The sequence below is a fragment of the Paracoccus sp. P2 genome, from assembly GCF_046335115.1.
Lineage (GTDB): Bacteria > Pseudomonadota > Alphaproteobacteria > Rhodobacterales > Rhodobacteraceae > Paracoccus > Paracoccus pantotrophus.
Map to the genome: position 1 here is coordinate 55686 of NZ_JBGOSN010000004.1, position 112034 is coordinate 167719.

At 64.0% G+C, this 112034-nt stretch carries 113 protein-coding genes and 2 pseudogenes (1 of these 115 only partly in view); 83 read left to right on the forward strand and 32 right to left on the reverse strand.

The genetic code is table 11. From position 1 onward, the window contains the following. From ACDP63_RS03760 to ACDP63_RS03835, 16 genes are all read left to right on the forward strand, one after another. Nucleotides 1-863, forward strand: partial view of a conjugal transfer protein TraG gene (locus tag ACDP63_RS03760; RefSeq protein WP_152367865.1) — the 3' end only. Its footprint begins 1123 nt before the window's first position; only the last 863 of its 1986 coding nucleotides appear in the window; the start codon falls outside the window, past its left edge; it ends in the stop codon at nucleotides 861-863. Nucleotides 864-867: 4 nt separating this feature from the next. After that, nucleotides 868-1296, forward strand: coding sequence for a hypothetical protein (locus ACDP63_RS03765; RefSeq protein WP_058097067.1), 429 nt, complete (start codon nucleotides 868-870; stop codon nucleotides 1294-1296). A 69-nt stretch (nucleotides 1297-1365) separates the two neighbouring features. Further along, entirely contained in the window at nucleotides 1366-1647 is a 282-nt protein-coding gene (locus ACDP63_RS03770; protein ID WP_058097066.1) for a metal-sensing transcriptional repressor, read from the forward strand. After that, entirely contained in the window at nucleotides 1647-2960 is a 1314-nt protein-coding gene (locus tag ACDP63_RS03775) for an MFS transporter (protein WP_409927698.1), read from the forward strand. The genes ACDP63_RS03770 and ACDP63_RS03775 overlap by 1 nt, the downstream gene beginning before the upstream one ends. A 17-nt stretch (nucleotides 2961-2977) precedes the next feature. After that, on the forward strand, nucleotides 2978-3406 hold the full coding sequence (locus ACDP63_RS03780; RefSeq protein ID WP_238986713.1) for a YqaA family protein: 429 nt from the start codon (nucleotides 2978-2980) through the stop codon (nucleotides 3404-3406). Nucleotides 3407-3777: 371 nt separating this feature from the next. Next, on the forward strand, nucleotides 3778-4776 hold the full coding sequence (gene trbB, locus ACDP63_RS03785) for a P-type conjugative transfer ATPase TrbB (RefSeq protein ID WP_409927699.1): 999 nt from the start codon (nucleotides 3778-3780) through the stop codon (nucleotides 4774-4776). Continuing rightward, on the forward strand, nucleotides 4773-5102 hold the full coding sequence (locus tag ACDP63_RS03790) for a TrbC/VirB2 family protein (RefSeq protein ID WP_028710779.1): 330 nt from the start codon (nucleotides 4773-4775) through the stop codon (nucleotides 5100-5102). Before trbB (ACDP63_RS03785) ends, ACDP63_RS03790 begins: the two co-directional genes overlap by 4 nt. Then, complete coding sequence (locus ACDP63_RS03795) at nucleotides 5102-5383, forward strand: VirB3 family type IV secretion system protein (protein WP_012092657.1); 282 nt, start codon at nucleotides 5102-5104, stop codon at nucleotides 5381-5383. Before ACDP63_RS03790 ends, ACDP63_RS03795 begins: the two co-directional genes overlap by 1 nt. Before the next feature lie 11 nt (nucleotides 5384-5394). After that, entirely contained in the window at nucleotides 5395-7902 is a 2508-nt protein-coding gene (gene trbE / locus ACDP63_RS03800) for a conjugal transfer protein TrbE (protein ID WP_409927700.1), read from the forward strand. Then, nucleotides 7899-8681 (forward strand): P-type conjugative transfer protein TrbJ, encoded by a 783-nt coding sequence (gene trbJ / locus ACDP63_RS03805; protein WP_409927701.1) that lies wholly within the window; start codon nucleotides 7899-7901, stop codon nucleotides 8679-8681. Before trbE (ACDP63_RS03800) ends, trbJ (ACDP63_RS03805) begins: the two co-directional genes overlap by 4 nt. Before the next feature lie 17 nt (nucleotides 8682-8698). After that, on the forward strand, nucleotides 8699-8986 hold the full coding sequence (gene trbK-alt, locus ACDP63_RS03810) for a putative entry exclusion protein TrbK-alt (RefSeq protein WP_409927702.1): 288 nt from the start codon (nucleotides 8699-8701) through the stop codon (nucleotides 8984-8986). Nucleotides 8987-8988: 2 nt separating this feature from the next. Beyond that, complete coding sequence (gene trbL, locus ACDP63_RS03815; RefSeq protein ID WP_409927703.1) at nucleotides 8989-10347, forward strand: P-type conjugative transfer protein TrbL; 1359 nt, start codon at nucleotides 8989-8991, stop codon at nucleotides 10345-10347. Beyond that, complete coding sequence (gene trbF / locus ACDP63_RS03820) at nucleotides 10344-11033, forward strand: conjugal transfer protein TrbF (protein WP_409927704.1); 690 nt, start codon at nucleotides 10344-10346, stop codon at nucleotides 11031-11033. The genes trbL (ACDP63_RS03815) and trbF (ACDP63_RS03820) overlap by 4 nt, the downstream gene beginning before the upstream one ends. Further along, entirely contained in the window at nucleotides 11030-12058 is a 1029-nt protein-coding gene (trbG, locus tag ACDP63_RS03825) for a P-type conjugative transfer protein TrbG (protein ID WP_409927705.1), read from the forward strand. The genes trbF (ACDP63_RS03820) and trbG (ACDP63_RS03825) overlap by 4 nt, the downstream gene beginning before the upstream one ends. Then, nucleotides 12055-13182: a TrbI/VirB10 family protein gene (locus ACDP63_RS03830; protein ID WP_409927706.1), complete on the forward strand. Its 1128-nt coding sequence runs from the start codon at nucleotides 12055-12057 to the stop codon at nucleotides 13180-13182. Before trbG (ACDP63_RS03825) ends, ACDP63_RS03830 begins: the two co-directional genes overlap by 4 nt. Nucleotides 13183-13184: 2 nt before the next feature. Beyond that, nucleotides 13185-13406: a DUF2274 domain-containing protein gene (locus tag ACDP63_RS03835; RefSeq protein ID WP_409927707.1), complete on the forward strand. Its 222-nt coding sequence runs from the start codon at nucleotides 13185-13187 to the stop codon at nucleotides 13404-13406. On the opposite strand, the gene ACDP63_RS03840 is transcribed toward ACDP63_RS03835, so the two are convergent. Continuing rightward, entirely contained in the window at nucleotides 13401-14033 is a 633-nt protein-coding gene (locus ACDP63_RS03840; RefSeq protein WP_409927708.1) for a TetR/AcrR family transcriptional regulator, read from the reverse strand. The two genes, ACDP63_RS03835 and ACDP63_RS03840, sit on opposite strands and share 6 nt — an antisense overlap. A gap of 340 nt (nucleotides 14034-14373) precedes the next feature. Here ACDP63_RS03840 and ACDP63_RS03845 point away from each other — a divergent pair, with 340 nt between their 5' ends. Beyond that, nucleotides 14374-15270, forward strand: coding sequence for a LysR substrate-binding domain-containing protein (locus ACDP63_RS03845; RefSeq protein WP_409927709.1), 897 nt, complete (start codon nucleotides 14374-14376; stop codon nucleotides 15268-15270). Between the two features lie 168 nt (nucleotides 15271-15438). Here ACDP63_RS03845 and ACDP63_RS03850 read toward each other — a convergent pair whose 3' ends face one another. Beyond that, nucleotides 15439-17532 (reverse strand): UPF0149 family protein, encoded by a 2094-nt coding sequence (locus tag ACDP63_RS03850; RefSeq protein ID WP_409927710.1) that lies wholly within the window; start codon nucleotides 17530-17532, stop codon nucleotides 15439-15441. Between the two features lie 217 nt (nucleotides 17533-17749). Here ACDP63_RS03850 and ACDP63_RS03855 point away from each other — a divergent pair, with 217 nt between their 5' ends. The 5 genes from ACDP63_RS03855 to ACDP63_RS03875 are packed head-to-tail and all read left to right on the forward strand — an operon-like array spanning nucleotide 17750 to nucleotide 26079. After that, nucleotides 17750-19129 carry an exonuclease domain-containing protein gene (locus tag ACDP63_RS03855; protein ID WP_409927711.1) on the forward strand — a complete coding sequence of 460 codons (1380 nt, stop codon included), beginning with the start codon at nucleotides 17750-17752 and terminating at the stop codon, nucleotides 19127-19129. 52 nt (nucleotides 19130-19181) lie between these two features. Beyond that, on the forward strand, nucleotides 19182-20084 hold the full coding sequence (locus tag ACDP63_RS03860) for a WYL domain-containing protein (protein WP_252928273.1): 903 nt from the start codon (nucleotides 19182-19184) through the stop codon (nucleotides 20082-20084). Continuing rightward, a complete protein-coding gene (locus tag ACDP63_RS03865) occupies nucleotides 20081-22762 on the forward strand; it encodes a class I SAM-dependent DNA methyltransferase (protein WP_409927712.1) in 2682 nt (893 codons plus the stop codon). Before ACDP63_RS03860 ends, ACDP63_RS03865 begins: the two co-directional genes overlap by 4 nt. Further along, nucleotides 22762-24837, forward strand: coding sequence for a DEAD/DEAH box helicase (locus ACDP63_RS03870; protein ID WP_409927713.1), 2076 nt, complete (start codon nucleotides 22762-22764; stop codon nucleotides 24835-24837). Before ACDP63_RS03865 ends, ACDP63_RS03870 begins: the two co-directional genes overlap by 1 nt. Before the next feature lie 3 nt (nucleotides 24838-24840). Further along, nucleotides 24841-26079: a GIY-YIG nuclease family protein gene (locus ACDP63_RS03875; RefSeq protein ID WP_347268305.1), complete on the forward strand. Its 1239-nt coding sequence runs from the start codon at nucleotides 24841-24843 to the stop codon at nucleotides 26077-26079. 188 nt (nucleotides 26080-26267) lie between these two features. Here ACDP63_RS03875 and fic read toward each other — a convergent pair whose 3' ends face one another. The 8 genes from fic to ACDP63_RS03915 all read right to left on the reverse strand — a co-directional run bounded on the left by fic (nucleotide 26268) and on the right by ACDP63_RS03915 (nucleotide 36648). Then, nucleotides 26268-27389 carry a protein adenylyltransferase Fic gene (gene fic, locus ACDP63_RS03880; RefSeq protein ID WP_347268304.1) on the reverse strand — a complete coding sequence of 374 codons (1122 nt, stop codon included), beginning with the start codon at nucleotides 27387-27389 and terminating at the stop codon, nucleotides 26268-26270. Between the two features lie 229 nt (nucleotides 27390-27618). Then, nucleotides 27619-29307: a recombinase family protein gene (locus ACDP63_RS03885; protein WP_409927714.1), complete on the reverse strand. Its 1689-nt coding sequence runs from the start codon at nucleotides 29305-29307 to the stop codon at nucleotides 27619-27621. Nucleotides 29308-29326: 19 nt separating this feature from the next. Then, a complete protein-coding gene (locus ACDP63_RS03890) occupies nucleotides 29327-29512 on the reverse strand; it encodes a hypothetical protein (RefSeq protein ID WP_409927715.1) in 186 nt (61 codons plus the stop codon). Between the two features lie 321 nt (nucleotides 29513-29833). Continuing rightward, a complete protein-coding gene (locus tag ACDP63_RS03895; RefSeq protein WP_409927716.1) occupies nucleotides 29834-30553 on the reverse strand; it encodes a hypothetical protein in 720 nt (239 codons plus the stop codon). Between the two features lie 202 nt (nucleotides 30554-30755). After that, nucleotides 30756-34262: a DEAD/DEAH box helicase gene (locus ACDP63_RS03900; protein WP_409927717.1), complete on the reverse strand. Its 3507-nt coding sequence runs from the start codon at nucleotides 34260-34262 to the stop codon at nucleotides 30756-30758. After that, the gene (locus tag ACDP63_RS03905) at nucleotides 34249-35031 is read right to left on the reverse strand and encodes a DUF1837 domain-containing protein (protein WP_409927718.1); all 783 of its coding nucleotides are present in this window, start codon (nucleotides 35029-35031) and stop codon (nucleotides 34249-34251) included. Before ACDP63_RS03905 ends, ACDP63_RS03900 begins: the two co-directional genes overlap by 14 nt. 14 nt (nucleotides 35032-35045) lie before the next feature. Then, the gene (locus tag ACDP63_RS03910; RefSeq protein WP_409927719.1) at nucleotides 35046-36062 is read right to left on the reverse strand and encodes a nucleotidyl transferase AbiEii/AbiGii toxin family protein; all 1017 of its coding nucleotides are present in this window, start codon (nucleotides 36060-36062) and stop codon (nucleotides 35046-35048) included. Then, the gene (locus ACDP63_RS03915; protein WP_409927720.1) at nucleotides 36055-36648 is read right to left on the reverse strand and encodes a DUF6088 family protein; all 594 of its coding nucleotides are present in this window, start codon (nucleotides 36646-36648) and stop codon (nucleotides 36055-36057) included. The genes ACDP63_RS03910 and ACDP63_RS03915 overlap by 8 nt, the downstream gene beginning before the upstream one ends. A 311-nt stretch (nucleotides 36649-36959) precedes the next feature. Between ACDP63_RS03915 and ACDP63_RS03920 the strand changes: the two genes are divergently transcribed. The 9 genes from ACDP63_RS03920 to ACDP63_RS03960 all read left to right on the forward strand — a co-directional run bounded on the left by ACDP63_RS03920 (nucleotide 36960) and on the right by ACDP63_RS03960 (nucleotide 43905). Further along, nucleotides 36960-37931: an ArdC family protein gene (locus ACDP63_RS03920; protein WP_409927721.1), complete on the forward strand. Its 972-nt coding sequence runs from the start codon at nucleotides 36960-36962 to the stop codon at nucleotides 37929-37931. After that, a complete protein-coding gene (locus ACDP63_RS03925) occupies nucleotides 37928-38308 on the forward strand; it encodes a DUF2958 domain-containing protein (protein ID WP_409927722.1) in 381 nt (126 codons plus the stop codon). Before ACDP63_RS03920 ends, ACDP63_RS03925 begins: the two co-directional genes overlap by 4 nt. Beyond that, on the forward strand, nucleotides 38308-39084 hold the full coding sequence (locus tag ACDP63_RS03930) for a hypothetical protein (RefSeq protein ID WP_409927723.1): 777 nt from the start codon (nucleotides 38308-38310) through the stop codon (nucleotides 39082-39084). Before ACDP63_RS03925 ends, ACDP63_RS03930 begins: the two co-directional genes overlap by 1 nt. Before the next feature lie 222 nt (nucleotides 39085-39306). Next, a complete protein-coding gene (locus ACDP63_RS03935; protein ID WP_409927724.1) occupies nucleotides 39307-39702 on the forward strand; it encodes a hypothetical protein in 396 nt (131 codons plus the stop codon). Nucleotides 39703-39873: 171 nt separating this feature from the next. Then, complete coding sequence (locus tag ACDP63_RS03940; RefSeq protein WP_409927725.1) at nucleotides 39874-42024, forward strand: ParB/RepB/Spo0J family partition protein; 2151 nt, start codon at nucleotides 39874-39876, stop codon at nucleotides 42022-42024. Nucleotides 42025-42124: 100 nt separating this feature from the next. Continuing rightward, complete coding sequence (locus ACDP63_RS03945; protein WP_409927726.1) at nucleotides 42125-42613, forward strand: hypothetical protein; 489 nt, start codon at nucleotides 42125-42127, stop codon at nucleotides 42611-42613. A gap of 74 nt (nucleotides 42614-42687) precedes the next feature. Continuing rightward, the gene (locus tag ACDP63_RS03950; RefSeq protein ID WP_409927727.1) at nucleotides 42688-43029 is read left to right on the forward strand and encodes a hypothetical protein; all 342 of its coding nucleotides are present in this window, start codon (nucleotides 42688-42690) and stop codon (nucleotides 43027-43029) included. Continuing rightward, nucleotides 43026-43322, forward strand: a complete 297-nt coding sequence (locus tag ACDP63_RS03955) for a hypothetical protein (protein WP_409927728.1) — start codon at nucleotides 43026-43028, stop codon at nucleotides 43320-43322. Before ACDP63_RS03950 ends, ACDP63_RS03955 begins: the two co-directional genes overlap by 4 nt. 418 nt (nucleotides 43323-43740) lie before the next feature. Then, nucleotides 43741-43905, forward strand: a complete 165-nt coding sequence (locus ACDP63_RS03960; protein ID WP_409927729.1) for a hypothetical protein — start codon at nucleotides 43741-43743, stop codon at nucleotides 43903-43905. Nucleotides 43906-44150: 245 nt separating this feature from the next. Here the strand turns inward: ACDP63_RS03960 and ACDP63_RS03965 are convergent, their stop codons facing one another. Then, nucleotides 44151-44468, reverse strand: coding sequence for an H-NS family nucleoid-associated regulatory protein (locus ACDP63_RS03965; protein ID WP_409927730.1), 318 nt, complete (start codon nucleotides 44466-44468; stop codon nucleotides 44151-44153). A gap of 231 nt (nucleotides 44469-44699) precedes the next feature. Here ACDP63_RS03965 and ACDP63_RS03970 point away from each other — a divergent pair, with 231 nt between their 5' ends. The 3 genes from ACDP63_RS03970 (at nucleotide 44700) to ACDP63_RS03980 (ending at nucleotide 46367) form a co-directional block, all read left to right on the forward strand. Beyond that, on the forward strand, nucleotides 44700-45248 hold the full coding sequence (locus tag ACDP63_RS03970; RefSeq protein WP_409927731.1) for a hypothetical protein: 549 nt from the start codon (nucleotides 44700-44702) through the stop codon (nucleotides 45246-45248). A 65-nt stretch (nucleotides 45249-45313) separates the two neighbouring features. Next, a complete protein-coding gene (locus ACDP63_RS03975; protein WP_409927732.1) occupies nucleotides 45314-45730 on the forward strand; it encodes a hypothetical protein in 417 nt (138 codons plus the stop codon). Continuing rightward, nucleotides 45723-46367, forward strand: coding sequence for an antitoxin of toxin-antitoxin stability system (locus ACDP63_RS03980; protein WP_409927733.1), 645 nt, complete (start codon nucleotides 45723-45725; stop codon nucleotides 46365-46367). The genes ACDP63_RS03975 and ACDP63_RS03980 overlap by 8 nt, the downstream gene beginning before the upstream one ends. Before the next feature lie 17 nt (nucleotides 46368-46384). Here the strand turns inward: ACDP63_RS03980 and ACDP63_RS03985 are convergent, their stop codons facing one another. Both ACDP63_RS03985 and ACDP63_RS03990 read right to left on the reverse strand, forming a co-directional pair. Then, nucleotides 46385-46768, reverse strand: a complete 384-nt coding sequence (locus ACDP63_RS03985) for a type II toxin-antitoxin system VapC family toxin (protein WP_409927734.1) — start codon at nucleotides 46766-46768, stop codon at nucleotides 46385-46387. Then, complete coding sequence (locus tag ACDP63_RS03990; protein WP_409927735.1) at nucleotides 46765-47022, reverse strand: type II toxin-antitoxin system Phd/YefM family antitoxin; 258 nt, start codon at nucleotides 47020-47022, stop codon at nucleotides 46765-46767. Before ACDP63_RS03990 ends, ACDP63_RS03985 begins: the two co-directional genes overlap by 4 nt. A 170-nt stretch (nucleotides 47023-47192) precedes the next feature. Between ACDP63_RS03990 and ACDP63_RS03995 the strand changes: the two genes are divergently transcribed. The 8 genes from ACDP63_RS03995 to ACDP63_RS04030 all read left to right on the forward strand — a co-directional run bounded on the left by ACDP63_RS03995 (nucleotide 47193) and on the right by ACDP63_RS04030 (nucleotide 58749). After that, complete coding sequence (locus tag ACDP63_RS03995) at nucleotides 47193-51560, forward strand: strawberry notch-like NTP hydrolase domain-containing protein (protein WP_409927736.1); 4368 nt, start codon at nucleotides 47193-47195, stop codon at nucleotides 51558-51560. Beyond that, entirely contained in the window at nucleotides 51560-52603 is a 1044-nt protein-coding gene (locus ACDP63_RS04000) for a toprim domain-containing protein (protein ID WP_409927838.1), read from the forward strand. The genes ACDP63_RS03995 and ACDP63_RS04000 overlap by 1 nt, the downstream gene beginning before the upstream one ends. Nucleotides 52604-52981: 378 nt before the next feature. Continuing rightward, the gene (locus ACDP63_RS04005) at nucleotides 52982-53917 is read left to right on the forward strand and encodes a DUF2493 domain-containing protein (protein WP_409927737.1); all 936 of its coding nucleotides are present in this window, start codon (nucleotides 52982-52984) and stop codon (nucleotides 53915-53917) included. A 245-nt stretch (nucleotides 53918-54162) separates the two neighbouring features. Then, a protein-coding gene (locus ACDP63_RS04010) for an IS3 family transposase (protein WP_409927738.1) occupies nucleotides 54163-55307 on the forward strand; the annotation gives its coding sequence in 2 pieces (ribosomal slippage) (nucleotides 54163-54453 and nucleotides 54456-55307; 1143 coding nt in all). A gap of 97 nt (nucleotides 55308-55404) precedes the next feature. Continuing rightward, nucleotides 55405-55890, forward strand: coding sequence for an N-acetyltransferase family protein (locus ACDP63_RS04015; RefSeq protein ID WP_409927739.1), 486 nt, complete (start codon nucleotides 55405-55407; stop codon nucleotides 55888-55890). 230 nt (nucleotides 55891-56120) lie between these two features. After that, entirely contained in the window at nucleotides 56121-56537 is a 417-nt protein-coding gene (locus tag ACDP63_RS04020) for a hypothetical protein (RefSeq protein WP_409927740.1), read from the forward strand. Nucleotides 56538-57244: 707 nt separating this feature from the next. Then, nucleotides 57245-57646, forward strand: coding sequence for a single-stranded DNA-binding protein (locus ACDP63_RS04025; protein ID WP_409927741.1), 402 nt, complete (start codon nucleotides 57245-57247; stop codon nucleotides 57644-57646). 554 nt (nucleotides 57647-58200) lie between these two features. Beyond that, nucleotides 58201-58749, forward strand: a complete 549-nt coding sequence (locus ACDP63_RS04030; RefSeq protein WP_409927742.1) for a hypothetical protein — start codon at nucleotides 58201-58203, stop codon at nucleotides 58747-58749. A gap of 308 nt (nucleotides 58750-59057) precedes the next feature. Here ACDP63_RS04030 and ACDP63_RS04035 read toward each other — a convergent pair whose 3' ends face one another. From ACDP63_RS04035 to ACDP63_RS04060, 6 genes are all read right to left on the reverse strand, one after another. Beyond that, a complete protein-coding gene (locus tag ACDP63_RS04035; protein ID WP_409927743.1) occupies nucleotides 59058-60002 on the reverse strand; it encodes a transposase in 945 nt (314 codons plus the stop codon). Nucleotides 60003-60570: 568 nt separating this feature from the next. After that, on the reverse strand, nucleotides 60571-61752 hold the full coding sequence (locus tag ACDP63_RS04040) for an HNH endonuclease (RefSeq protein ID WP_409927744.1): 1182 nt from the start codon (nucleotides 61750-61752) through the stop codon (nucleotides 60571-60573). Then, a complete protein-coding gene (locus ACDP63_RS04045; RefSeq protein ID WP_409927745.1) occupies nucleotides 61718-62080 on the reverse strand; it encodes a hypothetical protein in 363 nt (120 codons plus the stop codon). The genes ACDP63_RS04040 and ACDP63_RS04045 overlap by 35 nt, the downstream gene beginning before the upstream one ends. A gap of 131 nt (nucleotides 62081-62211) precedes the next feature. Next, nucleotides 62212-63453, reverse strand: coding sequence for a nucleotidyltransferase (locus tag ACDP63_RS04050; protein WP_409927746.1), 1242 nt, complete (start codon nucleotides 63451-63453; stop codon nucleotides 62212-62214). Between the two features lie 248 nt (nucleotides 63454-63701). After that, entirely contained in the window at nucleotides 63702-63959 is a 258-nt protein-coding gene (locus tag ACDP63_RS04055) for a hypothetical protein (protein ID WP_409927747.1), read from the reverse strand. Between the two features lie 17 nt (nucleotides 63960-63976). Further along, a complete protein-coding gene (locus ACDP63_RS04060) occupies nucleotides 63977-64255 on the reverse strand; it encodes a hypothetical protein (protein WP_409927748.1) in 279 nt (92 codons plus the stop codon). A 157-nt stretch (nucleotides 64256-64412) separates the two neighbouring features. Between ACDP63_RS04060 and ACDP63_RS04065 the strand changes: the two genes are divergently transcribed. The 4 genes and pseudogenes from ACDP63_RS04065 (at nucleotide 64413) to ACDP63_RS04080 (ending at nucleotide 67418) form a co-directional block, all read left to right on the forward strand. After that, a complete protein-coding gene (locus tag ACDP63_RS04065; RefSeq protein WP_409927749.1) occupies nucleotides 64413-64985 on the forward strand; it encodes a hypothetical protein in 573 nt (190 codons plus the stop codon). Next, nucleotides 64982-65422 carry a hypothetical protein gene (locus ACDP63_RS04070; RefSeq protein ID WP_409927750.1) on the forward strand — a complete coding sequence of 147 codons (441 nt, stop codon included), beginning with the start codon at nucleotides 64982-64984 and terminating at the stop codon, nucleotides 65420-65422. Before ACDP63_RS04065 ends, ACDP63_RS04070 begins: the two co-directional genes overlap by 4 nt. Next, nucleotides 65422-66207: an ImmA/IrrE family metallo-endopeptidase gene (locus tag ACDP63_RS04075; RefSeq protein WP_409927751.1), complete on the forward strand. Its 786-nt coding sequence runs from the start codon at nucleotides 65422-65424 to the stop codon at nucleotides 66205-66207. Before ACDP63_RS04070 ends, ACDP63_RS04075 begins: the two co-directional genes overlap by 1 nt. Nucleotides 66208-66376: 169 nt before the next feature. Further along, a pseudogene (locus ACDP63_RS04080) lies at nucleotides 66377-67418 on the forward strand (IS110 family transposase). Nucleotides 67419-67620: 202 nt separating this feature from the next. Here ACDP63_RS04080 and ACDP63_RS04085 read toward each other — a convergent pair. Next, nucleotides 67621-67833, reverse strand: coding sequence for a helix-turn-helix domain-containing protein (locus tag ACDP63_RS04085; RefSeq protein WP_409927752.1), 213 nt, complete (start codon nucleotides 67831-67833; stop codon nucleotides 67621-67623). A 161-nt stretch (nucleotides 67834-67994) separates the two neighbouring features. Between ACDP63_RS04085 and ACDP63_RS04090 the strand changes: the two genes are divergently transcribed. The 16 genes from ACDP63_RS04090 to ACDP63_RS04165 all read left to right on the forward strand — a co-directional run bounded on the left by ACDP63_RS04090 (nucleotide 67995) and on the right by ACDP63_RS04165 (nucleotide 79395). Then, the gene (locus ACDP63_RS04090; protein WP_409927753.1) at nucleotides 67995-68243 is read left to right on the forward strand and encodes a multiprotein-bridging factor 1 family protein; all 249 of its coding nucleotides are present in this window, start codon (nucleotides 67995-67997) and stop codon (nucleotides 68241-68243) included. A 98-nt stretch (nucleotides 68244-68341) separates the two neighbouring features. Beyond that, nucleotides 68342-68617 carry a DNA -binding domain-containing protein gene (locus ACDP63_RS04095; protein ID WP_409927754.1) on the forward strand — a complete coding sequence of 92 codons (276 nt, stop codon included), beginning with the start codon at nucleotides 68342-68344 and terminating at the stop codon, nucleotides 68615-68617. A gap of 112 nt (nucleotides 68618-68729) precedes the next feature. Further along, nucleotides 68730-68954, forward strand: coding sequence for a transcriptional regulator domain-containing protein (locus ACDP63_RS04100; RefSeq protein ID WP_409927755.1), 225 nt, complete (start codon nucleotides 68730-68732; stop codon nucleotides 68952-68954). Between the two features lie 106 nt (nucleotides 68955-69060). After that, nucleotides 69061-69501 (forward strand): DUF2285 domain-containing protein, encoded by a 441-nt coding sequence (locus ACDP63_RS04105; RefSeq protein WP_409927756.1) that lies wholly within the window; start codon nucleotides 69061-69063, stop codon nucleotides 69499-69501. Nucleotides 69502-69642: 141 nt separating this feature from the next. After that, on the forward strand, nucleotides 69643-69924 hold the full coding sequence (locus ACDP63_RS04110) for a helix-turn-helix transcriptional regulator (protein WP_409927757.1): 282 nt from the start codon (nucleotides 69643-69645) through the stop codon (nucleotides 69922-69924). Nucleotides 69925-69940: 16 nt separating this feature from the next. After that, the gene (locus tag ACDP63_RS04115) at nucleotides 69941-71116 is read left to right on the forward strand and encodes a replication initiator protein A (RefSeq protein WP_409927758.1); all 1176 of its coding nucleotides are present in this window, start codon (nucleotides 69941-69943) and stop codon (nucleotides 71114-71116) included. Beyond that, on the forward strand, nucleotides 71113-71766 hold the full coding sequence (parA, locus tag ACDP63_RS04120) for a ParA family partition ATPase (RefSeq protein ID WP_409927759.1): 654 nt from the start codon (nucleotides 71113-71115) through the stop codon (nucleotides 71764-71766). The genes ACDP63_RS04115 and parA overlap by 4 nt, the downstream gene beginning before the upstream one ends. Further along, nucleotides 71763-72506, forward strand: coding sequence for a DNA-methyltransferase (locus ACDP63_RS04125; protein WP_409927760.1), 744 nt, complete (start codon nucleotides 71763-71765; stop codon nucleotides 72504-72506). Before parA ends, ACDP63_RS04125 begins: the two co-directional genes overlap by 4 nt. After that, a complete protein-coding gene (locus ACDP63_RS04130) occupies nucleotides 72503-72757 on the forward strand; it encodes a hypothetical protein (RefSeq protein WP_409927761.1) in 255 nt (84 codons plus the stop codon). Before ACDP63_RS04125 ends, ACDP63_RS04130 begins: the two co-directional genes overlap by 4 nt. Beyond that, nucleotides 72754-73239 (forward strand): DUF2840 domain-containing protein, encoded by a 486-nt coding sequence (locus ACDP63_RS04135; protein ID WP_409927762.1) that lies wholly within the window; start codon nucleotides 72754-72756, stop codon nucleotides 73237-73239. Before ACDP63_RS04130 ends, ACDP63_RS04135 begins: the two co-directional genes overlap by 4 nt. After that, nucleotides 73236-73781, forward strand: coding sequence for a S26 family signal peptidase (locus ACDP63_RS04140; RefSeq protein WP_409927763.1), 546 nt, complete (start codon nucleotides 73236-73238; stop codon nucleotides 73779-73781). Before ACDP63_RS04135 ends, ACDP63_RS04140 begins: the two co-directional genes overlap by 4 nt. A gap of 68 nt (nucleotides 73782-73849) precedes the next feature. Continuing rightward, nucleotides 73850-74185 carry a DUF736 domain-containing protein gene (locus tag ACDP63_RS04145; RefSeq protein ID WP_409927764.1) on the forward strand — a complete coding sequence of 112 codons (336 nt, stop codon included), beginning with the start codon at nucleotides 73850-73852 and terminating at the stop codon, nucleotides 74183-74185. A gap of 8 nt (nucleotides 74186-74193) precedes the next feature. Continuing rightward, a complete protein-coding gene (locus tag ACDP63_RS04150; protein WP_409927839.1) occupies nucleotides 74194-74952 on the forward strand; it encodes a lytic transglycosylase domain-containing protein in 759 nt (252 codons plus the stop codon). Nucleotides 74953-75195: 243 nt separating this feature from the next. Further along, complete coding sequence (locus tag ACDP63_RS04155; protein WP_409927765.1) at nucleotides 75196-76935, forward strand: relaxase/mobilization nuclease domain-containing protein; 1740 nt, start codon at nucleotides 75196-75198, stop codon at nucleotides 76933-76935. 23 nt (nucleotides 76936-76958) lie between these two features. Continuing rightward, the gene (locus ACDP63_RS04160; RefSeq protein ID WP_409927766.1) at nucleotides 76959-78944 is read left to right on the forward strand and encodes a conjugal transfer protein TraG; all 1986 of its coding nucleotides are present in this window, start codon (nucleotides 76959-76961) and stop codon (nucleotides 78942-78944) included. 4 nt (nucleotides 78945-78948) lie between these two features. Further along, complete coding sequence (locus ACDP63_RS04165) at nucleotides 78949-79395, forward strand: CopG family transcriptional regulator (RefSeq protein WP_409927767.1); 447 nt, start codon at nucleotides 78949-78951, stop codon at nucleotides 79393-79395. A 104-nt stretch (nucleotides 79396-79499) separates the two neighbouring features. On the opposite strand, the gene ACDP63_RS04170 is transcribed toward ACDP63_RS04165, so the two are convergent. Together ACDP63_RS04170 and ACDP63_RS04175 are read right to left on the reverse strand one after the other, a co-directional pair. Further along, complete coding sequence (locus ACDP63_RS04170; RefSeq protein WP_409927768.1) at nucleotides 79500-80303, reverse strand: ABC transporter permease; 804 nt, start codon at nucleotides 80301-80303, stop codon at nucleotides 79500-79502. Further along, a complete protein-coding gene (locus ACDP63_RS04175) occupies nucleotides 80300-80962 on the reverse strand; it encodes an ATP-binding cassette domain-containing protein (RefSeq protein WP_409927769.1) in 663 nt (220 codons plus the stop codon). Before ACDP63_RS04175 ends, ACDP63_RS04170 begins: the two co-directional genes overlap by 4 nt. Nucleotides 80963-81104: 142 nt before the next feature. Here ACDP63_RS04175 and ACDP63_RS04180 point away from each other — a divergent pair, with 142 nt between their 5' ends. The 5 genes from ACDP63_RS04180 to ACDP63_RS04200 all read left to right on the forward strand — a co-directional run bounded on the left by ACDP63_RS04180 (nucleotide 81105) and on the right by ACDP63_RS04200 (nucleotide 86485). Continuing rightward, complete coding sequence (locus ACDP63_RS04180; protein WP_409927770.1) at nucleotides 81105-81953, forward strand: MurR/RpiR family transcriptional regulator; 849 nt, start codon at nucleotides 81105-81107, stop codon at nucleotides 81951-81953. Then, nucleotides 81950-83002 carry an ABC transporter ATP-binding protein gene (locus ACDP63_RS04185; RefSeq protein WP_409927771.1) on the forward strand — a complete coding sequence of 351 codons (1053 nt, stop codon included), beginning with the start codon at nucleotides 81950-81952 and terminating at the stop codon, nucleotides 83000-83002. Before ACDP63_RS04180 ends, ACDP63_RS04185 begins: the two co-directional genes overlap by 4 nt. A 187-nt stretch (nucleotides 83003-83189) precedes the next feature. After that, entirely contained in the window at nucleotides 83190-84215 is a 1026-nt protein-coding gene (locus ACDP63_RS04190) for an extracellular solute-binding protein (RefSeq protein ID WP_409927772.1), read from the forward strand. A gap of 50 nt (nucleotides 84216-84265) precedes the next feature. Further along, nucleotides 84266-85936 carry an ABC transporter permease gene (locus tag ACDP63_RS04195; protein ID WP_409927773.1) on the forward strand — a complete coding sequence of 557 codons (1671 nt, stop codon included), beginning with the start codon at nucleotides 84266-84268 and terminating at the stop codon, nucleotides 85934-85936. A 57-nt stretch (nucleotides 85937-85993) separates the two neighbouring features. After that, nucleotides 85994-86485 carry an RrF2 family transcriptional regulator gene (locus ACDP63_RS04200; protein ID WP_409927774.1) on the forward strand — a complete coding sequence of 164 codons (492 nt, stop codon included), beginning with the start codon at nucleotides 85994-85996 and terminating at the stop codon, nucleotides 86483-86485. Here the strand turns inward: ACDP63_RS04200 and ACDP63_RS04205 are convergent. The 8 genes from ACDP63_RS04205 to ACDP63_RS04240 form a co-directional block, all read right to left on the reverse strand. Continuing rightward, complete coding sequence (locus tag ACDP63_RS04205) at nucleotides 86482-87252, reverse strand: ABC transporter ATP-binding protein (RefSeq protein ID WP_409927775.1); 771 nt, start codon at nucleotides 87250-87252, stop codon at nucleotides 86482-86484. The two genes, ACDP63_RS04200 and ACDP63_RS04205, sit on opposite strands and share 4 nt — an antisense overlap. Beyond that, on the reverse strand, nucleotides 87249-88166 hold the full coding sequence (locus ACDP63_RS04210) for a FecCD family ABC transporter permease (protein ID WP_409927776.1): 918 nt from the start codon (nucleotides 88164-88166) through the stop codon (nucleotides 87249-87251). The genes ACDP63_RS04205 and ACDP63_RS04210 overlap by 4 nt, the downstream gene beginning before the upstream one ends. A gap of 149 nt (nucleotides 88167-88315) precedes the next feature. Next, entirely contained in the window at nucleotides 88316-89341 is a 1026-nt protein-coding gene (locus ACDP63_RS04215) for an ABC transporter substrate-binding protein (RefSeq protein WP_409927777.1), read from the reverse strand. Between the two features lie 167 nt (nucleotides 89342-89508). Next, nucleotides 89509-90225, reverse strand: a complete 717-nt coding sequence (locus ACDP63_RS04220; protein WP_409927778.1) for a glycosyltransferase family 2 protein — start codon at nucleotides 90223-90225, stop codon at nucleotides 89509-89511. Next, the gene (locus ACDP63_RS04225; RefSeq protein ID WP_409927779.1) at nucleotides 90222-91847 is read right to left on the reverse strand and encodes an ArnT family glycosyltransferase; all 1626 of its coding nucleotides are present in this window, start codon (nucleotides 91845-91847) and stop codon (nucleotides 90222-90224) included. Before ACDP63_RS04225 ends, ACDP63_RS04220 begins: the two co-directional genes overlap by 4 nt. Then, the gene (locus ACDP63_RS04230; RefSeq protein ID WP_409927780.1) at nucleotides 91844-92125 is read right to left on the reverse strand and encodes a lipid-A-disaccharide synthase N-terminal domain-containing protein; all 282 of its coding nucleotides are present in this window, start codon (nucleotides 92123-92125) and stop codon (nucleotides 91844-91846) included. Before ACDP63_RS04230 ends, ACDP63_RS04225 begins: the two co-directional genes overlap by 4 nt. Nucleotides 92126-92294: 169 nt before the next feature. After that, entirely contained in the window at nucleotides 92295-93323 is a 1029-nt protein-coding gene (locus tag ACDP63_RS04235) for an NAD-dependent epimerase/dehydratase family protein (protein WP_409927781.1), read from the reverse strand. Next, nucleotides 93323-94489 (reverse strand): nucleotide sugar dehydrogenase, encoded by a 1167-nt coding sequence (locus ACDP63_RS04240; RefSeq protein WP_409927782.1) that lies wholly within the window; start codon nucleotides 94487-94489, stop codon nucleotides 93323-93325. The genes ACDP63_RS04235 and ACDP63_RS04240 overlap by 1 nt, the downstream gene beginning before the upstream one ends. Nucleotides 94490-94717: 228 nt before the next feature. On the opposite strand from ACDP63_RS04240, the gene ACDP63_RS04245 reads away from it, so the two are divergent. Next, nucleotides 94718-95377, forward strand: a complete 660-nt coding sequence (locus ACDP63_RS04245) for a response regulator transcription factor (protein ID WP_310458452.1) — start codon at nucleotides 94718-94720, stop codon at nucleotides 95375-95377. Further along, the gene (locus ACDP63_RS04250; protein WP_409927783.1) at nucleotides 95377-96711 is read left to right on the forward strand and encodes a sensor histidine kinase; all 1335 of its coding nucleotides are present in this window, start codon (nucleotides 95377-95379) and stop codon (nucleotides 96709-96711) included. Before ACDP63_RS04245 ends, ACDP63_RS04250 begins: the two co-directional genes overlap by 1 nt. Before the next feature lie 338 nt (nucleotides 96712-97049). On the opposite strand, the pseudogene ACDP63_RS04255 reads toward ACDP63_RS04250, so the two are convergent. Next, a pseudogene (locus tag ACDP63_RS04255) lies at nucleotides 97050-97822 on the reverse strand (aminotransferase class I/II-fold pyridoxal phosphate-dependent enzyme). A gap of 354 nt (nucleotides 97823-98176) precedes the next feature. On the opposite strand from ACDP63_RS04255, the gene ACDP63_RS04260 reads away from it, so the two are divergent. The 14 genes from ACDP63_RS04260 (at nucleotide 98177) to ACDP63_RS04325 (ending at nucleotide 110971) form a co-directional block, all read left to right on the forward strand. Continuing rightward, on the forward strand, nucleotides 98177-98773 hold the full coding sequence (locus ACDP63_RS04260; RefSeq protein ID WP_409927784.1) for a DedA family protein: 597 nt from the start codon (nucleotides 98177-98179) through the stop codon (nucleotides 98771-98773). Nucleotides 98774-98775: 2 nt separating this feature from the next. Next, nucleotides 98776-100230: an ArnT family glycosyltransferase gene (locus tag ACDP63_RS04265; protein ID WP_409927785.1), complete on the forward strand. Its 1455-nt coding sequence runs from the start codon at nucleotides 98776-98778 to the stop codon at nucleotides 100228-100230. Next, a complete protein-coding gene (locus tag ACDP63_RS04270; protein WP_409927786.1) occupies nucleotides 100223-101050 on the forward strand; it encodes a phosphatase PAP2 family protein in 828 nt (275 codons plus the stop codon). The genes ACDP63_RS04265 and ACDP63_RS04270 overlap by 8 nt, the downstream gene beginning before the upstream one ends. Before the next feature lie 239 nt (nucleotides 101051-101289). Then, nucleotides 101290-102288 carry a P-type conjugative transfer ATPase TrbB gene (gene trbB / locus ACDP63_RS04275; RefSeq protein WP_409927787.1) on the forward strand — a complete coding sequence of 333 codons (999 nt, stop codon included), beginning with the start codon at nucleotides 101290-101292 and terminating at the stop codon, nucleotides 102286-102288. Continuing rightward, nucleotides 102285-102614, forward strand: coding sequence for a TrbC/VirB2 family protein (locus tag ACDP63_RS04280; protein WP_409927788.1), 330 nt, complete (start codon nucleotides 102285-102287; stop codon nucleotides 102612-102614). The genes trbB (ACDP63_RS04275) and ACDP63_RS04280 overlap by 4 nt, the downstream gene beginning before the upstream one ends. Then, nucleotides 102614-102895 carry a VirB3 family type IV secretion system protein gene (locus tag ACDP63_RS04285; protein ID WP_036638406.1) on the forward strand — a complete coding sequence of 94 codons (282 nt, stop codon included), beginning with the start codon at nucleotides 102614-102616 and terminating at the stop codon, nucleotides 102893-102895. Before ACDP63_RS04280 ends, ACDP63_RS04285 begins: the two co-directional genes overlap by 1 nt. Before the next feature lie 10 nt (nucleotides 102896-102905). Then, nucleotides 102906-105416, forward strand: a complete 2511-nt coding sequence (trbE, locus tag ACDP63_RS04290) for a conjugal transfer protein TrbE (protein WP_409927789.1) — start codon at nucleotides 102906-102908, stop codon at nucleotides 105414-105416. Beyond that, nucleotides 105413-106195: a P-type conjugative transfer protein TrbJ gene (trbJ, locus tag ACDP63_RS04295; protein WP_409927790.1), complete on the forward strand. Its 783-nt coding sequence runs from the start codon at nucleotides 105413-105415 to the stop codon at nucleotides 106193-106195. Before trbE (ACDP63_RS04290) ends, trbJ (ACDP63_RS04295) begins: the two co-directional genes overlap by 4 nt. A 17-nt stretch (nucleotides 106196-106212) precedes the next feature. After that, complete coding sequence (gene trbK-alt / locus ACDP63_RS04300) at nucleotides 106213-106515, forward strand: putative entry exclusion protein TrbK-alt (RefSeq protein WP_409927791.1); 303 nt, start codon at nucleotides 106213-106215, stop codon at nucleotides 106513-106515. A 2-nt stretch (nucleotides 106516-106517) separates the two neighbouring features. Beyond that, the gene (gene trbL, locus ACDP63_RS04305; RefSeq protein WP_409927792.1) at nucleotides 106518-107873 is read left to right on the forward strand and encodes a P-type conjugative transfer protein TrbL; all 1356 of its coding nucleotides are present in this window, start codon (nucleotides 106518-106520) and stop codon (nucleotides 107871-107873) included. Next, a complete protein-coding gene (gene trbF, locus ACDP63_RS04310) occupies nucleotides 107870-108559 on the forward strand; it encodes a conjugal transfer protein TrbF (RefSeq protein ID WP_409927793.1) in 690 nt (229 codons plus the stop codon). Before trbL (ACDP63_RS04305) ends, trbF (ACDP63_RS04310) begins: the two co-directional genes overlap by 4 nt. Continuing rightward, complete coding sequence (gene trbG / locus ACDP63_RS04315) at nucleotides 108556-109584, forward strand: P-type conjugative transfer protein TrbG (RefSeq protein WP_409927794.1); 1029 nt, start codon at nucleotides 108556-108558, stop codon at nucleotides 109582-109584. Before trbF (ACDP63_RS04310) ends, trbG (ACDP63_RS04315) begins: the two co-directional genes overlap by 4 nt. Beyond that, nucleotides 109581-110705 (forward strand): TrbI/VirB10 family protein, encoded by a 1125-nt coding sequence (locus tag ACDP63_RS04320; RefSeq protein ID WP_409927795.1) that lies wholly within the window; start codon nucleotides 109581-109583, stop codon nucleotides 110703-110705. Before trbG (ACDP63_RS04315) ends, ACDP63_RS04320 begins: the two co-directional genes overlap by 4 nt. Before the next feature lie 2 nt (nucleotides 110706-110707). Further along, entirely contained in the window at nucleotides 110708-110971 is a 264-nt protein-coding gene (locus ACDP63_RS04325) for a DUF2274 domain-containing protein (RefSeq protein WP_409927796.1), read from the forward strand. Here the strand turns inward: ACDP63_RS04325 and ACDP63_RS04330 are convergent. Continuing rightward, nucleotides 110880-111848, reverse strand: a complete 969-nt coding sequence (locus tag ACDP63_RS04330) for a LysR substrate-binding domain-containing protein (RefSeq protein WP_409927797.1) — start codon at nucleotides 111846-111848, stop codon at nucleotides 110880-110882. The genes ACDP63_RS04325 and ACDP63_RS04330 overlap by 92 nt on opposite strands. Between the last annotated feature and the right edge of the window lie 186 nt (nucleotides 111849-112034).

Consider the following 112034-nt stretch of genomic DNA (forward strand, 5'->3'; position numbering starts at 1 on the left):
AGCCCCTGATGCGTTTGCTGCTGAACCAGGTCGGCCGTCGCCTGACCGAGGATCTGCAGGCGAATGCCGGGCGGCATCGGCTGCTCTTGATGCTCGACGAGTTTCCAGCGCTCGGGCGACTGGACTTCTTCGAGACGGCGCTGGCGTTCATGGCCGGCTACGGCCTCAAGAGTTTTCTGATCGCGCAGTCGCTGAACCAGATCGAGAAAGCCTATGGGCCGAACAACTCGATCCTCGACAACTGCCATGTCCGCGTGAGTTTCGCCACGAACGACGAGCGCACCGCCAAGCGTGTTTCCGACGCGCTGGGGACCGCCACCGAGATGAAGGCGATGAAGAACTACGCCGGGCACCGGCTGTCGCCCTGGCTGGGGCATCTCATGGTCTCACGCTCGGAAACCGCGCGGCAATTGCTGACGCCAGGCGAGATCATGCAGCTTCCACCCGATGAAGAGATCGTCATGGTGGCGGGCATCCCACCGATCCGGGCGACGAAGGCGCGCTACTTTGAGGATGCCCGATTCCGGGAGCGGGTTCTTTCCCCGCCCGAATTGAAGCGCCCCGAGGGAACGCGCCCCGACGACTGGACCACGCTACCGATCCCCGCGCGACCCGGGCCTGCCGAGGATGACGAGGACCACATGGCAGATGATGAAGATCCGACCGAATCCGAGCGCCGGTTGCAGCCCGAACTCAGCCGCGTGAAGCCGGTGGAGAAGAAAATGCCCATCGAGAACGAGTTCGAGCCCCATCTTTCCGATGACGTGGAAGAAGATGTTGCCCGGAACCGACGCCTGATCCGCCAGGAGCAGAGGATTGCCCGGCAGATCGCTATGGACCCGAACGACGGCATGGATTTGTAGGGCCATGACACGCCACAGGAAGAAATCGAAGATCACGATCTATCTTGACCCCGATGTCACCTCGGCGCTGGCGGACTTTGCGGCACGCCGGGATCGCTCGCAATCCATGATCGCCGAAGCCGCCATCGCGTCGTTCCTGTCGCCGGACGATGCCGAGCGACGGGAAGCGGTTGTCGCCAAACGCCTCGACCAACTCGACCGCCGTATGACGCGGCTGGAGCGTGATGTCGGCATTGCCGTCGAGAGCCTCGCCGTGTTCATCCGCTTCTGGGTCACGACAACGCCGGCGCTGCCTGAGCCAGCGGCAAAGGCCGCGAAGGCCAAGTCGGCGGAACGATATGAGGCGTTCATCACGGCGCTCGGTCGGCGCCTCGCGCAGGGGCCGAAGCTCCGCCAAGAGATTTCCGAGGATGTGGCAGGGTCAGATCAGTGAACAGATCACATCGCACACTGGCTCTCTGAGAGTCTTGGCATATCCCCTACAGGAGGATAGCATATACCCATGAGCCAGGCACCGCACCCCCACGAAACCCACCCCCAGATCGTCAAGCGATTGAAACGCGCGGGCGGCCATCTGAACGGGGTTATCGAGATGATCGAGGCCGGCAGGCCGTGCCTCGACATCGCCCAGCAGCTCCATGCTGTAGAGAAGGCAATCGCCCAAGCCAAGAAGACGCTGATTCAGGATCACCTGGACCACTGCCTTGAGGAAGTGGTTGGGCCGCTCGACCGCGAACGGCGGCAGTCGATCGACCAATTCAAAGAGATAGCGAAATATCTGTGATGCTGGCCATTCTCCAAAACCGAACCTATCGCCATCTTTTTCTCGCCCAGGTCATCGCACTGGTCGGGACCGGCCTTGCAACGGTCGCCCTCGGCCTGCTCGCTTTCGAGCTGGCCGGAGCCGATGCCGGCGCAGTCCTCGGAACCGCGCTTACCATCAAAATGATTGCCTATGTGACGGTCGCACCCATCGCGTCGGCTTTCGCGGAGCGCGTACCGCGCCGCGCTATGCTGGTTGCGCTCGATCTCGTGCGCGCCGCCGTGGCGGTGTTTCTGCTGTTTGTTACCGAAATCTGGCAGGTCTACGTCCTGATCTTCGTGCTGCAATCAGCCTCGGCCGCCTTCACGCCGACCTTTCAGGCGACAATCCCCGACATTTTACCTGATGAGAAGGAATACACACGCGCCTTGTCACTCTCCCGGCTCGCCTATGATCTGGAAAGCGTCGTCAGCCCAATGCTGGCGGCGGCGCTGCTTGCCTTCATCTCTTTCCATAACCTGTTCGCCGGCACGATGATCGGTTTCCTGATCTCGGCGGCGCTGGTGGTGTCGGTCGTGCTGCCGAGCCCGAAGCCGTCGCAGCCGCGCGGCATCTATGATCGGACAACGCGCGGCATCCGCATCTATCTGGCGACGCCGCGCCTGCGCGGGTTGCTCGCGATCAATCTCGCTGTCGCTTCGGCCGGAGCATTGGTAATCGTCAATACGGTCGTCTATGTGCAGGTCGTTTTCGGTCTCGACCAACAGGCCATGGCGCTGGCGCTCGCCGCTTTCGGCGGAGGCTCGATGGTCGCGGCGCTCGCCCTGCCGAAGCTGTTGGAATCGGTTCCCGACCGCACCGCGATGCTGGCGGGCGCGTCGCTGCTGGTGGTGGGAGTGCTGGCGGCGGCCGCGCTGCCCGGTTACGGCTGGCTGCTGCCGCTCTGGTTCGTGCTCGGCCTCGGCTATTCGACGGCGCAAACGCCTTCCGGCCGCCTGCTGCGGCGCTCGGCCAACCCGGAGGACCGCCCGGCGCTATTCGCTGCGCAGTTTGCGCTTTCCCATGCTTGCTGGCTGATCGCCTATCCGCTCGCCGGATGGGCCGGCGCGGCGCTCGGCCTGCCGATCACGGCCGTCATCCTGGCGGCTGTGGCCGCCGTCGCCATCATCACCGGCTTGGCCGTCTGGCCGTCAGATGACCCCGAAATTGTCGCGCATCGCCATGACGACCTTCCAGCCGACCATCCTCATCTTGCGGAAACCGGGCAAGGGCATCGTCATGCCCATGCATATGTGATTGACGATATGCACCTCGCATGGCCACGCGAGCGCTGACCGGGAACGTGGAAGACCTGCTCTCACTGGCCGGGGTGTTCGCCATAGCCTTCGTCGCCGCCACGATCCTGCCGGCCCAATCGGAGGCCGCGCTGGTCGGGCTACTGGTCCTCGGCAAGCAACCGCCTGTCCTGCTGGTGATCGTCGCGACCATCGGCAATGTGCTCGGCTCCGTCACCAACTGGCTGCTCGGCCGCTGGGTAGAGCACTACCGTCACCGTCGCTGGTTTCCGGTTAGCGAACAGGCCCTCGACCGCGCAACCGGCTGGTATCGACGCTGGGGCCGCTGGAGCCTGCTCTTGAGCTGGGCACCGATCGGCGGCGATGCGCTCACTGTGGCGGCTGGCGTCCTGCGGGAACCGTTCTGGAGTTTCCTGCTGCTCGTGACGATCGCGAAAGCGGGCCGCTACATGGTGCTCACGGTCATCACGCTAGGGCTGCTCTAATGTGGCAGCCCTATCAGCAGCTCGTAGCGGTCCAGTGAGAAACCTACCTCACTTTCGCTGACCTCATCGGATCGTTCGCCACGTCCGGCGACTGACCGAAACTGGCCGTTTATCTGCCGATGGGCATCGGGTACGGAGCGGCGTTTTTCTTCCAATGCTCGCAGCAATGGACTTTAAGAACGAATTGCGTGGGTGAATCGCAGCGGAATCAAAGCCTCGCTTGGCGCAGCGCAGGGCCACCGCCGTTCTCCTGTATTTGCACGCCACGCTACTACGACGGTCGAAACTTGTTGAAACGGCCTGCTTTGCTTCTCTTTTAGTGATCCCCATCCGGGGATCGTCTCTCGCCTCCCCGGTGGAACGGGGACGAGATGGCAGGCATCAACCACAAACAGGCAACGGTGGACCGCGGCGCGCGTATGCTCCGAACGGCGCTCGGGCCTGCCATCTCAACCCTGCTGCAAGACCCAACGGTGGTCGAGGTCATGCTGAACCCCGACGGCCGGATCTGGGTGGACCGGCTGTCCGAGGGGCTGGCCGATACGGGCGAGATGCTGTCGGCCGCCGACGGGGAGCGCATCGTGCGGCTGGTTGCCCACCATGTCGGCGTCGAGGTGCATGCCCGCAGCCCCCGCGTCTCGGCCGAACTACCTGAGACCGGCGAGCGCTTCGAGGGCCTGCTGCCGCCGGTCGTCGCCGCTCCCGCCTTCGCCATTCGCAAACCCGCCGTCGCGGTCTTCACACTCGACGACTATGTGGCGGCCGGCATTATGTCCGCCGACCATGCCGCAACGCTACGCGAGGCCGTCGCGTCCCGCGCCAATATCCTGGTGGCGGGAGGCACCTCGACCGGCAAGACCACCTTGACCAATGCGCTGCTGGCCGAAGTGGCGAAGACGCAGGATCGCGTCGTCATCATCGAGGACACGCGCGAGCTGCAATGCGCGGCACCCAACCTCGTCGCCATGCGGACCAAGGATGGCGTGGCCACATTGTCGGAGCTGGTGCGCTCATCGCTGCGCCTGCGTCCCGACCGTATCCCGATCGGTGAGGTGCGCGGTGCCGAAGCGCTCGATCTCCTCAAAGCCTGGGGCACGGGCCACCCCGGAGGAGTCGGCACGATCCATGCCGGCTCCGGCATTGGCGCGCTGCGCCGCCTCGAACAGCTCATCCAGGAAGCCGTCGTCACCGTCCCGCGCGCCATGATCGCAGAAACCATCGACGTGGTGGCCGTTCTCGCCGGTCGCGGTTCCGCACGGCGGCTTGTCGAACTCGCCCGCGTCGAAGGTCTCGGAGCCGATGGCGACTACCGGATTTCTCCCGCCTTTTCAGAACCCGACACCACTCGCAACACTGGAGAACCTGCATGATCCGTCGTGCCTTCCGCATCCGTCACCATATCGCTACCGCCTCGGCCTTCGCCTGGGTGAGCCTGATGACATCCCCGGCCTGGGCCTCGGGCTCTTCGATGCCCTGGGAAGCGCCGCTGCAATCCATCCTCGAATCCGTCGAAGGGCCGGTGGCCAAGATCGTGGCGGTGATCATCATCATCGTCACCGGCCTGACGCTGGCTTTCGGCGATACCGGCGGCGGTTTTAGGCGGTTGATCCAGATCGTCTTCGGCATCTCCATCGCCTTCGCCGCCAGTTCGTTCTTCCTCTCGTTCTTCAGCTTCGGCGGCGGGGCGCTGGTCTGATGGCCGTGAGCTTCGAGGCCCTCGACGCAGTGCCCGGCTTCTCCGTCCCGGTTCACCGCGCCCTGACCGAGCCGATCCTGCTCGGCGGCGCCCCACGCTCCGTCGCCATCCTGAACGGCACGCTGGCCGGGGCAGTCGGCCTCGGCCTCCAGCTCTGGCTCGCCGGCATCCTGATCTGGGCGGTGGGCCATATCGCCGCCGTCTGGGCCGCCAAACGCGATCCGCTCTTCGTCGAGGTCGCGCGCCGCCATCTGCGCATCCCCGGTCATCTCTCGGTGTGAGGCATGAGTCCATGATGAATCTCGCAGAATACCGCCGCACCGCATCCCGCCTGGCCGATTACCTGCCCTGGGTGGCGCTGGTCGACTCCGGCGTGGTGTTGAACAAGGATGGCTCCTTCCAGAGGACCGCGAAGTTTCGCGGACCCGATCTGGATTCCGCCGTCGCGGCCGAACTGGTCGCGGTCGCCGGGCGGCTGAACAACGCCTTCCGCCGTCTCGGCTCTGGCTGGGCCATTTTCGTGGAAGCACAGCGTTCGGAGGCCGCAACCTATCCTGCGGACCGCTTCCCCGATCCCGCCTCGGCATTGGTCGATGCCGAGCGCAAGGCCGATTTCGAGGAAGAGGGCAGCCATTTCGTCTCCGGTTACTTCCTGACCTTCCTCTGGCTCCCGCCCGCCGAAGACGCCGCACGATCGGAGTCCTGGCTTTACGAGGGCCGCGAGACCTCGGGCGTGAACCCGTGGGAGCTGGTGCGCGGCTTCATCGACCGCACCGACCGCGTGCTGGCGCTGCTCGACGGCTTCATGCCGGAATGTAGCTGGCTCGATGACGCCTGCACGCTGACTTACCTCCATTCCACCATCTCGACCAATCGGCATCGCGTCCGCGTGCCGGAAGTGCCGATGTATCTCGACGCTCTGCTGGCCGATCAGCCGCTGACCGGCGGGCTGGAGCCGCGCCTGGGCACTCAGCATCTCCGGGTGCTGACGATCACCGGCTTTCCCGGCACGACCACCCCCGGCCTGCTTGACGAGATGAACCGGCTGGCCTTCCCCTACCGCTGGTCCACCCGCGCCATCCTCATGGACAAGACCGACGCCACCAGGCTGCTGACGAAGATCAGGCGGCAATGGTTCGCCAAGCGCAAGAGCATCGCGGCGATCATCAAGGAGGTGATGACCAACGAGCAATCCGCGCTCGTGGACACCGATGCCGCGAACAAGGCCGCCGACGCGGATATGGCCTTGCAGGAACTCGGCGCCGACATGGCCGGCATGGCCTATGTCACCGCGACCGTCACCGTCTGGGACGAGGACGCCCGCCGCGCCGACGAAAAGCTGCGGCTGGTCGAGAAAATCATCCAGTCTCGCGATTTCAGCGTCATGGTCGAGACGGTCAATGCCGTCGACGCCTGGCTCGGCAGCTTGCCCGGACATGCCTATGCCAATGTCCGCCAGCCCCCGGTCTCGACGCTCAACCTTGCCCACATGGTTCCCTCAAGCGCCGTGTGGGCGGGGCCGGAACGGGACGATCACTTCGGCGCATCCCCGCTGCTTTACGGCAGGACCGAAGGATCGACCCCGTTCCGGCTGTCCCTTCATGTCGGTGACGTGGGCCATACCCTTGTCGTCGGGCCGACCGGCGCCGGCAAGTCGGTGCTGCTGGCGCTGATGGCCTTGCAGTTCCGCCGCTATGCGCGCTCACAGGTCTTCGCCTTCGATTTCGGCGGCTCCATCCGCGCCTGCGCACTCGCGATGCAGGGTGACTGGCACGATCTCGGCGGTGAGTTGACCGAGGCATCTGAGGCGTCGGTTTCGCTGCAACCGCTGGCCCGAATTCACGAAACTGCCGAGCGCGCCTGGGCCGCCGACTGGATCGTGGCGATCCTGATGCGCGAGAACATCCAGATCACGCCCGAGGTGAAGGAACATCTCTGGACCGCGCTGACTTCGCTCGCCTCCGCCCCGGTCGGGGAACGCACCATCACCGGCCTCGCCGTGTTGCTGCAATCCAATGACCTGAAACAGGCGCTGCGTTCCTATTGCGTCGGTGGACCCTATGGCCGGTTGCTCGATGCGGAGGCCGAACATCTTGGCTCTGCCGACGTGCAGGCGTTCGAGATCGAGGGCCTGGTCGGCACTGGAGCCGCACCGGCGGTTTTGTCCTACCTGTTCCACCGTATCGGCGATCGACTTGATGGCCGACCGACGCTGCTGATTATCGACGAGGGCTGGCTGGCGCTCGATGACGACGGGTTCGCGGACCAGCTCAGGGAATGGCTCAAGACCCTGCGCAAGAAGAACGCCAGCGTCATCTTCGCCACGCAGTCGCTATCGGACATCGACAATTCCGCCATCGCCCCGGCGATCATCGAAAGCTGCCCGACGCGGCTCCTCTTGCCGAACGAGCGCGCCATCGAGCCGCAGATCACGGCGATTTATCGTCGCTTCGGGCTGAACGACCGGCAGATCGAGATCCTCGCACGGGCCACGCCGAAAAGGGACTACTACTGCCAGTCGCGGCGCGGCAACCGCCTGTTCGACCTTGGCTTGTCGGAAGTCGGGCTGGCGCTTTGCGCCGCATCGGCCAAGTCCGATCAGGCCCTGATCAGCGACATCCTCGCCGAGCATGGCCGCAACGGGTTTCTCGCCGCCTGGCTGTGCGCCCGCGGCGTCGATTGGGCGGCCGATCTCATCCCGGACCTCACCAATCTCGCGACCGAAAGCGAACACCTGCCGCCCGTCGTCGATGAGGACGAGTTCGGCATCATCCTGGAAGAAGAGGAGATTACCCCATGACGCGCGCAATTCCCTGGTTCACCCGCATGGCCAGCGTTTCGGCGCTCACTCTTGCGCTCGCTGCGCCGCTGGCTCTTGCGCCGGTGTTCACGACGCCGGCCCATGCCTTCTTCGGCGGGTTTGGCAGGATCGTCTACGACCCCACCAACCATGCCGAGAACCTGCTGACCGCCGCCCGCACGCTGGAGCAGATCAACAATCAGATTACCTCGCTCCAGAACGAGGCACAGATGCTGATCAACCAGGCCCGCAATCTCGCGAGCTTGCCCCACAGCTCGCTGCAGGCCCTTCAGCAAAATGTCCAGCGGACCCAGCAGCTTCTCGGTCAGGCCCAGAACATCGCCTTCGACGTGCAGAACATCGACCAGATGTTCCAGCAGGACTACGGCAATCTGTCCCTGACCGCGACCGACCAGCAGCTCATTGCCGATGCCCGGTCCCGCTGGGAGAATACCGTCGGGGGCCTCCAGGATGCCATGCGGGTGCAGGCCGGCGTTGTCGGCAACATCGACAGCAACCGGGCCGAGATGTCCGCGCTCGTCGGCGAAAGCCAGGGCGCGACCGGCGCGCTTCAAGCCACCCAGGCCGGCAACCAGCTTCTCGCCCTCCAGTCGCAGCAGCTTTCCGACCTGATCGCGGTCATCTCGGCCAATGGCCGCGCCGACGCGCTGTCCGAGGCCGAACGTGCGACCGCCGCGGAGCAGGGCCGTATCCAGCGCGAGCGCTTCCTGGCACCGGGCAGCGGCTATCAGCCTGGCAATGCGCAGATGTTCAACTGAGGCCGGGAGGGCAGATCATGGAAGGGAAGATGCTGGCGCGGATCGCGGCCATCGTGTTCGTCGCCGTGGCGATCACCGCGGCGATTATCGAGATGACCCGCGAGGAGATCCCCGCGCCAGCACCTTCCGCTCCATCGCTTACGCGGCAGGTCGATCCCCTGCGCGAAGGGCAGCGCCGCTGTCAGGAGATGGGCGAAGCGGCAGCCAATGATGCCGCCTGCCTGGGCATCTGGGCCGAGACCCGCGACCGATTTCTTGGCCGGACACCCGCGCAAGCGACGCCTGGCCCGGATGGGGGGCGATAATCATGGGCGGGACGGGGGTCATCGACAATTTTCTCGGCATCTTCACCAGCTATATCGACTCGGGCTTCGGCCTGCTCGGCGGTGAGGTGGCCTTTATCGCCACGACGCTCATCGTCATCGACGTGACACTCGCCGCTCTGTTCTGGGCCTGGGGCGTCGACGACGACATCATTGCGCGCCTGGTGAAGAAGACGATCTTCGTCGGGGTCTTCGCCTATATCATCTCCAACTGGAACAATCTTGCCCGCATCGTCTTTGAGAGCTTCGCCGGCCTCGGCCTCATGGCCTCGGGCACGGGGTTTTCCGCCGCCGATCTCCTGCGCCCCGGCCGCGTCGCCCAGATCGGCCTCGATGCCGGGCGGCCGCTACTCGAATCCATCTCCGATCTCATGGGCTGGATCGCGGTCTTCGAAAACCTGGTGCAGATCCTCTGTCTGTTCTTCGCCTGGGCGCTGGTGATCCTCGCCTTCTTCATTCTGGCGATCCAGCTCTTTGTCACCCTGATCGAGTTCAAGCTGACGACGCTTGCAGGCTTCGTGCTGATCCCCTTCGGTCTCTTCGGCAAGACCGCCTTCATGGCCGAACGGGTTCTGGGCAATGTCGTCTCATCCGGCATCAAGGTGCTGGTGTTGACCGTCATCATCGGCATCGGCTCGACGCTCTTCGGCCAGTTCACTGCAGGCTTCGGCGGTGCGACCCCGACCATCGACGACGCCATGGCCATCGTGCTGGCCGCCCTTTCTCTTCTCGGCCTCGGTATCTTCGGTCCCGGTATCGCCACCGGCCTCGTCTCGGGCGGCCCGCAACTCAGCGCAGGGGCGGCGGTTGGAACCGGCCTCGCGGTCGGCGGTGCTGCTGTCGCGGGCGGTGGCGTGACCATGCTTGCGGCGCGTGGTGGCGGTGCCGCACTTTCGGGCGGTGCTGCACTTGCCCGCGGCGGGGCCTCGGCCGCCGGTGCGGCCTCGTCGGCCTATACGCTCAGTTCCATGGGCGGGTCCGGTGCAGCCGGTGTCGCGTCCGGCCTTGGTGGCGTGGCGCGCACCGGAGCATCCGCAGCCATGTCGCCCCTCAAGCGTGCCGCGTCTCGCTCCGCCGACAGTATGAAATCCAGCTATTCCGACGGCGCAAAAGCGGGGTTCGCGGCGTCCGGCGGCAGCTCCTCAATGGGCACGATCGGCGGCGCCCCATCGCCTGATCCGTCAACGCCCTCAGCCGCAGATAGCCCGCCGGCCTGGGCGCAGAACATGCGCCGCAGCCGGGCGATGAGCCATGGCGTCACCGCTGCCGCCCATGCCGTCCGGTCCGGCGACAGCCATGGTGGCGGCTCCTCCGTCAGCCTTTCCGAAAGTAACCGCACATGAACATCTTCAAACGACCGACGACCCATTACGGCAAGATGCCGGAACCCGAAACGCCCTATCAGCGCGCCGCGCAGGTCTGGGACGACCGCATCGGCTCGGCCCGCGTCCAGGCACGAAACTGGCGCTACATGGCGTTCGGCTCCTTGATCCTCGCGGCAGGTTTCGCCGGCGCTCTTGTCTGGCAATCGGCGCGTGGGAGCATCGTGCCATGGGTCGTTCAGGTGGACAATCTCGGCCAGGCGCAAGCCGTCGCGCCGGCAGCAGCCGATTATCGGCCGACCGACCCGCAGATCGCCTTTCACCTCGGCCGTTTCATCGAACAGGTGCGCGCGCTCCCGGCCGACGCCATCGTCGTCCGCCAGAACTGGCTCAGGGCTTACGAGTTCACCACCGACCGGGGCGCGGCCGCATTGAACGACTATGCCCGCTCCAACGATCCCTTCACGCGCGTCGGCCGCCAGCAGGTAGCCGTCGAAGTATCGAGCATCATCCGGGCGTCGCCGGACAGTTTCCGTGTGGCCTGGACCGAGCGGCACTACGAGAACGGCCAACTCTCCACCACCGAGCGATGGACCGCGATCCTGACGGTCGTGATCCAGACCCCGCGCAATGCCGAGCGGCTGCGCACCAATCCCCTCGGAATCTATGTCAACGCGATCAACTGGTCGCGGGAGATGAGCCAATGACCGCCACGACTTTCCGCAAAGCCGGGCTTCCGGTTTTCCGCAAACCCGCCTTCGCGGCTTTGCTGCTTTCCGCCGCCATGCTGGCCGGCTGCGCCACCAACCGGACGCCGCAGTTCAGCTACGACGCCGATGTGCCGCCGGTGCCGACCGTGCAGGCCGCCGCAGCCGACACAACGCCCCGGCCGCTGCACGTCCCGCCCGCCTGGACCGTGGCGCGCGGCGGCGAGGCGGCGGGCACCGCGATCGCCCGTGTCGAAAACGCCAATGCCGCCGCCCGCGTCGAGCCGCGCCGGGAAGGCTATTACAATGCCATCCAGATCTATCCGTGGAGCGAAGGCGCACTCTATCAGGTTTACGCATCGGTCGGGCAGATCACCACCATTGCGCTGGAACCAGGCGAGAGCCTGACCGGCGCGGGGCCGATCGCGGCCGGTGACACCGCAAGATGGATCATCGGCGACACCGAGAGCGGATCGGGCGCAAACCGCCGTGTGCATGTGCTGGTGAAGCCGACCCGGGCGGACATCGCGACCAATCTCGTCATCACCACCGACCGGCGCATCTACATGATCGAGCTCCGCGCGCGGGAGGCGCTCTATATGCCTGCCGTGGCATGGGCGTACCCGGCACCGCCGCCGGGCAGCCGCACGACTGCGCCGTCGGTCCCCGTCATCCCGGCCGAGGCCGCGCGCAACTATCGTTATGGCTTGCAGGCGCAGGGCAGCAGCCCGCCATGGCGGCCGGTTTCCGTCTTCGACGACGGCAGGCGCGTCTATGTCGTCTTCCCGCGCGGCATCGTGCAGGGAGAGATGCCGCCTCTGTTCGTCCTTGGATCGGACGGCGAACCGCAGATCGTCAATTCCCGCATCCACCAGAACGTCCTGATCGTGGACCGCCTGTTCGGCGCGGCCGAGCTGCGCCTCGGCAGCGGCGATCGCCAGCAGGTGGTCAGGATCGTCCGCGTCGAGCAGACGCGGGCCGCAGCCCAGCCAGACGGTGCGACCACGGGAGGATCACCCTCATGAGCGATACCGGCACCACCGCTCCCATGCGGCTGCGCGCCGAGCCGCCGCGCGTCACCCGCCTGTCCCGCAAGGTGCTGGCAGGCGCCGGAGCCGTCGCCCTTCTCGGCATTGGCGGGGCACTGATCTACGCCCTCCAGACCCGCGACGCAGGACCGGGCGGCGGCGAACTCTATTCGACCGAGAACCGTCCCACGGCGGATGGGCTGGCGGGTTTGCCGCGCGACTATACCGGCCCGATCCTTGGACCGGCGTTGCCCGGCGATCTCGGCCGCCCGATACTTGAGGCCGAGAGGCGGGGACAACCGGTCGCGCCACCGACCATCACGACGCCCGCCGTTGATCCAGATGAGCAGCGGCGTCTCGCCGAGGAAGAAGCCGCTCGTCTGAGCGGCGTGTTCTTCCAGTCTGGCCCGCGGGCTGGAGCGACGCCGGGAACGACCATGCCCGGCCTCGCCGGTCTCGATCTCGGTGGTCAGGCTCCAGCGCAGGATCGTCATACCGCTTTTCTCAACGGGCCTGTGGACCGGCAAACCGTCGCCCCGGATCGCGTCGCACCACCGGCGTCGCCCTATATCCTGCAGGCCGGAGCGGTGATCCCGGCGGCGCTTATCACCGGCATCCGCTCCGATCTTCCCGGCCAGATCACCGCCCAGGTGACGGAAAACGTCTATGACAGTCCGACCGGCAGCTTGTTGCTGATCCCGCAGGGCACACGCATCATCGGCCAGTATGATGACGGTGTGACCTTCGGCCAGCGCCGCGTGTTGCTGGTCTGGAATCGCCTGATCCTGCCGGGCGGCCGTTCCATTGTCCTTGAGCGCCTGCCGGGTGCGGATGTTTCCGGCTACGCCGGCCTTGAGGATGGCGTCGATTATCATTGGTGGGATCTGATGAAGGCCGCAGGGCTGTCCACGCTGCTCGCGGTCGGAACCGAACTTGCCACCAGCGACGAGGACCGGCTTGTTCGAGCTATCCGCGACGGAGCGCAGGATACCGTCAATCAGGCGGGCCAGCAGATCGTCCAGCGCCAGTTGCAGGTCGCGCCAACGCTCACCATCCGGCCCGGTTTCCCGGTCAGGATCATCGTCACCCGCGACCTTGTATTCGAGTCGGCAGGAGGTTGACCATGACCAAGCTGAAACTCGGCCCGCTGACGGACGACAAGCCCGTGAAGATCACGGTGGAACTGCCCGCGCCGCTTCACCGCGATCTGATCGCCTATGCCGAGGTACTGGCCCGCGAGAGCGGCCAGTCCGCCGCCGATCCCGTCAGGTTGATCGTGCCGATGCTGGAGCGGTTCATCGCAACTGACCGGGCCTTTGCGAAGGCGCGGAAAGCCCGTTCATGAATTGTTCGGGAGCTTGGCCGGGCCGGTCGCCGCGATCATTTCCATGAGCGAGTCGATCACGCTCTGCGTCGAGTCCCACTTTTCTGCAGGATCGAGCCGGCGATTCTGCAGGTTCAGACTGACCGCCCCATGGATCGTTGACCAGAACATGAAACCGTAGCGCTGCGGGTCCGCACCCGGCAAGTAGCCGCGTTCCTGACACAAACGAAGCGCTGTCAGCAGCAGACACAGGATCTGTCGTCCGGCTTTGCTTGACCAGGGATCATCGCTGGCTCCAAGTGTCTGCGGCGGCGAGAACATCAGCCGGTACAGAGTGGGATTGTCGAGGGCAAAGCGCGCATAGGCATAGGTGCCGTCGCGCAAATAGCCGAGCGGATCGCCGCGCGTCTGCTCGAAGATCGCGAACTTCTCACAGTAGAGCCGTCCGAAGCCTTCCTCGCGCACCGCACGCAGCAAAGCATTCTTGTTACGGAAATGGCCGTAAAGGGCCGGCGCCGTGCATCCCACGGCTTGTGCCACAGCCGTCAGTGGAACACCGAAGTCACCCTGCTGTGCCAGCAGGCGGATCGTTTCCTCGACCGCGCGGCGAGGAATATCAAGTTCCTGCTCCTTCCTGGGCCGAGCCATCGGGATCCCTGCTGCAACTGTACGTGAAAACTGAATGCGATTTATTTTTTTCGTTGACGGAGCCGATGTCAAGCAGCACCATCCCAAGAACTGAATGATATTAAGTTTGAGGCGAAGAGGAGGGGAGATGGTCGCGTACGAATCTGGGCATCATGGCGCGCGCCTCTCTTGTGGCATGCGCCGGTGCCCTCGTCGGCAGGCTGCAAACGAGCGCCGGCCAGAAGCCAACTGCGGTTCGGGATGATGCGTCATGCCTGCGCGTCGGAACAGGGACGCCCCATCTGGTAGCTCCGTCCTCGCGCGTATTGTCGAGGGCAGCGCCGGTAAGAACACAATCCGGTTGCGCCAGTTGCGGCATTTCCTTGCATCGGCGGACCACGGGAGTTTCCGCAAGGCAGCAATCGCGCTCGCCATCAATGCATCATCGGTCAGCCGCCAGATCCGCGACCTTGAGGATGAATTGGGTGCTTCTCTTTTCATACGACATTCGGGCGGGGTGCGGCTGACAGTCGCCGGGCAGGAGTTTCTGCGCAGCGCCCGGCATGCCCTTCGGCAGATCGACATCGGCGTGACAAAAGTCGCTGCGGTTGGCCGGGCTGACCGGGGGCTACTCAAGGTCGGAATTTTCTCGTCGCTGGCGTCGGGGTTTCTGTTTGACCTCCTGCGGAAGTTCGGGAGGCACCATCCGACGGTTCAGATCGACCTCATGGACGGAAATCCTGCCGAGCATGTCGCGGCTGTCCGGAAGTTGGACCTGGACATCGCCTTCATTACCGGAACCGCTCGCTGGGATGGCTGCGAAACGGAGCATCTCTGGTGCGAACGGGTCTTTGTCGTGCTGCCGACCGACCACCCGCTGGCTGCCAAAGCCCAACTCGGATGGCCTGATCTGACAGGTGAACGCTTCATCGTGAGCGATGTCGCACCGGGCCAGGAGATCCACGACTACCTGGTCGCTCACCTTGCTGGTCTCGGTCATCACCCTGACATTCACTCCCAGCATGTGGGCCGCGACAACATCCTGTCGCTGGTCGCGGTCGGTCGTGGCCTCACCTTGACGAGCGAAGCCACCACCGTCGGGCAATTTCCGGGGATCGCATTCCGGCAACTGGCGGACGAAGTGTTGCCGTTCAGCGTGGTCTGGTCTGATCAAAACGATAACCCGGCCTGCCGACGATTGCTCAGCATGGCTCGCGCGATGGGGAAAGCTTCTGTGCTGTCACAACCACCTCCCTGAGGATGGCAACCCTCGAAGCAAGAATGTCGTGGGGCTTTCCTCTGGCTCGCGTGCTCTCGAACAGCAACCACCTTCAGATCCGACGGATAGTCTCACCTCCGCCGGATGCGCGCCACGAAAGCCCGGGCGCTCGCCCCCTTCGGACGACATTCGCAGTGGAAACAACTATCAGGAACCCCTGTTTCGATCATGACGTGCGACGATCCACTGGCCGAGCGCCTTCACCTCGGCAGCGCTGAAGCCCGTGGCCATCGCATCGGCAGTGCGCTGCATCATCGCCCGATCGTCCGGGGCCGTGGACTTCGCAGGCCAGGACGATCGAAAGTGCTCGCAGGCATGGCTGAACCCGGCCGCCCAGTCCCGCATGGCCATCTGGCTGCGTCCGGATATCGCGCCCGTGAATTCCGCAGGCTCGTTCGCCTGGTCCGCGCAGGCGTTCGCGCGCATCAGGATCAGATCGGCGAAGCGCTGGATACTGTCCTGCGTCAGGTTTCCAACGGCGCTGCCGAGGATTTCGGGCAGCCAGCTGTTGGGTGCGATCACCTTCGGCGCGACGGTCACGGACATCAGGAACCCGTCGATCCAGTCTGCCGTAATCGCCGAGCCTTTCACGAGGCGCGCCAGTTCGCCCTTCCGCTCCGGCTTTGGCGCCTCTGCTTCCGCCTCTTCCACCCATTTCTCAAGCGTGGTGTCCTGATCCACGTTCGGGTCGTCGAATAACCACGCCTCGATTGTCTGGTCGTGGACATCGGCCATGACTGGGATCTTCTTCAGATCGCGTCCTTCGAGGAGCGCCATCGCCGTGGCCGTGAAGCTGTTGGCGTCCGGGTGGTCGGCTGCCGCCAGCACATCGGCCGCCCGCCCGACAAGTCGCGCCCAGAAGTCGCGTCGGGTCTCAAGCCATCGCCACAGCGCCGAGTCCAGCGCGCGCGGGCTGTGGCGGCCCTCGAGCACCTCATGCGCATGATCGCTTTCCTCGAACCAGCTCTGGACGATCTCATGACGATCCCACCAGCCTTCGCTAGCATTGATCAGCTTGCCTCGCGCCTGCGCCGAGAGGTCGCGTATACGTTCCGACGCGGGCAAGGCAGAGATCATGGCTTCGGTCGTGACGGCTTCAGGTCGCAGCTTGTCGAGGCCGCAGAGTTCCGCCACCTCGATGAGCCCCGGGGCCGGGGGCAGTTCTGCTGCCAGGCCATCGGCCAGCGCCATGCCGATACTGCCTTCGAGCCAGGAGAGGGGCACCTTGACCGCGCCGGTTTCCTGGCTGATGCGGCTGATCAGCGCCTTCTGTTCGCTTGCCGACGTGCAGGGCACGGTATAGGCGTCCTTGACCCCGTGGCCCTGTTTGAAGAGCAGCATCGCGGTCTTGCGGCTTCCGCCCGATTGCAGCGCGACCATGACGCTTTGCGCGCCGCCGCCATCGGGCAGTGTGGCCATGACCGAATGGATAGTCCACGGCTTGGCTGACGCGCCGGTCGCCAGACCCGACCGCATGGCGAGTTTCAATGCCTTGTCCACCGAGGCGCGGGCCTCGTCCTGAGGCATCCAGCTGCGCAGGATCACCATCTTGCCCGCTATCTCCTGCGAGAGCGTGCCTGTCGCGGCGCGTTCGCCCAAGGCGTGCGCCGCCGCAGCGCGGATCTGCGCTGACGGATCGAGCAGCCAGAAACATGCCAGCTTCGCGTGGATCGGCTCCGATCGTCCAACCGACCATGCAATGACATGCTGACGCATTGCCGACGGCATTGCTGGGAACGTCTCGGTCAGCGCTGCATGCAGCGCGAGCGCATCGCCTTCGGTCTGCTCGATCAGACTGCGGAACAGATCTTCCAGCGCCGCCTCCGCCGCGACACGATCCTGCGGGGCAGGACTAGGCGCTGCGAGCATCATATCGGCGGCAGAAACCTCCAGAGATGTGGGTGCGGGCAGTCCGTTCGTGGTCCATGCGCTTGCAAGGAGCAGGCGGTGGAAGGGGCTCAGGCGCCCCTGGCCAGAAGCCAGTTCGACCGCATCTGCCACGGCCTCTAGAAAGGTATCACCTCGCTTCTTTCGGTTCTCCCTAGCGATACGTGCGGCATCCAGTGCCGATGCCAGCAATTCGGTGAGTGGCTCCAGCTCCGGGGCACTCTCCTTCGTGGCGCAGAGCTTCGCGACCAGACGGCCACCCAATGCTGGCCGATGCAGCATCGAAAAACTTGCGCGGTCGAGAACCTCGCCGCGCGCACTATCATCGTCCTGCAGCCGCGACAGTTCCGCCAATGCTGTCTCGATCGGTCCTTCCGACACGTATCCCCACTTTCTGAATCGCGCCCTTATATTTTTCGCAGCCTATTCGCCGGCCGTGGGATTGTCACCGACGCGAGCACTGAGAGCGGCACTTATTGGCCCAGAACAGGTCCGACCCGTCGTCGTTGGCCACAGGTCCAGACCGGAACATCGATGCTGACGCGACGGTGACCACAAGTTATGGTGCCCCATGACCTTTGCCTTCTACGATCTGGAGACGACCGGCACTTCCCCTGCATTCGATCAGCCCCTGCAATTCGCTGCCATTTTGACGGATGATGCGCTCGCGGAGATCGAGCGCGTCAATTTGCGTTGCCGCATCGCGCCGCATGTCATTCCGTCGCCTTGGGCGCTTGCAGTTACCGGGGTGCGCCCGGCGCAGCTCCTAGACCCGGCTTTGCCGACGTTCTTCGAGCTTGCGCAGCAAATCGGCGCGCTGATCAAGCGCTGGTCTCCCGCGATCTGGACCGGTTTCAACAGCGTCCGCTTCGATGAGGAAATGCTGCGCCAGGCCTTTTATCAGAACCTGCAGCCCGACATCTTCGCCACCCAGTTCAACGGCAACACGCGCTTCGATGTGCTGACCGCGCTCTATGCCGTCTGGTATCGTCAGCCTGACCTGTTTGAGTGGCCGGTCGAGGTGGACGGCAGGTTACGCTTCAATTTGGACCGCATAGCGCCGCTGAACGGCTTTGCTGCACACGATGCGCATGATGCGCTCGGCGATGTCGAGGCGACCATACACATCGCCCGCCGCATCGCCGACCGTGCCCCGGCGCTCTGGGCAGAATTGCTGGCCAACCGGGACAAGGCGCATGTTCAAGCCAGCCTTGAAACCTACCAGCCCATGGCGCTGGTGGAGCGTTTTGGCGGCGGCCCGCCGCACGCGACCGTCGGCTGCTTCTGTGGCATGTCGGCCAGCAACGCCAATCAGGCGGCCTTCTTCGATCTTGATGCCACTGATCCGGCAGATCTCCTTGCGGTCGATGACGCAACGCTCTTTGCTGCCGTCGATGCCATACCCAAGGTCATCCGGGCCTTCTCGATCAATAAGTCACCCGCTTTACTTTCGGTCTCGACGCCCAGCGCTATCCAGGTGCAGCGGGCACATGTGATCGCTACTGCTCCTGACTTCCGGGCGCGGGTCGCGCAGGCGCTGGCCGCCCGCTTCCCCAAAGATCCTGCGGCACCGCTGCCTCCGGTAGAAAAGCAGATCTATGACGGCTTCTACGGCCATGCGGACAAGACTCTCCTTGCCAAGTTCCAGCCTGCGGACTGGCGTCGACGGCAGGAGATCGTGTCCAGTCTTGCAGACCCCCGCCTGCGCCAGCTCGGCCGCCGCCTCGTCGCGTTTCACGCGCCCGATCTGCTCTCGACCGAAGAGCGCGGGCAATACGAGGCATGGTTGCGGGGGCGCTGGTCTGCACCGGAGGACCGGGAGACTGAATGGATGACCACGGTTCGCGCACACGCTGCTCTGGACGAGATGCGGGCCGATGAAGGGCTCGATCTGGGACTTGTCGCCGAGATCGAGATATTCCTGCAACAGTTTGGTCTGCCGGAAAGCTAACGATCAGAGGCTGTTCAGCTACCAGAATCATTTTATTGCGAGGGACTAATTTATGGTTCTATACTCGCAACAGGTGAAGGAAAGGCTCGGTGTGCCCCGCAGACAGATCAAACAGCTGAACTGGGGTGCGGAGCGGCGTAACGAGTTCATCGAATTCCGGGTGTTCTGGCATGGCCGGATCAATCGCTCGGACCTGATGGAAACTTTCGGCATCTCACTCCAGCAGGCATCCCTCGACCTGACGGGCTATGCAGAGCGGTGGAAGCGAAACCTCGTCTATGACAAGAGCCAGCGTGCCTATGTCCGGGGTCGGAGCTTCAAGCCGCATTTCATAAAGCCTTCCGCCGAGGACTATCTCGCTCAGCTGCGTGCCCTCGATCAGGGCCTGGTCTCGCGCGAGCAGAGCTGGATCTGTCTGTTTCCAGGCTATGGAACCACGCCGACACCCGCGCGGGGGATTGCGTCCGAAACCCTGCGCGAGGTGTTGACCGCCATTCATGAGCCATCGGCTCTTGAGGTAACCTACCAGTCGATGTCGCGCCCCGAGCCAAGCGCGCGCTGGATCGAGCCGCACTCACTGGCCTTCGACGGGTTTCGCTGGCACGCCCGTGCGTTCTGTCAGAATGACCAGGTGTTCAAGGATTTCCTGCTCTCCCGGATTGTCGAAACAGGCAAGCACGGGCCGGTCACGGCCGACCCTCAGAGTGATGTCGATTGGCACACGGAGGTCATCCTGGAAATCGGGCCGCATCCTGATCTTTCTCCAACGCAACGTCGTGCGATCGAGATGGATTATGGGATGGAGAACGAGCGCGCGCAGATTCCTGTGCGCAAGGCGCTGCTGTTCTATGCGCTCAAGCGTCTCGGCCTCGACACGGACCCGGCGGCGCGGCGGCCGCAGGACCAGCAAATTGTACTGATCAGCCAGAATTCCCTGCCAAAGGTCTACGCATGAACCCCACTGAAATTTACGAGGCCTTGGCCAATCTTGCGAGCAAGCCCTTCGATGCTGCGGAATTTCCCTTCGAGTTCGCCTTGGCGACCGACAACGCACCCGCGACGATCGCGAAGCTCAAGGGCGGCACCTACAACAAGTCCGACATTCCCGATGGGGTGCTTCTGAACCAGAAGTTCCATTTTTCCCCGGCACTGCCCGGCATGAGCGCGGCGTGTCTGGATGCCTTGCGGGCCAGCAAGCGAAACGCGAAGCACCGGCCCGCTATTCTGATCGCCACAGACGGACAAGAAATCGCCGCCGAGCATCCAAAGTCCGGCGACACCCTTTATTGCGCCTTTTCGGAACTTGGCGACCGCTTCGGCTTTTTCCTGCCCGCCGCCGGGAAGGAACGCTACCGCGCGGCCGAGGAGAACCCGGTTGACGTCAAGGTCGCGGGCAAGCTGGCCAAGCTTTACGACGCGCTGATCCGCAAGAACCCGGACTGGGCAGAAAAGGCGCGTCAGCATGACATGAACCAGCTGATGACCCGGCTGATCTTCTGCATGTTTGCCGAAGATGTCGGTATCTTCCCCGAAAATCAGTTCAGCCGCCTGATCTTCACCCATGCCGGCGACCGGGGTGAAGGGATGCGTGAGGTGTTGATCAACGCTTTCACCGCGATGAACACGCCTAAGCCGGACAGAGGCGGGCTGCCCGCCTGGACGCGCGAGTTCGAATACGTCAACGGCGGCCTCTTTGCCGGCCGCATCGACGCGCCGGTGTTCGACGTGACCGCCACCCGGTATCTCAAGGATGTCTGTGGCGAGACCTGGACCGGGATCAACCCGGACATCTTCGGCTCGATGATCCAGTCGGTGGCGAACGCCAAATTGCGGTCGGAACTGGGGATGCACTATACCAGTGTCCCGAACATCATGAAGGTGCTGGGGCCGCTGTTCCTTGATGATCTTGATGCCGAAATCGAAAAGGCTTGGGGGCGCGAGCGGGCCTTGCGGCAGGTGCTGGAGCGGATCGGGAAAATCCGGGTGTTCGACCCGGCCTGTGGCTCGGGGAATTTTCTTGTCGTCGCCTATCGGTCCCTGCGCGAGCGCGAGATCAGGATTCTGACGCGGCTTGCCGAACTGACCGGCGGTGCCCAGACCGAAATGTGGTCGGTGGTGCCGATCCGGAACTTCTATGGCATTGAACTGACCGATTTTGCCGTGGAAACGGCCAAGTTGGCGCTGTTCATCGCCGAGTATCAGGCCAACGCCCTGTTCAAGGAGGCGTTTGGCCGCAAGCCCGCCGACCTGCCGCTGAGGGACGCAGCGAACATCATCTGCGACAACGCGCTGCGGGTTGACTGGGAAACGGTCTGCCCGCCGCCGGAGGATGGCGGCGAGGTGTTCATCGCGGGGAATCCGCCCTGGATCTGGTCCAACGAGCAATCGGAGGTCCAGAAATCAGAAATGCGGGATATCTTTGCCGCGCGGATGAGCACATTCGGTACTCTCGACTATGTGTCGGGTTGGTTGATGAAGGCAGTCGATTACGTAGCCGAAAACGGAGCAAATTGCGCACTGGTGACGACGAATTCTATCACACAAGGACAATCAGTACCTTTCCTTTGGCCCACCTTGCTCGAACAAGGTGTTGAGCTTTGCTTCGCGCATTCAACCTTTCAGTGGTCAAACAATGCGTCCGGAAATGCCACAGTTGATGCCGTAATTCTCGGATTTTCGCGGAAAACCGATGCACCCAAACGCTTTTTCCATGACGGGTTCGAAGAAAAATGCTCGGTGATCTCACCCTATCTCATCCCGAACATTGACGTTATCGTCGAAAAATCGAGTACGTCGCTCTTTGGGCTTCCGAGCATGGAGTACGGAAGCAAGCCGATTGATGGAGGCCAACTGATTCTGTCACCCGAAGAGGCGAGTGACCTTCGAAGCTCCCATCCCGAAATCGGGCACTTGATCAAGCGGGTCTACGGTTCGGATGAACTTATTTATGACCGCATGCGGTATTGTCTTCATATTGATGACGCTGATTTGCCCTTGGCCCTAAGTGTTCCCGAAATCTCCCGCCGTATCGAAAATGTGCGCGGGACACGACAGAAGAGCACGGATGCCGGTGCCCGAAAGGCAGCGCAACGAGCGCATCAATTTCGAGAGCACCGCGCGCAGAAGATTTCTGCGATTTACCTGCCTGCGGTATCTTCCGAAAATAGGCTCTATCTGACACCTATCATCGTTGGCACCAACGATGCCTGCACCAATCGCAACTTCGTCCTTTACGACGCGCCCGAGTGGTGCCTGTCGATCCTTTCCTCGACCCTTCACCGGCTCTGGGTTCTTACAGTCTGCGGCAAGCTGCAGAAGCGTCCTAACTATTCCAACACCCTCGGCTGGAACACCTTCCCGGTCCCGAAATTCACCGGCGATCAACTGGCCGCCCTGACCGCCTCGGCCATGGCCATCCTGCGCTGTCGCTATGGCCATTACCCGGCGACCATTGCCCAGCTTTATGATCCCGACAAGATGCCCGACGATCTGCGCGCCGCCCACAAGGCGAACGATGACCTGCTGGAAAGCATGTATATCGGCCGCCCGTTCCGCAATGACACCGAGCGGCTGGAGCACCTGTTCAAGCTCTATGCCGCGCGGGCGAAGAAGCTGAAGAAGGGGACCGCCTGATGTCCGATTTCGTTCGCGTCACCTATGGCCAGACCGGCAAGACGCAGGTGCCGAACCCGATGGGCATGCGCCCCATGCAGGCCCGGGTCTATGACGCCCGCGCGGCCCAGTTCATCCTGCTGAAGGCGCCGCCCGCCGCCGGGAAATCCCGCGCGCTGATGTTTGTGGCACTGGACAAGCTGGAAAACCAGGGGGTGGGCAAGGTCATCGTCTGCGTCCCGGAAACCTCGATCGGCGCCTCGTTCCGGTCAACCGACCTCACGTCGCACGGGTTCTTTGCGGACTGGCAGGTGGACCCGCGCTGGAACCTCTGCCTGAGCGGTGCCGAGGAAGGCGCGACCAGCGGCAAGGTGCGCGCGGTGCGCGACTTCATGGCATCCGGGGACCGGGTGCTGGTCTGCACCCATGCCACTTTCCGTTTTGCCTTCGATGAGATCGCCGAGGACGAGGGGACAGCGGCCTTCGACGATTGCCTGATCGCCATCGACGAATTCCACCATGTCAGCGCCGGGGATGACAACCGGCTGGGTGAAATCCTGCGGCGTATCCTGAACCGGGGTCAGGCGCATGTGATGGCGATGACCGGCTCCTATTTCCGGGGCGACAGCATCCCGGTCCTGAGGCCCGAGGATGAGGCGCGGTTCCGGTCGATCACCTACAGCTATTATGAGCAGCTGGACGGCTATCGGTTCCTGAAAAGCCTTGGAATTTCCTACAGTTTCTACCGGGACCAGTATATCAGCGCGATCCCCGAGGTGCTGAACCCGGAGCTGAAGACGATCATCCATATCCCGCACCGCGGCTCGGCCGAGGCCTATGACGCCAAGCAGTCCGAGGTGGGGGCGATCCTGAGTTGCATCGGCGAGGTGATCGGCCGGGAGGAGGCGACCGGATTCGATCTGGTCCAACTCCCCGATGGGCGCGTTCTGAAGGTGGCGGACCTGGTGGACGACGGGCCGGAGCGGGATCTGGTGAAGGCCTCGCTGACCCGCGAGATTGTCGGGCCGGACGGCAAGCGCGACGATGATGCGGACCGGGCCAAGGTGGACCTGATCATCGCCCTCGGGATGGCGAAAGAGGGGTTCGATTGGGTCTGGTGCGAACATGCGCTGACCATCGGCTATCGTTCGTCGCTGACAGAGATCATCCAGATCATCGGTCGCGCGACCCGCGACGCCCCCGGCAAGCGCCATGCCCAGTTTACCAATCTGGTGGCGGAACCCGGTGTCGAGACCGGCGTGGTCACGGACGCGGTCAACGACATGCTGAAGGCGATCTCGGGGGCGCTCCTGATGGAGCAGGTCCTGCAACCGAACTTCCGGTTCTACAGGCGCGAGGATGGCGATACCCGACCTCCCGTCGAGGTGGACGGCGAGGGCCGGGTTCATATCGGCATCGGTGGCTTGATGGCCCCGCCGACAGACCGCGCGCGGGCGATCGTCGAGAATGACATGCACGAACTGGTGGCGCAGGCGTGCCAGCAGATGGACCGGCGCACCGTCGCGGATGACGTGGCCCCGGAGGTCGCGACCCAGTTAGTGCTGACCAATATCATCGAGAGGACGTATGAAGACCTGACCCCGGATGAAACCGAGGCCATCCGGCAAGACCTGGCGGCTCGGATGAACATCGCCGCAATCGCGCGCCGAATGGCTCAGGAAGAGATGGAAAGCGGCGAGCAGCAGCCCGTCGAGGATAGCGACGCGGACGATGAGCGGTCGCCGGATGCGCTGAACCTGATCCGGATGGTGAAGAAGTTCATCAACGTGCGCGAACTGGACATCGACCTTATCGACTCCATCAATCCGTTCCGGGAAGGGTTCGATATCGCCTCCAAGGCGCTGGACACCCCGCTGCTCCAGCAGATCCAGAGCGCAATGGTCGCTCAGCGCGTCCAGATGACCGAAGAGGAGGCGCTGGTCCTCTGGCCCCGGATCAAGCGGTTCACTGCCCAGGAAGGGCGCCCCCCAAACCCCAACTCGCCGGACGATCTGGAACGTCGCCTTGCAGAGGCCCATGCCTACATCCGCACGAAAAAGGCGGAGCGGATGCGCGCTGCTCAAGGGGGGGCGTGACGGATGCCGCGATACAGATCGATCGAAGAAGTGCTTGAGGAAGAGGATGAACTGGGGCTTCTGAACATAAACCTGCGGCCCCGCGCTACCCGATCACCTGAGCGGGAGCGGGATGCCCAGTTGGTCACGGAGGTGAACGCATTCTTTGAACGGCATGGCCGCGTCCCGGATGCGGCGGCGACAGATCATGACGAGATGCGTCTTGGCATGATCTGGAGCCGGCTGGTTGCCAAAGGGGATGCCCCCGATCTGTTGGATGTCGATCGCAATGGTCTTTTGTCTGGCGGACGATTTGAACTGGTGCCCGAACCGTTGGCAGCGGAACACAACTGGCGCGACGATGTGGATAACGACGAAGTGCCTGCTTCTCTTGATGACATCTTTGACGACGAGGAACTCGACGTTTCAGAGGCATTGACCGTGATCCGAAACGTGACCCCGGCGGAGGAACGGCTGGTTCCGGATCACCGGGCCGAGTTCTACCCCTGTCACGATTTTGACCGCTTCCGCGCGATGTTCGAGGGAACCCAGGCCGCGCTGGAGGCCGGCGACCGTGAGGTGCGCCCGATCAATCCGAATGAGGAGGTCAGAGTCGACGAAGGTTCCCTCTTCATTCGAAAGGGCTTGCTGACCTATGTCGCCGAGAAGGCGGAAATGACCGCTCGCGCAGGAAAACGCGATCACAGGCTCCGCATCATCTTCTCAAACGGCACGGAGAGCGATCCGCTCTTGTCGTCCTTCCGAAAGGCGCTCGCAGACGATCCTACCTCCCGCGCAATCCACAGGCACGGCATGGGGGCGTTGGATCCCGATTGGGAGGCAGACCGGATCGATCTGACTGGGACCGTTTACGTGCTTCGGAGCAAGTCGAACGAACCACAAATCGTTGAAGTGCGGAATATACTCCTGAAAATTGGAGTGACGACACAAGAGGTGCGCCGCCGGATTGCCGATGCGCGCAATGATCCGACCTTCTTGCTGGCTCCGGTCGAGGTCGTCGCCACCTATGATCTCGTCAATCTGTCCTGGCGAAAAGTGGAGGGACTCCTGCACCGATTCTTTGATGCTGCCCGTCCGCGAGACCTGTGGATCACGGACCGTTTCGGCCGAAAGGTCTATCCGCGGGAATGGTTCTACGTTTTGCCGGAGCACGTGAGCAGGGCGGTCCAGGCAATCAAGGACGGCACCCTTCACCAGATTGAATACGATCCGGAAACACAATCAATCCGGAAGAAAACCTGAGAGACCTGACAAATTCTTTACACCGACAAGGTGCCACAATGACAATGCGTAATCCCCCGAAAGTAAGGGGCTGAAAAGCAGAATTTTCTCGGCTTGATGCGCGAGGAGATTTCGAATGAAGGCAATCAGATACACGCGCTCATCGGGCAGATGGGTGCGAACCACTTGGAGAGGACAGGTTCACGTTGTCAGGCATTCTGACCTCGTTCCGACAACAGCCCCAGAAGGGCAGGGTTGATATAGAGATTCTCGCGCCCGACCTTCACCTCCTCCAGCAGCCCTTCGGCAACCAGCGCCTTGAGATAGACCGCCGCAGTCTGGCGTTTGGCGACGCCGGCCTCGACCAGATCACCGATCCGGCAATAGGGGTTCACGAAGATCAGCTCGGCCAGTTCGCGGGAATAGACCTTGGGCAGGTTCTGGCGCATTCGCGCGGCGGTCTGCTCCAGCAGGTCGCGGATCGCGTGGATCCTTGCCGTGGTCCAGTGCGCCGTCGCCCTGACCGCCTCCATCATGAACAGCAGCCATTGTTCCCAAGCGTCCTGCGTGGTGACCTCCAGCAGATAGCGGTAATAGAGCGCCTTGTTCTGGATGATGTGTCGGCTGAGATAGAGCACGGGGATATCCAGCAGCCCCTTGTCCACCAGATAGAGCAAATTCAGCACCCGCCCGGTGCGGCCATTGCCATCGACGAAGGGATGGATCGCCTCGAACTGGTAATGCATCACCGCGAGGCGGATCAGCGGATCGATGTCCTCGGCCTCGTGGATATAGCGTTCCCAGTTGGCAAGCTTGGCGCGCAGCAGATCCTCGCCCTCCGGCGGGGTATAGATCACGGCCCCGGTGGCATCGTTCATCAAGGCGGTACCGGGCGTGCTGCGGATGTCGAGCTCGACACCCTTGATAGTGCGGCAGACCTCGACCGCGAGGGCGGTTGACAGCGGGCGTTGCCGCAGCATCCCGAAGCCCCGGTTCAGGGCGGTGCGATAGCGCAATGCTTCCTTGGTCGCCGGGTCGGCCTGACCGCCGGTGTCATTGGCAAAGCGGAACAGCCGGTCGGTGGTGGTGACGATGTTCTCGATCTCGGAACTCGCCTGGGCTTCGAGCAGCGGGATGGAGTTGATCAGCACCGCCTGGTTGGGGATAATCTGGCCAGAAACCCGCAACGCCGCCAGAGCGGCCCGTGCCTCGATGCAGGCTTTCAGCACGGCTTTGGTCTCGATATCCTGTGCCGGCGGCAGGGCAGGGAGGTCGTTGAACGGGCGGTCCGGGCGGAAGGTCATGTCGATCACCTGGTTCCTGATCGACATGACGGTTTGACAAGTCGAAGACATCGACATGTCGGGAATATGTGTCGACATTTGTAGATTGTATCGACATGGACGATCTGATGCAAGTCGTGCGACGGTTGGGTGACGGGCATCCGAGAGAAGGCCAGCGGTGCGCATCAGCCGACAGGGTAGCAAGACAGTTTGCGTGGGGATGTGGCAGTGCAGGTGATAATGGGTTCAGTTGTTGCTGACAAAACAGTATGTTACACTATGCTGCAAGCTTGGGGATCTGACGTTCGACCAATCGCAAGTATCGTTGGTTGCCTGCCCCCGCAACCATCTCAAATTGCACACCGCCCTCCCCAAAGGAGGGCTTTTTGCGTTCCAGAGAGATCGCAAGGATCCCAGCGAGGTCGCCGCGCACCTCGATCTGTAGCTCACCACTCTCCGGGTCCGGCGTCAGAACGATCTCCTTCACCAGAGACCGCAGCACGTCCGTCGCCTCCATTCGCCTGGCCTCGGAATCCTCCTGAAGCGCCGCATAGAGCTCTTCGACCTGGGCGCGGTAGTGATGCGCCATGTTCGGGTGCAGCAGGGGAGGGGGTTCGTCCGCTTCGGCCAGGAACGCCTTCAACTCCTTTTGCCGCCCCTCCAGCTTGACCATCTTTGCATTGAGCATGTCGGCGGCGCCGCCTTTGAGTATAAGGTTCAGCAGGGTCTCCAGTTCCCGGTCGATCTTCTTGATCTCCGCCTTGGCGGCGTCGATCGAGGCCCGGCCTTCCATCCGCAGCCGGTTCATCTCGCGGGTGAACTCGTCGCAGAACTCCTGGAACAGTTCGGGCTGCATCAGGTTGTGGCGCAGTGCATTCAGGACGCGCGCCTCCAGTGCATCCCGCCGGATGTTCATGTTGTTCTGGCAGGTGCCCTTGTTCCGTCTGGTCGAGCAGCCGACCAGTTGGGCGGAGATCATCGAGTAGCCGCCACCGCAGCAGCCGCATTTGGTCAGCCCCGACAGCAGATACTTCGGTCGCCGCCGGTCGCGGAAATGGTTCTCGACCTCGTCGCCGTCATCCCGCCGCTCGTGCTTGACCGACTTCTGACGCTCCTTGACGGCGTTCCAGAGGTCGTCCTCGACGATGCGCAGTTCCGGCGCCTCCTGGATCACCCATTCGGATTCCGGGTTCGGCCGTGCCTGGCGCTTGCCGGTGTCGGGATCCTTGATGAAGCGCTGGCGGTTCCAGACCAGCTTGCCGACATACATCTCGTTGTTGAGGATGCCGTTGCCGCGCTTCTGGTTGCCGTTGATCGTGCTGAACCCCCAGTCCCCGCCGGAGGGTGCCTCCACTCCGTCGTGGTTCAGTTCGACGGCGATCCGCTTCGCCGACTTGCCGGCGGCATAGTCGCGGAAGATGCGGCGGACGACCTCGGCCTGCACCGGGTTGATGGTCCGGTCGCCCCGGACGGCCTCGCCGTTGCCGTCGAACTTCTTCACCACGTCGTAGCCGTAGGAATTGCCGCCGCCGGACTTGCCGGCTTCGACGCGCCCACGCTGACCGCGCCGGGTCTTGTCGGCGAGGTCCTTGAGGAACAGGGCATTCATCGTGCCCTTGAGACCGACATGCAGCTCGCTGATCTCCCCCTCCGAGAGGGTGAACATCTTCACGCCAGCGTAAGTCATCCGCTTGTAGATGCCGGCGATATCCTCCTGGTCGCGGCTGATCCGGTCCAGTGCCTCCGACAGCACCATGTCGAAGCGTCCGCGCGAGGAATCCAGGACCAATGCCTGAATGCCGGGGCGCTGGATCATGTTGGCGCCCGAGATGGAATGGTCGGAATATTCCTCGATCACCTGCCAGCCTTCCTTCTCCGCCCGCAGGCGGCACATGCGGAACTGGTCGGCGATCGAGGCATCGCGCTGCTGGTCGGAAGAATAGCGGGCGTAGACGGCAACCTTCATGACCGGGCTTCCACAAGATTCATGAGCGCGATGCAGGGTGATCCTTCAACTGCTGTTCGTAAAGACCACGCGCTGCCCGACGGGCGAGGACACGGACCAGGGCGAGGAGCCGGGGATCGGGGCCGTCCCGCGAGGCCGCGAGCGTCAGTTCGGGCTTGCCGAACTCCGCCTCCGCCCTGCTGTCGATGTCGGGTTGCTGTGCCATGCCCGTGCCGATCCCAATGACCTTGCAGCAAGTCTATGCAGCAATTCCAAATGGTTACAGAGAAGCGTCGGGCGGCGTTCGGGTGACGATAGAGGGCAGGATCGGGCATTGGCGTAGTCCTGAGCAGCATGGCGTCGCACAAATACTGGTGCGACACTGTGCGAATATGCGGCTCGCCAAGGGATTTGAACATCTGCTCGCACAGCAAGACGTTCCAGCCATGTCCTGTAGGTAGTCTAGCGCAGAGATGGCGTCAGTGGCAATATGCGGACGAGACGGCAGTCGGACTTGGCGGTCTGGCGTAGTGCAAGAAGGGCAATTCTAGAACGGGATCTCGTCGTCCGTAGCGGCATTCGCTATGTTTCGGTCGGCCTCGATCCGCTCGATGAAGGAAAGCGATGCCAATACGCAATCGATGATAAACTGCGCCTCAGAAACAGCAAGAAGGTCGTTGTCATGTGCGAAGGAGCGTTTGTTGCGCGCATCGTTGAGCCCCTCAAAGAGCTTGTGCTGCACGCGCAAGGTCGGCAGTGCGAATTCGCTCACTACACCTTCGGCTCGCACCGCTTTGCCATAAGCACCGAAAATGGCGTGTAGCGGCGTCGATGGATCGACCAATGTACCTCGATCCGCTAGCAGTGCACGGAAGCGCTTTACGCAGTAGGTGTGCATGCGATCGAGCGCCACATCGGGCTTGTTGCCGATCAGGTCGCCAGCGATCGACGCTCGTAGCTTGGGCAAAGTCGTATCGCTCGAGAAGTCCTTGAACGCCTCGTCCAGATTGAGCGATGAGGCGTTCTCCAACTCGTTGGTGAATTGCGCGAGCCACACCTCAAGTCGGCCCTCCTGATCGGAATTGTCTTCCACGAAACCGTCTAGGCTACAGCGATAGTCCCAGAGTGCGCGAAGGACACGAGCAACGAGGCGTGGCTCGGCGACCTCGACAAAACCCCTCAGCGTCTTGCCTTTGCTATCGCCCTCGATCTGATAACGTCTGTCAAAAATATTGAAATCGAAGGTCTCTTCAAACCATTCACTCATAGCCCGATCAGAGAAATTCAGAACGTAACCACCACCACTGTGAAATATTTGGTCGAATGTAATTCTATGGTGAGACGTCAGCCGTCGCGTTCGCCCGAGTATTTTCGGCGGTTTGATAGGAGCTGGAGCGGTGGGTTGCATCATTGCTCAAGATAGTCCGAAGGATACGGGTCGCGCAACTTTGAGAAGGCACAGTAGCTGCTCAGGTATCTGCGCGCGGCCATCGTAGCTTTCCACGTCCGACCCGCAAGCTCTCCACCAGCCTAGTGTCGCCCGGCAAGCGCCCTGAAAAGAGGCTGGGCTTGGGGTCGACCGCCGACTTCGCAAAGGGCGCGACCCGCTGGTAGTCGGGGGTTGCGAGCCAAGTCCGTCCATCCCCCTCATTTGTAACAATCCGGTAGAGGCCTGCGGGCGGAGCCGTCGCGGTGTCGAGCAGGCGCTTGTAGCGTTCCACAGACCATTTCTGGATGCCGCCGCTGAGGGCTTCCGTGCGGAAGCGTGCCCAAAGCGCGGCGGTGTCCGGCGTGGGCCAGTTGCCGGCATCAGTGTAGGCCGTGATTTCGTCGGATTCGAGCCAGGCCCGCATTTCTGCCGGCGTGACGAAAATCGGCCTGGTGTCCTCAATGGCCGCAATTGCCGCACGCCGCGACGGAAGACCCGCGCGGATCAGCATTGCCATCATGAACTGCGGGACGCCGGTTTCCACCGCTGCCGCCGCACTGCCCGCAATCGCGTCCGGCGACCAGCCGAGCGACATGCGGCGGGTGCGGACAGCTTCCAGCGCCCAGACCAGACGATAGGTGAAGGCCTCTTCGACCGCCCTCATGTTCTGCGGCCCGATCTGCGAGACGTCTTCGCCAGAGATCCATGCACGCAGGATGGCTTTCCAATTGACGGGCAGAGCGTTCCGCCTGTCCGGAATGAAAGGCCGCATGAACAGCAGGCGTTCGCCCAGACCTCCGAGAGCGTCGGCGAGTTCGCCAACCTCGCCGCTCAACGCGGCATCGTCGGCCCTGTCGAGCAGTTCGGCCAACTCATCAGCCATGGCGTCGACCGAGAGGCCCGCCTCGAGCCCTACGCCCATTGCGAAATGTCCGCGCCGCGCCTGCGCCGAGGTCGTCTTCCAGATGAGGTCAGCGCGCGCTTCAAATACCTTCATGTGCAGAGGGGCGACGTCCTCGTCCTCGCGGGCGATTTGACGCGCCCAGAGCGATCCCCGGAGGGCTTCGTCCAGCAGCCTTGGGAGATCGGTGCGATCAGCATCCAACGCCTCGATCAGGCCGAACACGGTTGCATCGAGGCGTTCGACAAGCTGCGACAGCGGCTCTTCGTCGATGGTTTCCTCCTTGTCCTCCTCGGCGCCTTCATCATCACCGTCGCCGTTGGCCTCATATTCGACGGCGGCCGCAAGGCGCGCGGCTACTGCAGCCTCTTCGTCAGGCGATCTCCAGGCCTCTCTGGCGTTGGCGAGATATTCCCAGGCGTCGTCACGATCGAGTACGCCTTCACGCGACAGGCGTTCGAGAATCTCGGCAACGATCTGAATGAGGCCACTCTTCAGGGTTCGTGCCTTGGCGGATGCGACCAGAGACCTCCATTCCCTCTTCCGCCAATCGGTCTTGTCGAACATGACATGGACGATCAGGCCCTCGACGTCGACAAAAGCGCGCCCGGCGCGCCCCGCGACGTTCGCGAATTCCTCACCCTTGATCTTCTCTCCGGCCCGATAGAGCGCCGGCACGAGCAGGACGGCGGCGTTCAGGTTGAGCCCTTGGGAGAGCGTCGGCGAAGCGACGATGACTTTCAGCACACCTTCGGACAGGAGGATTTCCAGTTCGCGCAGGAATGGGCTCGGCAGGCGGCCATGGTGAATGGCGACCCCGACCTTCAGGCTGGCGACGGCCGGATGGTCCTCGCCCAACCATTCCTTGCCGACCTCCAATGCGCGTGCGATCGGCGCCTCATCCTCCAGCAGGCTTTCGAGATAGCCGCGCTTGCAGAGATCAACGACCTGCTTGCCGTAGCTCTCGACCCAGTTGGCCTGGGTGGAGAAGATCAGGGTGCGCTTGCCTTGGCCCGCGAACTCCCATGCCGCGAACAGGGTGAGATGCGAATTCTTGCGCGGATAGGGATTTTTCTCCCTGCCGCGCGCAGGCTTCTCTTCGACGAACTTGTCGAGGAAGGGGCCACCATCATCGAGATCGAGCCGAAGCAGCGCGTCCTTGCCTCGCCAAGTCAGGGCGCCGAACCGTTGGCGCGTCGGTCGCCAGTCGGATCGCACCGGCTCGCCGGGTTCATCGGAGCGAATCCAGGCAGTGAGATCATCCAACTCGTCGCCGCTGGGCAGGATGGCGGAGAGGCAGACGATCCGGCGTTCGGCCGAGTCCGCGCGTCGTAGCAGGCGCTGCACCAGCGTCTCGTAGCGGATCTCGCGCTCGCTGGGTCCGATCATGTGGCCTTCATCGAGAACGATCAGGCCGACGTCATCGATCAGGGAAGGATCGCTCCGAAGCGCGAAGTCGAGCTTCTCGGGTGTGGCGATGATGATCTCTCGGCTGCGCAGGGCATCCTCATCGCCAGCAGAAAGTCCGCTGGCGCCGTAAAGAGAGGAGACGCTGAACCCGAGCGGGGCGAAGGTTCTCCGGAAAGAGCGTTCGGTTTGCGCCGATAAGGCGCGCAGGGGTGTGACGATCAGAACCCGGCGCGCTGACGATAGCGTCATCAAAGCTGCGATTTCGGCCACTCGTGTCTTGCCCGCGCTGGTCGGCAGGGCCACGACCAGATCGTCCGTCACGTCGGTGGATCGCCGGGCGGCCTCGCGCTGCGAGGGCCATAGCTCCACTTCGGAGGTTTTGCGGGCATAGAGCGAACCGATGAACAGCCGCCGGAGGTTGGGATATTCATCCTCTGTTCCCGCGGGCGGTTCCGTTGGCAGGTTTCGGTGCAGCGAATGCTGCCAAAGATCGTCGATCAGATGGCGGCAGAGGTTCGAGATCCACCACAACGGGACGTTTTCGGCATTGTCGGCCAGGCTGACAGCGGTAGCCAGCAGATCTCGCGCAGCTTCGACGGGCTCGTCTTCACCTGTCTCCAAGGCGAAGTCGAAGAAGGCGAGAGCCCGGCAGATCGTCGTGTTGAGGATTGTGGAGAGAACCTCATCGATATCGGGGTCCTCGCCGCCAAGCGCTTCGGCGACCTGCCCGTCACCGTGGGTCTCGTCGCCAAGCCAGTCGCGGACGAAACCGCGCAATTGATCGAGATCGCGCAGGATGAGGTGACGGATTGCGGTTTCGCCGGCGGTGGTGTTGATGTCCTCAGCCGTCTCGTTGAAAAGCGAATAGGCGACTGCGGAGTAACCGGCGAGGTGATAGGCAGCGGCGGCTATGGTGCGGCGAAAACCGCGCTCGGGTGCCTCGGGATCGCCATTGCGCACCAGCGCCTCGAAAGCGTTGGCGGCGCGCTCGAACGCCTTGTTGGTCAGGTCTGAGGCGCCGGTTTGCGCGCGTAGCGCCATAGCACCGCGAAGCAGCGCAAAGCCATGTTCGGCAAGGTCGGTTTCAATGGTCGCGCCCAACTGCGGCGCATTCGCGGGCAACACGCCGGCTTCCCTCATCAGCGACCAGGCCGCGCCGCGATAAAGCAATCGGCCGAGAATGCCGTCGGCGGTCGCAGCGGTAAGAAAGGTGGTCAGCTCGTCAGGTGTCTCCAAGGTCTTGTGCCCCTTGGTACATGGCCGCGATGAAGTCCTGATGGTCTTCGACGTGGATGTTTACGACGTAGTGATCGCGATTGGTTCCGGCGGTGTCGAGGTCTTCCTTCAGTGAGGCATGGGGGCCGTTGCCCGACACGGTGAAGAGCATGTGGTCGATACGATCGGCGCGTAGTGCCTTCAGGCCCACCTCGTCGCGGAGGTCACGACCCAGTGCGTTTTCTTCAGGATCGGTGCTCTCCAAAAGGCGGTTGGCGACGAACAGCAGCGAGTCCGGCGTGCAGCGGCCATGGTCGCGGTTGAGTACCTTGCGGGCGCTCGTGACTGTGGCTTTGCCGAGTGTCTTGTTGCTCTTTGCCTCGCCCTTCAGAAGCCAGAGCTTCTCTCCTTTGCCGTCGTAGCCAGCGCCGATGAAGTCGTCGCCGCGCATTGCCATGTTACGGCCATCCTTGTAGCGTAGCCGTCGCACAGGTACGCGCAGGCCGATCTCTTCCTCGACCAGCTCCGTCGCGAGAATTTCGCCGAGGTCTCCGGAGCGCCCCTTGGCCGTCTGCGGCATCGACTCGCTGAGGATCGTGGCGGCGACCTTGTATCCGAGGCGTTTCACATCCTCGGCGATAAGCTCGAGCCGGCCATAGTGGGAGCGGATGGTCTCGACGAGATCGCCGGCGATCTCGCTGCGACCGCCGTCCTTTTCAACATAGGTCCAATAGCGCTTGCGCTTGTCCTTTTCTTTGGTGGACTCGCACCACCGCTCATAGAGCCCCATGCTTCCTCACTCTCTTACTTCGTCGCGCGGTTCACTTGTTCAGCGATACCTGCGCACCTCTCGATCAGCGCCTCGAAGGGCTCGGCGCTCTCAAGCAGCAGCCCGTCCTCGACCATCCGCTCATAGTCCGAGGCCAATGCCGCGCGCGCTTCGCCGCGCGGGACGAGTTGCAGCTTTCCGGCGACGGCTAGGCCATAGTCGACAGCCGTACCATCCGCCGCCTTCTCCGAGAAGAACATGCTCTTGTGCTGTGCAACCGCGTCGGCGAGATCGCGGTCGGCTGCGGCGGCAGTGACGATCCCGGCGTCGTCCAACCGGACAACATCATGCCAATGGCGTGCGAACCGTTCCCCGCGAAGCCGCTCCTGCAGGCAGAAGACATGGATCGCTGTCGCCTTTTCCCAGAAGGTGCGCTCAGTGTGCATCACGCGCGGCGAGGCCGTCGGGAAGGTCACGCCTTCAACCAAGCCCGCCGCATCGCAGGCCACATCACGCGGGCTGGCCGGCTCGCCGGTCGAGCGGGCGCCGAACTCCAGCAGGACGCTGGGCGCGACATAGCCGGACCCGGTCGAGGTCGCCTCATAGTCGATGAAGAGCTTCTCGCCCTCCACCCGTGTCGTGGCGGAAACGCCCTGCGCTCGAATGGCGTCGATGAGCAGCGGCTGCACCGTCCCCGAAACCCATTCCGGCAGGCGCTGGCGCACCACCTTCGACCAGCGCTTTTCTTCGCTGCGTGTTGCGGGCAGGGCCTCGCCATCGTTCCCGACCAGATCGGGCGCGATCGCCCGGATGTCGTAGGTCAGATCGACATCCTCCGAGAAGCGGTGGATGATGCCATAGGCCTTTGAAAGCGATGTTCCTCCCTTGAAGACGAGGTGGGTGCCCAGTTCGGAGCCGAAGAGGGTCTGCATCGCCCAGACGACCCACACATCCTTTTCGAGCAGGTGGGCGGGCCGTCCCGAGCGATCAGCGGCCACCCCGAGCGCATCGCGGCGGTCCTTGGCCGACAGGGAAAGAAAAGCTTCAGCCATGGGCTGCCCTGCCGACGCTTCGGGCAAGCCAGGTCGGGAACTGCGGCGCTGCCGCAACCAGTTCCCCGAAGGCTGTAGGCGGCAGCTTGCGTTTCAGGGCCATGAGCGCCGCTTCCGCGTTCTCCGGCCCGAGCCAGGCCAGGGCACGGACGGCCTGACCCGCGGGACGATCAGCCAGGGCAAGCTGCCAGCGCGGGGCATGCCGCAATTCCACCAGTTGCTTGCCCAGGGTCATCGTGCGGCTGCGGCCCGAAGTCAGATAGACGGAGCGAACCGGCACCTGTGTCGTGAGGCCCAATGTATTCGCCGCCGCCGCACCGTTCGGCACGATGACTTCGCCGCGCTGCACCGCCAGCGCCTCGACTGCCTGTTCCACCGAGGGCGTGCGCGTGCCGAAGCGGCTGGTCACCGGACGCAAATAGACACCGCGCCCGGCCCGGATCAGTTGCCCGCGCTCGGCAAGACGCGACAGGGCCTGATCCACCCCGGCGCGGCTGCCGAGATGGAGCAGGCTCTTCGCTGCCAGCGGCGTTCCCTCGGGAAGCCGCTCGGCATGCGCCAGTATCTGTTCGGTCAGACGTTGCATGGCAAATCTCCTGTCAGAAACATATGCAGTTTTCTGACAGTTTTCAATGTGGAGAGTCCGACAGAGGGAAAGGGGTCCGGCTTGGAGTAGAAGGCGCGTGTGACGATGTCGAACGGTACTTATCGCGTGCGAGCCGACAGATGGATTATGGGGAAAGGTCTTCCCCCTGGCCGGCACTGCGTTGCCGGCGCACCCCCTTCTGCGGGGGAGACCCCCGCAGCGCCCCCTGAGAGTGAGAGTACGGACGGGTTTGCCGTGACGGGTTGAGGGCTGGAGGAGAGGCTTCCGGCGCCCGTCGCGGAGCAATCTCGATGGCCAGATACGACCGCAGCGCGCCTGCCGGCGCCGATCGCACCAATCTCTATGACGACATCACCAACAAGATCATCGCCGAACTGGAGCAAGGCCGGCTTCCCTGGGTCCAGCCCTGGGGTAAGTCCCCCGACACCGCGCCGCTCGGCCTGCCGAAAAACGCCTCGACCGGCCGAACCTATTCCGGCATCAATATCCTTATCCTCTGGGGCGCCGTCATTCAGCACGGCTTCCCCGGCCAGGGCTGGCTGACCTTCCGCCAGGCGCTGTCGCTCGGCGGCAATGTCCGCAAGGGCGAGCGCGGCACCACCGTCGTCTATGCCGACCGCTTCACCCCCGAGGACGAAAAGCGCCGCGCTCGCGAGACCGGCGAGGAACCAGGGAAGATCCCCTTCCTGAAACGCTTCACCGTGTTCAATGCCGCGCAATGCGAGGGATTGCCCGAGGAGCTTATGGCCGCTGCGCCACCGCCGCCGCCCGGTCTGATCGCGCCGCAGGTTGAGGCGCTGATCCGGGCGACCGGCATCGACTTCCGCATCGGCGGCGACCGCGCCTACTATGTCCCGTCGCAGGATTTCGTGATGGTGCCTCCGCCGCAAGCCTACTTTGAGCCGATCAACTGGCATCGTACAGCCTTGCACGAAATCGGTCACGCCAGCGGCCATCACAGCCGCCTCAACCGGGATCTGACCGGATCCTTCGGCTCGAAGCTCTATTCGGTCGAAGAAATCACAGCCGAACTGATCGCGGCCTTTTGCTGCGCCTCGCTCGGTATCGTGCCGACCGTGCGCCATGCCGACTATATCGGTTCCTGGCTGGAATGCCTTCGCGAGGACAATCGCGCCATCGTCCGCGCCGCAAGCCAGGCCAGCAAGGCGGCCGACTGGCTGCTCGGCTTCCTGCCGGATACCGGCGAAGGCTTTGAGGCCAGCGCGCCCGTCGCAGCCGAAATCGACAGGAGGGTGGCATGATCCTCCTGACCCCCGCGTTGCGCGCGCAACTCCTCGCCAACGGACGCAACCGCGATGCCGATCATGTGCCGGTGGTGAAATTCTTCAATCCCTTCGGCCTCGGCACCTGGCTCGCCACCGAACTGGACGAAGACGGCGACATCCTGTTCGGCCTGGCCGACCTCGGCTCTCCCGAGCTTGGCAGCTTCTCGCTGGAGGAGCTGTCGTCGCTTCGCCTCCCCTTCGGCATGGGCATCGAGCGCGACATTCTCTTCACCGGCGATTTCCCGATCTCGGTCTGGGCGGACGCCGCGCGCGCGACCGGCAGCATTCACGCGGCCGAGCGCATCCTCTATCGCGCGGCCCCTACGGCCCCTGCGGCGCGGGAGGGCGCGTGATGCGCTTTCGTCGCTGGCACCGGCCCGAGCCCTACCGGGACACCTCGCGCAAGCGCCTGGCGTTCCTCAGAAAGCAGCGTCTCGACCGCGAGGCGCTGCCGCTCTTCGCCGATCAGATCGCCGCCGGACAGCATGGCGTCGAGGAGGAAATGGCCCGCCGCGCTGTCTCGTGGGGCGAGGCCGAGCGGGAGCGTCGCCGGATGCGGGCGGCCTCCTGGCGCAAGGCGCGTGCGCGCCTGTTTGCGCTGCCCGAGGCGCTGCGGCGCAGAGTGCGCGAGATCTGGCGGGACTGTCCCTATCCCGGCGATCCGGCCTGTTTTGCCGATCTGCTCCACCAGATCGAGGTCGGCCGTGTCGATCCCTATCGGCCGCCCTGGATATTCCATCCCGAAGTAACGGCGCGGATCACCCCCGATCTGTCGCGCTTCGACGCCGCCTTCCGCCAGATCGGTCACCGCAAGATCGGCGGCGGGCCGAAGGCCACGGAAGCCGACGAGTTCCTGTTCTGCGGCAATCTCGGCTCGGGCCTTCTGTTCCTGCGCTCGTGCGTCCGCCTGATCGATCCCCATGAGAGCTTCTATACCTCATCGGGTCATCGGTTGCGCGACTCCAAGGTCGGCAGCGGCGGGCATTACGTCGAGATCGAGGTGACGGGCGATTGCCCGGACAGGGATCTCGCCACCATCGAGAGGCTCGCCCAGGCAGCCGACACGCGCCCGGTCGTCGTCTCGCGCATCGCCCGTCCCTTGCGTGCGCCGACGGGGGGCGAGCCATGAGCTGCCGTTCCGCCCAGCCATAATGGCGGCCCGCCGCTCGACGATCCCGGTCCTGATGAGACCGACGCGCCCTGAGGGGGCGTCGGCTCTCCGGTTTCAGGGTATTTCCGGCTCCACGCTTTTCCGGCCTACCGGCGCTGCCCTCCAGAGTTGGAGGGCGGCGCTTGCCGCGTGACGGGTTGGAGGCCGGGAGAAAGGCTCGCGGACGCCCGTCCTGGAGTGATGACCATGACCACGACGCAAGCGCGGACGTTCCTGAAAATATTCCTCGTCTGCTACGGCTCCGAAAACGAGTCCTGGGTTTGCGACGGCGAGGACCGCGACCATGCGGTCGAGCAGTTCGAGAACGCCCGGATGGATGGCGAGATCAACGAGGTCTACGAATGCGTGCCCGCCCTGAACCGCTATTTCGTGCGCCAGCGCCGCGCCATGTGGGTCAGCTTCGTCCAGGAGATCGACGCCGAGAGCGCCGAGGCTGCGCTCGATGCCTTCCACGATGCGTTCGATCCGCAGCATTCCTTCGTGGAAGGCGCGCTCCCGCACGCCGAACCCGGCCCGGCATCGGTTTTCGAGCGGCGTGACTATCCGACGGCTCAGGAGGTCGCCGAGGCCGACTGACGAGACCGGCTGACGAAACCCGCTGACCAGGGCCGGATTTCCTGTTGCACGGCTTTCCGGCTTTCCGGCGCGATGGCGCTGCCCTTTGAGAGTCAGAGGGCGGCGCTTCGCGTCGTGACGGGTTGGAGGTCGAGAGAGAGGCTCCCGGCCGCCCGTCGCGGAGATACCACGATGGCCAAAGCAGCCAAAAAGAAGCCCGCCGTTCCGATGATCGTCTTCTCGCGGGCGCGCGACATTCCGTTCAATCGCATCCGGCTGTCGGACAGCAATGTCCGCGAGACCGACGTCGAGGCGGGTCTGGACGAGCTCACCCATGACATCGACCGGCGCGAGGATCTCGTGCAGGGCCTCAATGTCCGCGCCATCCTCGACGCGGACGGCGCTGAGACCGGCGATTTCGAGACCCCGGCCGGCGGCCGCCGCTACAGGTCCATCGCCCGGCTGGTCGAGGCTGGCCGCTTCCCGGCCGACGGGCTCGTGCCCTGCATCGTCAAGAAGGCCGATGCCAGGACCTCGGCCGTGGACGACTCGCTGGCGGAGAACCTGCTGCGCCTCGCCCTGCACCCGCTCGACCAGTTCAAGGCGTTCAAGCGGATGTTCGACATGGGCATGTCGAAGGAGGAGATCGCCGACGCCTGGCGGACCACACCGCGCTACATCATGCAGCGCCTGCGTCTGGCGATGGTCGCGCCGGCCCTGCACGATGCCTATGCGCGCAGCGAGATGACGCTGGCGATGCTGGAAGCCTTCACCGTCAACCCCGACCACGAGCGCCAGCAGCAGGTCTGGGAACGGATCAGCACCTCGTGGCAAAAGGAACCCTGGCAGATCCGGAGCCTGCTGACCGAGACCACGGTCCCGGCCGCCGACAAGCGTGCGCGCTTCATCGGCGTTGATGCCTATGAGGCGGCGGGCGGCCCGGTGCTGCGCGATCTCTTCTCGGACGAGAACGGCGGCTGGCTGCAGGATGTCACGCTTCTCGACCGGCTGGTCGACGAGAAGCTGCGCAGCGTCGCCGACGAGATCGCCGGTCAGGGCTGGAAATGGATCGATGCCGCGGTCGAGCTGCCCTACGGCCATGCCAACGGGTTGCGCAGGCTGGTCGGCGTGATGCAGGAGCTGACCGACGAGGAGCGCGCCACCCGCGAGGCGCTGCGCGACGAGTATGACAAACTCGACGCGAAATATGCCGAAGGCGAAGACCTGTCCGATGAGGACGATCGGCGGTTTGCGGAAATCGAGGCCGAGCTGGAAGCCTTCGAGGACCGGCCCGTCACCTTCGCGCCGGACGATATCGCCCGCGCCGGTGTCTTCGTCAGCATCGGTCGCGACGGCGAGGTCATCGTCAGCACCGGCTATGTCCGTCCCGAGGACGAAGAGCCCGAGACCGTCGAGGGCGAGGATGATGCCGACGAAGGGGCGGAACCCTCCGATCCCGATGCCGTGCAGCGCGCGGTCATCACCGTCGGCGGCGAGCCGGTCCCGGAGGGCGAGGAGGAGGAGGATACCGTCAAGCCGCTGCCCGAGCGCCTGGTGATCGACCTCACCGCCTGGCGGACCTTGGCGCTGCGCAATGCGCTTGCCGAGAATCCGCAGGTTGCGATGACCGCGCTCCTGCACAAGCTGGTTCTCGACACGTTCGAGCGCACCGCCAGCTCGGGAACCAGCCTTCATGCCGCGGTGCGTCACATCTACCTCCCCACGGATGCGACCGGGCTCGCGGACAGTCCTGCCGCGAAGATGATCGACGAGCGTTCTGAGGACTGGCGCGGCGACATTCCCTTCGGCGATGACGACCGGCTGTGGGACTGGATCGATGGCCTCGACAATGGCAGCCGCATGGCGCTGCTCGCCCATTGCGTCAGCTTCGGCGTCAACGCGCTCTACGAGCGGCCCAACGCCTATTCGGGCAATGGCATCTCGCAGGAGGGTCTGGACCGTCGCATGGCCGAGGCCGACCGTCTGACCCGGGCCACCGGCCTCGATCTCGTCGAGGCGGGCTGGAGGCCCACGGCGCAGAACTACTTCAGCCGTGTCACCAAGGCCCGCATCATCGAGGCGGTGCGCGAGGGTGCCGGTGATCGCGACGCCGATCTCATGGCGCATTTGCCGAAGGGGGAGATGGCGAAGGAAGCCGAACGCCTGATGGCCCATACCGGCTGGCTGCCCGAGCCGCTGCGTCCCCCGATGGACGCAGAGGCCGCGGATGGCGCGACCGGGGAAGACGGAGACGGCATGGCACTGCCGGACTTCCTCGCCGGGGACGACGAGGAGGCGGCCGAGACCGCCGACGATCCGGTGCCCCTCGTCGCCGCCGAATGACCACTAGCAGCGGGGCGGCGTCCGTCGCCCCGCGTTCCATTCCCTTCCACCTCAAGGCCCGGCGTTGCGCCGGGCCGTTTTCGTTTCAGGAGACCAGACCATGACCGCCTGCCTCATCCATGATGTCGTTCCACTTGGCTCCCTCGTGGAATATTCCGATGGCACGCCGCAGCCTCCGGCGCGCTTCACCCGGAAGCTTGCGGCCTGGAAACAGAGCAACGGGCGCGGTCGCCTCGTCGAGAAACAGCCGCCTCAGGTGCGCCCGAACTATACGTTTCCGCCATCCTTCACCCTGCATGTCGGAGATTTCGGCGAGCGCGGCACCATCGTGCTCACCATCCGGCGGACCTTCAACCTCGACAGTGCCTTGCGCTTTCGCGTCATCGAACGCCCGCGGGCCGGTCAGGCCCGCGTTGTTCAGGATAGTCGCGGGGGCATCGAACTGCTGCATCTTGCCGAGGATCGTGCTGCCGCCGAAGCCTGGCTCGCGACATCAGGCTACAGCCGCGGCCGCATCGAGGAGGTTACGGCGCAGGACGCCACGACGGAGGAAATCGGAGCGGCTGCCGCCGGGGGCGACACCGCCTGACCGATCCGCACTCGCCGATCCACCGGCCCGCTGTCGAAAGACGGCGGGCCTTTTCAATTCAGGAGACAGGGAACATGACCCGTCCATCCGACACGCAGGCCGCACCAGGCCACCCCGTTCCGCAAACGGTCCATGTCGCGATCTACGAACATCGGCACGGAACCGACGTGCGGGTTTTCCGCGACAGGGACCAGGCCCTGAACTGGCGCTCGCATCTTGCGCAGACCTGGTGGGACACTGAATCCCGTGACGATCCTTCCCCCGATAGCGAGATCGGCGAGGAATATTTCGCGCGGATGCAGGACCACGGCGACGAGTTCTTCTCGATCACCGCATGTCCTGTCGAGGCCGACGCTCTCGGTTCAGCCGGCCCGTCGCGGGACACATCACCATCCGACAACGGGGATGCACCATGATGACGGTCGATGAAATCTTCGCCGAGGATCTTCGCAATCCGCCTCCCGAGCGGTCTCTGCCCTGGCAGGAAACCCGCGACGGCATCACGGTCGTCGTGGAGCCGAAGCCGCATTGGGCCGTAGACATGCGCGTCTTCCGTCTCGGTTCCCGTGACTACTGCCGCTATGCCGACTGGCTCGCGGAGGGTGACCGGACGCGCTTTTACGGCCATATCGACACATCGGGCGACGATCTGATGATGAAGGCCCGCGCGATGATCGCCCGCGAGATCGCCGATGGGTACTGGGGCTGAACAGCGCCAGTCTGGCCACAGGGCCGTGGCGATGGGGGCTGTCGCCCGTGCGGGTCCAATTCCAGCTTCACCATGATCTCCGTCATCATCATGGCAAACCGCATGGCTGCCTTCCCCGGCCCGAGGGAACACATGAATCCGATGCCAGCATGACGGCAAGGCTGGCACGGCGAGGCATCTGCGACGGGTATCCGGCACCTGTCAGAGGCAAAGCCCCATCCCCCGCTTCCATTCGCAAACCTTGGTCCGATCCGTCTCTTTGTATTCAACCCCAGGGGGTCGGCTACGCGCGCGTGCCGCCCTCGGGGATTCGGAAAGAGTCCGAACGCCCGAGGGTGATTGCAGATCCGGTCGGACGCTTCGGGCGCCTGTCGCGCGGGGGATGGTCCTCCGCCTCTCAAGACAGGAGCCGGAACCCATGTCCTATGCAGATGCCACCGCCTTCGCCGCCAGCCTCGCCGCCACGCTGATGGTCGAGGTCATCGTGTTCCAGGCCGGGGACGGCACCCATGCCGCTTGCCCCGCCGCCGAGTTCGACGGCGACGACGACATGGTGAAGCTGGAGCTGGATCCCTTCGGATGAGGCGCGAAAGCGCCTCACCCCCGGCGGGCCGGATGGCGCTCTCGCGCCTCCCGGCCCGCGTCTCACCCGATATCGGCGATATCGGGACCGTCGCTACGCGATGCCTCTTTCCTTGAGAAACGCCGGAAACTGCCGGAGACCGGCAGCCATTCCGGCGTTGTCCGGCCAGATCATGTGGCAATAGTGCGCCAGCATCCATCGTGAGCATCGGCCTGCAATTCGCGGGCGCGCACGCCCTGGCGATCTCAGGCGATCTTCAGATCCTCGGCGGATTTACCCGCCGCCAGCCAGTCGTTGAACCATGCCGGTTTGCGTCCCATGCCGCTCCATGTCAGCGATGGATTTTCAGGATGGCGATAGCGCGCCGAAGAAACCCTTTTGCCTTTGACAGGGGCGTCGACCAGTTCGGCGAAACTATAGCCAAGTTCCCTGGCCAGCGCCTCGACCTTGGCCCGTGCCTTGGACTTCTCGCGCTCGGTAAAGGAAGTGATCTCCCTTTCGACATCCTTTTGAAGCGCTTTCAGCTCCTTCAGCGAGAGTTCTCCCAGTTCGATATGCGTCATCCTGTCCTCACCGTTGCTGTGCAAGGGACAGTAAAAGCTCATAAACAGGCGCGCAACAAAGCAATGCGGCAGGAATTACTACTGCTTCAGCCTGAATTTGCGTTTCACGGCGGCCTTCGAAAACGGCCGTCGCCGCAAGGACTGCGCGAGAGGGAGAGGGAGGGGGCGTTGCCGTGACGGGTTGAGGACCGGAGAGAGAGGCTCCCCGGCGCCCGTCATGGAGTGATCCCGATGACCATTGCCCGACCCGACGCCTTCCGCCCCATCGGCCAGATTCTGGCCATCGATGTGCTGCCCGCGCTTCGCCGGGCGCCAAAACTGCCCCTGCGCATCTCCTGCCTCGGTATCGCCAGCTATGGCCCCGGTGGCGATGCCGAGAGTTTCGACCGCATGATCCCGCTCGGGGAATGTTCCTCACCAGAAGAGGCCCTGCGCTTCGCGGCCCTGTGCCTGTCGCGGGGCGACATCGGAACGGGGTCGGGGAGCTTCCCCTGTTTCCAGCCGCGCATCCTGCTCATTCAGGACCACGAAAAGGGCCTCGTCCTCGCCGGGGAAATCCGCGCCGGGATTGTCCTCTGGCAGCCCCCTGTCGGATCGGATGCCGAGGCCCGGCAGGTCGTGACCGAGGCCAGCCGGCTGCGCGGCATGGCCCTCCGGACCGCCGATCCCGCCGAGGCCCGCAGGCTGCAATACCGCGCCGCCGTTCTGGAGGCCCGGCTGGTCGATCCGTTCTGGCGCGACATCGCTGCCGACCTGCTGCGTCTGCCGCAGGCGGCGTGAATCGTCGCCTTTCCCTTCATCCTCGCCCGGCCTCGCGCCGGGCTTTGTCGTTTCAGGAGCCTGTCATGGCCAACTACTTCACCCATTTTTCCTGCCTGCTCGATGTCGGCAGTCCGGAAAACGCCGCCCGCGCGCTGGATCTCTACAACGCGCTGTCCGAGGAGAATGCGGCGGAGGACCCGCCGTCCGAGAGTTTCCTGCTCTCGATCCAGCCCGAGCATGGCGGCACCCAGCTCTGGATCCGCGACGATGAGACCGGCGATCCCGAGCATGTCATCCAGTTCGTCAAACGCTGTGCGACCGCGTTCGGCCTCACCGGATTATGGGGTTTTCAGTATGCCACGACCTGTTCTTCAGCCAAGGTGAACGCTTTTGGCGGCGGGGCGCATGCCCTCGATCTCGCCACCGGCAAGACCGTGGACTGGATCTACAGCGGCAGTTGGCTGGAGATCGTTCTGGCAGGGGGTGATCCCGATGCCTGAAGTCATCGAAACCACGGTCTATCGCCTTGAGGAATTGTCCGAGGCCGGCAAAGACAAGGCCCGCGCCTGGTATCGCGATAGTGGCTTTGACTACGACTGGTATGATGCGGTCTATGAGGATTTCCAGCGCATTGCGGAAATCCTCGGCATCGACTTCAAGACCCACAGCATTCGCCTCATGGGCGGCGGATCGCGGCAGGAGCCGCGCATCTTCTTCACGGGCTTCTGGTCGCAAGGGGATGGCGCGTCGTTCGAATGCCACTATGCCTATCGGAAGAACGCTCCGGTCGAGATTAGGTCCCATGCGCCGCTGGACAAGACCCTGCACGGCATCGCCGATGCCCTGCAGGCCGTTCAGCGGCGCAATTTCTACCAGCTTCGCGCCGAAGCAACGCATCGCGGTCACTACTATCACGAATATTGCATGGCGATATCCGTCACCCGCGACAGCCCGACCTGGCAGGACATGACCGCCGATGCCGAGGAGACGATCATCGAGGCGATGCGCGATCTCGCGCGTTGGCTCTATCGGCAGTTGGAGCGGGAATACGACTACCTGTCCTCGGACGAGGCGGTGGATGAGACGATCATCGCCAATGACTACACCTTCACCGAAGCGGGAAAGCGGTTCGGCTGAAACCCGGCTTTCCGGATTTACAGAACCGATCGCAGATCCGTCTGCGCGAAGTCGTCGCCGACAAAGAGCAGCGGACAGCCGCGCTCGGCGGCGACTTCATAGGCGAAGCAGTCGCCGTAATTGAGGCCGGCGGGATGGATGCCCTTGCCCCAGCGGGCATAGGCCTCCGCGATCCTGCGCGCCGAGGCTTCCGTGACGGTGATGATTTCGAAGCCCAGCCCCTCGACCAGCGCGGTGATCTCTTCGCCGACATTGCGGCGTCCGGCGACGATCAGCACCTCGGCCACCGTTCCGGCCGAGATCAAGAGCCCGTCCGCCGCCTCGATCGCCGCCATGCAGGCTTCGGCCTGAGGCTCGTCCAGCACGATCGCCATCAGCGCCGAGGTATCGACGGCGATCACACTGGCATCCCGTCATCGCCGTAGAGGAAATCCTGGCTGCGCGCGGCACCGGCGCCGGGCAGCGCCTTGCCCCGCGCCTTGGCCCGGACACGCTCCATCAGCGCGCGCCGGCCTTTTGGGCTGGCCGCCACGACAACCGGCACGAGGCGGACGACCTCGTGGCCCCGCCGGGTCAGGATCACCTCGTCGCCGGCTTCCGCCCGCTTCACCAGTTCGGTGAGCTGCCCCTTGGCCTCGGTCACAGAAACCCTCATCGCCTATCGCTCCAGATGCCATCTGCGTTCATGCTGAAGATGGACCATTAGATAGTCCATTTCAAGTCCGGGGAGAGGGAGAGGCTGGCCGGGACGGGTTTGAGCCTGGCGGTGGAGAGAGAGAGCGCCGCGCGGCTTGATCCTTTTCCGCTCTCCCGAGGAACCCCTCCATGAACATGATTTCCGCATCCGCAGCGGCACACCCCGCCACAACGTCTCCGCTCGACCACGATACCAAGACGGCGGCCTGCGTTTTCGCCGCTGCCGGCTTGCTGCTGCCGCGTCTGGAGCGCGGCCAGCGCCTCGATGCCACGACGCTGCGCGCTGCCATGGAAGCGGGTTTCGGCGCGTCCGATGCGACCGGCGCCTGGACCTGGAAGCTCGCCTATGACGCCTGCGAGGCAGCGACCGTTCTCTTCCTGCGTAAATACGGCACTGCGCTTTTCCGCAAATCCGGGTCTCCGGCAGTGATCCTGCCGCAGCTCGGCAAGATCGCCGGGCTTCTGCCGACCCATACGCGCCGGTCGGAGGAGGCGCAGAACTACCAGCAATTTTCAACCCCGATCCCCCTCGGCTTCGCGGCACTGACGGCGGCGGCGATCACGCCCGCCGACCGGGTGCTGGAACCCTCGGCCGGGACCGGGCTCCTTGCCATCCTGGCCGAGATCGCCGGCGGCACGCTGCTCATCAACGAACTCGCCGAAATCCGCGCCGGCCTGCTGTCTTCCCTCTTTCCGGCCCTCTCCGTCACCCGGTTCGACGCCGCCCAGATCGACGATCACCTCGATCCCGGCCTGGTCCCGACCGTGGTGCTGATGAACCCGCCGTTCTCGGCCCTGGCGAATGTCGAGGGACGCATGGCGGAGGCGGCCTTCCGCCATGTCGCCTCGGCGTTGGCGCGGCTGGCCCCCGGCGGACGGCTTGTGACCATCACCGGGGCGAGCTTCGCGCCGGACAACGCGGGGTGGACGAAATCCTGGACCCGGCTGCAGGAGCGCGGCCGCGTGGTGTTCTCCGCCGGTGTCGATGGCTCGGTCTATGCCAGGCATGGCACCACCATCGACACGCGGCTGACCGTCATCGACAAGCTGCCCGCCGAAAAACCGACGGTGTTTCCGGAAGCGCCCGGTTTCGCGCCGGACGTCGCCACGCTGATGGGCTGGCTGGCAGATCGGCTTCCGGCTCGGCTGCCGGTCGATCCGGGCCTCGCCGTGCCGGTCGCCCCATCGGCACCCCGGCCTGCCGCACCCCGTACCGTGCGCGGCTATGTCAACCGGGCTGCGCGCTCTGCGCCTTCCGTTCCTCGGGCGGAGCCCGAGGGTGTGCCGCTCGCCTATGAGACCGTCGATTGGGAACCCGCCGAGGATGCCCGGCTCTCGGACGCGATCTATGAGGAATACGGTCTCCAGACCATCCGCATTGCCGGGGCGCAGGCCCATCCGACCCAACTCGTGCAATCGGCCTCGATGGCAAGCATCGCGCCGCCGAAGCCGAGTTACCGGCCGACCTTGCCGGGCAATATCCTTGGCAAGCTGTCCGAGGCGCAGTTGGAGACCGTGATCTATGCCGGCGAAGCCCATACCGGATTCCTCGCCGGGGCCTGGACGGTCGATGAGACCTTCGACAGTCTCGCGGCCGCGCCCGAGGGTGCCGAGGGCGCCATCCGCTTCCGCCAGGGCTTCATGGTCGGCGATGGCACCGGCGTCGGCAAGGGCCGGGAATCCGCTGCCATCATCCTCGACAACTGGATGCAGGGGCGGCGCAAGGCGGTCTGGATCTCGAAGTCCGACAAGCTGCTGGAGGATGCGCAGCGCGACTGGTCGGCCCTCGGTATGGAGCGGCTGCTGGTCACGCCGCTGTCGCGCTTCCCGCAAGGCAAGCCCATCACGTTGAACGAAGGCATCCTATTTTTAACCTACGCCACGCTGCGCTCCGATGATCGCGGAGAAAGGGTTTCCAGGGTCAGGCAGATCGTCGAATGGTTGGGCTCCGACTTCGATGGGGTGGTGATTTTCGACGAGGCCCACCAGATGCAGAACGCAGCCGGCGGAAAGGGAGAACGCGGCGATGTCGCCGCCAGCCAGCAGGGTCGTGCCGGGCTGCGCCTCCAGCACGCCCTGCCGCAGGCCCGCGTGGTCTATGTCTCGGCCACCGGCGCCACCACCGTCCACAACCTCGCCTATGCGCAGCGGCTCGGCCTCTGGGGCGGCGAGGATTTCCCGTTCTCGACCAGGGCCGAGTTCGTCGAGGCGATCGAGGCCGGCGGCGTCGCGGCGATGGAAGTGCTTGCCCGCGACCTGCGTGCGCTCGGTCTCTACACCGCCCGCTCGCTCTCCTTCAAAGGCGTCGAGTACGAGTTGCTCGACCACGAACTGACGCCCGAGCAGGTCCGCATCTACGACAGCTATGCCGATGCCTTCGCCATCATCCACAACAACCTCGATGCGGCGATGCAGGCCGCCAACATCACCGGCGGCGACGGCGGTTCCGGCACGTTGAACCGGCAGGCCAAGTCTGCGGCGCGCTCGGCCTTCGAGAGCGCGAAGCAACGGTTTTTCGGCCATTTGCTCACGTCCATGAAAACCCCGACCCTGATCCGGTCGATCACGGCCGATCTGGAAGCAGGCCATTCCTCCGTCATCCAGATCGTCTCGACTGGCGAGGCACTGATGGAACGTCGGCTGGCGGAGATCCCCACCGAGGAATGGGGCGATCTGAAGATGGACCTGTCGCCGCGCGAATATGTCCTGGACTATCTCGCCCATTCCTTCCCGGTCCAGCTCTACGAGCCGTTCACGGATTCGGAGGGCAATCTGTCGTCGCGGCCGGTCTATCGCGACGGCCAGCCGGTCGAGAGCCGCGAAGCCGTGGCGCGGCGCGACGAGATGATCGCGAGTCTTGCCAGCCTGCCGCCGGTCCCCGGCGCGCTGGATCAGATCATCCAGCATTTCGGCACCGATACGGTGGCCGAGGTGACGGGGCGTTCGCGCCGCATCGTCCGCAAACCGGGCAATGGCGTCACCATCGATCGCCTCGTCGTGGAGAACCGCGCGGGTTCGGCCAATCTGGCCGAGACCCAAGCCTTCATGGACGACGCCAAGCGCGTGCTGGTCTTCAGCGATGCCGGCGGCACCGGCCGGTCCTATCATGCCGAGCTTTCAGCCAGGAACGCGCGGCTGCGCGTCCATTATCTCCTCGAAGCCGGGTGGAAGGCCGATGCCGCCATCCAGGGCCTTGGCCGCACCCATCGCACCAACCAGGCGCAACCGCCGCTGTTCCGGCCGATCTCGACCAATGTGAAGGCCGAGAAGCGCTTCCTCTCGACCATCGCCCGCCGCCTCGACACGCTGGGCGCGATCACGCGCGGCCAGCGCCAGACCGGCGGCCAGGGCCTGTTCCGGCCCGAGGACAATCTGGAATCGCACTATGCCCGCGACGCGCTGCGCCAGCTCTATCTCCTGCTGGTGCGCGGCAAGGTCGAGGGTTGCAGCCTTGAGCGGTTCGAGGCCGCCACCGGCCTGAAGCTGATGGACAGCAACGGCATCAAGGACGAGCTGCCCGGCATCACGACCTTCCTGAACCGGCTGCTGGCGCTGACCATCGAGCTTCAGGGCATCCTGTTCACCGCTTTCGAGCAGCTTCTGACCGCCCGCATCGAGGGCGCCATCGCCTCCGGCACCTATGACGTCGGGCTGGAAACCCTGCGCGCGGAGAGTTTCGTGGTGACGGATCGGCAGGTGATTTACACGCACCCGCGCACAGGGGCGGAAACCAGCCTGCTGACCATCACCGAGCGCAGGCGCAACCACCCGGTGACGCTCGATGCCGCCCTGAGCGAACTCGATGATCCGCGTGCGAAGCTCCTGATCAACGAGCGCTCGGGCCGGGCAGCGGTGCAGATCCCCACCACCAGCGTCATGCTCGACGACGGCGAGATCGAGCGCCGCGTCAGGCTGATCCGGCCGATGGAGGCCCAGAACATTCCGGTCCGGCTGATGGACGAGACCCATTGGGTCGAGGCAGACCGGGATGCCTTCGCCGCAGCATGGAGCGCCGAGGTCGCGGAGGTGCCGGACTTCGCGGACAGCACCCTGCATATGGTGACGGGCTTGCTGCTGCCGATCTGGAAACGGCTGCCGAACGACTCCACCCGGGTCTATCGGCTCCAGACCGATGCCGGCGAGCGCATCATCGGCCGCAAGGTCTCCCCCGCCTGGGCCGCCAATGCGACCACCACCGGCATCGCATCGGTCACGCCGGACGACGCCTTCGCGGCGCTGATGGAAGGCCGCACGGTCTTTGACCTCGCCGAGGGCCTCCAGCTTCGCCGGGTCCGCGTCATGGGGGTGAACCGCATCGAGCTTTCCGGCTTCACCGACACGATGCGCCAGCGGCTCACGGCCTATGGCCTGTTCCACGAGATCATCTCGTGGAAGCTCAGGATGTTCGTGCCGGTCGATGCCAGCGGACCCGCCGTGCTGGCCAGGCTCTTCGACCGCTGGTCGGTCGAACGCATCGGCGAGCGGGAGGCCGCATGATGCCGCGTCACGACGCCTCTGAACTGGCGATCCGCCTTGGCCGGGAGGCCGAGGCGGTTTGCCGCCACTATCTGTCGTCCGGCCACCGTGCCGGACGCTACTGGCTGGTCGGCGATGTCCAGAATACGCCGGGCCGGTCGATGTTTGTCCGCCTCACCGGCCCGGAATCCGGCAAGGGCGCGGCTGGAAAATGGACCGATATGGCCGATGGATCCCATGGCGATCTGCTCGACCTCATCCGCGAGGCGCTCGGCCTTGTCGACTTCAAGGACGTGGCCGAGGAAGCGCGCCGGTTCCTCGCTCTCCCGCATCCCGAACCGGAGTCGACGAGGATGCCGGCTGGCGGGCCATCCAGCAGCACGCCCGGTTCGCCTGAAGCGTCGCGCCGCCTCTTCGCCATGGCCGAGGCGATCCCCGGCACCCTTGCGGCGACCTACCTCAGCGGGCGGGCGATCACTTCCCTCTCGGGCACCGCCGCGCTGCGCTACCATCCCCGGTGCTACTATAGACCTGATGAGCATTCGCCCACCGAGATCAGGCCGGCCCTCGTTGCCGCCGTCACCGATCTCAGCGGCCACCAGACCGGCGCGCATCGCACCTGGCTCGCTCCGGACGGTTCCGGCAAGGCGGCTGTCGAAACACCGCGGCGGGCGATGGGTGACCTTCTCGGCCACGCCGTCCGCTTCGGCGCTGCCGCTGAGGTGCTCGCCGCCGGCGAGGGCATCGAGACCGTGCTGTCGCCCCGTCAGGTTCTGCCCCGCATGCCGATGCTGGCGGCACTTTCGGCCGCTCACCTCGCCGCCATCCTGTTCCCGCCGTCCCTGCGCCGGCTCTATGTCGTCAGGGATCGCGACCCAGCCGGGGACGGTGCCAGAGACAGCCTCGTCGCCAGAGCAGCGAGCCTCGGGATCGAAGCGATATCGCTCACGCCGCGCGAGGGCGATTTCAACGATGACCTGCGCCAGCGCGGCGCCGGTGCCCTCAGGGCGGCCCTGAAGGATCAGCTTCATCCCGAGGACCTCCGCCGTTTCCTGGAGCGGTAAGGGGCGGATTCGGCCCCTCGGAGGCGTCGCCTTTGCTGCGTCCCCTGCTCCCATTGGTTTCACCTCATCGCCAGGAGCATCCTGCGTCGGAGAGTCCCGCGCCCACGGCCTTCGGAGAGGGCGATCGGCGCACAAACGGGCCGGGCAGGCAATGGCCGGGTTTGGACTATTTTCCGCCGGCGGGGAGCCACCCCACGCGACAGGTCGCGTGGGGACCCCGTCTCTGGCCCCGCCTTTGCATCGCGAAAGTCAAAATAGTCCACCCCGGCCATCAAGGCCCTCGCGGAGCGGGCGAGGGCTGCCAACCCGTCCCGCCCGTGCGCTTCGACGCCTGCGAAGGCCGCGATGGGCGCGGTCTCCAGACGAAGGACGCTCCCGATGACGAACGAAACCTATTCCGCAGGCGACGAGCCGGTCCACACCTCCTCCCAGACCGATCACGCCCTCACCGAGCTCCAGCTCTACGGCTGGCGTCCCTTCCAGGATGAACCCGATCCGCGGCCGCTGCCCGAGGGCAATACCGTCGCCGCCGCCGTCACCGACATCTTCGACGCCCTCGTCGCGACGCTCGGCGACACCCGCCTGGAGCCCGATCTCGGCGAGTTGCTCTGGGGGACGGTCAATCTCTTCCACCGCGCCACCGCCCGGGTCGAACGCGATCTCGACGACAACGAGCAGGCGCAGCGCCGGCTTCAGCGGGAACAGGACGGCAGCGAGGTGAAGTCGGTCGAACTTGAACGCCTCACCGCCGAGGGGCAGACCCTGATCGAACGGCGCGCCAGCATGGAACTCTTCCGCGACCTCGCCGCCGAGGCTTTCGAGCACCACACCGCCAGCGCCTGGCGGCCGCGCACCGGCTCGATGGTCAACCATCGCCATCTGACCGCCGCGATGATCGACAGCCGCGACTTTTTGGCCGCGAAACGCCGGGCCGAGACCGAGGTGATGCTGCCCGCCGGCCCCAAGGTTGCCGTGACCGGCGGTGCCGACTTCAACGATCACCGGCTGATCTGGGCGAAACTGGATCAGGTCCATGCCAAGCATCCGGAGATGGTCTTGCTGCACGGTGGTGCCCCGAAAGGCGCGGAACTGATCGCCTCCCGCTGGGCAGATCACCGCAAGGTGGCCCAGGTCGCCTTCCGGCCCGACTGGACGAAGCACGGCAAGGCCGCGCCCTTCAAGCGCAACGATCAGCTGCTGGATGTGTTGCCGGTCGGCGTTCTGGTCTTCCCCGGCAGCGGGATCCAGGAGAACCTCGCGGACAAGGCCCGCAAGCTCGGCATCCCGGTGATGAAGTTCGACGGCGGCGCGTAAGCGCCGCCGCTCGGCGGGGCGGTCCCCTATGGGATGTCGCTATGCGGGACGGAGTGGCCGTTGACACATAGCCGAATTGTTGCGACGAACGCTGCATGACCATGAACGCCACCTGCTTCGTAACCTATTATCGCCGCCTCATCTGAGCGCGGTGCATATCAACATGAGCTGGTCCCCGAAAATCGGACAGTGACGGAAGCTACGATCTGACGTCTGCTGGTCTCCAAGAACGAGGAGATCAGGACATGAAGAAGCGCAGGAACCATGATGCTGGGTTCAAGGCCCGCGTGGCGCTGGAGGCCGTGAAGGGCGAACGCACGGTGTCCGAACTGGCAGCCGAATATGGCGTGCATCCGACGATGATCCACCAGTGGAAGAAGGCGTTGCTGGAGGGCGCGGCAGAGATCTTCGAGCGGGGCGGCAAAAAGGCCCCTGAGGTCGATGAGGACACGGTGCGGGTGCTGCACGCAAAGATCGGGGAGCTGGCTGTGGCCAACGATTTTTTGTCACGAAAGCTCAAGCCTTGGATCGGCAAGTGAGGCGCGGGATGATTGACAAGAACCATCCAAGCCTGTCGGTCGGGGCGCAGTGCCGCCTGCTGTCGATCTCGCGGTCGTCGTTTTACTACGAACTGATGGGCGAGACGGCCATGAACCTCGACCTCATGGTAAAGATCGACAAGCAGTTCCTCGAAACCCCGTTTTACGGCGTGCAGCAGATGACATGGCACTTGCAGAACGAGGGCCATGCCGTGAACTACAAGCGCATCCGGCGGTTGATGCGGCTCATGCGGTTGATGCCCATCTACCAGAAACCTGACACCAGCCGACCAGTAAAGGGGCACAAGACCTACCCTTATCTGCTGGGTGGGCTACGGGTGGAACGGCCCAATCAGGTCTGGTGTGCCGACATCACCTACCTGCCCATGCGTCGTGGCTTCCTCTATCTGGTCGCCATCATGGACTGGTTTACCCGGAAGGTTCTGGCCTGGCGCATCTCGAACACGCTGGAAGCCGACTTCTGCGTCGAGGCGCTGAACGAGGCGATCCACAAGTTCGGCCCGCCCGAGATTATGAACTCCGATCAAGGCAGCCAGTTCACGTCCTTCGCCTGGACCGACCGGCTGAGACGGGTCGGCACCCGGATCTCGATGGACGGCAAAGGGCGCTGTCTCGACAACATCTTCATCGAGCGTCTCTGGCGGTCCCTGAAGTATGAATGCGTCTACCTGCACGCCTGGGAGACCGGATCGCAGGCGAAGGCCGGCATCGGGCGCTGGATCACCTTCTACAACCACCATCGCCCCCACACTGCCCATGGCGGACAGCCGCCCGCCGTGGTCTACTTCACCGCAACCCAAACCGATCAGCAGGTGCAGGCAGTAGCTTAAATCAGCCGGAAATCTGTCCAAAAGTTGGGGAGTAGCTCAACATGCTGCCGCCGTATGGTGGCAGATGGTTGGCTCCTACGGCGACAAGGAGCCAGCAATGCAAAAGAACCATTTATCCCTACAAACCGGATTCGGATTGGTCCGCTGTGCTCGACAAACCGATACAGAGCGCATTGTCGAGATGGCCGGAAAGCTCGCCGATCACCACGGGGATACACCCACTCTGACGGCGGACGACCTCATCCGGGATATTTCAGGTGAAAATCCATGGCTTTATGTGCTTGTCGCCGAAGCAGATGGTGAACTGGTCGGCTATGTCGCCCTTTGCCGACTGATCCGGCTCCAGTTCGGATTGCGTGGGATGGACATCCATCATCTGTTCACCGAGGCCCCGTTCCGAGGGCGTGGAGCCGGACATGGCCTGGTGGAGGCCAGCAAGATCACGGCACGCGCCTTGTCGTGCAGCTACATGACGGTCGGCACCCATCCCGACAACCACAAAGCCCAAGCGTTCTACGAGGCATTGGGGTTCGAGCGTAAGGATGCCCATCCTCCCCGCTTTTCGATCCAACTACGAGGTTGACCGGCCGCTCCGGGCTCTGACAGCCAGTCGGGTTGGCACCGCATGGTGCCAAGCTGGGCCGCCATCATTCGCGTTGAGTAACGATGTGCGTCCAACTTGCGAAAGCTTGACCCCGCGGCTCATTCGCGATGTAATTCCCCCCGAAGAACCGGCGAAACAGCTTAGTCGCAGGCGGAGCGTCGCTCCCGATAGCCTGTCGTGATCCCCAAATCCTTTCGCTGGAGGTCTCCATGACACTGATTTTGCTCGCCATCGCGCTGACCATCGCGGCCTGCGTGATCGCCTACAATCTCGCAATCTACGCCTTGCCCGTCATGGCCGCGATCACCGGGGCACAATATGCTTGGGGTGCCGGGGCCGGCGTCCTGATGTCCGGTCTTGCCGCCATCGCCGCCGCCGTGCTGTCGATCGCATTCGTGATCCTGGTTCTCGGCTTTGCCAAAAACCCGGTCCTGCGGCTGATCGCACTGGCGTTCTTCGCCGTCCCGGCCGCCATCGCCGGCTATGCCCTTGTCTACGGCATCACCAAGAACACCATCGACTCGACGATTGCACTCAATCTGCTTGGTGGCGTGGGCGGCCTGGTCATCGGCATCTCGGCCATCGTCCATCTGAACGCCCTCGGCGAGTCCGTCTTCTTGCGCTGATCGGGCGGGTGCGATCCAATCGCACAGGGAACCCGGCAGGCCAAGGCACCGGGTTCCCGGCGTCCCTCACCGGAACAGGACATCATCTCATCGCAGCCTTGCCGCCGTCGTTCTGGTCTGCCGCGCCCGGCTCTGGAAAATCTGTCATCGGCGTGATGCCCACAGTCGGGGCGACCGCCCCCGACAGCATCGGTCCTCCTTGTTCCGTGAAGCTGGCCGCAAGCACCTTTATCCTGCCCTCTCGCAATGCTGCTGGACCTGGCCTCGCGCCGTTGCCGCATTTGACGCGAAACCCCTTCCATGCCCCGACCCTATAGCCTGTTCGTTCTCCCACGGCCCTCGCGGCCTTCCGGCGGGCAAGACGAGGGTGGCCCGGGAAGCGGATCGCACGGGATGTCTGGCGTGATACGGGCCTCAGGGACGGCGCAGGAGGTCGCTACCGGCAGGAATGACAGTTCTGCTGTGCGTCCCCGTTTTGCTCTCGAAAGCACCATTCCCTCCGCCTGACTGATCCCCTAAGTCCGTTCGGTTTCCTCCAGCAACCCCGGCGGCTCCGGGCCGAGTTGCCGCGCAGGGCGCGGCTGCCCGCTCCACCCCGGGCCTTAGGGGCAAGCTGCCGCAAGGGCGGCAGTTGCGGGCGTCTCCCGACGGCCTTGGCCGGGTCTCGTCGGAGGGATGGTCCCTCCGAGGAGCAACGGAGACTTACAATGCAGAACATCGTCATCCTCGCCGGCAACCTCGGCGCCGACCCCGAAACCAACACCACGCCGAACGACACCCGCATCACCATCTTCCGGATGGCCACCTCGCGTGCCCGCTACTCGGAAGGCCGCGTGGTCCGCGACGAGAACGGCTATCGGGTCCAGGACACGGAATGGCACCGCATCAAATGCTTCAACGGCCTCGGCAAGACGGTCCAGCAGCATTGCAAGGAGGGCATGAAGGTGCTGGTGCGCGGCCGCATTCACTACACCAAGTGGACCGACGCCGCCGGGATCGAACGCTACGGCTGCGAGATCATCGCCGAGACGGTCGATTTCCTGAGCCGGCCGAAGCAGACCCAGAACGACGACGGCAAGTTCATCGACGACGATGACATCCCGTTCTGAGCGGGACACCAGGAACCCGGCGGCGCAAGCCGCCGGGTCTTCCCGTGCCTGCACCGGATCGCACCCGCCCGTTCAGCGCGAGATGGACCGGCCGGAACGCCACGCGCCGCAGCGCCTGGCATTCCGATTTCCCCTGTCGGAGCATCGGACCCAAAAACCGGAAGACCACTTTTGGGTCCGATGCTCCCCGTATGAAAGGGGGGCAAGCCGCCCCTCTCAAACTCACCCCCTGAAGGGGCAGGGCCATGCGCCCCGCCCCCTCAGACACCCCCACCCATGGAGGAGTTCCCCTCCAAACCTCCCCTTTCCGGTTGCGCCGAATAATGTCGCGGCCCCTGGTCGGGGCCGCGGGCTCCTCTCTCTCTGACTTCGGATCATGCACCAGCCACTCCGGCGTCAAGGACTTCGCGGTCCCCCCGATTTTCAGCCGATGCCCGAGGGCATCGCCAGAAACCCGGCACCCCCGCTCGCCGCCGCTGGCGGTCGCTTGCGCGATCCCTGACCCCTCGCGGCAACAGTGCAGGCTCCTTCCGTCAGAACGAAAGGAGAAACACATGTCTGATCTCGATTTCCTCGATCTCAACAGGAAGCTCTGTGGCTTCAGGACGCAGGTTCGCAAGAACCGCTTCCGGTGTGATACCCGCTTTGCGCAGTCCCTCCACGACAAGCTGCTGGTTGCCATCAACAGTCATCTCAGCACCTGCCGGGAAGGCGCGAGGGTGCGGCGGTTGCTGCGCTCTGAAACCGATCCGACCGTGCGGGACACCCTCGAAGGGGCACTCGGCGACTGCATGGGCGATCTCGAATCCGGCGGTCGGGGGTTCTACCCTTGGCATCTGCTGGATGCGGTCGATCCCGATCCGGATTTCGGCGGCTATCACCATCCGGTCTTTGCCGTCTGGTGCCATGGCCCGATCCCGGACTGGATGGTGGTCGGCGACGAGCATCTGTGCGGCCTGGGCGCCATCCTGCGGCGGATCGCGACCGCGACAGGCATCCGCTTCACGACCTACCTCTGCCACACCAGCATCGGTCCGGAAGGGGCGGGATGTCTCGATCCCGAGATCTACGAGACCCCGGCCGGCAATCTCCGATACCGATAGCGCGGTGGGGGGGGGGGGGGGGGGGGGGGGGGGGGGGGGGGGGGGGGGGGGGGGAACCCCCCCCGCCACCTTCCCTATGTCCGGCAAGCCATGCTGACCGGATCGACCGCTCGGCATGGCTGATGAAAGGCGGCAAGCCGCATATGCGCTAACTTAATGGCTTGTACTGTTTTCTGGCGGCGGTTGCCTGGCTTTCCCGCTGTCTCGGCGGATCGCAGATATGCCGCATGACGGCGGAGAAACGCCTGGAGATTTTCTTCGCCGCCCGCACCGTCAGTATCGCAGAGAGGATCGTATGCTTCAGGAGGCTATGCAGCCGCCACAGCGACAGTGACCCGAATGCACGAAATGTCGTCTTCGCAGGGGGGAGAGTCGAGGACATCGGTGACGGCCTCGTCGATCAATAGCGCCACGATCAGATGTGCCATGAGCCAGCTTCGCGAAAGGCGCTCGTCCCTGGCTGGCAGTCTGTGTATGCCCAGGCCGCTCTTCAGGCGCTTGAAGGCGATCTCGACCTGCCAGCGCAGCCGATAAGTTTTCCAGACATCCTCGGCGGTCATTTCGTCGACCGGCATCGACGTCAACAGGAGAAGAAAGCCCGAAGTCGCAACCGTCAATGGATGCATCGACTTGCCATCCGCACGCTTCTGATGCCGCCGGCGGGTCGCTTTCTCCGCGCGGGCCGTCGCCTCTTCGTCTTTGCGCCGGACAATGAGCCGGGCATGGAACAGCGGCTTGCCTCGCTGTCTGCAACCGGGGCCGGAATATTCGACCCGTACCTGGTGTTCGCAAACGTCGCCGGGCATCATCGTGCCGTAAATCGCATTCCAGTCGATCAACCGGCCATCGAGCGACGTGAGCCTGACATTGGACCAGGCCATACGCACGATGAAGTCCGCCCCGGCGGACACGACCTCATGGAGCGCCGGAGCACGGGCATAAGCGCGATCGCCAAGCACGATGTCGCCCGGAGCGACGGGTATGCGCGAGAAACTTTCGCCACCGTGGACATCGGTGAGTTCCAGATGCGTGAAGCGGGCAAGGGCCGGCTCATATGCCGCATGAAGCCGGAAATCCGTGCCCGCGCTGCCAGGCCGCGAGATGGAACTGCCGTCGACGATCCGCAGGCGGCGCGCAACGGCGGCGTTTCCCGTATCCGAAGCCTTGCGCAGCAACGCTCCGGCGATGTCTCCCAGCCAGTCGGCCGATCCGCGCAATCGCTTCAAGAGCGCAACATCGGAAATCGCCGCCACGCCGTTCAGACCAGCCTAGGCTGCCGCGGAGCGCAAGCTCATGCCGCCGGGTCCGTAAGCCAATGCCAGCCGCAGCAGGGTCTCGGCGTCACCAACGCCGCGGCGCCGCATAAGCGCCCTGGTTGTTCGCGCGGTCGCGCCGAGATCAATGACCCGCTCCAGCTTCGATAGCAGGGCGGACCAATCAGGATCGATGGAAGCAGTCGTTCGCATCCACCTTATGAATCACGGATAGTTACGGCCTGTCCACACCTTAAGTTAGCGCATATGGGCTGAAGCCCCTCCCTTGAACCCACCCTTGGGAAGGAGGCGACGGTTCCCTCGCCCTCCTTCCCAAACCCATCCTCCTCTCCCGGGTAATCAGGCATCCCATTCCATCCGCCGCGCCGTGTCGGCTCGGGCCGAGAAGCCGGCAACCGAATCAGATGCACCGGGATATGCTCCCGTGTCGTAAGACAAGGACATTTCGCGCAGAAACAGGCTGGCGCCGTGAGTAGAAACGACTAAAATAGATGGGGTATTCGAGTGCTTCGCTTGAAGCACGCCTCAATCAACTAGTTTCTGGCAATCATGTTATTGTGAGAGCTTCCCGTTCCATCCCTACTCTGTGCCGGAGAACAAAGCCTTGGGCCTGGGTCTGATCATAGATATCAAAGGCTGGATGCGCTTTGGGTTGCCAGACGCGACCGAGCTCAATGGCGCAAGTTGTCGGAACCGCAGGAAAAATAGCAAGGCCGACATCTGATCCATGCTGGATCAGTATTTCATCAAATACCCTTCCTACCAGTATCCGATATCCTGTCAAATCGGCCTGATTCCGCAGTTCATTCGCACCAAAACGGTTACTACGAATCTCCCAGATCGATATATCCTGCCCAGGAAACGCCGCAAGGACACGGTCATCAGAAACTTCCGCGGTAACAGACAACTTGAGTGCCACCTTCTTCGGACCTGATCGCCCAACGGTCCGGTCGAAGCTTAGCTGCTCGGCATCGTTTGGCCAGGCCCAGCCAGGCTTTGGTTCACGATGCCGCCCGTAGACAGTCGCCTCCGAAATGTCTGAAAGCAGACGACCCAACTCTATCAGGATCGGGATCGGCGCGAACCCAAAAATTGCGAGGTGTTCCAGATCACCATCCCGATACCGACCTCGGATCTCACGTTCAAATCTTGTCCTGAGGTTATTGATCTCGGTTGGGTAGTATGTTGGGTCACTATCCTTGTGGTCCATCCCCCTGATCTTGATGTCGATCGGGTGTCGATCTGCCAACACGAAGTCAGGCGTTATTGCTTCAATACAAGCCTTGAGAGGTACAGCAGTCTCATTGTCACCAATCGTAGCGCTGATGCGAAGTATGTGTGCTGCCGAAGCAGTTGGATTCGACATAAGCCGATGAACACGCTCTTCATGAGTCCGCTTCATCTCACGCAGAGCTGCGACTGTGTATCGGTCGATTTTTTTTGGGTCATCGATCTCCTTGTGGTGAGGATCACATATCAGCATCAAGTTGTCAGGATCGTCTGACAACTGGTGGGAAAGAACCGGATCCCCCCGCAAAAACGCCGGGTCGGATGCAATAATATGCGCGAGGTAGGCGTGGTTCTTGTTGAGATCGCCCGTAATCAGATCGCCGTCGAGCCGTTTTCCACAGCCGGGATACTGGCACCTACAGGCAGCGCGCCCCCAAACGACCATCCGTGTGACCGGTGAAGGGCTACGTCCTCGCGCCATCAGTCTCGTCCAGTTCAAGTGCCATCATTTCGCGAATGGAAATAGGGCCTGGCGCATTAGCTCCATGCCAAGTTCCATCCAAGTGCCAGATTTCGTAGTAATGGAGCCATTCTGAGACCCATGGGACCGTGGTATCAGCGATCAGCATGGTGTTTTTCCATTCCCCGGTATCAGGGTCGTACAAGCAGAGCGCCGAGTCCTCAGGCTTGTCGCTATTGTAGCGAAGGTGCGGGAGGTCGATGAAGTCCTCTCCTTCGCGGGGCCGCAGCTTCGGCTCACAGATGAAGGCGAGGGGAACAGCCTTGGAATTCTGCCATTCCCACTGGATCTGTACTGTGTAGCTCATCTGGAAACCACGAAGCGGCCCGACCCAGACAAGGAGCTGATTGCCATGAGCGAGACGTGGCCTGAGTTCAGGCCATCGCTTCTCCATCCGCCCAAGTTGAGATTGGGTTGACCTCGGCTTCGTGCGCTTGATCATCGCTTCAGTCGGCCCGGATGGAAATGGTGGGCAGGCGCTCTCGATACCTCTGCGGCCTTCTTAGCAGTCGGTGCCAGAAGAGCAGGTGCGGCAACGAATCCCTTGCCGCGTTCATATACGCTTGGGGCAGCCACGGTAGGTAGACCATCGATGTAGGAGTGAACTGCCTGTTCGCTTACCTTTTCGCCAAAGAGTCCGTCAAAGATTTTCCGAATGTCGGTAAGCTCGGAACTTCTGGCTTTTGCCAACTCGGCCAAGAGATGTTGGAGATCAGCGCGGAATACCCTCATTTCGTGGTTGGATTTAGGCCAGCGATCGTTGAAGTTCTCTTCCAAGAATACCGGATTACGCTCTTCGGGTCGGCGGCCGGTCTCCAGGGCAATAGCCATCCGGCGATCAAGTTCTTGAGCAAACGCCTCTAGCTGAGCGCAAACTCCAAAAGCGCTCGGAGGCACTTCGACGGCAATTTTGGAGAGATAAATCGAGACCGGACGCCTCATATCCCGATGGGCATATCGCAGGTTCAAGTAGCGCTTCATCAGCTTGAGCGCGATAACCTGCGGTGCATCGCGGATCGGATCAATGGGCTCGGGCAGCTCGTCTATTTCTGAGGCCATCATGACCGTACCGGACACCAATCGATCCCTGATCTGTAGACGAGCGCGCAGATCACGGACCTGATTCTGGAATGCAATCGTCGGCATCGAGACCCGTCTCCGGAACCAGCCTCCAAAACCGTAGGGGTTCACGGCAAATCTTGCATCTGGTCCATCATCAGGACTGTGATAGATGTCGCCGACGCGCTCCGCGCGAGGAGCCTTCGCTGGGTCCATCGGGGTCACATCAAGGTGCATGAACGCAAACTGAAGTTGGATACAGCGGGTGCAACGTTCGATCTTGCGGACGTCTGGAAAGCCTTGGAACGCTTCGTGAAGCTCATCCAAGACCATCCGGGGCGTCCACCCAAACGGTGTGCCGAACTCCAGTATGGCATCGAGATCGAACCGGTCGTCCTCCGCACCATGGACGATGGTAGCGCCAATCGCTCGAGATCCTTGCGGGTAGACCAAGGCAGTTTCGAGGTAGAAGCGCATACGGCCCGTGGGCCTCTGTAGAAACTCGGGGATCAGCTGGTAGCGCTTGCCCGCAACTTGATGGTCGCGTGGGCTCAGTTCCATTCCGAGAACCGTGGCAAGAAGCAGGGCGTCCAGCCCGGGTGCAGTTGTATCAAGGGGCATCGAGAACTCCTCCTGCTGCCGAGCTCGTTCGACTGCCTCCCTCAATCGCCGTGCCGTACGTCAATATATAGGCATCGATATCATCGATCAACACCATGCCTGGTTTTTTGTTCTTGATTTGATCCAGTCCATCTTCTCGACTTCTTGGTGACGGAAGGGGAGTCTCTCCGCGCTCCCAAGGGTCTGTTCGCTACGAGTACGACAAACAAACATCCGCACCCTTGTTTGCCGACAGAGCAGGGCACTTCTCAGTTGATCGTATACTCCCGCCAGGGGATCGACCGCAGCGGCACCCGCGACATGAAGCGGGCGATGTCCGGCCGGCCGTAATAGGTCGGCCGGCCGCGCCCGTCCTGCGCCATCAGCACGACCGGCACGCCGAAGACCGGGGCGAAGCCCCGGATCGCGTCGGTGGCCGCCACGCTGTTCTGCACCACATGGGGTTTCACCACCACGACGGCGAAGGTCTGACCCTGCTCGCGGATCACCGCACCTTGCACACGCATCTGCCTCGTTCCTTCTCTCAGGCCGCCAGCCTGTTGAGGCGGCTGTTGATCCATTCCCAGGCATCTTGGGTCAGCCAGCCCGAATAGTCGCGGGTGACGCCGATCACGAGGACGCGGTCGTTCTTGTCGACGTGGGGGGCTAGCCGGTCCCAGACGCCCTTGGCGTTCAGATTGGTATCGACCAGCCAGGTCGATCCGAGGTAGTGCCAGCAGTCCCCGAGGTTCTTGATAGCCTTATGCAGCTCGTCGTAATTCTGACCCGGCCGCTTCAGGTCATAGTTGATCGCGTAGATCATTTCTGTTCTCCTGTCGGTGTCGCGACGTGGACCGGAAACCGGCCCTGATGCGCCTCGACTCCCTATGCGGACATCGAAGGGCGTCCCGGACATCCGCCGTCTCATGTCCGCGCAGGGGCCGCTCTCCCGCATAGGAGAGCGAAGGGGGACGGAAGGTGTGAGTTTGCAGGAAGCCGCGACCGCCAGAAGCAGAGTCGAGATCGTCGAAGCGATCCGAGGCCTTTCGGCCGCCGATTGGGTGCGGTTGAAGAGGGTCGCCGCCTACTATGCACGTCCCACCATTTCGGCCCAGGACCTGTTGCAGGAGGCTTTCATTCGCGCGCTCGATGGCAGCCGGATCTGTCCGGCACATGTGGATGTGGTGCGGTTTCTGGCCGAGGCCATGCGCAGCATCGCGGATGGTGAGCGTGAAAAAGCTGAACGCCGTCCCACCCTCGTTCCTATCGAGAGCGGAAGCGGCGCTGCAGCAGCCTTGAGTTGCCCGGACCCTACACCGGGTGTGGAGGACCGGATCGTGCAGGCGGAGCAGGAGGCGCGGATGCGCGCCGATCTGCTCGCGCTTTTCGATGACGACCCGGCAGCGAAGGATATCATGGAAGGCACCATGGAGGGCATGACGGCGGAGGAACTGCGAGAGCTGACCGGTCTCGATAGAACGGCCTACGATTCCAAACGTAAGCTGATCCGCCGCCGGATCGACAAGAGGTATCCCGCAGGATGGCAGCCATGACCGGAAAGGACGATAGGGCCGGCCGGCCGTTCGACCGGCTAGCTGGTGCATTCGCCGAGGACATTTTCAACGTGTCTGACGAGCAGATTATTGCTGAGTTCCGAGAGGATGGTGGAGACCCGGATCAGAACGCGGTCGAGATGCGGGCGTTGTTCGAGAAGAGCCTGCTTACGGTGAATAAAGCCCGGATGGCATCTGCGAAGGCTGGGGCTGCCACAAGCCGTCACGTTCCAAAGGAGCAGACCGCAAACGTCGTGAATATTGCAGATGCGCGAACGCGCCTTCGAGCCGTTTTAGCACGCGCTGATACTATTCCTGGTCTGACTTTGGCAGCGCGCAAGGAAAACGAGCTTTCGGATGCTGATGTTCTGGGGATGCTGGAAGAGCTGGCCGAACTGGGCCTGCTGGAAGACAACGATGACGCCGGAAAATACTAATGCGGCTGTCTCCTGCCGAATTGCTCCTTCAGGAACTGGGTGTAACTGACCCGGCCGAGATCGACCTTGAGGCAATCGCTTATCATGTCAATGCGCGTGTCCGATACCGGCCTCTTGATGGTTGTGAGGCCCGGATCGTCGGGACGGCGGATCGCGCCATCATCACTGTAAATTCCAAGAGTCAGTGGCGCCGAAAACGATTCTCGATCGCGCATGAACTGGGTCACTGGCACCACCACAGGGGACGTTGCCTTGCCTGCCGGGTAGAGGAGTATCGCCCGCGATCGACGGTTTCTCCCGAACGAACTGCTGACGGGTACGCGGCCGATCTCCTCATGCCGAACTATCTGTTCCGCCCGTTGGCAAAGGCGCAGAAGAAGCTGAACTTTGCCTCGATCAAGGCTCTTGCCGACGCTTTCGATGCTAGCCAGACGGCGACAGCTATCCGTTTGGTCGAAGCCGACTTCGCCCCGGCCATGCTGGTTTGCCATGGGCTGCAAGGTCGGAAATGGTTCGTCCGATCCCGCAGCGTGCCTGATCGGTGGTTCCCGCAGGATAATCTAGACGCGGAGAGCTATGCCTTTGGTATCCAGTTTGGTGCCGATCCGGACGGCCCGATCCTTCGGAAAATTGGGGCGGATGCTTGGTTCGACCGCGTTGGTGCAGATCGTTTTGAGATTCAGGAGCAGACCATTCGGACTGGCCCTGGCGAGACTCTGACTCTGCTGGTATTCTGCGACGAGCGCATGTTTGAAGATCAGGACACGCGGCGGTATGGTCGATAGAGCTTTCATAAAGATTGATTTTTTCGGAGGTTGGTGGCTCCCGCGTCGTCGCAATCCATCATGAGACGCTGCTGCTTACCGACAACAACGACTAAATTAGCCGTAGTTTACAAAAGCGCCTAAAAACAGCCTATGAGAGATGCCGGTCCTTGATTCTGGAGGGTTCGGTATGCCTGAAGATCACTTCATCGGGTTGGACGTCTCGGCTCGGAGCGTCAACCTCTGCGCGGTGGATGGGGACGGCAAGGTCGTTCATGAAGCCAAGCTGTCGTCGCAGCCAGACGACATCGCGCGTCATGTTCTGGCGCTTCCATTCACTGTCGCTCGCGTCGGCTTGGAGGCCGGGATGCTCTCGCAGCACATATACGGCGGACTCGCTGAAGCCGGTCTTGCCGTGGTTTTGCGTCGAAACCCGCCACATGAAAGCTGCCCTGGCGGCGCAGTTGAACAAGACCGATCGGCATGATGCGCGAGGGATCGCACAGATGATGCGGGTTGGCTTGTTCAAGCCCGTCCACGTCAAGACGGCGACCAGCCGCCGCCTGCGAGCCGTTCTCGCCGCTCGTCAGTTGCTGCGGAACAAGCTGCAGGATGTCGAGAATGAAATCCGGGGATTGATCCGCGATTTCGGCTACCATCTTGGCAGGGTCACGAGACGAGACTTTGAAGCGCACGTTCGCGAACTGACCGCAGACACAGATCTGCACCGGATCTCGGACGCATTGCTCCTGGCAAGACGCGGACTATGGGAGCAGTTTGACCGCCTGGACGATCTGCTGGTCCGCCTGGCGCGGGAAGACGAACTGACCCGGCGCTTCATGACGGTCCCGGGTGTCGGGCCGATGGTCGCACTGACCTTCCGGGCGACCGTCGATGTTCCTTCGCGTTTCACGAGGTCCAGAACGGTCGGTGCCCACTTCGGCCTGACACCTCGCAAGCGGCAGTCGGGAGAGGTCGACCGAACGGGCCGGATCTCCCGGTGGGGCGACGCAATGATGCGCAGCCTGCTCTACGAGGCTGCGCAGGTTTTGCTCGCAAGGGTGAAGCGGTGGTCGGCGCTGAAGGCATGGGCCATGCAGGTGGCCCGGCGCCGAGGCCGCAAGAAGGCCATCGTCGCACTCGCGCGCAGGATTGCCGTGATCCTGCATCGCATGTGGATCGATGGAACAGAGTTCGACTGGGGGGAAAGGCGAAAGCCTGCCTCTCCATGACGCGAGTTCGGCCAGGTGACCCCTGACCGAAGCACCTCCCCGCGAGGGGACGGGGGACGGCGAGTGCGCAAATACGACTTGACCGCTGCGAACTATTGCCGCGATGTCGCAAAATAGATTGTTCCGCCGGCTCCTCTGATCCCATCCTGTGGCGGCCACGTGCCGACCTCGAAGAGAAGCATGATCCTCGCGGGAGTGCTGGTCAGTCCTGACCGTCTGGCTTGACCAGTTCAATGTGGCTGACTTCGAGCGCCTGCGCGATCTCGTAGAGTGTGATCACCGTCGGGTTGCGCTGTCCGCGTTCCAGACTGCTGAGATACTGCTGGCTCAGACCGGAGCGCACCTCCAATTCCTCCTGCGTCAGGCCTCTCTCCCGACGCAGGCGGGCAAGATTCCGGCCGACCAGTTTGCGCATGTCCATGCGCAGGAAGATCGCGATTTACATACTATAAGTTTATCAACTATAATATGTAAAAGTGCTGCGACGAGGAGTTTGAGGTCGCGCAAATGACGTGATCCGAATAGAGAAGTCGTAGTTCTGGAGTGCGTGCAGGTCCGGATGGGAGGTGATCATGTATGATCACCGCTCGCCAATCCCGGGCCGCGCGTGCGCTCTTGGGTTGGACACAGGAGACGCTCGCTGACAAGGCCAGAGTATCGTTGACCGCGCTCAAGCGCCTCGAATCCGAAAACGGACTCGAGGTGTTCGAGACCACGCGCGATGAGGTGCGCCGGGCCCTTGAGGCGACGGGGATCGTTTTTCTGGCAACCGACAAGGGCGAGGGTGTGTTGTTGCTTCACGAAAGCCGCAACACAGGACCGTAGCGTCACCGTCGCGGTGACGACCGGGTCTCGTCAAAAAGAATGGCTATCTCTCGGCAGAGATGGTTAACAAATTCGTTACCAGCGGTGATGAGAACGTGATGGGAAAGGCCATACAGAAGTTTCTCGACGAACCACCGGCCAGCGACAGGCTCACGGCCTATGACCGGGACCACATGAAGCTCTATATGCGCCTGCTTGATGCAGAGCGCGATGGTGCTGACTGGCGTGAAGCCGTGCAGATCCTGTTTGGGCTCGATCCCGAAAATGATCCCGCACATTGCCGTGCCATCCATGACGCCCATCTGTCCCGCGCGCATTGGATGACCGAGCAGGGCTATCGCCAGCTCGTCGCCGAAAGCCAGCGCAAGACCTGACCCGTGATGCGCCGCACGCATCACCTGACAACCTGCACCCGACTTCCCCAATGCAACCTGCCGGGGAATCCTGATCATCCCAAATTCCCAGTAAAACACTCGGGAGGCTGTGATGATCCCAGACGCATCAATCTGGCGCTCTTCGGCGGACTATGACCATCTGGATGCTTTGACGGCATCCGACGTGGCATGGGAATGGCTGCGCCGCAACGACGCCTATGACGCCGATTTCGAAGCCTCGGTCTCCGCCCGCGGAGATCCAGACCCGCTGACCGAACGCATTCGGCAGCGGTGGGGGTTGCGATTTCCCCGTCGATCCTCTTCTGCCGCCTCCTGAAGCCCCGGTCCTCTGGCTTCCTCACGCAGACACCAGCGTTGTGGTGTTGACGGAGATTCCGTCCCAGCTCGGAGACGGTTCTGGGATTATCCCGCAGATCCGGCGTATGGACCGCGCGGAAGATAACGCCGATGCCGCCTTCCGCTTCGCGCTCGGCAACGGGCAAATCATTCCGATCCTCGACTGCACAGCCGGCGGCGACAGGGTCGCTGGCGCGTTTATCCCGTTTAGCCTCGACGGGTTCGACCGGATCGAGTCCGTCAATCGGCTCCTCTGTGCCCTGCATGATCGCGCGATCCCGCACGATACCCGCCTGACCCGGCAGCAGCGCGCGAGGTTGCGGCGCATGCTGCGGGCCTTCGACGGCCACCGCGCAGGCGCCACCCAGCAGGAAATCGCGCAGGTGATCCTGAACACCGGCGTGCTCGACCGGGACGAATGGCAGGCCTCCTCGGCCCGCCACGCTGTCAAGGCGTTGCTGCGCGAGGCCCGTGGCATGATTGCGGGCGGTTATCGAAAGCTGCTGCGTCATCGCCGCCCACGCTAGCGCAGTTTCCAACCTCGGGCGGTGGGCGATTTCGATACCCCCCAAGTTCGCCCTGCATATCGCCGCGTCTTGTTCGCCACCGTGGTCGTTGCCCGTCGCTGATCCGCAGCGACCGTCCCGAGCATCACGGAGGTCTACCCCATGCCGCACGAACCCGTTCTTTTGCCGCCGCGCTTTCTGCGCACCAAGGATGCTGCCAAGTTTCTGAGCCTTTCGGCCCGGACCCTGGAGAAGCACCGCACCTATGGGACCGGCCCGGCCTATCGCAAACTCGGCGGCCGTGTCGTCTACGCTATCGACGATCTGGAAGCCTGGACCGAACGCGGTGCGGTGACCTCCACCTCCGATCCGCGCGGCGCGGTGCTGCCCGCCAAACGCCACCCGCAGCTATCCGGCCACCAGGCCAGAAGCTGCGCGCGCTGAGCTTCCGCAGATTCCGATGGCAGCGCCACGCAGGTCCCCTTCCGAGCGCGGGCAGCTTGACATCTTCAGGGCGCTGCCCGGCGATTTCGCGCCCAGAGACGCACAGGATCTCATGGCCTATCCCTTCTTTTCCCTCGCCAAATCCCGACGCATCGCGCCGATCGACTTCGCCGCCGGCAATGTCACCATCCGGGTCGAGGCGGTTCCCGATCATGGCATGGCCACGATCTGGGACGCCGACATCCTGATCTGGGCGGCGAGCCAGATTGTCGAGGCCCGCGATTCCGGGCTGCGGACATCGCGGCTGATGGCCGCGACCCCCTATGAAATTCTCCGCTTCATCGGTCGTGGCACCTCGATGCGCGACTACCAGCGCCTGAGGGCGGCGCTTGATCGGCTGCAATCCACCACGGTCAGCACCACGATCCGTCAGCCGGTGGAAGGCCGGCGCCATCGCTTCTCCTGGATCAACGAATGGAAGGAGCGCAGCACGCGCGATGGTCGCCCCGACGGGATCGAGATGATCGTGCCGGACTGGTTCTATCAGGCCGTTCTGGACGATGCCCTCGTGCTGACCATCGACCCGGCATATTTCGAGCTGACCGGGGGCCTGGAACGCTGGCTCTACCGCATCGTGCGCAAGCATGGTGGCCGCCAGAGAACCGGATGGCGGTTCGATTTCCGGCATCTGCATTCGAAATCCGGCAGCCTGTCGCCTTTCAAGCGCTTTTCCTTCGAGCTGCGCGACATCATCCGGCGTCAGCCGCTGCCCGGATACACCCTGTTTCTGGAAGCCGAGATCGGTGGCCGCGTTCTGCTGGCCTTCGAGCCCGCCTCGCCCTGTGGAAAACCTGTGAATGCCGTCGTGCCATCGGGAACCCGGAGAGACGTGCCATCGGGAACCGGGGTCACGTGCTATGGGGAACCGAAACCGGGGTTAACCCACCGTGGTCATTCGCAAAATCGCGCCCTTAACTTAGAGTCTAACAAAGACTCTAACATTGAAGGGCGCGTGGGCGATGTGGAAAAGCTCATCCGCGACACCGCCAGAAGCCTCCGAATTTCTGCAAAGAAGGGCGCATCGAAGCCGGAATCGGCCCGCAAACCGGCAGCCGATCCGGGCAATGAAAAGCAGGTCGACAAGACCGACGCGCCCCATCTGCCCCTCGATCTGCCGGGAGGGGGCCGATGATCATCGCGCTCCTCAACCAGAAGGGTGGTGTCGGCAAGACGACACTGGCGTTGCACCTTGCCGGTGAACTGGCGCGGGATGGAAAGCGCGTCACCCTGATCGACGCCGATCCGCAGGGTTCTGCCCTCGACTGGTCGCAGCAACGCACGCGAGAAGGCCATCCCCGTGCCTTCGGCACCATCGGCCTGGCGCGTGATACGCTGCACCGTGAAGCCCCTGATCTGGCCCGTGACGCAGATCATATCGTCATCGACGGCCCGCCGCGTGTTGCCGGTCTCATGCGCTCCGCGCTGCTCGCCGCCGATCTCGTGCTGATCCCGGTGCAGCCATCGCCATTCGACGGCTGGGCCTCTGCCGAGATGCTCGCCCTCCTGGCGGAGGCCCGCATCTACCGGCCCCAGCTCGTCGCGCGCTTCGTTCTCAACCGCCGCGGGGCGCGCACCGTCATCGCCCGTGAGACGGCCGAGGCGCTGGCGGATCACGATCCCCCTGTGCTCGCCAGCACCATCGGCCAGCGCGTCGTCTTCGCCGACGCCGCGCAGACCGGGCGGTTGGCCCGCGAAATCGACGACCAGTCGCCTGCGGCGCGCGAGATCGCCGCGCTCGCCGCCGAGATTCTTCGACTGGGCATCGGGAGGATCGCACCATGACGATCCTCACCGGAGATTGCCGCGAAGAGATGCCCTGGCATGCGCCTTACGACATGATCCTTGCCGATCCGCCCTATGGCGACACCTCGCTCGCCTGGGATCGGCGTGTCGAGGGCTGGGTCGCGCTGGCGCGCGCCGCCCTTAGACCGACCGGCTCGCTCTGGGTCTTCGGCTCGCTGCGCAGCTTCATGGCGACCGCCGACCGCTTCACCGAGGCTGGCCTACGGCTCGCGCAGGAGATCGTCTGGGAGAAGCAGAACGGCAGCGGATTCCATGCCGACCGCTTCAAGCGGGTGCATGAACTGGCGGTGCAATTCTATCCCGCCGAGGCCGCCTGGCGCGACATCTACAACGATGTCCAGACCACGCCCGACGCCACGGCCCGGACGGTGCGGCGCAAGCAGCGCCCGCCCCATACCGGCCAGATCGACGCTGGCCACTACGTCAGCCATGACGGCGGGCCGCGCCTCATGCGCTCGGTCATCACTCTGCGCAACTGCCACGGTCGCGCCATCCATCCGACCGAGAAACCCTCGGCGCTGCTGGAAATCCTGATCCGTACGAGCTGCCCCGAAGGTGGCCTCGTCGGCGACTGGTTCGCCGGTTCCGGCGCGGCCGGGGAAGCCTGCCGACTGTCCGGCCGGCGCTATATCGGCTGCGAGATCGACCCCGACATGGCCGACCGCGCACGGGCGCGCCTCGCCACCGTGCTGCCGTTCAATGACGGAGGCGCGCCATGACCGGCCGGTCTGACAAGCGCGGCTTCGCGACCCGCCCGGCCGATCCCGAGGGCTGGATCAAGGCCGGTGACGCGCCGCCGGCGCGCGATGGAGTCGCGACAGCTTACTCCGCCCGGCTCACCGTGGACATCACGCCGGAGCTGCGCGGGCGGATCAAGATTGCGGCCTTCAAGCGTGGCGTCACCGTCGCCGAGATGCTGCGCGAACTGCTGGCGCGCGAGTTTCCCGATGCATCGGGAGAGCGCCCATGATCACCATCGACGCGCATCTGGCCGATCTGACCCGTGTGGACCTGACCTGGATCGAAGGCAGGACCGAATACTGGATCCGGTTCGGCCAGGAGGCAGGCTCGCAGATCCTCGACAACAATCGCCGCCATGTCTTCTTCCGTCCTGGCACGATCTTCGCCTTCGTTCGCTGGGCGGCGAATGACTTTGGGACGATCATGTCGCGCCTCCACATCCTGCGCGGGGTGGCACCGGGCGAGCCCTGCCAAACGCTGCCCTGCGTCTGTCCCGGCGGCGAGATTCTCCTGAAGATCGACGGCTGGCCGAAGGTCGAATCCGTCCTTCGCCACATCGACGGGATCGAGGCCGGCGGCATCGATCTGGCCGAGGTCGATCCCGATCACTGGTGGCACGTCGGCCACTGGATGAGCGCAGGTGAAGCGCCGCGACCCTACACCGCTGCGCGCCATCGCGCATGGCTCCGGCGGCGGGAGATCAGCCCATGACCCGCATCCGCTATGTCATCGCAACGGTGGCCGCCGCGCTCGGGATCGCCATCGCAGGATTCGTTCCGACCGCGCCACGGCTGGTCTGGAACGTTTCGGCCAGCGTGCCCATCGGCTTTTACACCGTCGTGCCCACAGAGCGGATCGACCTCTTCGACCTGGTCGCCGTCATGCCGCCCGAACCCTTTGCGTCCTTCATGGCCGAACGCGGCTACGTCGCCCGCGACGTGCCGCTTCTGAAGCGCGTCCTCGGCCTGCCCGGACAGCGGCTATGCCGCGACGGCCAGGTCATCACCGTCGACGGCGTTCTGCATGGCGAAGCGCGCGACCGCGACAGAATCGGCCGCGACCTGCCGGTCTGGCAGGGCTGCCGCATCATCGCCGGGGGCGAGGTCTTCCTGATGAACCCGGATGTCGGCGACAGCCTCGACGGTCGCTACTTCGGCCCGTTTCCCGTCTCGGCGGTGATCGGACGGGCCACCCCGCTCTACACCGATGAAGACGGCGATGGCCGCTTTGTCTGGCGCGCGCCGATGCGGTGACGGCGCGTCCAGAGCGGGGCGGTAGCGCCGTCCCGCACCTTCTCCACCGCATTTGAAAGGAGCCTCCAATGGCACAGATCGGCCAGTTTACCCGCACCGCCTCCGGCTATTCCGGGCAGGTTCGCACCCTCTCGCTCGACGTCGACCTGACCTTCGTTCCGACCGACAACGCTGAATCCGACAAGGCGCCCGCCTATCGTATCCATCTTGGCGATGAGGATGGACCGGAAGTCGGCGCGGGCTGGAAACATACCGGCGAAAGCGCGGGTCCGTATATCTCTGTCATCCTCGACGACCCGGTGTTCCCGCAGCAGATCCGCGCCCGGCTGTTCCAGTCCGATGAGGAAGGCCGCGACTGGAACCTGCGCTGGACCCGCGCGAAGAAGCGCGACGAGCAGGAGTGACCACGGTCATGTCCTGCACCCGCCAGATGATCGGGAGATGCGGCGCGCGCCGCCGCATCCTCCTCTTCTTTCTTTCCGGCCTGCTGACGGCAACCACCGCGATACCCCAGGGTTTGGCGCAGACCGATCCACCGCATTCAGCCACCGTCGTACATCCGCAGGGTGCCCATATCGCCGAGGCAGCGCAGAGGTTCGGCATCCCGGCCGCCTGGATCATCGCGGTGATGCGCGTCGAAAGCGCGGGCGATCTGCGCGCGCTTTCTTCCGCCGGAGCGATGGGGCTGATGCAGGTCATGCCCGAGACCTGGGCGGCACTGCGCATCCGACATGGCCTCGGTGATGACCCCTATGACCCGCGCGACAACATCCTCGCGGGCGCGGCCTATCTGCGCGAGATGTGGGATCGCTACGGCAATGTCGCGGCGATGCTTGCGGCCTATAACGCCGGCCCCGGGCGCTACGACGAATACCTCTCGACCGCACGCCCGCTTCCGGCCGAGACCCGCAGCTATGTCGCGGTACTGACGCCGATCCTGCTCGGTGAAGACCTTCCCGACGGCGGATCGGCTGTCACACCGCCGCGCGACTGGCGCGAGGCCGCGATCTTCGTGGCGCAGCAGATCGGCGCTTCCAATGCCGATCCCGCGTCACCCGACCGAACACCGGACGATGCGCCTTCGCTCGTCCCGGCCGCGCCGGAAGCCCTCACCGCCTTGCAGCCGGAGGGGCTGTTCGTCGCCCGCGATGCTGGAGGGCACCGGCCATGAGCATCGGCACCGCACTTCGCATCCCATCGGGCGCTGGCGTGTCATGGAGGGCGCAGAGGGTCGCGGCTGGCACCACGACCGAAGGATGGCGAGATAAAAAGGCGCACGGTGCGCGACGGTCGGGCGGTTGTTTTTGCAGGGATTTCTGGCGCGTTCCGCACCGTGCGGCGCTGGCGCGCACCGTCCGTTTCGCCGCCATCTCCCTGATTTTCTTCTCTGCTTTGCACTGTGCGGGGCTGACCCATGGCCGATGACAGCGAGTTCCGCATCCGCCCGGGGCGTATCCGCTCGACGCGGGCGCAGCAGGCGCGTCCCTTTATCTCCCAGGCGCTGGCGGCCGCGCAGAAAGCCGGTGGCCGGGTCTCCCGCTCCGGTAAGGTGACCGGCGGCAACCGCTCGCGCTTTGGTCGGGGACAGCGCGCCAGCATTCAGGCCAATCGGATGTTGACCGGGCGGTCACGTAATGTCGTGATCAAGACCCGCGTCGTCCGCCATACCGCGCGCTCTGCACCTCTTGCGGCCCATCTGAACTATCTCGGCCGTGACGGCGTGACCCGTGACGGGGAGAAGGCGCATCTCTTCGGTCCCGAGGGGGATGACATGGATGCCCGCGCGTTCGCGGAACGCTGCAAGGATGACCGGCACCATTTCCGCTTCATCGTCTCGCCGGAGGATGCGGTCGAGATGATCGACCTGCGCGAGCATGCCCGCGAGTTGATGGCGCAGATGGAGAAGGATCTCGGCACGAAACTCGACTGGGTCGCGGTCGATCACTGGAACACCGACAATCCCCATACCCATATCATTCTGCGTGGCCGCACAGATGACGGCCAGGACCTGGTGATCTCGCGGGACTATATAAAAGAGGGGATGCGCGCCCGCGCTCAGGATCTCGTCACGCAGGAACTCGGCCCGCGCACCGACATCGAGATTCACCGCAATCTGGAACGTCAGGTCGAGGCCGAGCACTGGACCCAGCTCGACCGCCAGCTGCTCCGTGATGCCGGCAAGTCCGGTGTCGTCGATCTCGCGCCCCATGCCGACCGACCGCAGGACGAATTCCATACGTTGAAGGTCGGCCGGCTCCGCACCCTCGAAGTCCTCGGCCTCGCCGATCAGGTCGGCCCGGCGCAATGGGTGATCCGGCCCGAGGCCGAGACAGTCCTGCGCGAGCTGGGTGAACGCGGCGATATCATCAAGCGCATGCACCGCGCCCTGACCGAACGCGGGATCGAGCGCGGCTCTGGCAGTTATGTCCTTGCCGGCGAAAGTCTCGATGTGCCTGTCGTCGGTCGTCTGGTCGAGCGCGGCCTCGATGACGAGTTGAAAGGCACTGCCTATGCGGTGGTCGATGGCGTGGACGGGCGCAGCCATCACATCAGGCTCTCGCATCTGGATGCCGCCGGTGACAGCCCGCCGGGTTCCATCGTCGAGCTTCGGGCCTGGGAGGATGCGCAGGGCACGCGCCGCGTGGCGCTCGCCGTTCGTTCCGATCTCGATCTCGGCGCGCAGGTCGGGGCTTCGGGGGCGACCTGGCTCGACCGGCAGGCCATCGCCCGCGATCCGATTGCGCTTTCCGACAGCGGCTTCGGCGCCGAAGTCCGTCAGGCCATGGATGAGCGCGCCGAGGCCCTGATCGGGGAGGGCTTTGCCGAGCGGCAGGGCGGGCGGGTCGTCTTTGCCCGTCGTCTGCTCACCACGCTGCGCCAGCGCGAGGTCGATGCCCTTGGCGAGAAGCTCGCCGCCGAGACCGGGTTGCCGTTCAATCGCGCTGGCAGCGGGGAATATGTCGCTGGTTCCTATCGCCAACGCTTCGCGCTCGCCTCGGGCCGTTTCGCCATGATCGATGACGGCCTCGGCTTCCAACTCGTGCCCTGGTCGCCCTCTCTCGACAAACAGATCGGCCGTCATGTCTCCGGCGTCGCCCGCGATGATGGCGGGGTGGATTGGGAGTTCGGTCGCAAGCGCGGCCTCGGTCTCTGACAGCATCCGGAAAGGAATAACCCATGTCCGCCACAAAGATCCTCTGGGGACAGATCTCCATCGTCTTCCTGATCATCCTCGCGACCACCTGGGGCGCGACGCAATATGTCGCCTGGAGCCTCGGTTACCAGGCCCAGCTCGGCCCGCCCTGGTTCGAGCTCTTCGGAACGCCGATCTATTTTCCGCCGGCGATCTTCTGGTGGTGGTATTTCTATGAAGCCTATGCGCCGACGGTCTTCACCAAGGGCGGCCTCATCGCGGCATCGGGTGGCTTCATCGCCATCGCCGTCGCGATCGGCATGTCGGTCTGGCGGGCGCGGGAAGCAAAGAACGTCGCAACCTATGGCTCGGCCCGATGGGCGGAAAGGCCCGAGATCAAGGCGGCGGGGCTGCTCGATCCCGACGGTGTCGTGCTGGGCCGTTACGATCAGGACTATCTGCGCCATGACGGGCCGGAGCATGTGCTGTGCTTCGCGCCGACCCGATCCGGCAAGGGCGTTGGCCTTGTGGTGCCGTCACTTTTGACCTGGCCCGGCTCCGCCATCGTCCATGACATCAAGGGCGAGAACTGGCAGCTCACCTCGGGCTTTCGGGCGCGCCATGGCCGCGTTTTGCTCTTTGATCCGACCAATCCGAAATCCTCTGCCTACAATCCGCTCCTTGAGGTGCGCCGCGGGGAATGGGAGGTGCGGGACGTCCAGAACATCGCCGATATCCTCGTCGATCCCGAAGGCAGCCTCGACAAGCGCAACCATTGGGAAAAGACCTCGCATTCGCTTCTGGTCGGCGCGATCCTGCATGTCCTCTATGCCGAACCCGACAAGACGCTGGCAGGCGTCGCCAAATTCCTGTCCGACCCAAAACGTCCGGTGGATTCCACGCTCCGGGCGATGATGAAGACCCCGCATCTGGGCGAGGCGGGACCGCATCCGGTCGTTGCCAGCGCCGCGCGCGAGCTGAGGAACAAATCCGAGAACGAAAGATCAGGTGTCCTGTCCACCGCCATGTCGTTCCTTGGCCTTTACCGCGATCCGGTGGTGGCCGAGGTCACGCGTCGCTGCGACTGGCGGATCAGCGATATCGTCAGCGGCGAAGAGCCGACCACCCTGTATCTCGTCGTGCCGCCCTCCGACATCAATCGCACCAAGCCGCTGATGCGTCTGCTGCTCAATCAGGTCGGCCGGCGCCTGACCGAGGATCTGCAGGCCAATGCCGGGCGGCATCGGCTGCTCCTGATGCTCGACGAGTTTCCGGCGCTCGGGCGGCTGGACTTCTTCGAGACCGCACTGGCCTTCATGGCAGGCTATGGCCTGAAGAGCTTCCTGATCGCGCAATCGCTGAACCAGATCGAGAAAGCCTATGGGCCGAACAACTCGATCCTCGACAACTGCCATGTCCGCGTGAGCTTCGCCACCAACGACGAGCGCACCGCCAAGCGGGTGTCCGATGCGCTCGGGACCGCGACCGAGATGAAGGCGATGAAGAACTATGCCGGGCACCGGCTTTCGCCCTGGCTCGGCCATTTGATGGTATCACGGTCGGAAACCGCCCGCCAGTTGCTGACGCCCGGCGAGATCATGCAGCTTCCGCCCAACGAAGAGATCGTCATGGTCGCAGGCATCCCGCCGATCAAGGCGAAGAAGGCGCGGTATTTCGAGGATGCGCGGTTCCGAGAGCGGCTTTTGCCGCCGCCGGCGCTTAAACCGCCGGCACACCCACATCCCGATGACTGGACGAGCTTGCCCATCCCGTCACGGCCGGCAGGGACGGAGGATCCGATGCCGGGGGAGGCCGAGGATGAAGACCCGACAGAATCCGAGCGCAGGCTGCAACCGGAACTCAACCGCGTGAAGCCGGTCGAGAAAAAGAAACCTATCGAGAACGAGTTCGAGGCCGGCCTCGGCGATGACGTGGACGAAGAGGCGGTCCAGACCCGGCGTATGGTTCGCCATGTCCAGAGCATCGCCCGCCAGGTCTCGATGGACCCCAACGATGGGATGGAGCTCTAGCGGCATGGCCATTCATCCGAAGAAGCGGAAGTTCACCGTCTATCTCGACCCGGAGGTTGAGAAGGCTCTGGCGGATTTTGCCGCGCGCCGGGATCGGTCGCAGTCGATGATCGCCGAAGCCGCCATCGCATCCTTTCTCTCGCCCGATGATGCAGAGCGGCGGGAGGCCGTCGTCGCCAAACGCCTCGACCAGATGGATCGCCGTCTCAGCCGCGTCGAACGTGATGTCGGGATTTCGGTCGAGACCATGGCAGTGTTCATCCGCTTCTGGCTTGCGACGACCCCGACATTGCCCGAGCCCGCTGCGAAGGCCGCCCGTGTCAAGGTGAGTGAGCGATATGAGGCGTTCATCACGGCCCTCGGGCGGCGGCTTGCCCAAGGGCCGAAGCTCTCACAGGAGGTGTCGGAGGATATAGATAGACCAGCGCGGGCAGCAGGCTTTGCCAAGTAGTGCGCGTCAGCAAAGAAACATGCTCCAGTTGGAGCAGGACTAAGGCTGCTTGCGACGATTCGGTACGACTGAGGGCGCAAGAAACTGAGCCATCAGCAGGCAAATCACCAGCCTTTCTCTGTTAAACGGTCGAGTCGGAGACGGTGCCGCTTGTCCGTTACAGAGGACAGGCAGAGCTGCGTAGCCAGGATCACGCCGAGCGCACCCGCCCCTGCAAGCAGAAGCATCAGCAGGATCTGGTATCGGGCAGCGTCCAGGGGGTCCATCCCCGCCAGAATCTGGCCTGTCATGATGCCGGGCAGGGTGATGATGCCCGCGCCCGCCATCTGGTTGATGACGGGGATCAGCCCGTTGTGCGTGGCCGACAGGCGGACTTCGCGCAAGGCGAGGCTGCTGTCTGCCCCCAATGACAGACGGGCCTCTATGGCCCGCTTCTCGCGCCGGATGCTGATGAGCATCGTATTCAGCGCCAGGCTGGTGCTGCTCATCACCGTGCCCAGAATGATGCCGACAAGCGGGATCGTGTGTCGCGCATCGAGCCAGGCAGCTTCGCGAAGGGCTGTGGAAAGCGCCAGTACGGTCACGAACATGGTCGCGATCGCGACCGGCAGGCCGCCGAGACCGAAGCGGCGCCAGCCGCGGAAGTGGAGTTTCTGCCGGGAATAGACCTCCCAGGTCGCGGCCAGGATCATGACCGTGGCAAAGAACAGCGTGACCACGGGCGAGGAGAGCGCGAAGATGTAGCGCAACATCAGCCCGACCAGGACCAGTTGCGCGACCATCCGCAATGCAGCGATGGCCATCGCTCCGTGAACCCTGAGCGCAAGGAGCAGCGAAAGACCGGAGGCAAGCACAAGGCTGAGGGCGGCAACCAGCAGGTCGGTGAGGGACAGGTCGATCGGTGTCATGGTGCAACCTCGGTCAGGCCCGTGTCCGACAGCACATAGTGGCGGTCCGCAAGGCGGGCGACCTGTTCGGGATCGTGCGAAACCACCAGAAGGCCCGCGCCATCCTGCTTCGCGCGCGCGAGAACCTTTTCCACCATGAGCGTCGTCGCGGGATCGAGCGCCGAGGTCGGCTCGTCCAGCAACAGGAACCGGGGCCGCAGGATCATGGCCCTGATGAGGGCCAGGCGCTGACGCTCCCCGCTGGAAACCTCTTCCGGCGCGGCGTCCATCAGCTTGTCGGAAAGGCCGAAGTCCGGGAACAGGCGCCGCGCGCTCGCTTCATCCGACATATGGTTGGTGACACGCGAAGCCCACCAGCCGGAATCGGCTGGAACATAGATCACCGTCCGTCTCCAGGCATTCGCGGGGACGACTTCCCGCACCAGGCTGCCGATCCGGGCGGTCCCCGATCCCGGGTCGAGATCGGCAATCAGCCTCAGGAGCCTGCTCTTGCCGCTCCCGGAAGGCCCGGTCAGCACAACACATTCTCCGGGTGCGACGGTCAGACTATAGCGCGGAAACCCTTCCCCTATGGACACGTCCTCGACGATCAGCGGCTCCGCCGCATCCGGCCCGGCAATCACGCAATCCGACTCTTTTTGTTGGGCAAGAGGTAGCATCCGCTTTCTTCTGCTTGTAAGGTAACAAACGCTACATTTGCCGGATTGGAGACGCAAGCGCGCTATGTCGAGCCCGCGACGGACAGAACCGACACGAACACGAGATGTTTTCGCGGAACGCCATGCGCGCTGCCGCGATCGCTTGTCGCCCTCTCTCAAGAGGGTAGCGGAGTTCATCGAGGCCAACCGCATCGAGGTTCTGACCCTCTCGGCCCTCGATCTCGGCAGGGCAATCGGAACCTCGGACGCGACAGTCGTGCGGGCGGTCCAGGCCCTTGGCTTCGACGGGCTCCAGGATCTGCGAACCGAACTCGCGGCCTCCTATAGCGGGCGGAACGCGCCAGCCGACAATCTGACGCGAACCTGGGCCGATGTCGGTGAAAGCGCAGAAGCCGCGATGGACGAGGTGGTAGCCTCGCTCGCTGATGCCTTGGCGGCGCTGCGTGAGGGTCCGCTGCGCGGCGTCATGCTGGAGGCCCTGAAGGTCTTGCATGTTGCAGAGCGGATCGCCGTCTTTGGCGTGGGGCCAACCGCGCATATCGCGGCCTATTTCGCGGCCCGATTGCGGCGAAAAGGTCGTCGGCAGCTTGTTCTGGACCAGATGGGAGCGGCGCTTGCCGACCAGTTGCTCGATCTGGAAGCTGGCGATGCCGTCCTGATGCTGGCTTATGGGAAGTCCTATCGGGAGGCCGAGGCCACGATCTTCGAGGCACGCCGCCAGCAGATCCCGGTCGTTCTGGTCACAGATGCGCCGGACGAAAAAACTGCCAGAGCTGCAACCGTGGTTCTCCCGGTGCCCAGGGGGCGCAGCGGGCGCGTTGCCCTGCATGGCCCCACGGTTGCCTGTCTTGAAATGCTCCTGCTGGGGCTGGCGACGACAGGCCGTGAGACTGCGATCACCGCTCTGGGGGAGCTGGAACGCCTTCGGGAGACAACGCGGACCGCCCGCCGTGCCACGCGGACGGATTTCGATGCGGATGAGGAAGAATGAACGCGCAAGGATCAGATTTTCACCCCTATCTTGCCCTTGATGGGATTTCCCGGCGGTTCGGCAACGTGGCGGCGTTGGAGGATGTTTCGCTATCCGTGGCGCGTGGCGAGGTCATCTGCCTCGCCGGGCAGTCCGGTTGCGGCAAGTCCACCCTTCTGCGTGTCATTGCAGGCATCGAGCGGCCCGACCATGGGCGCGTCCTGCTCGACAGCCGCGAGATGTCCGGGCTTCATGCCTATGTCGAGCCCGAGGAACGCAATATCGGCTTCATGTTCCAAGACTATGCGTTGTTTCCCCACCTGAGCGTGACGGACAACATCCTGTTCGGCCTGAAACGCCTCGATCGCGCCGCAGCCCGGGCGCGGTGCCGGGAAATCATCGAAAGGCTCGGTCTGGAACGCCTGGCGCAGCGGTTTCCGCACATGCTCTCCGGCGGTGAGCAACAGCGTGTGGCCCTGGCCCGCGCCCTTGCGCCGCAACCGCAAATCCTGCTGATGGATGAGCCGTTCTCCAACCTCGACCGCGGGCTGCGCGATGGCATCCGTGCGGATACGATCGCGCTCCTGCGGGAGCTCGGCACCACTGTCATCATGGTGACGCACGATCCCGAGGAAGCCCTTTCCTCTGGCGACCGGGTGGTGCTGATGCGGTCCGGCAGGATCGTTCAGGCCGGAACAGGCAGCGACCTCTACGACCGGCCTGCGAATGCCTATGCCGCCGAATTCTTCTCGACCTTCAACAAGGTCCAGGGCGCGTGCTGGAACGGATTCCTCGAAACGCCGCTCGGCCGGTTCGCGGCGCCGGGCTTCGCCGATGGCCACACCGCGACCGTCTATATCCGGCCCCAGTGCCTCCGTCTGCACTGCAAGGGTGACGGCGTGGACTGCACGGTGGTGGATTGCGCCCTGATGGGCGAGATCGAGCAGATCAGGTTGTCTGTAGCAGCGATTTCCGAGCCCCTGAAAATTCGCTCGACCGAGCGCCAGCGCCTCCGCGCCGGCGACAAGGCGCGTGTGTCCGTGGCCCCCGAGCAAGTATTCGTATTCTGACAGAAAGGCTTAGATTTTCTCGACTCCTGCCGCCTTCCTTGCTGGTGGCCTGCGCAGGCAGCCGGGCAGGCCGACGCCGAAAAATAGTTGCCCGGAATTCTTTACTACTACACTCAACTATGTTGCTCCCTCGCAGACAGGCCGAAAGCCTACCACTTTTGTCATGAACCTGAGGAGCGACACGGCGATGGGACTCACGAAGTTTAACGGAATCATGCTTGGGTCGGCGCTGTCCATCCTCGCGGGCACGCAGGGGGTCCTGGCGCAGGAGCTCAACCTCTATACGACCCGCGAACCGGGGCTGATGCAGCCGCTGATCGACGCCTACACCGCAGCCACCGGCGTCAGCGTCAACACCATCTTCCTCCAGGACGGGGTTGCCGAGCGTGTGATCGCCGAAGGCGACCGCTCCCCAGCCGACGTGCTGATGACGGTGGATGCCGGCGTCCTGGTCGGCCTCGTCGAACAGGGACTGACGCAGAGCATCGAGTCCGAAGTCCTCACCGGCATCATTCCCGACACCCTGCGCGATGACGACGGCCACTGGTTTGCGCTCTCGCTGCGCGCCCGGGCCGTCTATGTAGAGAAGGACCTCGACCTGACGGGGATTACCTACGAGCAGCTTGCCGATCCCGAATGGCAGGGGCGTATCTGCATCCGTTCTGGCCAGCATCCCTACAACGTCGCACTGACCGGCTCCTTCATCGCCCACCACGGCGAGGAAGCCGCCGAAGCCTGGCTGACCGGGGTGAAGGCCAATCTCGCCCGTCCCGCGGGTGGCGGCGACCGGGACGTGGCCCGCGACATCGCGGGCGGCCTGTGCGACATCGGCGTGGCCAACTCCTACTATATCGGCCTGATGCGCAGCGGCGCGGGTGGTCCTGATCAGCAGCAATGGGCTGAAGCGATCAGGATGATCCTGCCGACCTTCGAGAACGGCGGCACCCAGGTCAACATCACCGGCGCCGCGGTCGCCCGCCATGCGCCCAATCGGGATCTGGCGATCCAGTTCCTCGAATATCTCGTCTCCGACGAGGCGCAGGCGATCTATGCGCGGGCGAACTACGAATATCCGGTCAACCCGAACGCTGCGGTCGATCCGCTGATCGCAGAATACGGTGTGCTGACCCCGGACACGATCGACATCGTGGAGGGCGTGAGCTACCGCCGGGCCGCCAGCGAGCTGGCGGAACGGATCGGCTTCGACAACTGACGATGGAGCCCCGGGGCGATGGCCTGCGGGCCATCGCCTCATGTTGCCTCATGAAACATGCCGAAGCGATCTCCATGAATGTCCTGCCGTGGCACCGTTCCGGGGCGGGATGGCGCTTGGCGGCGGTGCTGATCGCCGTGCTCGTCTGCCTTCCGATCCTGTCGCTCGTCCTGATCGCCTTTCAGGGCAGCGCCGGCCTCTGGCCCCATATGCTGGCCCATGTGCTGCCCGCCGCGCTGAAGAACACGATCGTCCTGCTCCTGGGCGTCGGCGTGCTGGTGACGCTGATCGGCACCACGACGGCCTGGATGGTGAGCGCCTACGACTTTCCGGGGCGACGCATCCTCGAATGGGCGCTTCTGCTGCCGCTCGCCGTGCCGACCTATATCATCGCCTATGCCTATCTCGACATCCTCCATCCGGTCGGCGCGGTGCAGGGCGCTCTGCGCGACCTGCTGGGCTATTCCAGTCCGCGGGAGTTCCGCCTGCCCGACATTCGCTCGATGTGGGGCTGCATCCTGTTGCTCGGGCTCGTGCTCTACCCCTACGTCTATCTCACCACGCGGGCGATGTTCCTGACCCAGGCCGCAAACCTCGTAGAGGTGTCCCGAACGCTTGGCACTCGCCGCGGCGGCGTCTTTCGTCAGGTGGCCTTTCCGCTCGCAAGGCCGGCCATTGCTGTCGGGGTCGCGCTCGCGCTGATGGAGACGGTGAACGACATCGGCGCCTCGCAGTTCCTCGGCGTCAGGACGCTCACCGCCTCGGTCTATTCGACTTGGGTCAACCGCTCCGACATGGCGGGCGCAGCCCAGATTTCGCTGGCCATGCTGGTGATCGTGGTCATGCTGATCCTGTTCGAGCGCCATGCGCGCCGCAACCAGCGCTATGCGACCGCGGCGCAGAAGCCGCGCGTGATGTCGCCCATCCGCCTGTCGGGATGGCGGGCGGCGGGCGCCTTCGGCCTGTGCTTTCTGCCTGTCGCGCTCGGCTTTGTCGGACCGGCCATCTATCTGGTCCGCGAAGCCTGGAAGCGGATCAGCTTCGCCGGCATCTCGCCGCGCATCTGGGCCGAGATCGTCAATACCGTCACGGTCTCGGTGATCGCCACCTTCCTTGTGCTTCTGTGCGGTCTGACGCTCGCCTATGCCGCCCGGGCCTGGCCCGGCCGCGCCATGGCGCTGGCCGCCCGGGCCTCGACGCTCGGCTATGCCGTGCCGGGGACGGTGCTGGCGATCGGTCTTCTTATCCCAGTCGGCCTGTTCGACCGTTTCTGGGCCGGTAGTGTCGAACGGCTGACCGGGGCGGCTCCGGGCCTGCTGCTGCTCGGCTCGGGTGCGGCGCTGGTGCTGGCCTATGCCGCGCGTTTCATGGCGATTTCCACCGGCGGAATCGAGGCAGGCTTCAGTCGTATCTCGCCTTCGTTGGACCATGCCGCCCGGATGCTCGGCCAGAATTCCTCCGGAGTGTTCCGCAACATCCATCTGCCGCTTTCCAAGACGGCGATGGCCTCTGCGGGTCTGCTGATCTTCGTGGATTGCATGAAGGAGCTGCCGGCGACGCTGTTGCTGCGGCCGCTGAACTTCGAGACGCTGGCGACCCATCTCTACGGGGAAGCCGCCCGTGGCACCTATGAGGAAGCCGCGATCGCCGCTCTGCTGATCGTCCTGATCGGCATCCTGCCGGTTGCCCTCCTGTCGCGGTTGGGGCGCGTGGAAACGTGATCGACCATCTGAGCAAGCCTGAAGAACGGAGCCAGTCTGCGGCAGGGAGCCAGGACGATGAAGCTGACACGAGAATGCGAAATTGCGATCGGCATCCTGATCTGCTGCGCACGCCGGCCTACTGAGACCGTGAATGTTCGCGATGCGGCCACGTTCGTAAACGCGACTGTTCATCATGCCCATCGGGTAACGGTCCAACTTGTCAGAACGGGCTATCTCGAAAGCGTGCGCGGAAAGGGGGGAGGCATCCGCCCGATCGGGGCCGCAGATCAGATCTCAGTCGGGGGGATCATCAGGCATATGCAGCCTCAGTTGTCGCCCCGGAAGACCAGGTTCGAGAATCTGGGATTGGAGGTTCTGCTGGGCGAAGCGATGGATGCTGCCTTCTACGCGCTTGATGGCTTCACCATCGCCGATCTCGCCGGCACAGGGTCTGGAAACCGCTTCGCGTGCCTGACCTGTGCCGCGAGGGGAATTCTCCGCCCTTTCCACCGATCCAAGACACGGCGGGTGAAAATATGCAAAGCCGAGGTCGCTCTCTGGGGTTAGCCACGCCCTGCCAAATAGTGGATGCACGGACCGTCGTGGTAACGAGAGGCCTCCACACGCGCTTCAATGGAAAAGACCGCTTTCAAAAGGTCCTCGGTCAAAACCTCTTCCGGGCGCCCGGTCGCGACGATCTTGCCCTGCTTCATGATAAGCAGACTATGACAGAACATGGCAGCGTGATTAAGATCATGAAGCGCAATAATGCTCGTGATTGGAAGATCGGAGACGAGGCTTAGCAAGCCAATCTGATGCTGTATATCAAGGTGGTTTGTCGGTTCGTCCAGAATAAGTTCCTTGGGGCTCTGGGCAAGCGCCCTTGCTATATGCGCGCGCTGTTTCTCACCGCCCGAAAGGCTCTGCCAATTGTCATTTCGCTTTTCGGTCATTCCTGTCCGCACGAGTGCGACTTCGACCGCTTCTTCATCAGTCGAAGTCCACCCCGAGAACATGGACCGATGCGGGAACCGGCCGAGTTTGACCACATCAATGACCTTGAGATTGGCATTGGTCGTCGCATGTTGTTCGACAAAGGCGACACGCTGCGCAAGCGCGCCTCGTGACGTGGCCCTTATATCGCTTTGGTCGAGCATGACCCGGCCTGAATCGGGGCGTTTCAATCCCGCGAGGAGGCGCAGGAGCGAAGTTTTGCCGCAGCCATTCGGACCTAGCAGGCCCAGCATCTTGCCTGGCTCCGCTTCCAGCGAGACGCCATTCAATACGGTTTTCTTGCCAACTTTCCAGACAAGATTCTCGGCCTTGATACTCATGATGGGCGCTGGAACCGATAGAGGATGACAGAGAAGAAAGGCACACCGACTAGGGCTGTCACGACGCCAATCGGCAGGACTTGCTGAGGGATGAGTGCGCGGGAGGCGATGTCCGCCAGCACCATGAAGATGGCACCTGCAACAGCACAGGTAGGTAGCAGACGAATGTGCAATGGCCCAACAAGCGCACGAGCGGCGTGAGGCACAACGAGCCCGACGAAACCGATCGACCCGACCATGCTGACGATCGTTGCCGTCATCATCGCCGTCAGCGCAAAAAGTATGATGCGCGCCCTGCCGACATTCACCCCTAGCGCCGACGCCGCTTCATCGCCGAAAGCGAAGGCATCCAGGACACGCGCGTAGAACAGGCAAGCGGCAAGCCCGACGACCACGATGACGGACACCAGCGCAAATTCAGGCCAGCGCACGCCGCCAAAACTGCCCAGCAACCAGAACATCACGTCGCGCGCCTGCTGGGCGTTGCCGGCGGTGGTGACGATATAGGAGGTCGCGGCGTTGAAAAGCTGCGAGGCGGCGACACCGGCAAGAATGGTGCGGTCAGCGCCCCCTCGCGTCCCGTTGGAAAGAACCGCGACGAAGAAAAAGGCGGCGAAGGCGCCCGCGAAGGCGCCCACGGAAAGCGACACCACGCCAGCCCCGACACCCAGAATGACGATCGCCACCGCCCCGGTCGATGCGCCTGCCGAGATTCCGAGGACATAAGGTTCAGCCAGGGGATTGCGCAGAAGCGACTGCATGATCGCCCCGGATATAGCGAGGCCGGCGCCGCAACACACCGCAACCAGTGCCCTGCTGAGGCGGTAGTCCCAAATGACCGCTTCATGGATGCGGTTCAACTCGGCTGTCGTCCAGCCAAAGTTGTTCGTGATCGCAGACCCACCTTGGCACACAGTTGCCGTCGGGGGGCGGTCACACCATCAGAGCCTCGGTAGATCGCCGATACCGACGCTCAAGCCTACGACCAAGGCTATCGCTGCTAGCGAAACGAGCGCAAGGACCGAAAACGTGCCGATCTGCCGAACGACAGGATGCCTCGTCATCACTTCAACTGGCCAAGCGCTCTTAATTGCTCGGCAATCTGCTCGGCCCCGTAGATGGTGTGGATGGAGGGGTTCATGGCTTGTCCGTCCATGACCACGATTGCCTTGTTCTGGACGGCAGACAACTGGCTGGTCGCGGGATCGGTCATAAGGAACTCGATTTTGGCCTCGGGCTTGTCGAGCTCCCAACGGTTACGGTCTAGGCTTGCGACGACGATCACGTCCGGATTGGCCGCTATGATGCTCTCCCAGCCAAGCGTCGGCCATTCGGCTTCTGAAGTGATTGCGTTCTCGCCACCGAGGAGGTCGGCAATGAACCCGGATGCGCTGTTCTTGCCGCCGAGATAGGCATCGCTCGACGGCGACTGGCTGGAGAACCAGAAAACGTAGGAGAGCTTCCTGCCATCATTCGACACCACGGAGCGTAACTTTGCCTCACGCTCCTTGAAATCGGCGATGAGGGCCTGGCCACGGTCGGCAACATCAAAGATTTGCGAAAGCTCTTCGATCTCCTTGTAAAGGAGTTCCATGTTCCACAAGTCATCGCGGCTGCCGGTGATGACGTCCTTGCTATTTTCGCCGCTGAGGCAGGTGTTGGGAGACAGATAGGTCGGAACGCCAACTTTGTTGAAATCCTCGCGCTTCGCGACCTTGCTGTTCGGACCGAGGAGCAGAGGCAAAGCGGATGCCACGAAATCCGGCTCTTCGGCAAGGATCGTCTCGAAGGTCGGGATTTCGATCGTCAGGAGCTTGACCTTGGCATTGGCCTCCTCAAGCTCCGGAAGTACCTTCGTCGGCCAGAAGGCGCTTGCCGCGACCCGGTCCTCAAGGCCCAGGAGGAGCAGGATTTCCGCCGTATTTTGACCGAGGGCCACGGCCTGCTGCGGAGCCTTCTCGAACGTGACATCGACTCCGCAGTTGCTGATGGTGAGCGGATATTTCGTCGGTTCAGCGTGGCCTGCTGTGGAAGAAATCACAGAAAGAATGAAGCCGCAAACTGCGGCTGATACGACTGATGCACGCATGAATAGTTGTCCCTGATCTCGGCCGATGCCTTAGCAAGTTACTTATCTTTGAGCACCGGAAAGAACAATACTGTTTCTGTCAGGAAATCTGCCGCAGTCGCTGCGCAGGCTGTTACGCGGGCCGCCTTAAGCCCACCGTCCTTGAATGCTGGCCAGTTGTTGACCGACTACTCGTTTCGACCCGATCGCATGATCAACCAAGCGGCACCCAACAGATCGGGAATTCCGACCAAACCGCGCGCGAGGTTGGAATACTTCGAGCGACCGCTTTTTCTTGGCCTGTGGGTGACGGCAACCGTCTGAACCTGCCAGCCTTCGCGGAGCATCATCGCCGGCATGAAACGATGGATATGATCGAAGAACGGCAGGTCGAGATAGGCCTCGCGCCGGAACGCCTTCAGCCCGCAGCCGGAGTCGCGCACACCGTCCTTCAGCAGTGCCGACCGGATGCGATTGGCAAAGCGGGAAGCCAGCCGCTTCGCGAGGCTGTCTTGTCGGGCTTCCCGCTGGCCCTGCACGAGGCCCAGACCGCCGGTCCGATCCGCCTCCAGGACCGCCAGCAGTCGCGGAATCTGGTCGGGTGGGTTCTGCCCGTCGCCGTCGAGGGTCACGATCAGGGGCGCACGGGCATGACGCACCCCGGTGCGGATCGCGGTGGATTGTCCCCGCGACTTGGGATGGTGCAGGCGACGCAGCCAGGGATGGCTGGCCTCCAGGGCCAGAAGTATCCGGTCGGTGCCATCCTGCGATCCATCATCGACCACGATCACCTCGAAGGTTGTTCCTACAAGCACGGCTGCGATCTCATCGACCAGTGGGCCGATGGCGGCAGCCTCGTCCCGCACAGGGACAACCACCGAAACAGAAGGTATATCCACGTTCATTCATCGCTCCTGAGGGGATTTGGGGCATCCGCGACACGCCAGAGGCCAAGATCGCGACCGCGAAACGATATGGTTTCCTGCGGTGTCCAGGAGGGTTCCACCGTTCCTCTCCTGCCGAGGACCAGGCCATCAGGATGATCGGCGATCCAGCGCGCCAGTTCCTCATTGTCCGCCGGAGTCGCCACGGGCTGGGTGAGGCGTGCGGCGAAGTTGAACTCGGCGTGATAGGTCGCCCCGACATAGGCGAGACCGTCCGGCCGCTCGCGGCTGATCGCCGCCGCGGTGGGGTGGGTGCTGTAGATCGTCGCGATGTCGGACACGCCGATCAGGATGTTCGTCGCCATAAGCCCGCCGAGAGAAAGCAGCATGGCCCCGGGCAAGTGCGGCTTCAGCACCACCAACCAGCAGAGCGCGATGATCAGCAGCGCCCAGGCCAGCAGTGCGCTTCGCGGTGTGAACAACGGCGCCAGATCGCCCAAGGGCAAGGCGCCAATACCTGCTAGCGCCGCGATGGCGGCCAGCGCACCGAGCGCGAGAACGGCCGGCATGAAGTTCAACTGCGCCGCGGGCTGCGACCTGGCCGAGAGGAGTTCGAACAGCGGCGAGTCCCGCAGCAGCCGGGCGGCGATCAGGGCAAGGGCCGGCAGTTCGGGCACCAGATAGTGGACTTGCTTGCCACTGGTCAGGCTGAACAGCAAGACCGCCCCGCCGCCCCAGATCAGGCAGAGGCACAGGCCCGCATCAGTGCGCCACCGGGCTTTTCCTGCCGCGCGCCAGAGCGTCGGGGTCCAGGCCAGAGGGAAGGCCATCAGCGGCAGGATTGCCAGAAAGAACCACCAGGGTCGGGCGTGAGCGAAAGATTCGGTCAACCGTCCCGCGCTTTGATGCCAGAGGATCGCAGCACGATACTCCTCGCCGCCGGTGATGGCGGCGGGAACAAGCCAGAGCGCGACGAGCGCGAGGCCGACGGCAAGGCCGAAACCGAGCCGAAGCGGCAGGCCCCGCCATGGCAAGCGATCCGCCGACCAGAGCGGCAGCAGCAGCGCCGCCGGCAGAAGGTGGAACAGGATGACCGGACCCTTGGTCAGGACGCCGAGGGCAAGCGCGGCTCCGAACCCTACCCAAGGTCTAAAGCCGAACCGTCCAGCTTCGGCGTGTCCGGCAGCGGCGTGGAGGCAGATCAGCCCGGCGAGAACCGCGACTGCGAGAGGGGCGTCGAACATCGTCAGACTGCCCGCCACCACGAAGATCGACAACCCGGCCAGCGCCAGCGCCGCGCGACCGCCGACATCCCGGTCGTCCGGCCAGAGCCTGCGGGCGAGGACTGCGGTCAGCCAGATCACTGCCCCGCAGAACAGCGGGCCGACCATACGCGCGGCGAACTCGCTGACCCCCGTAACCAACCAGACCAGATTGATCGCCCAGAACAGCAGCGGCGGCTTGTCGCTGTAGGGCGCGAAGTTCTTGCTCGGCACCAGCCAGTCGCCCGACAGGTGCATCTCCCAGGCGACGGCGAGATAGCGCGTCTCGTCGATCGGGGTGAGCGGACGCAGCAGGATGCCCAGAGCTGCGGTCAGCAAAAAGCAGATGACCGCGAAGGCGACGGGATTGCGCCGGATCATGCTGAGCGTTCCTGCCGGCGCTGGCGGCCGATCAGGACCAGATTGCGCGTGTAGATTACCAGGCCGCTTGCCTGTCCGATCGCGAACACCGGGTCCTGGCGCCACAGGGCATAGGCCAGCAGCGTGACCCCGCCCGCGAGACTGAACCACCAGAAGGCCAGAGGAACGACGCTCCGGCCGGACCGCTCGCTGGCGATCCACTGGACGAGGAAGCGCGAGGTGAAAAGAAGCTGGCCTGCAAAGCCTATGGTCAGCCAGATGGCGTCTACGTTGGTCATATGTCGGTCCGATCCTGCGCCATCCGACCGGATCGAGGGGGACGGAGGCTTCTGCCGGGGCAGATGGGTCCCGAAGATTACGGTTCTCTTACGATGCGACGGGAATTGAGCCTCAGATCAACGAAACCTGAAGATCTGTTCCAAGACGCAGCAAGGGCGCGTCAGCCACCTACGGGGCAAGGAGGATTTCACGTTCATAGCGGCACCGGTACCAGTCCACGAAGGCACGAACCCCAACGTCCAGATCCGTCTTGGGGATGCTCCCCACCAGGCGGGTCAACAGGCCGGAATCGGCCCAGGTTGCTGGAACATCGCCCTGCTGCATGGGAAGCAGGTTCCTTTTGGCCGTCCGGCAGGTCGCGCGTTCTATGGTGGCGATGAAGTCGTTCAGCCCGACCGGCGAGGACATTCCGATATTCACCACCCGCCACGGCGCAACCGGCGAGAGGCTGTCGCCTCCGGGAACGACACCATCCTCAGGGCGCACCGGAACGGTATCCATCAGCCGGAACAGAGCTTCGACCAGATCGTCTATATACGTGAAATCGCGCCGCAACTCCCCGCCGTTGTAGAGGTCGATCGGCTCGCCCCGCAGGATGGCACGGGTAAATTTGAACAGCGCCATGTCGGGGCGTCCCCAAGGGCCATAGACCGTGAAAAAGCGGAACATGGTCACGGGCAGCCGATAGAGATGTGCATAGGAATGGGCCATCGCCTCGGTCGCCCGCTTCGTCGCGGCATAGAAGGAGATCGGATGGTCCGTCGGGTGGGCCTCGGCATAGGGCATGACGGTGTTGGCCCCATAGACCGACGAGGTGGATGCCAGAAGCATATGCGCAGGCGGAAAGCTGCGCGCTGCCTCCAGAAGCTCGAAAGTGCCGGCGATATTGCTTTCCAGGTAGGCGCGGGGGCTTTCGGTGGAAAGCCGCACACCGGCCTGCGCGGCAAGATGGACGACGATCTCGGGCCGGTGGTCATCGAAAAGGCGATGCAGAAGCCCGGGGGCCATGATGTCGCCGTTGATGACCGAAAAGCCCGGCTCGGCCTCCAGTATGGCCTGCCGAGACCGCTTCAGGCCGACATCGTAGTAATCCGACAGATTGTCCACGCCGACGACCCGGAACCCCCGCGCCAGCAGGCGGCGGGTGACATGAAATCCGATGAAGCCGGAACAGCCGGTGACAACAGCCCTGCGCATCAGCCGGCCCCGAACAGGTCGCGGGTAAACACCTTGCCGCGCACGTCGTCCAGCGCGGGGCTGTGCCGGTTGGCCAGGATCAGGTCGCAATCCGCCTTGAAACTGGCAAGGTCGGGCTGAACCTGCGAGCCGAAGAAGCGGGCCTCGCGCAGTTCGGGCTCATAGACGATGACCTCGATACCCTTGGCCTTGATGCGCTTCATGATCCCCTGCACGGCGCTGTGACGGAAATTGTCCGAATCGGCCTTGGCCACCAGCCGGTAGATACCCACCTTGCCGGGATTGGCGGCGATGATGCGTTCGGCCAGGAAATCCTTGCGGGTGCGGTTGGTCTCGACGATGGCGGCGATCAGGTTCTGCGGCACCTGCCCGTAGTTCGCCAGCAACTGCTTGCTGTCCTTGGGCAGGCAATACCCCCCATAGCCGAAGCTGGGGTTATTGTAGTGCGTGCCGATGCGGGGATCGAGACAGACGCCCTCGATGATCTGCCGGCTGTCGAGCCCGCGCGCCAGCGCATAGCTGTCCAACTCGTTGAAGAAGGCCACGCGCATGGCGAGGTAGGTGTTCGAGAAGAGCTTGATCGCCTCCGCCTCGGTGGGATCGGTCAGCAGCACTTCGACATCGTTGCGCAGCGCGCCTTCCAGCAGCAGCCCGGCGATGCGGCGGCCCCGGTCCGAACGCTCACCGACGACGATGCGCGAGGGATGGAGGCTGTCGCGCAGCGCCATTCCCTCCCGCAGAAACTCGGGGGCAAAGACGATCTGGTGGCCGCCCAACGCGGCTGCCTGCGCTGCGGTGAAGCCGACCGGGACCGTCGAGCGGACGACGATCACAGCCGCTGGATTCACCGCCGCCACCTGCGCGATCACCGCGCGGACGCTGGCGGTGTCGAAGGAATGAGTCAGCGGATCGTAATCGGTGGGCGTCGCAACGATGACGACATCTGCACCCCGATAGGCCGCATCGCCATCCAGCGTTGCCAGTAACTGAAGGTCGGAATGCGCCAGCCGGTCGGACAGATCGTTGTCCTTGAACGGACTTTTTCGCGCATTGACCTGCGCTACCCGCTCGGGCGAAAGATCGACGCCCGTCACGTCATGCTTCTGCGCCAGAAGGACCGCATTCGCCAGCCCTACATAGCCGAGTCCCGCCACCGCGATCCTCATGGTTTCTCACCGTCGTGATTCTCGACTGCCGCATGACGGCGTAGCGAAATCGGGGGTCTGCTTGCAAAGCCGATAGCCAGCCAGAGGGTATGTGCGTTACTCATGTTCCAATCCTGCGCCGTCCGACCGGAGCGAAATGGTCAGAGGCTTCTGCCGCGGCAGATCCGCCTTGGACATTACGGTTCGCTTACGGGAGCGCGGTCGATGTCCCAAAGTTGACGGAGTGCCATGCGCCTGCTTGCCGTAGAAGATGAACCGGACCTGGCCGAGGCGATCGGCGCCTATCTGCGAACTGCTGGCCATGCCGTCGATCTGGCCCTCCGGCTGGAAGATGCCGAGGCGGCCGCGGCGGGAACGGATTACGACCTGATCCTTCTCGACCTGCATCTGCCCGACGGCGACGGGCTGAAGCTGCTGCGACGGTTGCGCGCCGAGGGACGCCGGACCCCGGTGCTGATCGTCACCGCCCGCGACCGGATCACCGAGCGGATCGCGGGCCTGGAAGCCGGGGCCGACGACTATCTCGTCAAGCCCTACGACCTGGACGAGATGCACGCCCGCATCCTGGCGATCCATCGCCGGGCCACCGGCATCGTCGAGGCAGAGCGCCGCTTCGGCCGTCTCTGCATTCTGCCGGATCGCCGGCAGGTTCTGCTGGACGACGCGCCCGTTCACCTCACCTTGCGCGAGTGGGCGCTGATCGAACGCCTCAGCCGCCGACCCGACATCACCGTCACCCGTGCGCAGATGGAGGACACGCTTTACGGTTTCGGCGATGAAGTCGAGAGCAACGCGATCGAGGCGCATATCAGCCGGCTGCGGGCCAAGCTGGGCCGAGACGCCATCGTGACGCAGCGCGGGTTCGGCTACCGGATGGGGCAGGTCTGATGCAGCGGCTCAACCTGTCTCAGCGGGTCACGCTGTTCACCACACTTGGCCTCGCTGTGATCTGGCTGGCGGCGATCCTGCTCATGTCCTCGGTGCTGTGGTCCGAGGAAGAGGAGATGTTCGATCAGCAGCTTGCCGAGACCGCCCATGTGCTGCTGCCGCTCCTGTCGCTTGTGGAAACGGCCGACGCAGCAGGGCTGAGAGCGCCGCAACCCTCCTTCGACATCGACGAGGCGCTGATCTACCGGCTGATCGGCCGGGATGGCCAGGTCGTGCAGCAGGTCGATATGGGGGGGCGTATGTCGCTGCCGGACCTGCCGGACCTCTCCGATGCCGGTTTTTCCACAAGTTCCGACTATCGGATCTACGCCACGCAATTCAATGCGGCCGGACATGCCCTGCAACTCGCCGCTCCGATGGCGGAACGGCGCGAGGCGTTCCGGGAAGGTATGCTCGGCTTTCTGCTGCCGATGCTGGCGCTTCTGCCGCTGACATGGCTGCTGGTCGGCTGGATCGCGCGCCGCGCGCTGGCGCCCATGCGCGAGCTGCGCGCGGAAATCTCGACCCGGGATGGCAGCCGGCTGGACGCCATCGACGCCAGCGACTGGCCCGAGGACCTGGTACGGATCGCCGGCACGCTGAACGGCTTCATGGCCCGGCTGACCCAGGCGCTGGAGGCGGAGCGGGCCTTCGCCACCAATGCGGCGCATGAGCTGCGCACGCCGGTTGCCATCGCTCTGGCGCAGGTGCAGCAGCTTCGCATGGAAATCACCGCGCCGGACCAGATCGGACGGATCGAGGCGCTCGAACGCGCGCTGCAACGGATGCGGCGGCTCGTCGCCCGGCTCCTTCAACTGGCGCGCGCGGATGCGGGAGTCGGATTTTCCACGAAGGAACAGGATATTGCCGCGCTGACGCGGTTGGTCCTGGCGGATGTCGTGCCGCGCTCCGCCGCCGACCGCATTAAGCTCGCCCTGTCTGATGCGCCGGTTCTCGCGAGGATCGACCCGGATGCCTATGCCATCGTTCTCGGCAACCTGGTCGAGAACGCCCTTCAGCATGGACCGTCTACCGAAGGTATCATTGTGACGGTCGGGCCGGGCCCCGTACTGGAAGTGGGCAACGGCGGCCCGGTGGTTCGCAACCTCGACAGCCTGCCGCGCCGGTTCAGCCGGCGGGACGGCGATGGCTTCGGCCTTGGCCTCCACATCTGCGAGCAGATCGTCCAGCAGGCCGGGGGCCGGCTTGAACTGCTTTCCCCTCTGCCGGGGCGGAGCCAGGGCTTCATGGTCAAGGTTCATCTGCAAGGCACCGCCCCTGCCAGCATCGCCTGACGCAATGATCTGGCTGTCTCGGCGGGAAGCGAGAAACCTCCGCAGCCTTCCCAAGCCGTCCTTGATCTTGCTTTCCGATGCGGCATGGCACCAGCGCACCCAGCCTGCGCCTTCGGGGCCGAAGGCCGCACCAGGGGCAAGCCCAAGTCCGACATCCCGGACGAGCTTCTTGGCGACGTCAAACGTGTCCTCGACGCCCTCGATTCTGAAGAAGGCATACATCCCGCCGGCAGCCTCCGGCACCTCGATGCCCGGCAAGCTCCGCAGACCACTGACCAGTTGCGCGCGGGATCGACGCAGATCCGCCCGGACCGATGCCACCAGCCCTTCACCCTCGGTCAGCGCCGCCAGCGCCGCCCGCTGGGCGGGTTCGGCGATACAGGATGTGCTGTATAGATCACCTTCTCCAGAGCCGCCACGATCGGCGGTGGCGCCGTGACCCAGCCGATACGGAAGCCGGTCATCAACCACGCCTTCGAGAAGCTGTTGATCGAGATCAGCCGGTCGCCGTCCTCATAGCGTGCAAGGAAGGACGGGGCGCGATCCAGAGCGGGATCGTGGATGATGCGCTGATATACGTCGTCCGCGACGAGCCAGATGCCATGCTTGCGGCAATGGGAAAGGATTACCTCGATCTGGTCTTCGCGGATGGTCCATCCTGTGGGGTTGTTCGGGGAGTTGATGACAACCATGCGAACGTCGGGCGACAGGGCCGCCAGCAACTTGTCTGTCTCAAGTTCCCACCGCCCGTCGATCACCGAGAGGGCGACCCGGGTTACCTCGCAGCCGAGAATGCGCGGAATCTCGACATGTTCGGCCAGATCGGCGTCACGGCAACGACCCTGTCGCCCGGCGACAGCAGCGTTTGACCCACCGCCATCAGGGCGTTGATCCCTGCGGTGGTGACGGCCACCCGGTCCGCCGCTATCGCACGCCAATTGACGCGCGTCATATAGGTGGCAAGCGCCTCGCGCAGATAGGGCCGCCCAAGGTTGGGGGTGTAGAAGGTTTCGCCGTCCTTCAGCGACTGGATCGCCGCTTCGCGGATGAAGCCCGGCGTGGGCTGATCGGACTCGCCGAACCAGAAGGGAAGCATCCCCTGCTGGCCCATCCCGCCGTTTGCAATCGCCCGGATCAGCGAGTTGGGCAGCAAGGATATGTCGTGCCTGGGCTCTACGGCAAAGCGATGGTCGGTCGTCTGATCCCTCGGTTTGGAATTTCTGCGGGCCTTGATTGGCCGGGCCGCAGCGGTAGCTGACCGCGCCCCGACCCGGTAGCCATTTAGCCTTCCCGATCTGGGGAAGGAGATACCCGGCAAGACCCTGCGCCAGTCGTCCAGCCCTCCGCGCCCGGCCCCGGTCAGCTTACCGTAAGATTGCCCGCCTACTCCGACCCGCGAACGCCGGGCTGGTTGCCACGCTGACGCCTTCGCGCGCGCGGCACCCCGGCTGCGGAAGGATGATGGATGTTCGAGCAAATTCTGAGGGTTGTCGGGGACGGCGGCTATGCGGGCATCGCCACGGCCATGTTCGCCGAGAACGTCTTTCCGCCCATCCCTTCGGAAATCATCATGCCGCTGGCCGGATTCCATGCGGCGCGGGGAAGCCTCTCGCTGGGATTGGTGATCCTCACCGGAAGTGCTGGAGCAACGCTGGGGGCATTATTCTGGTATTTCGTCGGCCGGGTGATCGGCGCCGACAGGATCGTCAGCCTCGCCGCCCGCCATGGCCGATGGATGACGGTCACACCCGAGGACATGCAGCGTGCGATCGCCGGGTTCGCGCGGCACGGCAACAAGGCGGTGTTCTGGGGGCGGCTGGTTCCGGGGCTGCGCAGCCTGATCTCCGTCCCTGCCGGCATCGCGCGGATGCGGCTGGCGCCGTTCCTGCTGTGGACATGCCTCGGCAGCGTGATCTGGACCACCTTCCTCGCCCTGGGCGGGTATTGGCTAGAGGGGCAATACGCAAGGATCGCCGACTGGATCGACCCCATCTCGACGGTCGTCATCGCCGGATTTGTGCTGTTCTACCTCTACCGCGTGCTGACTTGGAAGGCGGGCTGACCATGGTGCAGCTCGACCACCCGGGAGCGTCGGAAACGGCACTGGATCGCTGGCGACAGGCCGCTCTGGCCGGTATCGCCGTGCTGACCCTCTGGCGCGTGGCGATTCTCTGGTTCAACCGGACGGAGCTTTGGGTCGATGAGGCGCAATACTGGCTCTGGGGCCAGTCCTTCTCCTTCGGCGCCTACTCGAAACCGCCCCTAATCGGTTGGCTGATCGGGCTTGTCACCCGAATCGCTGGCGACAGCACCTTCGGCGTGCGGCTTGCCGCCCCCCTGTTTCATGGGATCACGGCATATGTCGTCCTGATCCTGGCCTCGCGCCTGGCCGACAGGCGGGCGGCGGCACTGGCGGCGCTGACCTATGCGACCATGCCGGCGGCGACGCTCGGCTCGCTGCTGATCTCGACCGACACGCCGATGCTGCTGGCGATCGCGGTCGCTCTGCTTCTTCAGCACCGGCTGGCGGAACGATCCGCTGCGGGGCAGGCCACCCTGCTTGGGCTGGCGGTTGGCCTCGGCTTTCTGTCGAAACACGCGATGATCTTCACCGTCGCGGGGATGGTGGCCGCGGCGGTGGCCTCCCCTTCATGGCGTCTGGCCCGGCGCGATTTTCTTCTCGCCCTGCTGGTTGCGCTGGCCGTGGCGGCTCCGAACCTGTGGTGGATCGCCACGCATGGCTTCGTGACCCTGCGCCATCTGGCGGAAGCGGGTGGGGCGGGGGGATGGGGTCTGCATCCGGCACGCGCGCTGCGCTTTCTGGCCGAGCAATTCGCGGTGATGGGGCCGCTGGCATTCGCCGCGTTCCTGCTGTCCTTCCGTGGCGCAGACCCTCAGATGCGCGGGCTGCGCGCGATGGCGGCGGTGGTTCTGGCAATTGTGACCTGTCAGGCGCTGGCGGGGCGAGCACTCGCGAACTGGGCAGTCGGATTCACCGTCGCGAGCAGCATTATCGCGGCGGTCTGGCTCATACGCCATCCCCGCCTGGCGATGGTTTCCCTCACGCTCGGCCTCGTCGTTGCCATTGCCCTGCCGCTCCTGACCGTGTTCGGCACGGGCTGGCGGACCGGAGAGGGCAAGCTGATCCTCGCCCGCCACCTCGGCCGTGGCGAGGTCAGCGCCCGCGCGATGGACTATGCCCGGCGACAGGGCGTGCAGGTCATCGCCGCCCACGACCGCGGCTTGCTGGCCTATCTGAGCTGGCAAGCGCGAGCGACCGATCTGCGCATCGTGGCCGCCCCGCACAAGGGCGCCGCCCGACACCATTGGGATCTGGTCCAGCCTTTCGCTTCAGATGCTTCCGGCCCGGCGGCCCTGCTGCTGTTGCAGGCTCAGCCGCCGGGCTGCGCCCTTGGCCCGAATGAGAGCTGGATCGCCGGCCCCGGCTTCGCCGAGGGGCAGCGGATCACGCTCACCCTCACTTCCCCCGCCTGTTTGATGGAAATTACCCGTGAATGACCCCATTTTCTCCCGCCTGCATGTCTTTACGCTGACCGCCACGCTGGTCATGATCTGCACCTTCGTCAGCTTCCCGGGGCTGGATATTGCGATCTCGGGTTTGGTCTACGAGAGGGCGGGGCGGTTCCTGCTAACCGCGAGTTGGCTTGCCAATGCTGTGAACGACTCTCTGCGCATCGGACTAAGCGCGGTATTCCTTGCAATTCTTCTCGCGATCCTGCTGTGGAAACTCCTCCGGATCACACCGGAATCGGGCCTTGCCAACTGGGGCTTTGCTATCACCAGCTTCCTGATCGGACCGGGGCTGATCGTGAACGGCATCCTGAAATCATATGTCGGCCGCGCAAGACCCGTCCATCTGGTCGAGTTCGGAGGAAGCAAGGCTTTTACTCCCATGCTGGAGATCAGCGATCAATGCGGCAAAAACTGCTCCTTCTCGTCCGGCGAGGTGGCGCAGACCTCGACCTTCGTGTTCACCGCGCTGGTGCTGGCCTGGCCGCATCTGTCGCGAACCGGAAGGTGGGTATGGGCCCTCATCGGAGCGGGCTTGATCTGCCTGAGCATGTTCCTCCGCATCGGCCTGGGGAGGCATTTCATGTCGGACGCCCTTACCTCGGTCGCGATCTCCGCCATGGTGGCACTAGCCATGTATCGTTTGTTCAACGTCGGCATGGCCCGCGGAAAGCTGACTTGGGTGGCGTTGTTGCGCGATCTGAGGGCGATGGGTGGTGCCTTCACGATGCTGCTTCTGCGAGGCGGCCGCACAGCCCTATCCCTGCGCTCCTGTAACCCTCCTGATACCACAGGATCGCGCGATTGATGTACACGGCCCGCAGCGCCATCCTAGTCAACTGCAGCGTCCGCTCGCCCGAATCGCTTAGGGTAGTTTTGGACGACCAGCAGTCATTAAACTGCAATGTGGCTGCACCGCCGTTCCCCTGTATTTGCACGCCACGCTACTACGCCCACCGAAACTTGTTGAAACGCCCCGTTTTGGCTCTCTTTTAGTCATCCCCATCCGGGGAGTGTCTCCAGCCTCCCCGGTGGAACGGGGACGAGATGGCAGGCAACATTCACAAACAGGCAGTAGTGGACCGCGGCGCGCGCATGCTCCGGACGGCGCTCGGGCCTGCCATCTCAACCTTTCTGCAAGACCCCGCTGTGGTCGAGGTCATGCTGAATCCGGATGGTCGGATCTGGGTGGACCGCCTGTCCGAGGGGCTGGCCGATACGGGGGAGGTACTGTCGCCCGCCGATGGCGAACGTATCGTGCGGCTGGTCGCCCACCATGTCGGTGTGGAGGTGCATGCCCGCAGCCCGCGCGTCTCTGCTGAGCTGCCGGAAACAGGTGAGCGGTTCGAAGGTCTGTTGCCGCCCGTCGTGGCCGCGCCCGCCTTCGCGATCCGTAAACCCGCCGTCGCCGTCATCACGCTCGATGACTATGTGGCCGCCGGCATCATGTCTGCGGGACATGCGGCAGCCCTGCGCCGCGCGGTCACGTCGCGCGCCAATATCCTGGTGGCCGGTGGCACCTCGACCGGCAAGACCACGCTGACCAATGCACTGCTCGCCGAGGTCGCGAAGACCCAGGATCGCGTGGTCATCATTGAGGACACCCGCGAGTTGCAATGCGCAGCACCAAACCTCGTGGCCATGCGCACCAAAGACGGCGTCGCCTCTCTGTCCGAACTGGTCCGGGCCTCTCTGCGTCTGCGCCCGGATCGTATCCCCGTCGGCGAGGTGAGGGGGGCCGAGGCCCTCGATCTCCTCAAAGCCTGGGGCACCGGGCATCCCGGCGGGATCGGCACCATCCATGCCGGGTCCGGCATCGGCGCCCTGCGCCGCCTCGAACAACTCATCCAGGAAGCCGTCGTCACCGTGCCGCGCGCCCTGATTGCAGAGACCATCGACCTCGTGGTGGTTCTCTCCGGTCGCGGATCAGCACGCCGTCTCGCGGAACTCGCCTCGGTCGAGGGCCTCGGCCCTGACGGCGACTACCGGATTTCCCCCGCCTTTTCCGACCCCACCACCACTCCCAGTACAGGAGACTCTCAATGATCCGTCCCGCCTTCCGTATCCACCAGCATGTCGCGACCGCCGCCGCCTTCCTCTCGGCGAGCCTGATGACCTCCCCGGCCTTTGCTGCGGGCTCATCCATGCCCTGGGAGGCCCCGCTGCAATCGATCCTGCAATCGGTCGAGGGGCCGGTCGCCAAGATCGTCGCGGTGATCATCATCATTGTCACCGGCCTGACGTTGGCCTTTGGCGATACCGGCGGCGGCTTCCGGCGGTTGATCCAGATCGTCTTTGGTATCTCCATCGCCTTCGCGGCCAGTTCCTTCTTCCTCAGCTTCTTCAGCTTCGGCGGTGGGGCGCTGATCTGATGGCCGTGAGTTTCGAGGCCCTCGACGCGGTGCCGGGATTCAGCGTCCCGGTTCACCGCGCCCTGACCGAGCCGATCCTGCTCGGCGGCGCGCCGCGCTCCGTTGCCATCCTGAATGGCACGCTGGCCGGCGCGGTCGGCCTCGGCCTTCAGCTCTGGCTCGTCGGCATCCTGATCTGGGCCGTCGGCCATATCGCCGCCGTCTGGGCCGCCAAGCGTGATCCGCTCTTCGTCGAGGTGGCGCGCCGCCATCTGCGCATCCCTGGCCATCTTTCGGTGTGAGACCCCCGCCATGATGAATCTCGCAGAATACCGCCGCACCGCATCCCGCCTCGCTGACTATGTGCCCTGGGTGGCGCTGGTCGGGGAGGGGGCTGTCCTCAACAAAGACGGGTCATTCCAGCGGACCGCGAAGTTTCGCGGTCCGGATCTGGATTCCGCCGTAGCGGCCGAACTTGTCGCCGTGGCGGGGCGGCTGAACAATGCCTTCCGACGGCTCGGCTCCGGCTGGGCTATCTTCGTGGAAGCACAGCGCTCAGAGGCTGGGACCTACCCGGCATGCAGGTTTCCCGATCCGGCCTCCGCCTTGATGGATGCCGAGCGAAGGGCCGACTTCGAGGAGGAGGGCAGCCATTTCGTCTCGGGCTACTTCCTGACCTTCCTCTGGCTCCCGCCTGCCGAGGATTCCGCCCGATCGGAATCCTGGCTCTACGAGGGGCGCGAGACCTCGGGTGTGAACCCCTGGGAACAAGTGCGCGGCTTCATCGACCGCACCGACCGCGTGCTGGCACTGCTCGATGGCTTCATGCCGGAATGCCGTTGGCTCGATGACGCGGGCACGCTGACCTATCTCCATTCCACCATCTCGACCAATCGCCATCGTGTCCGGGTGCCGGAAACCCCGGTCTATCTCGATGCGCTGCTGGCGGATCAGCCGCTGACCGGCGGGCTGGAACCGCGTCTGGGCAACCAGCACCTGCGGATTCTGACCATCACCGGGTTTCCGGGGACGACCACGCCCGGCCTGCTTGATGAGATGAATCGGCTGGCCTTTCCCTATCGCTGGTCGACGCGCGCCATCCTGATGGACAAGACCGACGCGACGAAGCTTCTGACGAAGATCCGCCGCCAGTGGTTCGCCAAGCGCAAGTCCATCGCGGCGATCCTCAAAGAGGTGATGACCAACGAACAATCCGCGCTGGTCGATACCGATGCGGCGAACAAGGCCGCCGATGCCGATATGGCCCTGCAGGAGCTCGGCGCGGACCTCGCGGGTATGGCCTATGTGACGGCCACCATCACCGTCTGGGATGAGGATGCCCGGCGCGCCGACGAGAAACTGCGGTTGGTCGAGAAGATCGTCCAGTCCCGCGACTTCAGCATCATGGTCGAGACGGTCAATGCCGTTGACGCCTGGCTTGGCAGCCTGCCGGGGCACGCCTATGCCAATGTCCGGCAACCGCCGGTCTCGACGCTCAACCTTGCCCATATGGTGCCCTCCAGCGCGGTATGGGCGGGGCCGGAACGGGACGATCATTTCGGTGCGCCCCCGCTGCTCTATGGCAAGACCGAAGGATCGACCCCGTTCAGGTTTTCCCTCCATGTCGGGGATGTCGGCCATACCCTCGTTGTCGGCCCGACCGGCGCTGGCAAATCCGTGCTGCTTGCGCTGATGGCGCTCCAGTTCCGCCGCTACGCGCGCAGCCAGATCTTCGCCTTCGATTTCGGGGGCTCGATCCGCGCCTCGGCCCTCGCCATGGGCGGTGACTGGCACGATCTCGGCGGCGAGCTGACAGATGCGGCCGAAGCTTCGGTTTGCCTGCAACCGCTGGCCCGGATTCACGAGACTGCCGAGCGGGCCTGGGCCGCCGACTGGATCGTCGCAATCCTGATGCGCGAGAACATCCAGATCACGCCCGAGGTGAAGGAACATCTCTGGACGGCGCTGACCTCGCTGGCCACGGCCCCGGTTGGGGAGCGCACCATCACCGGCCTTGCCGTGTTGCTGCAATCCAATGACCTGAAGCAGGCGCTGCGCTCTTACTGTATCGGCGGACCCTATGGCCGACTGCTCGATGCCGAGGTCGAGCATCTCGGCACCGCTGATGTCCAGGCGTTCGAGATCGAGGGACTGGTCGGGACCGGCGCGGCGCCGGCGGTCCTGTCCTATCTGTTCCATCGGATCGGCGACCGGCTCGATGGCCGACCGACGCTGCTGATCATCGATGAGGGCTGGCTGGCGCTCGATGACGACGGCTTCGCGGGTCAGCTCCGCGAGTGGCTGAAAACGCTGCGCAAAAAGAACGCCAGCGTCATCTTCGCCACCCAGAGCCTGTCGGATATTGACGGCAGCAACATCGCCCCGGCGATTATCGAAAGCTGCCCGACGCGGCTCCTCTTGCCGAACGAGCGCGCCATCGAGCCGCAGATCACCGCGATCTATCGACGTTTCGGGTTGAATGACCGCCAGATCGAGATCCTGGCGCGGGCGACACCCAAGCGGGACTATTACTGCCAGTCGCGGCGCGGCAACCGCCTGTTCGACCTCGGCCTCTCCGAGGTCGGCCTCGCGCTCTGCGCGGCCTCCTCCAAATCGGATCAGGCGATGATCGCCGAGATTCTCGCGACCCATGGCCGTGATGGTTTTCTCGACGCCTGGCTGCGCGCGCGTGGCGTCGATTGGGCGGCCGATCTGATCCCGAACCTCACCAACCTCGCGGATGAGCCCGAGGAGACGACCCCCGTCACGATCCTTGATGACGGGTTCAACCTTACCTTTGAAGAAGAGGAGATTACCCCATGACCTGCAAGACGCGGCCCTTCCTGCGCATGGCCAGCGCAACCGCATTCGCCCTGACGCTTGCGGCACCGATGGCCCTCACCCCGGTGTTCACGACGCCGGCTCATGCCTTCTTCGGGGGCTTGGGGCGGATCGTCTACGACCCGACCAACCATGCCGAGAACCTGATGACCGCCGCGCGGACGCTGGAACAGGTCAACAATCAGATCACCCAGCTTCAGAACGAAGCGCAGATGCTGATCAATCAGGCCCTCAATCTCACCAGCCTTCCCTACAGCTCGCTTCAGGCGCTTCAGCAAAATGTCCAGCGTACCCAGCAGCTTCTGGGGCAAGCCCAGAACATCGCCTTCGACGTGCAGACCATCGACCAGATGTTCCAGCAAGACTACGGCAATCTGTCCCTGACCGCGACCGATACCCAGATGATCGCCGACGCCCGCGCCCGCTGGGAAAACACCGTGGGCGGCTTGCAGGATGCGATGCGCGTTCAGGCCGGTGTCGTCGGCAACATCGACGGCAACCGCGCTGAAATGGTCGCGCTCGTCGGTGAAAGCCAGAATGCTGTCGGTGCGTTGCAGGCCACCCAGGCCGGCAACCAGCTTCTCGCCCTCCAGTCGCAGCAGCTCTCCGATCTGATCGCAGTGATCTCGGCCAATGGCCGGGCCGAGGCGCTGACCGAGGCCGAACGCGCGACGGCCGCCGAGCAGGGCCGCATCCAGCGCGAGCGCTTCCTGACGCCGGGCACGGGCTACCAGCCCGGCAATGCCCGTATGTTCAACTGACCGCGGGAGGGCAGATCATGGATGGGAAGGTGCTGGCCCGGATCGCGGCCGTGGTGTTGGTCGCTGTCGCGATCACCGCAGCGGTCATCGAGATGGCGCGCGAGGAACCCACTGGGTCAGCACCTTCCGCTCCGGCGCTTCAGGCACCGGCCGATCCGCTTCGCCTCGAGCTGCGGCGCTGCCAGGAAATGGGTGAGGCGGCGGCCAATGATGTGGAATGCCTGCGCCTCTGGGCCGGGAATCGTGACCGCTTTCTGGGGCGAACACCTGCACCATCGACATCCGCGCAACCTGACGCTGGCCCGATCGGGGGGCAGTAATCATGGGCGGAACCGGCGTTATCGACAGCTTTCTCGGCATCTTCACCAGCTATATCGACTCCGGCTTCGGTCTGCTGGGCGGCGAAGTCGCCTTTATTGCCACGACGCTGATCGTCATCGATGTGACGCTTGCCGCCCTGTTCTGGGCCTGGGGTGCCGATGACGACATCCTCGCCCGCCTCGTGAAGAAAACCATCTTCGTCGGGGTCTTCGCCTATATCATCTCCAACTGGAACAATCTCGCCCGCATCGTCTTCGAGAGCTTTGCCGGTCTCGGCCTCATGGCCTCCGGCACGGGCTTTTCGGCGGCTGATCTCCTGCGTCCGGGTCGTGTTGCCCAGATCGGCCTCGATGCCGGCCGGCCGCTCCTCGACTCGATCTCCGACCTGATGGGCTGGATCGCCGTTTTTGAGAACCTGGTGCAGATCCTCTGCCTGTTCTTCGCCTGGGCGCTGGTGATCCTCGCCTTCTTCATTCTCGCCGTGCAGCTCTTCGTCACCCTGATCGAGTTCAAGCTGACCACGCTCGCAGGCTTTGTGCTGATCCCCTTTGGCCTCTTCGGTAAAACCGCCTTCATGGCCGAGCGAGTGCTGGGGAATGTCGTCTCCAGCGGCATCAAGGTGCTGGTCCTCGCCGTGATCATCGGCATCGGCTCGACACTGTTCGGCCAGTTCACCGCCGGGTTTGGCGGTGCGACACCGACCATCGACGACGCCATGGCCATCGTGCTGGCGGCGCTTTCCCTTCTCGGCCTCGGCATATTCGGTCCCGGCATCGCCTCTGGCCTTGTCTCCGGTGGTCCCCAGCTCAGCGCCGGCGCTGCCGTCGGGACCGGCCTCGCGGTCGGCGGGGCTGCCGTTGCGGCTGGCGGTGCGACCATGTTGGCCGCCCGGGGCGGCGGCGCGGCCCTTTCCGGTGGAGCGGCCCTGGCGCGCGGCGGGGCATCTGCCGCAGGTGCTGCATCCTCTGCCTATACCTTGGGGGCAATGGGCGCGACCGGCGGTGCCGGCGTTGCCGCAGGTCTCGGTGGCGTTGCCCGCGCAGGCGCTTTCGCCGCCATATCACCCCTGAAACGCGCCGCCGCCCGTGCCGCTGAAAGTGTCAAATCCAGCCATGCGGGAGGGGTGCGGGGCGGATTCGCCGCCACCGGCGGCACCACCTCGATGGGCACAGTTGGTGGCGCGCCATCCGCACCCGATGCAGCAGCCCCAGCCGGAAGCCCGCCCGCCTGGGCACAGCGCATGCAACGCAGCCGCGCCATGAGCCAGGGCGTCAGGGTCGCGGCCCATGCCGTGCGATCCGGCGACAGCCGTGGCGGCGGTTCCTCGATCAGTCTTTCCGAAAGTGACCGCATATGAACATCTTCAAACGTCCATCCACCCATTTCGGCAAGGTGCCGCAACCAGAGACCCCCTATCAGAAGGCCGCACAGGTCTGGGATGAGCGCATTGGTTCGGCCCGGGTTCAGGCGCGCAACTGGCGCTATATGGCCTTCGGCTGCCTGATCCTCTCGGCCGGTTTCGCCTCGGCGCTGGTCTGGCAATCGGCGCGCGGAACCGTGGTGCCCTGGGTGGTGCAGGTCGACAGTCTCGGCCAGGCCCAGACCGTCGCACCCGCCACTGCCGACTACCGGCCCACCGATCCGCAGATCGCCTTCCATCTCGGCCGCTTCATCGAGCAAGTCAGGGCGATCCCGGCTGACGCCATCATCGTGCGCCAGAACTGGCTGCGTGCCTATGAGTTCACCACGGATCGCGGCGCGGCGGCGCTCAACGAACATGCCCGCACCAATGATCCCTTCACCCGCGTTGGTCGCCAGCAGGTGGCGGTCGAGGTCTCCTCGGTCATCCGGGCCTCGCCGGACAGTTTCCGCGTTGCCTGGACCGAGCGGCATTTCGAGAGCGGTCAGCTATCCACCACCGAGCGCTGGACCGCGATCCTGACCGTCGTGATCCAGACCCCACGGGACGCGGAACGACTGCGGGCCAATCCGCTCGGGATCTATGTCAACGCAATTTCATGGTCGCGGGAGATGAGCCAATGACCCCGATGCTGTCCTGCAAAGCCGCAGTCCCGGCTTTCCGTAAACCCGCAGTTGCGGCATTGCTGCTCTCCGCCTCCGTGTTGGCGGGATGTGCCAGGAACCAGGTGCCGCAGTTCAGCTATGATGACGATGTGCCACCGACCGCAACGGTGCCGACGGCGGTGGCAGATACGCGGCCCCGGCCCCTGCATGTTCCGCCCGCCTGGACAGTCGCGCGCGGTGGCACAGCCGCCGGCACGCCGGATGGTCGGGTCGAGAACGCCAATGCCGCTGCCCGGATCGAGCCACGCCGGGAAGGCTATTACAACGCCATCCAGATCTACCCATGGAGCGAAGGTGCGCTCTATCAGGTCTACGCCGCAGTTGGGCAGATCACCACGATTGCGCTGGAGCCGGGCGAGAGCCTGACCGGCACCGGGCCGATTGCGGCAGGCGACACCGCCCGCTGGGTCATCGGCGACACAGAAAGCGGCAGCGGAGCGAACCGTCGGGTCCAGATTCTCGTCAAGCCGACGCGGCCGGACATTTCCACCAACCTCGTCATCACCACCGACCGGCGCATCTATATGATCGAACTGCGTGCCCGCGAGGCGCTCTACATGCCTGCCGTGGCCTGGTCCTATCCCGCGCCGCCGCCGGGGCAGCGGCCGAGTGTGCCTGCTGCCCCTGTCATCCCGGCTGAGTCCGCCCGCAACTATCGCTACGGCTTGCAGCTTCCCGGCGAGAGCCCGCCATGGCGTCCGGTTGCCGTTTTTGATGATGGCCGCCGCGTCTATGTGGTATTCCCGCGCGGGATCGTTCAGGGCGAGATGCCACCGCTCTTCGTTCTGGGTAGCGATGGCGAACCGCAGATCGTCAATTCCCGGATCCATCAGAATATCCTGATCGTGGATCGGCTGTTTGGGGCGGCCGAGCTGCGCCTTGGCAGCGGCGACCGCCAACAGATCGTCAGGATCATCCGCATGGAACCGACGCAGGCTGAAGCCGCAACTTCTGCGCCAAAGGCGGGAGGATCGCCGACATGAGCGAGAAACCAGCCACCCCCATGCGGCTGCGCGCCGATGCGCCCCGCGTCACCCGCCTGTCCCGCAAGATGTTGGCGGGCGTCGGCGCTGTCGCCTTGCTCGGCATCGGCGGCGCGCTGATCTACGCGCTTCAGACCCGGGATGCCGGACCGGGCGGTGGCGAACTCTACTCGACCGAGAACCGGCCCACCGCAGATGGTCTCGCCGGTCTGCCACGCGACTATACGGGCCCCGTCCTTGGACCGGCATTGCCCGGTGATCTTGGTCGCCCGATCCTCGAGGCGCAGAACCGGGGCCAGCCCGTTGTTCCACCGCCCATGACCCCGCCGACGGTCGATCCTGAGGAGCAGCGCCGTCTTGCCGAGGAAGAAGCGGCCCGGCTGAGCAACGTGTTCTTCCAGGCCGGTCCGCGCACCGGCACAGGAGCGGGACCGGCGCTGGCAGGGCTTGGCGGGCTCGATCTCGGTGGCGTTGCCGGGCCGCAGGATGGTGCCTCGGGTTTCCTGAACGGCCCAGTGGATCGCCAGACCGTTTCCCCGGATCGTGTCGCGCCGCCGGCATCGCCCTATATCCTTCAGGCCGGGGCCGTGATCCCGGCCGCCCTGATCACCGGCATCCGCTCTGACCTTCCCGGCCAGATCACCGCGCAGGTGACGGAAAACATCTATGACAGCCCCACCGGGTCGCTGCTTCTGATCCCGCAAGGCACGCGCATCATCGGGCAATATGATGACGATGTGACCTTCGGACAGCGCCGGGTTCTGCTGGTCTGGAACCGGCTGATCCTGCCCGGTGGCCGGTCCATCGTTCTGGAGCGCTTGCCGGGCGCGGATGCCAGCGGCTATGCGGGTCTTGAGGATGGCGTCGATTACCATTGGTGGAATCTGATGCGGGCGGCGGGCCTGTCCACCCTGCTTGCTGTGGGGGCCGAGCTTGCCACCAGCGACGAGGACCGGCTGGTCCGGGCCATCCGCGACGGGGCGCAGGATACCATCAATCAGGCGGGCCAGCAGATCGTGCAACGGCAGTTGCAGGTTGCACCCACGCTGACCATCCGGCCCGGCTTCCCGGTCAGGATAATTGTGACCCGGGATCTGGTATTCGAGCCGGCAGGAGGTTGACCATGACGAAGCTGAAGCTCGGTCCCCTAGTGGAGGACAAGCCGGTAAAGATCACGGTGGAGCTACCGGGTTCGCTTCACCGCAATCTGACCGCCTATGCCGATGCGCTGGCTCACGAGACAGGTCAGCTCGCCCCCGATCCGGTCAGGCTGATCGTGCCGATGCTGGAGCGGTTCATTGCAACTGACCGGGCCTTTGCGAAGGCGCGTCGGACCGCCCGACCTCCGACGGCGGAGGTGTTGCGGCCATCGCCTTCGCGAGGCTGAGCAATCGCCGGAAAGCGGGATTGTCATTTCTGGCTGACCAGATAGCCGAGAAGGGGAGAACCTCGCCGAGGATCGGGCGGTAAGTCACGCTTGGAAACCGCGTAACGGTCATCGCCTCGCAGACCAGTGTCAGCCCCCGCCCAAGTGCCACCAGCGGCACGAGATTGTCTAGTCCGACCGCCTGCACCTGGATGTCGGGGCGTCCTCCGAGCCCCGTCAACTCGCGCACCAGATGAGCGTGGACTTCCTCTCCGGGAGCGGCTTTGCTGACGATGAAGGTCTTTCCGGTCAGGTTGCACCAAGTCAGCGCCTCATGGGCGGTAAGCGGGTGGTGATCCGGCAGGGCCACGAAGACGCGCTCGTACCACAAGGGCACGCGCTCACAATCTGCCCAGTCCCGTGTTCCTGCCAGGAATGCGACATCGAGGCGCAACCGGCGGATCGCGGCAACATGCTCATCGGCACTGCCGCCGATCAGTTCGATCCCCACCTTGCGGTGGCTCGCGCTATAGCCTTCCAGCAGTTCGGTGAGAAAACCCGAGGCAATAGAGGAGTAGATCCCGATCCTAACACACCCCTTCTCTCCCCGCCCAACGACAGCAGCATCATGCGCGCCTTCACCAACGATCCTGATCGTCTTCCGGGCCGTGGCCAAAAGGCGCTGCCCGGCAAACGTCTGTGAAATACCCCAAGTATGACGATGAAACAGAGAGGCGCCGATTTGGTCCTCAAGGTCGGCGATGCATCGGCTAACTGCCGATTGTGACAGGCCGAGGGCTGCACCAGCTTTGCGAAAGCTGCCGTGCTCAGCGGCAGCCACAAAATAACGGAGATGGCGAAGCTCGATTACGTCCGCGTGTGTCGTTGCTTTTCGCATCCTGCATTCACCTTCAATAGTGCTTTGTTAGCGCAAGATCACTGCTTTTCGGAACTGCCACGCAATATTTCAGCGAAGTACAGGAGCGGTGCGTAGAGCGTGACCTCAATGAAGTTTACGAGACAGAGCAGAATTAACCGCACTTTGTTTGGTCGATGTTCTGCTGCTCAATCTTACGATAACCTG

Bases quoted from the DNA above. Each gene is read 5' to 3' on its own strand.
- ACDP63_RS03915 (WP_409927720.1), bottom strand. From the start codon at position 36,648: ATGCAACGTCTGACCGAACAGATACTGGCGCATGCCGAGCGGCTTCCC.
- trbG (WP_409927794.1), top strand. From the start codon at position 108,556: ATGACCCCGATGCTGTCCTGCAAAGCCGCAGTCCCGGCTTTCCGTAAA.
- ACDP63_RS04250 (WP_409927783.1), top strand. From the start codon at position 95,377: ATGCAGCGGCTCAACCTGTCTCAGCGGGTCACGCTGTTCACCACACTT.
- ACDP63_RS04020 (WP_409927740.1), top strand. From the start codon at position 56,121: ATGACACTGATTTTGCTCGCCATCGCGCTGACCATCGCGGCCTGCGTG.
- ACDP63_RS03895 (WP_409927716.1), bottom strand. From the start codon at position 30,553: ATGAGTGAATGGTTTGAAGAGACCTTCGATTTCAATATTTTTGACAGA.
- ACDP63_RS03950 (WP_409927727.1), top strand. From the start codon at position 42,688: ATGACCCGTCCATCCGACACGCAGGCCGCACCAGGCCACCCCGTTCCG.
- ACDP63_RS03830 (WP_409927706.1), top strand. From the start codon at position 12,055: ATGAGCGATACCGGCACCACCGCTCCCATGCGGCTGCGCGCCGAGCCG.
- ACDP63_RS04160 (WP_409927766.1), top strand. From the start codon at position 76,959: ATGTCCGCCACAAAGATCCTCTGGGGACAGATCTCCATCGTCTTCCTG.
- ACDP63_RS04135 (WP_409927762.1), top strand. From the start codon at position 72,754: ATGATCACCATCGACGCGCATCTGGCCGATCTGACCCGTGTGGACCTG.
- ACDP63_RS04320 (WP_409927795.1), top strand. From the start codon at position 109,581: ATGAGCGAGAAACCAGCCACCCCCATGCGGCTGCGCGCCGATGCGCCC.
- ACDP63_RS04110 (WP_409927757.1), top strand. From the start codon at position 69,643: ATGCCGCACGAACCCGTTCTTTTGCCGCCGCGCTTTCTGCGCACCAAG.
- ACDP63_RS03930 (WP_409927723.1), top strand. From the start codon at position 38,308: ATGCGCTTTCGTCGCTGGCACCGGCCCGAGCCCTACCGGGACACCTCG.
- ACDP63_RS04265 (WP_409927785.1), top strand. From the start codon at position 98,776: ATGGTGCAGCTCGACCACCCGGGAGCGTCGGAAACGGCACTGGATCGC.
- ACDP63_RS04175 (WP_409927769.1), bottom strand. From the start codon at position 80,962: ATGCTACCTCTTGCCCAACAAAAAGAGTCGGATTGCGTGATTGCCGGG.
- ACDP63_RS04140 (WP_409927763.1), top strand. From the start codon at position 73,236: ATGACCCGCATCCGCTATGTCATCGCAACGGTGGCCGCCGCGCTCGGG.
- ACDP63_RS03975 (WP_409927732.1), top strand. From the start codon at position 45,314: ATGGCCAACTACTTCACCCATTTTTCCTGCCTGCTCGATGTCGGCAGT.
- ACDP63_RS03955 (WP_409927728.1), top strand. From the start codon at position 43,026: ATGATGACGGTCGATGAAATCTTCGCCGAGGATCTTCGCAATCCGCCT.
- ACDP63_RS04280 (WP_409927788.1), top strand. From the start codon at position 102,285: ATGATCCGTCCCGCCTTCCGTATCCACCAGCATGTCGCGACCGCCGCC.
- trbK-alt (WP_409927791.1), top strand. From the start codon at position 106,213: ATGGATGGGAAGGTGCTGGCCCGGATCGCGGCCGTGGTGTTGGTCGCT.
- ACDP63_RS04170 (WP_409927768.1), bottom strand. From the start codon at position 80,303: ATGACACCGATCGACCTGTCCCTCACCGACCTGCTGGTTGCCGCCCTC.
- ACDP63_RS04235 (WP_409927781.1), bottom strand. From the start codon at position 93,323: ATGCGCAGGGCTGTTGTCACCGGCTGTTCCGGCTTCATCGGATTTCAT.
- ACDP63_RS04245 (WP_310458452.1), top strand. From the start codon at position 94,718: ATGCGCCTGCTTGCCGTAGAAGATGAACCGGACCTGGCCGAGGCGATC.
- trbJ (WP_409927790.1), top strand. From the start codon at position 105,413: ATGACCTGCAAGACGCGGCCCTTCCTGCGCATGGCCAGCGCAACCGCA.
- ACDP63_RS04145 (WP_409927764.1), top strand. From the start codon at position 73,850: ATGGCACAGATCGGCCAGTTTACCCGCACCGCCTCCGGCTATTCCGGG.
- fic (WP_347268304.1), bottom strand. From the start codon at position 27,389: ATGTCGATCAGGAACCAGGTGATCGACATGACCTTCCGCCCGGACCGC.
- ACDP63_RS03980 (WP_409927733.1), top strand. From the start codon at position 45,723: ATGCCTGAAGTCATCGAAACCACGGTCTATCGCCTTGAGGAATTGTCC.
- trbB (WP_409927787.1), top strand. From the start codon at position 101,290: ATGGCAGGCAACATTCACAAACAGGCAGTAGTGGACCGCGGCGCGCGC.
- trbE (WP_409927700.1), top strand. From the start codon at position 5,395: ATGATGAATCTCGCAGAATACCGCCGCACCGCATCCCGCCTGGCCGAT.
- trbF (WP_409927793.1), top strand. From the start codon at position 107,870: ATGAACATCTTCAAACGTCCATCCACCCATTTCGGCAAGGTGCCGCAA.
- trbG (WP_409927705.1), top strand. From the start codon at position 11,030: ATGACCGCCACGACTTTCCGCAAAGCCGGGCTTCCGGTTTTCCGCAAA.
- ACDP63_RS03855 (WP_409927711.1), top strand. From the start codon at position 17,750: ATGACCTTTGCCTTCTACGATCTGGAGACGACCGGCACTTCCCCTGCA.
- ACDP63_RS04060 (WP_409927748.1), bottom strand. From the start codon at position 64,255: ATGATCTACGCGATCAACTATGACCTGAAGCGGCCGGGTCAGAATTAC.
- ACDP63_RS04155 (WP_409927765.1), top strand. From the start codon at position 75,196: ATGGCCGATGACAGCGAGTTCCGCATCCGCCCGGGGCGTATCCGCTCG.
- trbF (WP_409927704.1), top strand. From the start codon at position 10,344: ATGAACATCTTCAAACGACCGACGACCCATTACGGCAAGATGCCGGAA.
- ACDP63_RS04045 (WP_409927745.1), bottom strand. From the start codon at position 62,080: ATGAGCTACACAGTACAGATCCAGTGGGAATGGCAGAATTCCAAGGCT.
- ACDP63_RS04185 (WP_409927771.1), top strand. From the start codon at position 81,950: ATGAACGCGCAAGGATCAGATTTTCACCCCTATCTTGCCCTTGATGGG.
- ACDP63_RS04165 (WP_409927767.1), top strand. From the start codon at position 78,949: ATGGCCATTCATCCGAAGAAGCGGAAGTTCACCGTCTATCTCGACCCG.
- ACDP63_RS04215 (WP_409927777.1), bottom strand. From the start codon at position 89,341: ATGCGTGCATCAGTCGTATCAGCCGCAGTTTGCGGCTTCATTCTTTCT.
- ACDP63_RS04030 (WP_409927742.1), top strand. From the start codon at position 58,201: ATGTCTGATCTCGATTTCCTCGATCTCAACAGGAAGCTCTGTGGCTTC.
- ACDP63_RS04100 (WP_409927755.1), top strand. From the start codon at position 68,730: ATGATCCCAGACGCATCAATCTGGCGCTCTTCGGCGGACTATGACCAT.
- ACDP63_RS03990 (WP_409927735.1), bottom strand. From the start codon at position 47,022: ATGAGGGTTTCTGTGACCGAGGCCAAGGGGCAGCTCACCGAACTGGTG.
- trbB (WP_409927699.1), top strand. From the start codon at position 3,778: ATGGCAGGCATCAACCACAAACAGGCAACGGTGGACCGCGGCGCGCGT.
- ACDP63_RS04025 (WP_409927741.1), top strand. From the start codon at position 57,245: ATGCAGAACATCGTCATCCTCGCCGGCAACCTCGGCGCCGACCCCGAA.
- ACDP63_RS03945 (WP_409927726.1), top strand. From the start codon at position 42,125: ATGACCGCCTGCCTCATCCATGATGTCGTTCCACTTGGCTCCCTCGTG.
- ACDP63_RS03970 (WP_409927731.1), top strand. From the start codon at position 44,700: ATGACCATTGCCCGACCCGACGCCTTCCGCCCCATCGGCCAGATTCTG.
- ACDP63_RS03865 (WP_409927712.1), top strand. From the start codon at position 20,081: ATGAACCCCACTGAAATTTACGAGGCCTTGGCCAATCTTGCGAGCAAG.
- ACDP63_RS04000 (WP_409927838.1), top strand. From the start codon at position 51,560: ATGCCGCGTCACGACGCCTCTGAACTGGCGATCCGCCTTGGCCGGGAG.
- ACDP63_RS04230 (WP_409927780.1), bottom strand. From the start codon at position 92,125: ATGACCAACGTAGACGCCATCTGGCTGACCATAGGCTTTGCAGGCCAG.
- ACDP63_RS04240 (WP_409927782.1), bottom strand. From the start codon at position 94,489: ATGAGGATCGCGGTGGCGGGACTCGGCTATGTAGGGCTGGCGAATGCG.
- ACDP63_RS03790 (WP_028710779.1), top strand. From the start codon at position 4,773: ATGATCCGTCGTGCCTTCCGCATCCGTCACCATATCGCTACCGCCTCG.
- ACDP63_RS03920 (WP_409927721.1), top strand. From the start codon at position 36,960: ATGGCCAGATACGACCGCAGCGCGCCTGCCGGCGCCGATCGCACCAAT.
- trbL (WP_409927792.1), top strand. From the start codon at position 106,518: ATGGGCGGAACCGGCGTTATCGACAGCTTTCTCGGCATCTTCACCAGC.
- ACDP63_RS04285 (WP_036638406.1), top strand. From the start codon at position 102,614: ATGGCCGTGAGTTTCGAGGCCCTCGACGCGGTGCCGGGATTCAGCGTC.
- ACDP63_RS03840 (WP_409927708.1), bottom strand. From the start codon at position 14,033: ATGGCTCGGCCCAGGAAGGAGCAGGAACTTGATATTCCTCGCCGCGCG.
- ACDP63_RS04115 (WP_409927758.1), top strand. From the start codon at position 69,941: ATGGCAGCGCCACGCAGGTCCCCTTCCGAGCGCGGGCAGCTTGACATC.
- trbK-alt (WP_409927702.1), top strand. From the start codon at position 8,699: ATGGAAGGGAAGATGCTGGCGCGGATCGCGGCCATCGTGTTCGTCGCC.
- ACDP63_RS04130 (WP_409927761.1), top strand. From the start codon at position 72,503: ATGACCGGCCGGTCTGACAAGCGCGGCTTCGCGACCCGCCCGGCCGAT.
- ACDP63_RS04085 (WP_409927752.1), bottom strand. From the start codon at position 67,833: ATGCGCAAACTGGTCGGCCGGAATCTTGCCCGCCTGCGTCGGGAGAGA.
- ACDP63_RS04190 (WP_409927772.1), top strand. From the start codon at position 83,190: ATGGGACTCACGAAGTTTAACGGAATCATGCTTGGGTCGGCGCTGTCC.
- ACDP63_RS04150 (WP_409927839.1), top strand. From the start codon at position 74,194: ATGTCCTGCACCCGCCAGATGATCGGGAGATGCGGCGCGCGCCGCCGC.
- ACDP63_RS04205 (WP_409927775.1), bottom strand. From the start codon at position 87,252: ATGAGTATCAAGGCCGAGAATCTTGTCTGGAAAGTTGGCAAGAAAACC.
- ACDP63_RS03940 (WP_409927725.1), top strand. From the start codon at position 39,874: ATGGCCAAAGCAGCCAAAAAGAAGCCCGCCGTTCCGATGATCGTCTTC.
- ACDP63_RS04095 (WP_409927754.1), top strand. From the start codon at position 68,342: ATGGGAAAGGCCATACAGAAGTTTCTCGACGAACCACCGGCCAGCGAC.
- ACDP63_RS04015 (WP_409927739.1), top strand. From the start codon at position 55,405: ATGCAAAAGAACCATTTATCCCTACAAACCGGATTCGGATTGGTCCGC.
- ACDP63_RS04330 (WP_409927797.1), bottom strand. From the start codon at position 111,848: ATGCGAAAAGCAACGACACACGCGGACGTAATCGAGCTTCGCCATCTC.
- ACDP63_RS03935 (WP_409927724.1), top strand. From the start codon at position 39,307: ATGACCATGACCACGACGCAAGCGCGGACGTTCCTGAAAATATTCCTC.
- ACDP63_RS03885 (WP_409927714.1), bottom strand. From the start codon at position 29,307: ATGAAGGTTGCCGTCTACGCCCGCTATTCTTCCGACCAGCAGCGCGAT.
- ACDP63_RS04075 (WP_409927751.1), top strand. From the start codon at position 65,422: ATGCGGCTGTCTCCTGCCGAATTGCTCCTTCAGGAACTGGGTGTAACT.
- ACDP63_RS04090 (WP_409927753.1), top strand. From the start codon at position 67,995: ATGATCACCGCTCGCCAATCCCGGGCCGCGCGTGCGCTCTTGGGTTGG.
- ACDP63_RS04005 (WP_409927737.1), top strand. From the start codon at position 52,982: ATGACGAACGAAACCTATTCCGCAGGCGACGAGCCGGTCCACACCTCC.
- ACDP63_RS03910 (WP_409927719.1), bottom strand. From the start codon at position 36,062: ATGGCTGAAGCTTTTCTTTCCCTGTCGGCCAAGGACCGCCGCGATGCG.
- trbJ (WP_409927701.1), top strand. From the start codon at position 7,899: ATGACGCGCGCAATTCCCTGGTTCACCCGCATGGCCAGCGTTTCGGCG.
- ACDP63_RS04225 (WP_409927779.1), bottom strand. From the start codon at position 91,847: ATGATCCGGCGCAATCCCGTCGCCTTCGCGGTCATCTGCTTTTTGCTG.
- ACDP63_RS03995 (WP_409927736.1), top strand. From the start codon at position 47,193: ATGAACATGATTTCCGCATCCGCAGCGGCACACCCCGCCACAACGTCT.
- ACDP63_RS03795 (WP_012092657.1), top strand. From the start codon at position 5,102: ATGGCCGTGAGCTTCGAGGCCCTCGACGCAGTGCCCGGCTTCTCCGTC.
- ACDP63_RS03770 (WP_058097066.1), top strand. From the start codon at position 1,366: ATGAGCCAGGCACCGCACCCCCACGAAACCCACCCCCAGATCGTCAAG.
- ACDP63_RS03835 (WP_409927707.1), top strand. From the start codon at position 13,185: ATGACCAAGCTGAAACTCGGCCCGCTGACGGACGACAAGCCCGTGAAG.
- ACDP63_RS04125 (WP_409927760.1), top strand. From the start codon at position 71,763: ATGACGATCCTCACCGGAGATTGCCGCGAAGAGATGCCCTGGCATGCG.
- ACDP63_RS03870 (WP_409927713.1), top strand. From the start codon at position 22,762: ATGTCCGATTTCGTTCGCGTCACCTATGGCCAGACCGGCAAGACGCAG.
- ACDP63_RS04055 (WP_409927747.1), bottom strand. From the start codon at position 63,959: ATGCGTGTGCAAGGTGCGGTGATCCGCGAGCAGGGTCAGACCTTCGCC.
- ACDP63_RS04325 (WP_409927796.1), top strand. From the start codon at position 110,708: ATGACGAAGCTGAAGCTCGGTCCCCTAGTGGAGGACAAGCCGGTAAAG.
- ACDP63_RS03875 (WP_347268305.1), top strand. From the start codon at position 24,841: ATGCCGCGATACAGATCGATCGAAGAAGTGCTTGAGGAAGAGGATGAA.
- ACDP63_RS03925 (WP_409927722.1), top strand. From the start codon at position 37,928: ATGATCCTCCTGACCCCCGCGTTGCGCGCGCAACTCCTCGCCAACGGA.
- ACDP63_RS03775 (WP_409927698.1), top strand. From the start codon at position 1,647: ATGCTGGCCATTCTCCAAAACCGAACCTATCGCCATCTTTTTCTCGCC.
- ACDP63_RS03860 (WP_252928273.1), top strand. From the start codon at position 19,182: ATGGTTCTATACTCGCAACAGGTGAAGGAAAGGCTCGGTGTGCCCCGC.
- ACDP63_RS04105 (WP_409927756.1), top strand. From the start codon at position 69,061: ATGGACCGCGCGGAAGATAACGCCGATGCCGCCTTCCGCTTCGCGCTC.
- ACDP63_RS03765 (WP_058097067.1), top strand. From the start codon at position 868: ATGACACGCCACAGGAAGAAATCGAAGATCACGATCTATCTTGACCCC.
- trbE (WP_409927789.1), top strand. From the start codon at position 102,906: ATGATGAATCTCGCAGAATACCGCCGCACCGCATCCCGCCTCGCTGAC.
- ACDP63_RS04260 (WP_409927784.1), top strand. From the start codon at position 98,177: ATGTTCGAGCAAATTCTGAGGGTTGTCGGGGACGGCGGCTATGCGGGC.
- parA (WP_409927759.1), top strand. From the start codon at position 71,113: ATGATCATCGCGCTCCTCAACCAGAAGGGTGGTGTCGGCAAGACGACA.
- ACDP63_RS04050 (WP_409927746.1), bottom strand. From the start codon at position 63,453: ATGCCCCTTGATACAACTGCACCCGGGCTGGACGCCCTGCTTCTTGCC.
- ACDP63_RS03905 (WP_409927718.1), bottom strand. From the start codon at position 35,031: ATGGGGCTCTATGAGCGGTGGTGCGAGTCCACCAAAGAAAAGGACAAG.
- trbL (WP_409927703.1), top strand. From the start codon at position 8,989: ATGGGCGGGACGGGGGTCATCGACAATTTTCTCGGCATCTTCACCAGC.
- ACDP63_RS04220 (WP_409927778.1), bottom strand. From the start codon at position 90,225: ATGAACGTGGATATACCTTCTGTTTCGGTGGTTGTCCCTGTGCGGGAC.
- ACDP63_RS04200 (WP_409927774.1), top strand. From the start codon at position 85,994: ATGAAGCTGACACGAGAATGCGAAATTGCGATCGGCATCCTGATCTGC.
- ACDP63_RS04070 (WP_409927750.1), top strand. From the start codon at position 64,982: ATGACCGGAAAGGACGATAGGGCCGGCCGGCCGTTCGACCGGCTAGCT.
- ACDP63_RS03965 (WP_409927730.1), bottom strand. From the start codon at position 44,468: ATGACGCATATCGAACTGGGAGAACTCTCGCTGAAGGAGCTGAAAGCG.
- ACDP63_RS03960 (WP_409927729.1), top strand. From the start codon at position 43,741: ATGTCCTATGCAGATGCCACCGCCTTCGCCGCCAGCCTCGCCGCCACG.
- ACDP63_RS04195 (WP_409927773.1), top strand. From the start codon at position 84,266: ATGAAACATGCCGAAGCGATCTCCATGAATGTCCTGCCGTGGCACCGT.
- ACDP63_RS03890 (WP_409927715.1), bottom strand. From the start codon at position 29,512: ATGGCACAGCAACCCGACATCGACAGCAGGGCGGAGGCGGAGTTCGGC.